Source organism: Desertihabitans brevis, assembly GCF_003327535.1.
In the GTDB taxonomy this organism is placed as follows: domain Bacteria; phylum Actinomycetota; class Actinomycetes; order Propionibacteriales; family Propionibacteriaceae; genus Desertihabitans; species Desertihabitans brevis.
This window is the reverse complement of record NZ_QOUI01000006.1, coordinates 169,391-282,827: the sequence shown is the minus strand read 5'-3', so window position 1 is coordinate 282,827 and position 113,437 is coordinate 169,391. Positions and strand designations below refer to the sequence as shown.

Below are 113,437 nucleotides of genomic sequence, written 5' to 3'. Positions count from 1 at the left end.
CGTAGCCGGGCATCTGCAGGTGCTCGGCGAACTTGTGGCCCCAGGACGCCGAGGGGATGCTGCGCCGGGTCCACTCCCCGTCCGCGGCGACCAGCAGCAGGCTGGCCCCGGTCACCGCGGTGGGCGGCTCGATCCAGGCCTCCACCCCGCGCCGACTGCTGGCGAACTCGGTCAGGTGGCGGGTGGTCAGGTCGCTGACCGGCGCCCCCGGACGTCCGGGGACGGACCCGCGCTGCCGTGCCCGGCCGCGGAGCCTGGAGAGGATGCCCATGAGCGCCATTATGTCCCCGCCCCGCAGCTGCGCCAGGGAGCAGCGCGCGGCCACCGGCGTCGGCGGGGAATAGCCGCCGGCCGCACGTGTTGACGAAGATGATTGAATCGTCAACTTCCGAGGGGAGCAGGTCATGCAGTTCGGGATCTTCAGCGTCGGGGACGTCACCCCCGACCCCACCACCGGCCGGACGCCGTCGGAGGCCGAGCGGATCCAGGCGATGACCGCGATCGCGCTCAAGGCCGAGGAGGTGGGTCTGGACGTCTTCGCCACCGGCGAGCACCACAACCCGCCGTTCGTGCCGTCCTCCCCCACCACGATGCTCGGCTGGATCGCCGCCCGCACCGAGCGGCTGCTGCTGTCCACCTCGACCACGCTGATCACCACCAACGACCCGGTGAAGATCGCCGAGGACTACGCGATGCTGCAGCACCTGGCCGGCGGCCGCGTGGACCTGATGATGGGCCGGGGCAACACCGGACCGGTCTACCCGTGGTTCGGCCAGGACATCCGCCAGGGCATCAACCTCGCGCTGGAGAACTACGACCTGCTGCGTCGGCTGTGGCGCGAGGACGTGGTCGACTGGCAGGGGCGGTTCCGCACCCCGCTGCAGGGCTTCACCTCCACCCCGCGCCCGCTGGACGGCGTCCCGCCGTTCGTCTGGCACGGGTCGATCCGCAGCACCGAGATCGCCGAGCAGGCCGCCTTCTACGGCGACGGCTTCTTCCACAACAACATCTTCTGGCCGGCCAGCCACACCCGTCAGATGGTGCAGCTGTACCGCGAGCGCTACGAGGCCTACGGCCACGGCCCGGCGGCGACCGCGGTCGTCGGTCTGGGTGGGCAGGTCTTCATGGCCGAGCGCAGCCAGGACGCCGTCCGCCGCTTCCGGCCCTACTTCGACTCCGCCCCGGTCTACGGCGGCGGCCCGTCGCTGGAGGAGTTCAGCCGGCAGACCCCGCTGACGGTCGGCACCCCCGACCAGGTGGTGGAGAAGACGCTGACCTTCGCCGACTACGCCGGCGACTACCAGCGCCAGCTGTTCCTCATCGACCACGCCGGACTGCCGCTGGCCGAGGTGCTGCACCAGGTCGAGCTGCTCGGCGAGCGGGTGGTCCCGGTGCTGCGCCGCGAGTTCGAGGCCCGCCGCCCGGCCGGGGTGCCCTCCGACCCGCCCACCCACGCCAGCCTCCGCGAGGCCGGCGAGGACTCCCCCAACGCCCACGTCCGTCCGCACGAGCGTCACCTGCAGGAGGTCCGATGACCACCCGTCCCGAGCGCCACCGTTCCCTCGTCGTGGTCTCGGCGGGGCTGTCCACCCCGTCCTCCACGCGGCTGCTGGCCGACCGCCTGGCGGCCGCGGCGAGCGCCGCGCTGACCGAGTCGGGCGACACCGTCACCGTCGAGACCGTCGAGCTGCGCGAGCTGGCCCACGACCTCACCGACCAGCTGCTCACCGGCGTCCCGTCGGAGCGGCTGGAGCAGGTGCAGACCTCGCTGGCCGCCGCGGACGGGGTGGTCGCGGTGTCGCCGATCTTCACCGCGTCCTACTCCGGGCTGTTCAAGACCTTCCTCGACCTGCTCGAGCCGGGTCTGCTGGCGGGCAAGCCCGTGCTGCTGGGCGCCACCGCCGGGTCGGCCCGGCACTCGCTGGCCCTCGACCAGGCGATGCGTCCGCTCTTCGCCTACCTGCGCGCCGTCCCCACCCCCACCGGTGTCGTCGCCGCCACGAGCGACTTCGCCTCCGCCCGGGGCGCGGACGAGGCGGAGGACGATCTGTCCGAACGGGTCGCCCGGGCCGGTGCGGAGCTCGCCGCCTTCGTCCGGGCCGCCGACGGGCGGGCGGTCGACGAGCCCCGTCCCGCCGCGGAGCAGGCTGGGCTCACCCCGTTCGAGCAGCTGCTGGCACAGGCCCGCCGCTGATCCTGCGCACCCCGTCGGCCCGACCGGCCGGCGGGGGTGCCGGGCTGGGATGATCGCGGTCGGGGGCCCGTCCCCCGAGCCGTCCGCAGAGAGGTCGTCCGATGCCCGAGACCATCCTGACCGCCCGCACCGACCGGGTGCTCACCATCACCCTCAACCGTCCGGAGGCGCTCAACGCGCTGAGCTCGACGATGATGCGCGAGGTCGTCGAGGCGGTCACCACCGCCGACGCCGACCCGGGGATCGGCGCGGTGGTCATCACCGGGTCCGAGCGCGCCTTCGCCGCCGGGGCCGACATCAAGGAGATGGTCGGGCTCGGCCTGGCCGACGTCCTGGAGCAGGACCTCGCCGCCGCCTGGCAGGCCCTCGACCTGATCCGCACCCCGCTGGTCGCCGCGGTCGCCGGCTACGCCCTCGGCGGCGGGTGCGAGCTGGCGATGCTCTGCGACGTGCTGGTCGCGGCCGAGGACGCCCGCTTCGGCCAGCCCGAGATCACCCTGGCCACCATCCCCGGCATCGGGGGCTCGCAGCGGCTGACCCGCGCCATCGGGAAGGCCAAGGCGATGGACCTCGTGCTCACCGGGCGGATGATGGACGCCGCGGAGGCCGAGCGCTCCGGGCTCGTCTCCCGGGTGGTGCCGGCCGACCAGCTGGCCGAGGTCGCCGCCGAGGTGGCCGCCACCATCGCCTCGATGTCGCGCCCGGTGACCCACCTGGCCAAGGCCGCGGTCAACCGCGCCTTCGAGACCCCGTTGAGCGAGGGCGTCCGGTTCGAGCGGACCGCCTTCCACGCCACCTTCGCCCTGGAGGACCGGGTCGAGGGCATGCGCGCCTTCACCGAGAAGCGTCCGCCGGCCTTCCGCCACCGCTGATGACCGACGCGTTCGTCCTCGTCCTCGGGGTCGCGCTGCTGGCGGCGGTGCTGCTGTCCGGACTGGCGACCCGCAGTGCGCTGTCCACCACCGCGGTGTTCCTGGTGGCCGGGCTGGTCGTCGGCCCGCTCGGGCTGGGGTGGCTGCGGTTCGAGGGCGGGGCGGTCGAGCGCGCGGCCGAGATCGCGCTGTTCGCGGTGCTGTTCACCGACGGCCAGCACGCGCCCTGGCGGGTGGCCCGCCGCGCGTGGCGTCTGCCCGCCCGGGCGCTGCTGGTCGGGATGCCGCTGACCTTCGTGCTGGTCGCCCTGCTCGCCCGCTACCTGGCCGGGCTCGACTGGGGACCGGCCCTGGTGCTCGGTGCGGTGCTCGCCCCCACCGACCCGGTCTTCGCCTCCGCCCTGGTCGGGCAGGAGCACGTCCCGGAACGGGTCCGCTCGGCGCTCAACATCGAGAGCGGGTTGAACGACGGGCTGGCCCTGCCCGCGGTGCTGCTGCTGGTCGGGACCTTCGGCGGCCACCCCGAAGGCTTCTCCACCACCTGGTGGGTGCTGCTGGCCGAGCTGGCCGCCGGCGCCGGTCTGGGGGTGCTGATGCCGCTGCTGGTGCACCAGCTGCTGCGGCTGCGCGCCCTCACCGCCGACCGCCGGCTGCGTCCGCTCGGCCCGCTGGCGATGGCCGTCGTGCTCTTCGGCGTCTGCGACCTCGTGCACGCCAACCAGTTCGTGGCCGCCTTCGTGGCCGGGGCCGTGGTGGCCACCCTCCGCCCGGACGCCTCGGAGGAGTTCAAGCCGACCGGCGAGCTGGTCAGCGAGCTGACCAAGGGCGCCGCGCTGGTCTGCTTCGCCACGCTGATCGACTGGACGGTCCTGGGCGAGGCCGGCTGGATCAGCCTGCTGTTCGCGGTGCTGGTGCTGGTGGTCACCCGGCCGGTACCGACCGCGCTGGCGATGCTCGGCTCGGAGCTGACCGCCCGCGGACGGGTGGCGGTGGGCTGGTTCGGGCCGAAGGGGTTCGCCAGCGTCGCCTACGCGGTCATCGTCAGCGGCAGCGGGATGCCGGGTGCGGAGGAGGTGCTGGCCTTCACCGCGGTGGTCGTGCTGGTCTCGGCGCTGGCCCACTCCAGCACCGACGTGGCGGTGGCCCGCTGGTGGGACGACCCCCGCACCGAACCGGTCCGGAGCACCCGCTCCTGACCTGAGAGGATGCCGCCCATGTCGGATCCGGAGGGTGTCGTCGACCTGGTCGTGCTCGGTGGGGGCAGCGGGGGCTACGCCTGCGCGCTGCGGGCCGCCGAGCTCGGCCTGCGGGTGCAGCTCGTGGAGGCCGCCGAGCTGGGTGGCACCTGCCTGCACCGCGGCTGCATCCCGACCAAGGCGTGGCTGCACTCCGCGGAGGTGGCCGACGCCGTGCGCGACAGCGCCGCGGTGGGGATCACCGCCCGGCTGGAGGGGGTCGACGTCCCCGGTGTGCGCTCCTACGCCGACGGCGTGGTGCAGCGGCTGTTCCGGGGGCTGACCGGGCTGGTGCGCTCCCGCGGCATCGAGGTGGTGGCGTCCCGCGGGGTGCTCGAACGCGACGGCGACCGGGTGGGCGTCCGGGCCGGGGACCGGCTGCTGCGGGCCGAGCACGTGGTGGTCGCCACCGGCTCCGCGCCGCGGACGCTGCCGGGGATGGAGCCGGACGGTCAGCGGGTGCTGACCAGTGACCACGCGCTGCGGCTGGACCGCCTGCCGGAGCGGGCGGTCGTCCTCGGTGGCGGGGTGATCGGCTGCGAGCTCGCCTCGGCCTGGCGCTCCTTCGGGGTCGAGGTCACCGTGGTCGAGGCCCTGGAGCGGCTGCTGCCCGGGGAGGAGCCGGCGGTGAGCCAGGCCCTGCAGCGGGCCTTCGTCCGCCGCGGCATCGAGGTGCTGACCGGCAGCCCGGTGACCTCTCACCGGGTCGGCCCGGACGGGGTCGAGGTCAGCCTGGCCGGCGACCGCACCCTCAGCGCCGACCTCCTGCTGGTCGCGGTCGGCCGCGGACCGGTGACCGCCGGACTCGGCGTGGAGGAGGTCGGGCTGCCGTTGGAGCGCGGGTTCGTCGTCACCGACGAGCGGCTGGCCACCCCAGTGCCGGGGGTGTGGGCCGTCGGGGACGTGGTGCACGGCCTGCAGCTGGCCCACCGCGGCTTCGCCCACGGCGTCTTCGTGGCCGAGGAGATCGCCTTCGGCCGCGGGCTGCTGGAGCGCGCCCCGGAGCCGGTGCTGGACGAGCGCGTCCCCCGCGTCACCTACTGCGACCCGGAGGTGGCCTCGGTCGGGCTCACCCGCGCCCAGGCCGAGCAGCGCCACGGCGAGGTGCAGACCGTGCGCTACGACCTCACCGGCAACGGCCGCTCCCAGATCCGCGGCACGTCCGGCTTCGTGCAGCTGGTGCGGGTGCCCGACGGACCGGTGGTCGGGGTGCACATGGTCGGCGCCGGCGTCAGCGAGCTGGTCTCGGAGGCGCAGCTGGTCGTCGGCTGGGAGGCCTGGCCCGAGGACGTCGCCCCGCTGGTGCACGCCCACCCCACCCAGTCCGAGGCGCTCGGCGAGGCCCACCTGGCCCTGGCCGGCAAGCCGCTGCACGTCCACGGATGAGCCGCGGACGGGCGCCGACACGTCGCACCGCCCCCGCGGGCAGACGCTAGGCTGCCCGATGAACGTGCCGACGTCGCCGACCGGCGGAGCGGCACGTCCCCTAGGTCGAGCTTCGAAGGGATCCATCCAGATCATGTCGACGTCAGTCCCGCTTCCCGCCCTGGGCGAGAGCGTCACCGAAGGCACCGTCTCGCGCTGGCTGAAGGAGGTGGGTGACACCGTCGAGGCCGACGAGGCCCTGCTGGAGGTCTCCACCGACAAGGTCGACACCGAGATCCCCTCCCCCGTCGCCGGCACCCTGCTGGAGATCAAGGTCGCCGAGGACGAGACCGTCGAGGTCGGCGCCGTGCTGGCGATCATCGGCGACGCCGACGAGGCGGCGGGGTCCGACGCCGGTGACCAGGGCGGTCAGGCGGAGGCCGAGCAGCCCGTCGCCGACCAGACCGGCGCCCGGGAGGACGCCAGCGGCGGGCAGGGCACCGACACCCAGAGCCAGCAGCCGGCCCAGGCCGAGCAGGCGTCCGACCTGGCCGAGCAGGAGCAGCCCCGGCCCAGCGGCTCCTCGGCCGGCGGCGCCGGGACCAACGTCGAGCTTCCCGCCCTGGGCGAGAGCGTCACCGAGGGCACCGTCTCGCGCTGGCTGAAGCAGGTGGGTGACACCGTCGAGGCCGACGAGGCCCTGCTGGAGGTCTCCACCGACAAGGTCGACACCGAGATCCCCTCCCCCGTCGCCGGCACCCTGCTGGAGATCAAGGTCGCCGAGGACGAGACCGTCGAGGTCGGCGCCGTGCTCGCCGTCATCGGCGACGCCTCCTCGGCCGCCGGCGGGGACGCCGCCCCGGCGCCCGAGCAGCCGGCCGCCGAGGAGCCGTCCTCCGCCGAGGGCACCGGCACCCCGGTCGAGGAGGTCGAGGACCAGACCGCCGCCGGCGACGAGGGCGGGCAGGAGCCCGTCCCGGCCCCCGACGAGGCGCCGAAGGTCGAGGAGGTCGCCTCCGGAGGCGCCTCCGCCGCACCGCAGCAGCAGGAGAGCCCGGCGCCGGAGGAGAAGGCCCGTCCGGCCCAGCAGTCCGGCGGCGACCGTCCGCAGGCCGCCCCGCGCGCCACCGGCGGTGGGGAGGCCGAGACCTACGTGACCCCGCTGGTGCGCAAGCTGGCCGCCCAGCACGGTGTCGACCTGTCCTCGGTGACCGGCACCGGCGTCGGTGGCCGGATCCGCAAGCAGGACGTGCTGGCCGCCGCCGAGGAGGCCAAGAAGCCCGCCGCGGCCCCCGCTGCCGAGGCCCCGGCCGCGCAGCCGTCCGCCCCGGCGGCCGCCGCCCCGGAGGTCAGCGACAAGCGCGGCACGACGGAGAAGATGAGCCGGCTGCGCAAGACCATCGCCACCCGGATGGTCGACTCGCTGAAGATCTCTGCCCAGCTGACCGCCACCGTCGAGGTCGACCTCACCGCGATCTCGCGGCTGCGCGCCAAGCACAAGGACGAGTTCGCCAAGCGCGAGGGCGCCCGGCTGTCCTACCTGCCCTTCATCACCAAGGCGGTGGCCGAGACGCTCAAGGCGTTCCCGGGCGTCAACGCCACCGTCGACACCGAGGCGGGCACGATCACCTACCCCGGCGCCGAGCACATCGGCATCGCGGTGGACACCGAGAAGGGTCTGCTGGTCCCGGTGATCAAGGACGCCGGCGACCTCAACCTGGCCGGTATCGCCAAGAAGATCGTCGACCTGGCCGAGCGCACCCGCACCAACAAGCTCAGCCCGGACGACCTCAGCGGCGGCACCTTCACCATCACCAACTACGGCTCGACCGGGACCCTGATGGACACCCCGATCATCAACCAGCCGCAGGTGGCGATCCTGGGCACCGGCGTGCTGGTCAAGCGCCCGGTGGTGCTGAGCGACCCGGACCTCGGCGAGACCATCGCGATCCGGGACATGATGTACCTGTCGATGACCTACGACCACCGCGTGGTCGACGGCGCCGACGCCGGTCGCTTCCTCAGCGCGCTGAAGAAGCGGCTCGAGGGCGGCGACTTCGCCTCCGAGCTCAGCTGAGCCTGCTCGCACCGACCGGCCCCGGGGCACCCGCCCCGGGGCCGTCGTGCGTCCCGGGCGGCGGAGTAGGGTCGGGGCGTGATCGACTTCCGCCTGGTCGGCCTCGCCGACGACCCCACGACCCTGACCGAGTACACCGAGGCCTGGGAGCTGCAGCGCCGGGTGCACGCCGATGTGGTGGAGGGGCGGTCCGCGGGCACGGTGCTGCTGCTGGAGCACCCCTCGGTCTACACCGCTGGACGCCGCACCGAACCGCACGAGCGTCCCGCCGACGGGGTGCCGGTGGTCGACGTCGACCGCGGCGGCAAGATCACCTGGCACGGCCCGGGCCAGCTGGTCGGCTACCCGATCGTCGCGCTGCCCGAGGCGGTCAAGGTGGTCGACTACGTGCGCCGGGTCGAGGAGGCGCTGATCCGGGCGCTCGCCGGCATCGGGCTGGCCACCGGCCGGGTGAAGGGCCGCTCCGGGGTCTGGTTGCCCGCCGACGGCACCCGGCAGGAGCGCAAGATCGCCGCCATCGGGATCCGGGTCGCCTCCGGTGCGACCATGCACGGCTTCTCCCTCAACGTGGCCCCCGACCTGGCCTTCTTCGACACCTTCATCCCCTGCGGGATCACCGACGCCGGAGTCACCTCGGTGGCCGCCGAGCTGGGCGTGGAGGCCTGCCCGAGCGTGCGCGAGGCCGCCGAGCTGGTGCGTCCGCACCTGGCCGAGATGCTGGCCTTCGAGCCCTACACCCCCAGCCCCGACCTGCCCCGCGCCGAGCAGCCGGAGATCAGCTACGGGCTCAGCGCCACCGCCCGCTGAGGGCCCGTCCGGGCCGGCTTGGCCGCACCGGCGCGGCGGGTAGTCTGACCGGGTGACCATCGCCCCAGAAGGACGCAAGCTGCTCCGCCTCGAGGTCCGCAACTCCGCGGTCCCGATCGAGAAGAAGCCGGGATGGATCAAGACCACGGCGCGGATGGGGCCGGAGTACAGCGAGCTGCGGAAGCTGGTCAAGGACGAGGACCTGCACACGGTCTGCCAGGAGGCCGGCTGCCCCAACATCTTCGAGTGCTGGGAGGACCGCGAGGCCACCTTCCTCATCGGCGGCGACCAGTGCACCCGGCGCTGCGACTTCTGCCAGATCGACACCGGCAAGCCGGCCGACTTCGACGCCGGTGAGCCGCTGCGGGTGGCCGAGTCGGTGCAGAAGATGGGCCTGCGCTACGCCACCGTCACCGGCGTCTGCCGCGACGACCTGCCCGACGAGGGCGCCTGGCTGTACGCCGAGACGATCCGCAAGATCAAGGAGCTCAACCCCGGCACCGGGGTGGAGATGCTGGCCCCCGACTTCACCGGCCACCGGCCCTACCTCGAGCAGATCTTCCAGACCCGTCCCGAGGTGTTCGCCCACAACGTGGAGACGGTGCCGCGGATCTTCAAGCGGATCCGCCCCGGCTTCCGCTTCGAGCGCTCGCTGGACGTCCTGCGCTGGTCGCGGGAGGCCGGGCTGGTGACCAAGAGCAACCTCATCCTCGGCATGGGCGAGACCCGCGAGGAGGTCTCGGACGCCCTGCGCCAGCTGCACGACGCCGGCACCGAGATCATCACCATCACCCAGTACCTGCGGCCCAGCCCCCGCCACCACCCGGTGGAGCGGTGGGTGCGCCCCGAGGAGTTCGGTGAGATGGAGGCCGAGGCCAAGGAGATCGGCTACGCCGGGGTGATGAGCGGACCGCTGGTGCGCTCGTCCTACCGGGCCGGCAGGCTGTACCGTTCGGCGGTCGAGGCCCGTCAGGCCTGACACACGCAGGGTCGGGGACGAGTGCGATGGACGAGGTGAGCTGAGGATGGCGAAGGACGCCGGCGCGGCATCGGCGCGGCAGCAGGCGAAGGCGGCGCGGCAGGCTGAGCGCGAGCGGAAGCGGACGACCACCAACCCGGCCGAGATGGGCCGGATCCGCCAGATCCGCGAGGCCTACCGGATCACCCACGAGCACGACAAGCAGCTGCCGTTCCTGCTGGCCGCCGCCTTCGGCGTCCCGGCGACCCTGGGCACCGTCGGCGGGATCCTGATCGAGCAGTGGTTCACGCTGCCGATCCTCGGCCTGATGGTCGGGCTGATGCTGGCCATGATCGTCCTGGTGCAGCGGGTCAAGCGCGGCACCTACCTCCGCTACGAGGGCCAGCCCGGTTCGGCGGAGGTGGCGCTGTCCCAGCTGCCGAAGAAGTGGGTCTCGACGCCGGTGATCACCGCCACCAAGCACGCCGACACCGTGCACCGCACGCTCGGCCCGGCCGGCATCGTGCTGATCGGCGAGGGCGAGCCGGGCCGGCTGCGCCAGCTGCTGGCGAGCGAGCAGAAGAAGCACGAGAACGTCGCCTACAACATCCCGGTCACCACGATCGTCATGGGCAACGGGCCGGGCCAGGTGCCGCTCCGCGAGCTCAACCGGCACATCCGCAAGCTGCCCAAGGCGATCGAGGCCCACCAGGTCACCGAGGTGCGCAACCGGCTCCGCGCCCTGGACGCCGTCCGGCCGCGGCTGCCGATGCCCAAGGGCCCGGTGCCGACCTCCATGAAGGGCGCCCGCCAGGGCATGCGCGGACGCTGAGACCCGCTCGCCCGCCCGGGCCCGCCGGTGGCAGGCTGTGCCCGACCCGCGCCGTAGCGCCGTCCCGACCCGAGAGGCCCAGCCCATGAGCGAGATCACGCCGTCGCACGAGAAGATCCAGCCGACCGCGAACATCGGGGTCGTGGGGTTGGCGGTGATGGGTTCCAACCTGGCCCGCAACCTCGCCTCCCGCGAGGGCAACACCGTGGCGGTGACGAACCGCACCGACGCCAAGGTCGACCGGCTGGTCGCCGACCACCCCGAGGCCGGGTTCGTGGCCTCCTACTCGATCGCCGACTTCGCCGCCTCGCTGACCACCCCCCGCACCGCGATCATCATGGTGCAGGCCGGTGCCGCCACCGACGCCGTGATCGACGAGCTGTGCGAGGTGTTCGAGCCGGGCGACATCATCGTCGACGGCGGCAACGCGCTGTTCACCGACACCATCCGCCGGGAGGCGAAGGTGTCCGCGCTCGGCATCAACTTCGTCGGCTGCGGCATCTCCGGCGGCGAGGAGGGCGCCCTGCACGGGCCGTCGCTGATGCCCGGTGGCACCCCCGAGGCCTACGCCACGCTGGGCCCGATCCTGGAGAGCATCGCCGCCGTCGCCCAGGGCGAGCCGTGCGTCACCCACGTCGGCACCGACGGCGCCGGACACTTCGTGAAGATGGTGCACAACGGTATCGAGTACGCCGACATGCAGCTGATCGGCGAGGCCTACGACCTCCTCCGCCGCGTGCTCGGCCACACCCCGGCCCAGTGCGCCGACATCTTCGCCGAGTGGAACACCGGCGACCTGGAGTCCTACCTGATCGAGATCACCGCCGAGGTGCTGCGCCACACCGACGCCGCCACCGGCAAGCCGCTGGTCGACGTCGTGGTGGACGCCGCCGGCGCGAAGGGCACCGGGTCGTGGACGGTCAAGTCCGGGCTCGACCTCGGCGTCCCGGTCTCGGGGATCGCCGAGGCCGTCTTCGCCCGCAGCCTGTCCTCGCAGTCCGACGTCCGCGCCGCCTGCGCCGACCTGCCCGGGCCGGCCGCCGACAGCGAGGGCGCCGCGGTGGAGGACCCGGCCCGCCTGGTCGAGGACGTCCGGCTGGCGCTGTACGCCTCGAAGGTCATCGCCTACGCCCAGGGCTTCGACGAGATCACCGCCGGCGCGGTGGCCCACGGCTGGGACATCGACCGCGGTGAGGTGGCCCGGATCTGGCGGGCCGGCTGCATCATCCGCGCCCAGTTCCTGGACCGGATCACCGAGGCCTACCGCGACGACCCGCAGCTGGTCACGCTGCTCACCTCCCCGGTCTTCCTGCAGGCCCTGACCGACGCCCAGGACGCCTGGCGCCGGGTGGTCTCGGTGGCCGTGGCGGCCGGCGTCCCGGTGCCCGGGTTCTCCGCCGCGCTGGCCCACTACGACGGGCTGCGGTCGGACCGCCTGCCCGCCGCGCTGATCCAGGGCCAGCGGGACTTCTTCGGCGCCCACACCTACCGCCGCACCGACCGGGACGGGGTGTTCCACACCCTCTGGTCGGGTGACCGCTCGGAGGTCTCCGCTGACTGAGGTCGTCCGTTGAACCTGCTCAACGCCTCGGCGATCAGCAAGGGCTACGGCACCCGCACCCTGCTCGACCGGGTCAGCCTGGGGCTGGCCGCCGGCGACGTCATCGGCGTGGTGGGCCGCAACGGCGACGGCAAGTCGACCCTGCTCGACCTGCTCACCGGCCGGCGCGAACCGGACTCCGGCACCGTCACCCGCACCGGCTCGGTCTCCATCGGGCACCTGCACCAGGCCGACGACTTCGACTCCGAGTCCTCGGTCCGCGACGTCATCGTCGGCGGCCGGCCCGACCACGTGTGGGCTGCCGACGCGGTCACCCGCGGCATCGTGGAGCACCTGCTGGGCGAGGTCGACCTGGACGCCCCGGTGCACCGGCTCAGCGGTGGCGAGCGGCGCCGCACCGCGCTGGTCCGGCTGATGCTGGCCGGGCACGACCTGGTGGTGCTGGACGAGCCGACCAACCACCTCGACGTGGAGGCGGTGGCCTGGCTGGCCGAGCACCTGCGCCACCTCGCCGCCCGCGGCACCGCGATGCTCGTGGTCTCCCACGACCGCTGGTTCCTCGACGAGATCTGCACCCGGATCTGGGAGGTCCACGACGCGCGGGTGGACGCCTACGAGGGCGGTTATGCCGCCTACGTGCTGGCCCGGGCCGAGCGGGCCCGGCAGACCGCCGCCAGCGAGGAGCGCCGGCAGAACCTGCTGCGCAAGGAGCTGGCCTGGCTGCGTCGCGGGCCGCCGGCGCGCACCAGCAAGCCGAAGTTCCGCATCGACGCCGCCAACGAGCTGATCGCCGACGAGCCACCGCCGCGGGACCGGCTGGCGCTGGAGCAGTTCGCGGTCACCCGGCTCGGCAAGGACGTCTTCGACCTGCACTCGGTGCGGGTGTCGGTGGGCGACCGGGTGCTGCTCGACGACCTGTCCTGGTCGATCGGGCCCGGGCAGCGGATCGGGCTGGTCGGGGTCAACGGGGCCGGCAAGTCGACCCTGCTGCGGCTGCTGGCCGGTGAGGTCGAGCCCGACCGCGGCACCGTCAAGCGCGGGCGCACCCTGCAGCTGGCCCACCTCACCCAGGACGTCGTCCCGGTCGACCCGGCCGACCGGGTGCTCGAATCGGTCAACCGGATCCGGGCGCGCACCACCACCGCCACGGGCCGGGAGGTCTCGACCACCTCGCTGCTGGAGGAGTTCGGCTTCACCGGCGACAAGCTCACCACCCGGCTGGGTGAGCTCTCGGGCGGGGAGCGGCGCCGGCTGCAGCTGCTCAGCCTGCTGCTCACCGAGCCGAACGTGCTGCTGCTGGACGAGCCCACCAACGACCTCGACATCGACACCCTCACCGTCATCGAGGACCACCTCGACCGCTGGGGCGGGACGCTGCTGGTGGTCAGCCACGACCGCTACTTCCTCGAGCGGGTCTGCGACGTCACCTACGCGCTGATGGGCGACGGCCGGTGCGTGCTGCTGCCCGGCGGCGTCGAGCAGTACCTCGAGCACCGCCGCCAGCGGGCCCAGGAGACCCAGCAGGCCGGGCGCTCCCCCGCCCCGGACGCCACCGGCGCAGCGCGGACGTCGGCGGCCGAACGGCGGCAGGCGACCAAGGACCTGGCCCGGATCGAGAGCCAGCTCGCGCGGGCCCAGCAGGAGGTCGAGCGGCTGCACGAGCAGATGGGCGAGGCCGCCAGCGACTACCCCCGGCTGGCCGCTCTGACCAGCGAGCTGCAGCAGGTGCAGGCCCGGGTGGCCGAGCTCGAGGAGGCCTGGCTGGAGGCCGCCGAGACGGTCGGCTGAGCCGGTCGGCCACCCCGGTACCCCCTCGGTTGCCCGTCGGTGGCATGGGGTAGGAAGTGCAGCAGAGATCCCGACGGGATCACCCGGCACCCGCCGGGCGGCAGGGGCCCCCGGCCCCCGACCAGAGAAGGAGCGACCCATGAGCGACAGCACCCTGGATCCCAGCGCCGAGGGCCCCGCCGACGGCGGTGCCACGGGCGTGCCCGGCGTCTCCGACGGCGGCGCCGACGGCGGCGCGGACTCCGGCGCCGAGGGCCCGGCGGACGGCGGCGCGGCCGGCGTCCCGGGCGTCTCCGACGGCGGGGCTGACGGCGGCGCCGACGGCGGTGCCGATGGTGGCGCCGACGGCGGTGCGGACTCCGGCGCCGAGGGCCCGGCCGACGGCGGCGCCTCGGGCGTCCCCGGCGTGTCCGACGGCGGAGCCGACGGCGGCGCGGACCAGAGCCTCTGAGCACGTTGTCCTCGCTGCACGACGTCCAGGACCCCACCGTCGTCGACGGTGGGGTCCTGGCCTCCCTGATCGACGTCTCCCCCGCCGAGTTCGCCGAGGCGTACTGGGCCCGGCGACCGCTGGTGACCCGGGCCCGCCCGGGCGGCTTCGGCGACCTCTTCGGCTCCGACGCGGTGGACGAGCTGGTCTCCCGCCGCGGGCTGCGGACCCCCTTCCTGCGGGTGGCCAAGGACGGCGCCACGCTGCGCGAGTCCACCTTCACCTCCCCGGCCGGGGTCGGCGCCTCGATCGGCGACCAGCTGGACGACACCGCGCTGTGGCGCCACCTCGCCGACGGCGCCACCCTCGTGCTGCAGGCCCTGCACCGCACCTGGGCGCCGGTCAACGACCTGTGCGCCCGGCTCGGGGCCGACCTCGGCCACCCGGTCCAGGCCAACGCCTACATCACCCCGCCGCAGAACCGCGGCTTCAGCGACCACTACGACGTGCACGACGTGTTCGTGCTGCAGGTGGAGGGCAGCAAGCGCTGGATCATCCACGAGCCGGTGCACCCCGACCCGCTGCGCAACCAGCCGTGGACCGACCGCCGGCCGGCGGTGGAGCAGGCGGCGCGGGGCGAGGCGGCCCTCGACACCGTGCTGGAGCCCGGGGACGTGCTGTACCTGCCCCGCGGCTGGCTGCACGCCGCCGAGGCGCAGGGCGCGGTGAGCATCCACCTCACCCTGGGCATCCACATCTGGACCCGCTACGCGGTGGCCGAGCAGCTGCTGCAGGCCGCGCTGCAGAGGCTGCAGGCCGACCCGGAGATGCGGGCCACCCTGCCGATGGGTCCGCTGGAGGTCGAGGCGGAGGCCGAGCGCGTCCGCGAGCGGCTCACCGCCGCGCTGGCCGAGGCCGACCCGGCCCCCGCCCTGCAGCGCGTCCAGCGTTCCCAGACCCGCCCCGGCCCGCTCGGACCGCTGGCCCAGCTGGCCGCCCTGGAGACGCTGTCCGAGGGCACCCCGCTCCGGCTGCGACCGGCCCTGGACGCCCGGCTGGTCGACCACAGCCTCACCAGCCGGGTCGGCGCGGTGCCCGTCGAGGAGGCCGACCTGGAGGCGGTGGAGCGGCTGCTGTCCGGTCGCGTCCGCACCGCCGGCCAGCTGGGCCTCGACCTGGCCCGGACGCTGCTGCGGGCCGGGGTCGTCGTCCCCGGGTGAGCGGCACCCTCCCCCCGCCGGGCGTCCCGCGGTGCGCCGACGGGGCGCGGGAGCGGCGCGACCCGTTGCTCGGGACGGCCTCCCCCGGCCGGTCCTGGGTGCTGGTGGAGCACCCGGGACGCTGGCCCGTCCGCGGGTTCGTCGACCTGCCGCTGGCTCTGGAGATCCGCCGGCGGGTCGCGCTCGCCGCGGCCGGGGCGGGCGCCCGCATCCTGCTGGTCCGCCGCCACGGCCGCCGGGACGGTGACGAGGCGCTGCGGTGGGCGGTGGTGCACCACGAGGACTCCGGCGCCCACCGCCAGACCTGGGGCACCTGGGCCGACGAGGACGACCTGCTCGCCCTCCCCGACGCCCTCGGGGCCCCCGGCCACACCGGCCACCCTCCGGTGCTGCTGGTCTGCGCCCACGGCGTCCACGACACCTGCTGCGCCGTGCGCGGACGCCCGGTCGCGGCCGCTCTGGCCGCACGCTGGCCGGAGCTCACCTGGGAGTGCAGCCACGTCGGCGGCGACCGGTTCGCGGCCAACCTCGTCGTCGCCCCCGACGGCGTCTACTACGGCGGGCTGGACGCCGGCTCCGCGGTCGACGTGGTCGCCGACCACCTCGCCGGGCGGATCGGCCCCACGTTCCTGCGCGGCTACACCACCCTGCCCGCACCCGAGCAGGTGGCCGTCGTCGAGGCGCTGCGGGTGCTGGGGCCGCTCGGCCGCCACGAGCTGGAGGTGCTCGGCTCCGAGCCGGCCGAGGAGGGCTGGGAGGTGCGCTTGCGCCGTCGTGGGATCGGGACGCTGGTCACCGTGCAGCTGGCCACCGAGCGCAGCCGACCCGAGCAGCTGACCTGCCGCGCCGCCGGCCCGTCCACGGTCGCCAGCCACCGGGCCACCGCGGTGCACGTCGGCTGAGGGCGCGGCTCAGGTCGGCGCGACCGAGTGCCGCGGCGACTCGCGGTACAGCGGGTGGAGCGGTCCCAGCAGCTCCTCGGTCCGCGCGGCGACGGACGGGCTGGCCTGAGCGGGCTGATCCGTGCCGCGAGTGGGCGTTGCTCAGCCACGCCGGCCGATGCGCCGCTGATCTGCGCTGCGAGTGGGCGGTCCTCAGCCGTGTCGGCCGTTCCGGCCCTCACCGGTGCCGCGAGCGGGCGCTCCTCAGCCCCTGCCTGGAGCGACGCCGGAGCAGCCAGCGCGGCCCCTCAGCGCCGGTTGACCACCACGGTGCCGAGCAGCAGGTCGTTGAGTCCGCGCCGGTCGCCGTCGACCACCAGGGCCGGCAGCGCCAGGCAGACCATCGCCGCCCGCGGCACCGCCCGCAGGAAGCCGAGCTGGTGGCCGTCCAGCCGGATGATGCCGATCCGGCAGACCAGCTGGCCCAGCGAGCCGCCGGTCAGCGCCGACAGCACCGCCGACTCGACGAAGAACAGGGTGAGCGGCATGAACTTCTCCCAGCCCTCGCCCTGGACCACCTCGGTGCCAAACAGGAGCACGCTCAGCCCCATGCAGACCGCCCAGTCGAGCAGGATGGCCGCGATCCGGGAGCGCCAGCTGGCCAGTGAGCCGCGTCCCGTGGCGGGCAGTCCCAGCCGCTCCCCGGGACGTCGGTGACCGGGGTCGGCGAGGGCGTTGGACACCGCGCCACCCTACCCGCGGGCCCGACCGGGGCCTGCTGGACGCCGCCCGGGCGGGCCAGCGGACGTGGGAGGGTGGGACGACACCCGGGTGGACAGCCCCGTAACGCGGCCGAAACATCTGCGCAACCGGCCCGGAACGGCCCGTTCCTAGGGTTCATCCGTCAGCCATCCACCACAGCGGAGGAAAGCCATGTTCCAAGGAGCCGACGACCTGTTGGCCTACATCAAGGACGAGGGTGTCGAGGTCGTCGACGTCCGCTTCTGCGACCTGCCGGGCATCATGCAGCACTTCACCGTCCCGGCGGCGTCCTTCGGGCCCGAGGTGTTCGAGGACGGGCTCGCCTTCGACGGGTCCTCGATCCGCGGCTTCCAGAAGATCCACGAGTCGGACATGGCGCTGCTGCCCGACCCGACCACGGCCTACGTGGACCCCTTCCGCAAGGCCAAGACGCTGTGCGTCAACTTCTTCGTGCACGACCCGCTGACCAAGGAGGCCTACAGCCGCGACCCGCGCAACATCGCGCGCAAGGCCGAGGCCTACCTCGCCTCCACCGGCATCGGCGACACCGCCTTCTTCGCCCCCGAGGCCGAGTTCTACGTCTTCGACGACGTCCGCTTCGAGACCAAGCAGAACACCGGCTACTACGCCATCGACTCCGTGGCCGGCGCCTGGAACACCGGCCGGGTCGAGGAGGGCGGCAACCGCGGCTACAAGGTCAAGTACAAGGGTGGGTACTTCCCGGTGCCCCCGGTCGACCACTTCGCCGACCTGCGCGACGACATGGTCCGCAACATGACCAACGCCGGGCTGGAGGTGGAGCGGGCCCACCACGAGGTCGGCACCGCCGGCCAGGCCGAGATCAACTACCGGTTCTCCACCCTGCTGAGCGCGGGCGACGACGTCCAGAAGTTCAAGTACCTGGTGAAGAACACCGCCTGGGAGCACGGCAAGACCGCCACCTTCATGCCGAAGCCGATCTTCGGCGACAACGGCTCGGGCATGCACGTGCACTCCTCGATCTGGAACGGCGGGCAGCCGCTGTTCTACGACGAGGCCGGCTACGGCGGTCTGTCCGACACCGCCCGCTGGTACATCGGCGGCATCCTGGCCCACGCCCCCTCGCTGCTGGCCTTCACCAACCCCAGCGTGAACAGCTACCACCGCCTGGTGCCCGGATTCGAGGCCCCGGTCAACCTGGTCTACAGCCAGCGCAACCGCTCGGCCTGCATCCGGATCCCGATCACCGGCGCCAACCCCAAGGCCAAGCGCGTCGAGTTCCGCTGCCCCGACCCCTCGTCGAACCCGTACCTGGCGTTCTCGGCGATCCTGCTGGCCGGTCTGGACGGCATCCAGAACCAGATCGAGCCGCCGGCCCCGGTCGACAAGGACCTCTACGAGCTGCCGCCGGAGGAGCACGCCTCCGTCCCGACCGTCCCCGCCGACCTGAGCGCGGTGCTGGACAGCCTGGAGGCCGACCACGAGTTCCTGCTCGCCGGCGGGGTCTTCACCGAGGACCTCATCGAGACCTGGATCGAGATGAAGCGGGCCGAGATCGACGCCATCCGGCTGCGTCCGACCCCGCACGAGTTCGAGCTCTACTTCGACGTGTGAGCCCGGTTCTGTCCACGGACGGCCGTCGGCGCCTGCGGGTGCCGGCGGCCGTCCGTCGTTCCCGGGGCCGGTGCCGACCCGCACGCAGGGCGCGAGCCGACCCGCACGCAGGGCGCGAGCCGACCCGCACGCAGGGCGCGAGCCGACCCGCACGCAGGGCGCGACGGGCAGCGGAGATGATGGGGACGACCGAGCAGCTCGATCGAGGAGGACCAGATGCGCGTCGGCGTGCCCACGGAGGTCAAGGACCACGAGTACCGGGTGGCGATCACCCCGATCGGGGTGCACGAGCTGACGGCCCACGGCCACCAGGTGCTGGTGCAGCGCGGCGCGGGTGAGGGGTCGGCGATCCCCGACGAGGAGTACGCGGCGGCGGGGGCGACGGTCCTCGACCGCGCCGAGGACGTCTGGGGCGGCGCGGAGATGGTGCTCAAGGTCAAGGAGCCGGTCGCTGCGGAGTACCCGCACCTGCGCGAGGACCTGCTGGTGTTCACCTACCTCCACCTCGCCGCCGACCGCCCGCTCACCACCGCCCTGGTCGACAGCGGCACCACTGCGGTCGCCTACGAGACGGTGCAGCTGGCCTCGGGCGGGCTGCCGCTGCTCTACCCGATGTCGGAGGTGGCCGGCTGCCTCGCCCCGCAGGTCGGCGCGCACGCGCTGCTCAAGGCCTCCGGCGGCCGCGGCGTGCTGATGGGCGGCGTCGGCGGGGTCGCCAACGCCAAGGTGGTCATCATCGGTGCCGGGGTGTCGGGGCAGAACGCGGCCAACATCGCCCTCGGCATGGGCGCCGACGTCACGCTGCTCGACACCGACCTGGACAAGCTGCGGATGTCGTTCTGGCGCTACGACAACCAGGTGCACGGGCTGGCGTCGTCGAAGCTCACCCTGGAGGAGCAGGTGGTGCAGGCCGACCTGGTGATCGGGGCGGTGCTGATCCCCGGCGCGGCCGCGCCCAAGCTGGTCAGCAACGAGCTCGTGTCGCGGATGAAGCCGGGTTCGGTGCTGGTCGACATCGCCATCGACCAGGGCGGCTGCTTCGAGGACTCCCGCCCCACCACCCACTCCGACCCGACCTACCCGGTGCACGGCTCGACCTTCTACTGCGTGGCCAACATGCCCGGGGCGGTCCCCCGCACCTCGACCTACGCCCTCACCAACGCCACGCTCCCCTACACCGTGGCGCTGGCCGACAAGGGCTGGCGGCAGGCGCTGCGGGACGACGCCGCCCTGGCCAAGGGGCTCAACACCACCGCCGGCACGGTGACCAACGCCCCGGTGGCCGCCGCGCACGGGCTGCAGACGGTGGCTCTGGAGGACGCGCTGGGCTGAGCCGGGCTCAGCCGGCCGCGACCCGGATCGACTCCTCCAGGACGTCCAGGCCGGTGTGCAGCTCGTCCTCGCTGATGGTGAGCGGCGGCGCGATCCGGAAGATGCCGCCCATCCCGGGCAGCTGGACGATGTTGACGTGCAGGCCGCGCTCCAGGCAGGCGGCGGTGACCTCCGCGCCGAGGGCGTCGGCGGGAGCCTTGGACTGCTTGTCCTGCACCAGCTCCACGCCCTGCAGCAGCCCCCGACCGCGGACGTCGCCGACCACCGCGGAGGCGTCCCGCATCGCCAGCAGGCGTCCGGTCAGCTGCTCGCCGAGCTCCGCCGCCCGCTCGACCAGGCCGTCGCGCTCGACCACGTCGAGGACCGCGTGCGCCACCGCCGCGGCCAGCGGATCGGAGACGTGGGTGGTGTAGAAGAGGAAGCCGCGCTCGGCGCAGCGCTGCTCGACCTCGTCGCTGCTGATCACCGCCGCCACCGGCAGCCCGGCGCCCAGCGTCTTGGACAGGGTGAGCAGGTCGGGGGTGACGCCGTCACGCTCGAAGGCGTAGAGGTGGCCGGTGCGGCCGAGACCGGTCTGCGCCTCGTCGAGCACCAGCAGCATCCCCCGCTCCTCGCACAGCTGCTTGAGCCGGGCGAGGTAGCCCGGGGGCAGCTCGACGATCCCCCCGGAGGACAGGATCGGCTCCACCAGGCAGGCGGCCAGGGAGCCGGTGGACTGCGCGTCCACGGCGGCGAAACCGTACTCCAGCTCGGCCTCCCAGTCGTGGCTGCCGTCGGCGCGACGGAAGGGTGAGCGGTAGGCGTTGGGGGTCGGCAGCGTCAGGTTGCCCGGTGCGGTCGGTCCGTAGCCGCGGCGACCGGCGGAGAAGGTGGCGGCGGCCGCCCCCGCGGTCATCCCGTGCCAGGAGCGGTCGAAGGCGACGACCTCGTAGCGTCCGGTGGCGAGCTTGGCCATCTTCAGCGCCGCCTCGTTCGCCTCCGCACCGGTGGTCAGCAGCATCGTCTTCGTCAACGGGTCGGGCAGCGTGTCGGACAGCCGCCGGGCCAGCGTGATCACCTCACGGCTCAGCATCCCGCTGAACAGGTGGTCCAGCGTGCTGACCGAACGGGTCACCGCGGCCACCACGTCGGGGTGGGAGTGGCCCAGCACGGCGCTCATCTGCCCGGAGGTGAAGTCCAGGATCGCCCGGCCCTCGGTGTCATGGACGTAGCTGCCGGCCGCGCGCTCGATGATCCGCGGGCTGAACGACGGCAGGTAGCGGACGAGGTGGCGGTCGACGTCCTGCCACAGGTGGTCGGTGCTCACAGGTTGCTCCTCGGCTCGGCGACGGGCGTCCTCGACCATGCTCCCAGGTGGCGTCCGCCGCCGGGTCCGGCCGGCCGGACCCGGCGTCGTGTCAGTGGCGGGTGCCAGGGTGAAGGCACCGACGACCGGAGGTGGCCATGGACATCCAGCTGCGACTGCTCGGCGGGCCCGCGCCCGACGGCGAGCCGCGCGCCCACGACGCCGCGCGGCTGCTCGGCGCCCTGCACGAGCTGAGCATCCGGCTCGGGCGCCACCACGCCGAGACCGAGCGGCCCGGACGCTCGCACCGCTCGGTCGAGGAGCTGTGCGAGGTGCGGCTCGCCGCGCTGACCGGCGGCGGCACCACCTTGCTGCTGTCCGTCGGGCCACCGGACGTCCTCCCGTTGGAGGGCGAGGAGTGCCGCTGGTACGCCGAGGAGCTGCTGCGCGTCCTGCACGGGCTGGCCGCCGACGAGCGCCCCGAGCGCGTACCCGACCTCGTCGCCGACGCGGTCGCCGACCTGGTCCAGGTGCTGCGGCTCTCGGCCCGGGAGGTCGAGATCCGGGTGGGGGCCCGGCAGGTGCCCCGCTTCCGCACCGTCCGTCTCCACCGCGAGACCTGGACGACCCCGCGGCGTCGCGTCGACGAGGACGTCGCGTGCTTCACCGGCACCCTCGAGCGGGTCGACCTGCCCGGTCACGAGCTGCGGCTGCGGGACGAGGACGGCACCGTCCTCGAGCTGCTGCACGTCGTCCGCCCGCTCGCCGCCGCCGCCCTGCTGGGTCGGCGGGCCGAGGCGTCGGGCCGGGCCGTCCGCGACCGGACCGGCCGGCTCGTCGGCCTCGACGCACCGACGCTGAGCGCCTCGACCGCGCCCGCTCCTCCTCCGCCCGCGGCGGCCGTCCCGAACGGGCCGGGAGCACCCGACCCGGCCGGGCAGGAGGAGCTGCAGCTCACCGATGAGGAGATCGAGGCCTTCCTCCGCTCGATGGGCCGCTGACCCGCGCCCCGCCGAGACCGGTCAGTGCAGCACCTTCAGCCCGATGACGCAGCCGACGATACCCATCAGCAGCAGCGCCTTGACGACCGAGAACGACTCCGCGCCGGTGACCATCGCGTAGGTCACCGTGAGCACGGCACCGATGCCGACCCAGACGGCGTAGCTGGTGCCCACGGGCAGCGTGCGCATCGCGAAGGCCAGCCCACCCATGCTGAGGGCCAGCCCCGCGAAGAAGACGACGGTCGGCCAGAACCGGGTGAACCCCTCCGACTTCCCGAGAGCTGTGGCCCAGACGGCCTCCAGCACCCCCGACAGCACCAGCACGATCCACGCCATGACGACCACTCCTCCGTGGCCGTCTTGTCGCTCGCCGGGTACAGCTCCCTCGTCCGGGGCCCGGCTCTGCCAGGGCCACGTCGACGGTGGCACACCGGTCGGCACCGGGCAACCCGGGCGGTGGTGATCTTCCCCACCGTCCCGCGTCGGCCACTCCTCACCTGCCCGTGGGCCGCCGTTCACCTCGGCTCAGCAGGGTCCTCCGGGTCCGCACCGACCGAGGAGACCGATGACCCAGCCCGCCCCGACCCGGCTGAGCCGACGCCGCCTGCTCCAGGCCGGTGGCCTCAGCGCCGCCACCATCGCCCTGGGGATCAGCGCCCCCGAGACCGCCGGCGCCGAGCCGGTCGGCCGCGACGAGCTGTTCGCCCTCGGGGTGGCCAGCGGCGCACCGCGGCCCGACGGCATGGTGCTGTGGACCCGGCTCGCCCCCGACCCGACCGCCGCCGACGGCCACGGCGGGATGCCGCTGCGTCCGGTGCCGGTGCGCTGGGACGTCGCCACCGACGCGCGGTTCCGTGACGTGGTCGCCCAGGGCCACGCCCTGGCCCAGCCGGAGCTCGCGCACTCGGTGCACCCCCGCGTCACCGGCCTGGAGCCGGGGACGGAGTACTTCTACCGCTTCCGCGTCGGCCGCGGCCGCAGCCCGGTCGGACGGTTCCGCACCCTGCCGGCCCCCGGTGACACCCCCGAACGCTTCTCCTTCGGCGTCACCTCCTGCCAGGCCTGGTACCACGGCCACTTCACCGCCCACCGCCACCTGGCCGAGGAGCCCGACCTCGACCTCGCCGTCTTCGTCGGCGACTACATCTACGAGTACGGGATCACCTCGGCCAACCTGTGGCGCCAGGGCGCCTCGGTCGGCCGGGCCTCGGCGGTCGAGGTGGAGACGCTGGAGCAGTACCGGCTGCGCTACGGGCTGTTCAAGAGCGACCCGCACCTGCAGCGGCTGCACGCCCGGGTGCCGGCGGTCGTCACCTGGGACGACCACGAGGTGCAGAACAACTACGTCGGGGCCTCCTCGGCCTACGGGATGTCCGACGAGCTGTTCGCCCACCGGGTGGCGGTCGGCTACCGCGCCTTCTACGAGCACCTGCCGCTGGACGTCGACGCCCTGCCCGAAGGGCCGTCCGCCGACGTCACCACCGGTCTGGACGTCGGCCGGCTGGCCCGCTTCTCCCTGCTCGACACCCGCCAGTTCCGCGACCCGGTGCCCACCAGCACCGAGGAGCAGCACGACCCCGACCGCACCATGCTCGGCGCGGAGCAGGAGCGCTGGGTGACCGACCGGCTGGTCGACTCCCCCGCGACCTGGAACCTGCTGGCCAACGGCGTCGTGGTCAGCCCGATCACCGAGGACCGCACCGACCAGTGGGACGGCTACCCCGCCGCCCGGCAGCGCCTGCTCCAGGCGATGGCCCGCAGCAGCAACCCCGTCGTGCTCACCGGCGACATCCACAAGCACGTCGCTTCCGAGCTGCGCGCCGACGTCGACGACCCCTCGGCCGGCAACGTCGGGGTGGAGCTGATCTGCACCTCGGTCGCCTCCGACGGCGACGGCGCCCCGACCGACAGCTACACCCCGGACTGGGTCCAGCACGACTACGTCAAGCTCTACGACGGCCGCCGGGGCTATCTGCATGTCACCCTCACCCCGCAGCAGATGGACTCGACCTTCGTGGTGGTGCCGTGGGTCGAGGCCGACGACACGGCCCCCCGTGAGGTGGTCGCCCGCTTCACCACCCCGCCGGCCGACCCCGTCTCGACCGGGCCTGAGCCGGGACAAGGAGGACGTGATGAGCCAGAACCCCGCGGTCGTCACCGGTCTGCAGACCGAGCAGTCGATCACCCGCACCACCCTCAGCTGGCGCTCGCTCGGCTTCGAGCCGCTGATCGACCACTACCGGGTGCACGCCGTCCGAGGCGCCGGGCGCGACTTCGAGCCCACCGAGGACAACCTCGTCGGCAAGACCGTCTACCCCCACTTCGAGCACGACGGCCTGGAGCCGCTGGGTGAGACCTGGACCTACCGGGTGCTCGCCCGCAGCGACGCCGGGCGGCTGGGACGTCCCAGCCGCCCGGTCACCGCGACCTCCACCCCGTCGGTGGTCGGCACCGGCACCCCGGTGGCGGTGGTCGGCGCGTTCGACGGCCGGACGCTGGAGCACCGCTTCGCCCCAGCCGGCTACGCCCAGATCCCGGTCGAGCACCCCGACGCGGTCGTGGAGTACGTGCAGGGGCGCGACACCCCGGGCACCGCCTGGCCCTACCTGCTGCCCGGCCCCGGGGACGCCTGGGCGGGCCGTAAGGTCTACCGCGCCCGCTGGACCTTCGAGCTGACCGGTGCGCCCACCGACTCCGACCTGGCGATCTGGCTGGTCGACACCACCCGGCTCGGCGGCGTCCTGCAGGTGCTGCTCAACGGCACCGGGCTGACCAGCATCGAGCTGCCCGCCGGCGCGACCCGCGGATCGCGGGAGGGCGACGCCACCGTGCCGGGGTCGACGCTGCGGCGCTGCTACTTCGAGCCCGGGGTGCCGGCGGACCGGCTGCGGCAGGGCAGCAACACCGTCGAGCTGGTGCTGGCCGAGGGTGGCTGGGTGGCCTGGGACGCGGTCGGGCTCTTCGCCCGTCCCCGACCCGGCGACGCCGGAGCGACCGCGGGCTGGTAGCGCGGCCGCCGTCCGGGTACGATCCGCTCGCCGGCGCGGCGTCCCTCGGACGCTGGGGTCGACATCGGGGGATCACATCGGGGGACGCAGACTCCCACACCGAGAGGATCCGAGATGAAGAGCAAGACCCTCGCCCGGCTGGCCAGCGCGCTCGTCGCCGGAGCCGCGTCCCTGACGCTGCTCGCCCCGCCGGCGCAGGCCGTCACCAGCACCACCTACGAGGCCGACACCATCAAGTACACCAACGCCGAGCGCACCAAGCGCAGCCTCGGCAAGGTGGCGTCGAACTCCTGCGTCGACCGCTACGCCGAGCGCCAGGCGGCGGCGATGGCCAAGGCGAAGCGGATGTACCACCAGTCGCTGCAGCCGATCCTCAGCGAGTGCCGGCTGTCGGCGGTCGGGGAGAACGTCGCCGTCGGCTACACCAGCGGCTCGTCGGTGGTGAAGGCGTGGATGGGCTCGAGCGGCCACCGCGCCAACATCCTCAACTCCCGCTACACCCGGATCGGTGTGGGCGCGGTCAAGGGCACCGACGGGCGCTGGTACGTCGCCCAGGTGTTCGGCCGCGGCCGCTGACCCTCAGCCCTCACCCCAGAACACCCGGTCGACGACCGCCCGGCACCGCCGGGTCAGTCGCCGGTAGTGCTCCAGCAGGTGCGAGCCGCCGCCGTGGCCGTAGCCGAGCAGCTCGGCCACGGCGGTGAGCTCGACCGGGTCGGTGGGGAAGGTGTCGGAGGCGCGTCCGCGCACCAGCATCACCGTGTTGCGGACCCGGCTGGCCAGCAGCCACGCCTCCTCCAGCGTGCGGGCGTCGGCCTCGCCCAGCAGGTCGGCCTCCCGCGCGGCCCGCAGCGCTCCCAGGGTCTCGGTGGTCCGCAGCGCCGGCAGCCGGTGCGCGTGCTCCAGCTGCAGCATCTGCACCGTCCACTCCACGTCGCTCAGCCCACCCGGGCCGAGCTTGGTGTGCCGCTCCGGCCGGGCACCGCGGGGCAGCCGCTCCGCCTCCATCCGCGCCTTCAGCCGCCGGATCTCCCGCCGCTGGGTGGCGTCGAGCCCGCCCTCGGGCCAGCGCAGCGGGGCCACCGCCGCCAGCACCTGCTCGGCCAGGGCGGCGTCCCCGGCGCCGACGGTCGCCCGGATCATCGCCTGGGCCTCCCACGGTGAGGACCAGCGCTCGTAGTACTGGCGGTAGGACGACACGCTGCGCACCATCGGCCCGCCCTTGCCCTCCGGCCGCAGGTCGGCGTCGACCACCAGCGCGGGGTCCGGACCGGGCCGGGCCAGGTGCTCCCGCAGCCGGGTGACCGCCGTCCGGGCCGCCGCCAGCTGCTGCTCGTCCAGCTCGTCGCCCACCACGAACATCGCGTCGGCGTCGGAGGCATACGACATCTCCTGCCCGCCCCAGCGTCCCAGCGCCACCAGCGCCAGCGGGACGGCCTCGGCACCGGCGTCGCGGCGGGCGACGTCCAGGGCGGCCTCGACGGTGGCGGTGCTGATGTCGGTGACGGCCCGCCCCACCTGCTCGACGTCGACCAGCCCGAGCACGTCGGCGGCGGCGATCCGGAACAGCTCGCGCCGGCGCACCGAGCGGACCGCGGCCACCGCCTTGGCCGGGTCGTCGTGCCGGCGGGCCGAGCTGCGGGTGGCCTCGCACAGCTGGCCGTGGTTGCGCGGAGCCAGGTCCTCGACCTTGGCCAGCATCTGCACCGCCTCCGGGGAGCGGCGCAGCAGCGCGGTGGCGTAGCGCGAGGAGGCCAGGATCCGGGCCAGCCGCTGGGCCATCGCGCCCTCGTCCCGCAGCGCCCGCAGGTACCAGGAGGTGGAGCCGAGCGCGGCCGAGACCTGCCCGAAGGCCCGCAGCCCGGCGTCGGGGTTGGGGGCCTCGGCGAACCAGCCCAGCATCGCCGGCAGCAGCTGGCGCTGGATGTCGGCCGAGCGCGACATCCCCCGGCTCAGCCGCTCGATGTCGCGCAGCGCGCCGTCGGCGTCCAGGAAGCCGAGCGCGCTGAGCCGGTCCCGGGCGCCCTCGGCGCTGAGCCGCAGCTGCTCGGACGGGATCGAGGCCACCGCGGCCAGCAGCGGGGAGTAGAACAGCCGGCGGTGCAGCACCTGCACCTGCCGCGAGGTGGTCAGCCAGGCCTCGTTGACGGCCTCGGCGTCACGCAGCCCCACCGAGCGGGCCAGCCGGCGCAGCTCGGCCTCGTCGGTGGGGAGCAGGTGGCTGCGGCGCAGCCGGAACAGCTGCACCCGGTGCTCCAGCAGCCGCTCGAACCGGTAGGCCTCGCCGAGCTGGTCGCCGTCGGCCCGTCCGATGTAGCCGCCCTCCACCAGCCGGCCCAGGCCCTCGAGGGTGGAGCGCACCCGCAGCGTCTCGTCGGTGCGGCCGTGCACCAGCTGCAGCAGCTGCACGGAGAACTCGACGTCGCGCAGCCCGCCCTCGCCGAGCTTGATCTCCCGGCCGGCCTCCCGGGCCGGGATCAGGTCGATCACCCGCCGTCGCATCGCCTGGGTGGCCGCCACGAATCCCGGCGTCTCCCCCACCCGCCACACCAGCGGGGCGACGAGGTCGCAGAACTGCTGGCCGAGCTCGCTGTCGCCGGCGACCGGACGGGCCTTGAGCATGGCCTGGAACTCCCACGGCTTGGCCCAGCGCTCGTAGTAGCCGCGCATGCTGGCCAGGGTGCGCACCAGCGGACCGGCCTTGCCCTCCGGACGCAGCGCCGCGTCCACCTCCCAGATGGTGCCGGCGGCGCTGTGGGCCGAGCAGATCCGGGTCATCGCCGCCGCCCAGCGGGTGCCGGTGGCCACCGCCGCGTCCACCCCGACCAGCGGCTCGCCGTCGGCGTCGAGGGCCGGTTCGGCCACGAACAGCACGTCGACGTCGCTGACGTAGTTGAGCTCGGCCGCCCCGCACTTGCCCAGCCCGACCACCGCCAGCCGCACGGTCTCGGTCCCCTCGACCTCGCGGGCGGCGACGTCGAGGGCGACCTGCAGGGTGGTCTCGGCCAGCCGCGCCAGCACCTCCGACACGTCGGGCACCAGGTCGACCGGCCGGGGCGCGGTGAGGTCGACGGCGGCGATCCGCAGCAGCACCCGACGGTAGGCCAGCCGCAGCGCGTCGGCGGCGGCGGCCGGGGTCGGCTGGTCGGCGACCGCCTCGGCCAGCACGCCGAGGTCGTCCGGGCCGGGCAGCCCGACCGGGTGCGCCAGGTCCTCGACCAGGTGGGGGTGGTGCTGCAGGTGCATGCCGAGCGCCTGGCTGGCCCCGAGCACGGCCAGCAGCTGGCGGCGCAGCACCGGCTCGGCGGCGAGCCGCTCCAGCAGCCCGTCCACCTCGCGGCAGAGCCGGTCCACCCCGGCCAGCGCGAGGTCGGGGTCGGGGAGGGTGGCCAGCCCGTCCAGCACGACGTCCCCGGCGGCCGGCCAGTCCTCCAGCACGCGGCGGGCGGCGTCGAGGTCGTGCAGGCCACGGCGGAGCAGCGCGGTCACGCCGGTGTCGAGCCGGGTCATGTGCCCGATCGTAGGGTCAGGGCCTGCCGTCCCCGAGGTCGGCCGCGAAGGAGGCGACCCAGCCCATCGGCGCCTGCCAGTTGATGGTCAGCTCGTTGGTCGAGTAGGAGCCGATGTCGTCGACGTAGCAGGTCTGCGGCGCGCAGCCCCCGGGGAACAGGGCCGAGGTCACCGGGTCGCCCGAGGTGGACGTCGTCGCGTTCGCCCCGCCCGCCACCGTGCCGGGCGGCGGGTTCGGCGAGGACGGATCGAGCTGGTTCGCATACATCCGGCTGTGCATGTTCTTCGAGGCCACCTCGCCGTAGCCGGTCACGTAGGACTGGTTGAGCGCGTTGCGCCCGAACAGGTAGTCCATGCCCTCGAGGAACCCGTCGGCGTACCTCTGGTCCCCGCGCAGGTCGTAGGCGTAGCCCAGCACCATCAGGATGTTGAGCACCTGCCCGTTGGAGCCCCACGCGTAGTTGCCGCCCGTCGGGGCGTAGGGGTGGCCGAACGGCTCGCCGTCCTGGATGGCCAGGTAGCGGTCGGCCCCGCGCAGCACGGACGCCTGCAGCGTGCGCCGCGAGCGCAGCTCGTTGGGCACCGTGGCCAGCGAGAGCTTGCCGAGGCTGGCCACCTCCCCCCAGCTGGCGCCGTCGGCGGTGAACGAGTCGCGGCGGTGGTGCGGCGAGGCGGTCAGGTCGGTCTCGTAGCCCCGCTCCCCGGTGGTCAGGTACAGCTGGGCGGCCGCCCAGTAGAACTCGTCGGAGGGGTCGGCGTCGTCGTAGGGTCCGCTGCCGGGGTTGGGGTCGACGGCGGCGTCCGGCGGCGGCACCAGCAGGTCGGGGTGGGCCTGGGCGGCGGCGTAGGCCGTCCGGGCCGCCTCGAGCAGCTCCTCGGCGAAGGCCTCGTCGTAGGGCGCCCACAGCCGCGAGCCCTGGGCGGCGACCGCGGCGAGGTTGAGGGTGCCGGTGGTCGAGGGGCGGTAGAGCACCCGGCGCTGGGGGTCGGCGGCCGGGTCGAGCGGCAGCCCGGTCCAGTCGACGTCGGCCACCTTGTGGTTGGTCATCCCGGCGTACTGCTGACCCTGGGGCACCTGCATCCTCAGCATCCACTCGAGCTTCCAGCGGGCCTCGTCGAGGATGTCGGGTACGCCGTTGCCGGTCTCGGGCACCCGCAGCGCGCCGTCGCCGAGGGCGTCCTCGTCGACGACGTCGGCGGTCAGCGTGCGCTCGTGCTCCATCAGCATGGTGCCCACCGAGATCCCTGCCGGGACCATGTACTTGCCGTGGTCGCCGGCGTCATACCACCCGCCGGTCACGTCACGGGTGCCCTCGCACGTCCAGGGCTCGTCGTAGAGCAGCTGGGACGGGTCCCCCGGGTCCTGGCAGGGCACCGCGGTGTCGCCCTGGTTGGGTGCCACCCCGACGTGCCCGGCCGCCCGGCCGTAGCCCGGGGCGATGGCGTCGGAGATCTCGATCCCGCTGCGGTTGGTGTAGAAGAACGTCTTGGCGTCGACGCGGAGCGGGTCCCACAGGTCGGCCCGGATGGAGAAGGGGTGGCTCTCCTCCTCCCCCACCCGCAGGGTGAAGCCGTCGCCGGTACGGCGGACGGCGCTGAAGTCGACCGTGTGCACCTCGACGCCGGCGCTGGGGTCGAGACCGGCCGGCACGGTCGTCCCGCGGCGCACCACCACCCCGTCCTGGCGCAGCTCCCAGCGCTGCGGCCGGTCCTCCGCGGAGACGACCGTCGCCCGCTTCGGCCCCTCGGGCAGGTAGCCGACCTGGTTGACCCGGACGGCAGGACCGGTGTCGGGCTCGTAGGGCTCCGGCGCCGCCCCGCCGGTGAGCGAGACGTCGTCCACGCAGAGGCGGTAGGCCTCGACGTTGGTGATGTCCTGCTGGAAGGTGACCTGGGCCTCGGCGTAGTCGGTATCGGGGGTGAAGGTCCAGGCGTGGGTCTGCGGCTCCGGGGTCAACGGCACCTTCTTGGTCGGCAGGAACTCCCGGTAGTTGAGGTCCGGCCCGGCCTGCACGACGACGCGGACGTTGCCCTGGGTGGCCGGCACGCTGAGCACTGACGCCTCGAGCCGGTAGGTCTCGCCGGCGAGCAGCGGCACCGGCTGCTGCAGTGCCGCGCTGTAGGGCCCGCTGCCGGCCGGCACGTCGACGCAGCCGCGCCCGTCGACCACCGACGGGTTGGGGTAGGCGTTCCAGCCGGCCAGGCCGTCGTCGAAGCCGCCGTTGCGGATCTGCTCCACCGGCTCCTCGGCGGCCGCGGGCGGCGGGGCCGCCAGCCCGGTGGCCAGCACGACCGCGGTCGAGCACAGGAGCGCAGGCCAGCTGCGTCGAGCACGGTGAGTCATCGTCGACCTCCGAGGGGGTGATCCGTGGTGGGATCGATCCCACCCCGCGGGGTCGGTCGCTGTCAAGGGCCGCTAGCCCGATCCCCGCCGGACCAGGTGGGTGGGCAGCACCACCGAGGTCGCCTCCGCCGGACCGGGGGCGTCGATCAGGCCGAGCAGGGTCCTCGTCATCTGGCGCCCGATCTCGCCGACCGGCTGGCGGACGGTCGTCAGCGGCGGGGTCAGGTGCTGGGCCAGCGGCCGGTCGTCGAAGCCGACCACCGCCACGTCGTCGGGCACCCGCCGCCCGGCGGCCCGTAGCGTCTCCAGCGCCCCGGCGGCGAGGAGGTCGGAGGCGCAGAACACGCCGTCGAGGTCGGGCCAGCGCGCCAGCAGCCTGTGCATCGCCTGCTCGCCGTGGGTCTTGGTGAAGTCGCCGGCGGCCGCCATCGCGGTGACCGGCTCGTGCCCGGCTGACAGCAGCGCCTCCCGCCAGCCGGCCAGCCGGTCGGCCCCGGCGCTCATGTCCTGCGGCCCGGCGATGGTGACGACCCGCCGGCACCCGCGCCCGAGCAGGTGCTCCACCGCCGTGCGCGCCCCGCCGGCGTTGTCCACGTCCACCCAGCTCATCCCGCTCAGCGGCGACCGCCCGGCCGTCACCAGCGGGACGCCGGCGGCCAGCAGCGCGCCGGGCAGCGGGTCGCGGGCGTGGGCCGAGATGAGCAGCAGCCCGTCGACGTGGCGGTCGGCGGCGAAGCGGCACAGCTGCTCGCGCTGGGCGTCGCCGTGCGGGATGGAGAGCACCAGCTGCAGCCCGGCGGTCGCCAGCTCGGTGCTGACCGCTCGCAGCACCTCGGGGAAGAAGGAGTCGGTGAAGACGACGTCCTCGGTCTCGGGGACGACCAGCGCGACCGAGTCCGCCCGCCGCCGCCGGAGCTGACGGGCCGCCGGGTGCGGGCGGTAGCCGAGCTCCTCGGCCGAGCGGAGCACCGCCTGGCGGACCCGCGGGCTCACCGGTCCGGAGCCGGACAGCGCCCGCCCCGCCGTACCCCGGCCGACGCCGGCGTGCCGGGCCACGTCGGAGAGGGTGGGACGCCGTCCCTGCTGCCCGTCCTCGGCCACCCCGGCCCCTCCTCGCCCGCCCTGCCCGCCCTGCCCGCCGGGACCACGGTAGTGCCCGACGGGCCCGGGCGCGCTCCGTCGCGTACCATCCGGCGGGTGCCTCCCGCCCGCGCCGGTGCCCGACTGACCAGCGACCTGAGGGCCGTGGCCGAGCAGCTGCGGCGCTGGGCGGCCTGGGTGCCCGACCAGGACCTCTCCGTCCCGAGCGTGCTGCCCGGCTGGCGGGTCGCCGACCTGCTCGCCCACACCGACCTGCTGGCCCGCGGCCTCGTCACCCACCTCGGCACCCCGGCCGACGCCCCCGCCGAGCCGGCGCTGGACGTGCTGGCCCGCCACGCCGGGATCGCCCAGGCCGTCGACCGGCGCACCCGCGAGCACACCGCCGAGCTCGGCGACGACGTCGCCGGCGCCCTGGCGGCGGCGGCCGAGCTGGTCGCGGCCACCGACCCGGCGCGAGCCGCCGCGGTGGTGCCGGCCGGGACGGGTGCGCTGACGGCGGCGGAGTGGGTGGCGGTCCGGGCGGTCGACCTGGCCGTGCACGGCGACGACCTCGTCCGCTCCGTCCCCGGCGCCCCACCGGTGGTGCGGGCGCTGGAGGCGACGGCCGTCCGCCACCTGCTGCGCTGGCTGGCCGAGGCGCACCCGGGGCAGACGGTCGAGGTCCGGGTGCCGCCGCACGGTGCCGTGCAGTGCGGGGTGGAGGGCACCGCCCTCACCCACACCCGCGGCACCCCGCCCAACGTCGTCGAGACCACGCCGGCGGTGTTCCTGCGGCTGGCGTCCGGACGGCTGGGCTGGGCCGAGGCGCGCGCCGGCGGGCAGGTCGGCGCCAGTGGGCACCGGGCCGACCTCTCGGGCTGGCTGCCGCTGCTCTGAGCCGTGGGCGCACCCGCGCAATTCCGTGGAGGCGGCGGCGCGGGCGGCGTAGGCTCGCCGACGCACACCCGGTGGAGTGACCGTCGGAGCTGCGATCCGTGTCAGGGCAGCCCAGCAGGACCACGCCGAGAGGATCGCCATGCCCACGTCACCACCCGATCTCCCTCCCCGCCGCTTCGGCTGGGAGGACATGTTCGTCCCACCCGAGGCCGACCCCCGCGCGCAGGAGCTCGGCTCCGACACCGAGCGCACGGTGCTCACCAGCTACCTGCGGAGCTACCGGCCCACCCTCGAGCTCAAGTGCTCCGGGCTGGACGCCGCCCAGCTGGCCACGCGGTCGGTCCCGCCCTCGGACCTGTTCCTGCTCGGCCTGGTGCGCCACCTCGCCGGGGTGGAGCGCATCGGGTTCCGCCGCCGTACGGCCGGTGAGGACGTCCCCCTGCTCGACCGCACCGGGGACGCCCCCGACGGCGACTTCGCCGGCGCGGTGCCCCGGGCCGACGTGGTCGCCGAGGCCTGGCGGACGTGGCGGGCCGAGGTCGCCTTCGCCGAGCGCCTCGTCGCCGGGACGGACGGCCTCGGTCGGCGCGGCGCGCACGGCGACGTGCTCCGCGAGGTGCTGGTCCACGTCATCGAGGAGTACGCCCGGCACATGGGCCACGCCGACCTGCTGCGCGAACGCGTCGACGGGCGGGTCGGGCAGTGAGCCCGCCGCCGTCCCGGGTGGTCGCCTGCGACGAGTCCGGGTTCAGCGGCGGCAACCTGGCCCGGGGCGAGCCGATCTTCGCCCACGCCAGCGTCACCCTCGACCCGGCCGCCGCCGACGCCCTGGTCGGCGAGGTGCGCCGGCGGCTCGGGTGGGGCGGCGGTGAGCTGAAGGCGTCGCGGCTGCGCCACCCCGGGCGGCGGGACACCCTGCGGTGGCTGCTCGGCGCCGGCTCGGGGCTGCCCGGTCACGGCGCGGTCCACCTCACCGACACCCGGGTGTTCGTGCTGACGCGGCTGCTGCAGCTGCTGGCCGGTGCGGAGCCGCCCGACGGCCTCGCGTGCCCGACCCGCGACGGCCGCTGGCACCCGCTGGCGCTCGAGCTGCACCGTCTCGGGCCGGTCACGGTCGGGCCGGCCCGCTGGCGACGGTTCCTCTCCGCCGCCGGGGACCTGCTGTGGACCACGAGCCGCTGGGTGCCGCCGGACGCGGTCGACCGCTTCGTCGCCGACCTGGACGACCTGTGCGGCACGGCGCGCGGCGGGTGGCTGGCGGAGCGGCTCGCCCCGCTGGCCGGCGGCCGCGACCGGGCGGTGGCGATGCGGGCGGCCGCCGCGGCGGACCCGGCCGGCGTCCCGCTGCTGGCCCCGGTGCTGCCCGCGGTGACCTGCGCCGTCGAGCACTGGGCCGACGACGTCGAGGAGCTGGTCGTGCTGCACGACGAGCAGTCCACCCTCAACGGAGCGAGGATCCGGGCCCTCGAGGCCCGGGTGCGCCGGTGCCGTCCCGGGCTGCGGCTGACGATCCGGGCCGGGGTGGACTCCCGCCTCGACCCGCGGGTGCAGGTCGCGGACTGGCTGGCCGGCACCGCCCGGGCCGCCGCCTCCGAGGGCGGGTGCGACGAGGACGTCCGCGCGCTGCTCGCGGCCTACACCCTCGACCACGCCGCGCCCGTCGACCGGTGAGGTCCTCAAGCTACCCGGCGCGGTCGCCGAGACCCAGCCGTCCCCACCAGCCGGTGCGGTAGCGGCGGTGCGGGCGGGCCTGGGTGCACAGCGTCCAGAACCGGTCGAAGGCCCGCGGCGCCACCGAGGACGGCTGCAGCCCCAGACCGGCGTCGACCGGCAGCGGCTGCGGCCAGTTCGGCAGCGGGGTGTGGTGGCCGTTGGGCTCCAGCTCGACCAGCCGGTGCAGCCGCCCGTCGGAGCGCTCGGCCAGCACCTGGCCGTGCTCGGTCGCGCCTGCCACGACGGTGAGCCGACCCGGGTGCCAGCCGCGGTCGACGGGGACGGCGAAGAGCCAGGTGTGCTGCCACACCACCAGCCGCAGCCGGGTGCCGTCGGCGTCGGTGCAGCGGTAGTCGTGCGTCCAGTCGCCGAGGGCGTCGACCTCGAGCTCGAGCGCCTCGCGGGAGGTGAGCGTCAGCTCCAGCCCGTCGCGGACCAGCCGCAGCGGGAACCGCAGACCGGCGATCCGCACACGGCTCAGAGCACCGGCAGCAGGCTGTTGAGCTCCCACGGCGTCACCTGGGACCGGTAGGACTCGAACTCGGTGCGCTTGTTGCGCAGGAAGTAGTCGAAGACGTGCTCGCCGAGGGTCTCGGCGACCAGCTCCGAGCCCTCCATGATCCGCACCGCCTCGTCGAGGTTGCGCGGCAGCGAGCCGATGCCCAGCGCGCGCCGCTCCCGCTCGGTCATCGACCAGACGTCCTCGGCCGTCTCCTCCGGCAGCTCCATCTGCTGCTGGATACCGGCCAGGCCGGCGCTCAGCACCACCGCGTAGGCCAGGTAGGGGTTGGCGGCGGAGTCGATCGAGCGGATCTCCACCCGGGCCGAGGAGCTCTTCGACGGCTTGTACATCGGCACCCGCACCAGGGCGGAGCGGTTGTTGCGGCCCCAGCTGATGTGGGTGGGGGCCTCTCCCCCGCCGGCCAGCCGCTTGTAGGAGTTCACCCACTGGTTGGTCACCGCGCTGATCTCCGCACCGTGGTGCAGCACGCCGGCGATGAACTGCCGGGCGGTGGTCGAGAGGTGGTACTCGTCGGAGGCGTCGTAGAAGGCGTTGCTGTCGCCCTCGAACAGCGAGACGTGGGTGTGCATGCCCGAGCCGGCGTGCTCGGTGAACGGCTTGGGCATGAAGGAGGCCCGCATGCCCTCGGCCATCGCGACCTCCTTGATCACCACCCGGAAGGTCATGATGTTGTCGGCCATGGTCAGCGCGTCGGCGTAGCGCAGGTCGATCTCCTGCTGGCCCGGGGCGTGCTCGTGGTGGGAGAACTCCACCGAGATGCCCATCTGCTCCAGCATGGTGATCGCCCGGCGGCGGAAGTCGCTGCTGGTGCCGTGCGGGGTGTGGTCGAAGTAGCCCGAGGAGTCGACCGGGGTGGGCGGCTGGCCGGGGACGATGGTGTTCTCGAGCAGGAAGAACTCGATCTCGGGGTGGGTGTAGAAGGTGAAGCCCTGGTCGGCGGCCTTGTCCAGCGCCCGCTTGAGCACGAACCGGGGGTCGGCGTAGGAGGGCGAGCCGTCGGGCAGCCGGATGTCGCAGAACATCCGGGCCGTCCCCTGCACCTGGTCGCGCCAGGGCAGCAGCTGGAAGGTGGACGGGTCGGGGTGGGCCACCATGTCGGCCTCCTGGATCCGCGCGAACCCCTCGATCGCGGACCCGTCGAAGCCGATCCCCTCGTTGAAGGCGCCCTCGAGCTCGGCCGGCGCGATCGCCACCGACTTGAGGAAACCGAGCACGTCGGTGAACCAGAGACGGACGAAGCGGACGTCGCGCTCCTCGATCGTGCGCAACACGAACTCCATCTGCTTGTCCATGGGCGACATCTTGCCCGACGCCGCGAACCGTGACGAACCTCCCTCGCCGGAGCCCGCGCGGTGGCCCGGCGCTCCCGGGAGCCGGCCCACGGATCGCTACGCTGACCGCGTGCCCGAGCTCAGAGTCGCCCTGGTCCAGATGAACGCCGGCGTGGGAGCCATCGCCCGCAACGCCGAGGCGGTGGTCGACTGGTGCCGGCAGGCCGCCGAGGCCGGCGCCGACCTGGTGCTGCTGCCCGAGATGGCGCTGACCGGCTACCCGGTGGAGGACCTCGCGCTGCGGACCAGCTTCGTGGAGGCGAGCGTGCAGGCCGCTCGGACGCTGGCCACCACGCTGGCCGAGGCGGGGCTGGGCGAGCTGGTGGTGGTGCTCGGCTACCTCGACCGGGCCGACGACGGGCGTCCGGAGAACCGGGCCGCGGTGCTGCACGACGGCCGGGTGGTCGCCGGCTACGCCAAGCACCACCTGCCCAACTACGGCGTCTTCGACGAGTTCCGCTACTTCCGTCCCGGCACCGAGCTGCAGGTGGTGCGGGTGCGGGGGGTGGACGTCGCGGTGGCGATCTGCGAGGACCTGTGGCAGGACGGCGGGCCGGTGCAGGCCACCGCCGAGGCCGGCGCCGGGCTGCTCGCGGTGATCAACGCCTCCCCCTACGAGGCCGCCAAGGACGACACCCGGCTCGAGCTGGTGCAGCGCCGAGCCCGCGAGGCCGGCTGCGCGCTGGCCTACGTCAACCTCGTCGGCGGGCAGGACGAGCTGGTCTTCGACGGCGACACCATGGTGGTCGGCGCCGACGGCGACGTGCTGACCCGCGGCCCGCAGTTCGTGGAGACGCTGGTGGTCGTCGACCTGCAGCTGCCAGCGGCCACCGCCACCGAGGAACGCGCCGAGACCGGGGCGAGCGGGATGAGCATCCGCCGCCACCTCGACCTGGGCCCGGTCAGCGAGGCGCGCGAGCCCACGTCCACCCCGGTCGAACCGCAGCACTTCGACCGGCTCGACCCGTTGGCCGAGATCCACCACGCCCTGGTGCTGGGGCTGCGCGACTACTGCGCCAAGAACGGCATCGAGAAGGTGTGGCTGGGGCTGTCGGGCGGGATCGACTCGACGCTGGTGGCCAGCATCGCCTGCGACGCGCTGGGCGCGGAGAACGTGTACGGCATCTCCAACCCGAGCCGCTGGTCGAGCGAGCACTCGCGCAGCGACGCCGCCGAGCTGGCCCGGCGGACCGGGCTGAACTTCACCACCACCGAGATCGCGCCGATGGTGGACGCCTTCGAGGACGCGCTCGAGCTGGACGGGGTCGCCGCGGAGAACCTGCAGGCCCGGATCCGGGCGGTGATCTGGATGGCGCAGTCGAACCAGCACGGGCCCTCGATCGTGCTGGCCTGCGGCAACAAGACCGAGCTGGCGGTGGGCTACTCCACCATCTACGGCGACGCGGTCGGCGGGTTCGCCCCGATCAAGGACGTCTACAAGACCCAGGTGTGGGAGCTGGCCCGGTGGCGCAACGCCGAGGCTGAGCGGCGTGGGGAGACCCCACCGATCCCCGAGGGCACGATCACCAAGGAGCCGAGCGCGGAGCTGCGGCCCGGCCAGCGCGACAGCGACTCGTTGCCGCCCTACCCGCTGCTGGACGAGGTGCTGGAGGCCTACGTCGGCACCGACACCGGAATGGCCGAGATGGTGGCGGCCGGCTTCGACGCCGAGCTGGTGCAGCGGGTGGTGCAGATGGTCGACCGCGCCGAGTACAAGCGCCGCCAGTACCCGCCGGGCACCAAGATCAGCTTCAAGGCGTTCGGGCGTGACCGGCGGCTGCCGATCACCAACGGCTGGCGGGAGACCCGTCCCGACTCGCCCACCCCGATCAGCGACGTCGCCGACGCGTGAGTGCGCCGGGCTGGTACCCCGACCCCGCCGGCGGCGGGGGCCACCGGTGGTGGGACGGGTCGTCGTGGACCGCCCAGACGACGCCGGGCGGAGTGGGCGCTGGTGCGCCCGGTCCGGCTGGGCACGGTCCCGGCGGGCGTGGCGGTGGACCGGCGGGTCCCGGTGGGGGCCGCGGGCGTGGTGGTGGCGCGGCGGTGGCGGTGGCCCTGGTGGTCGGCGTGGTCGTCCTCGCCGTGGTGCTCGGGGTACTGCTCGTGCCGAGGCTCTTCGGCCGCGACGACGTCGCCACCCCTGACCCCGCACCCTCCCCCACGGTCTCGGCCTGGGACGAGACCAGCCGGCCCACGCCCACGCCGACGCCAAGCCAGAGCCCGTCGCCGACCCCCACCCCGACGCCGTCGGGCAGCGCGACGGCCGCGCCGCTGGAGGACTGCCCGCTCGGCGACCCCGGCACCCGGCAGGAGCACCCCGAAGACGGGCTGGTGCACGGTGGCGGGTTGGCCTACGAGCCGGTGCCGGGGTGGGACGACTACAGCGCCTACGGCTACAGCTGGACCTACGACGCCGCCGGTCAGGTCGACCACGTCGTCGACAGCTGGATCGCCTCGACCGTGGTCGGCGCGCTGGCGATCGCCGACGGCTTCGAGACGCCGGAGAGCGCCGCCGCGGACTTCCTCGCCTGCACCACGACGTCGGCGTTCTACCGCAACCTCACCGGCATCACCGAGCTGCGCAACGAGGCGATCACCGTCGACGGACGCCCGGGCTGGTGGATCCGCGCGGAGATCCGGGTGTCGGGTGAGCAGGTGGAGGGCGACGTCAGCGACGTCATCGTGGTCGACGACGGCGACGGGGAGTCGCTGTCGTTCTACACCTCCTGCGCCCCGATCGGCGACACGGAGCGGATCGCGCTGATCGACGCGGCCCGGGAGTCGCTGCGCGTCGGGTGAGCGGTCAGTCCCAGCGCTCGTCCTCGGCGTCCCACTGCTCGTTGCGCTGGGCGACCTTCTCCATCGCCTGCGCGGCCTCCTCCCGACTCGGGTAGGGACCGAGCCGGTTGAGCGCCTTGCACCCCTCGCGGGTCTCGACGGTCTTGTGCTCCAGGCACCAGTAGTACTCGGCTGCCATCTGCGTCCTCCTGTCGTCGCGAGCGCCGGGCCGCACCGGGGGCCGCAGCTATCATCGCCCCCGTGCCAGCCATCGTGCCCTACCCGGTCTCGCCCGTGCGCAGCGTCCCCCGCTCGATCCCGCGGCCGGCCTACGTGGGACGCGAGGCGCCGGAGCCCTACACCGGCAGCCACGTGCAGAGCGCGGAGACCATCGAGAAGATGCGGGTGGCGGGCCGGATCGCGCACGAGGCGATGCACGCCGCGGCGGCCGTGATCGCGCCGGGGGTGACGACCGACGAGATCGACCGGGTCGGGCACGAGTACCTGCTCGACCACCACGCCTACCCCTCGACGCTGGGCTACCGGGGCTTCCCGAAGTCGCTGTGCACCTCGGTCAACGAGGTGATCTGCCACGGCATCCCCGACGCCCGCCCGCTCGAGGACGGCGACATCGTCAAGATCGACCTGACCGCCTACGTCGACGGCGTGCACGGCGACAACTGCGCCACCTTCTTCTGCGGTGACGTCGACGAGGACTCGCGGCTGCTCACCGAGCGCACCGAGGAGGCGATGAACCGGGCGATCAAGGCGGTCCGGCCCGGTCGCCAGGTCAACGTCATCGGCCGGGTGATCGAGTCCTACGCCAAGCGGTTCGGCTACGGCGTGGTGCGCGACTACACCGGGCACGGGGTGCACACCGCCTTCCACTCCGGGCTGGTCATCCCCCACTACGACGAGCCGCGCTACGACACCGTGATGCGGCCCGGGATGACGTTCACCATCGAGCCGATGATCACCCTCGGCACCCACGAGTGGGTGATGTGGGACGACGACTGGACCGTCCTCACCGCCGACGGCAGCCGCTGCGCCCAGTTCGAGCAGAGCATCGTCGTCACCGAGACCGGCGCTGAGGTCCTCACCGCCCCCTGACCGCGGCCGCGATGAGTTCGGCCCGCGCGCCGGGTCGGACCCGGCATGACCGATGTGGCAGCAGATGGGGTCGCCGGCGGGGCAGCCGGTGGAGGCAAGGTCGTCGTCAACCGGTCGGTGTCGGTGGACGGCTTCATCGCCGGACCGGACGACGACATGGCGTGGGCGATCCGCTACGTGCGGGACGACCGGTTCCCCGAGGTGATGGCCGAGACCGGCGCGATGCTGGTCGGTCGCCGCACGCACGACGTGTCCCGGCGGATGGCGGTCGAGGACACCGAGTACGACGGCGGACCGGTGTTCGTCCTGACCCACCACCCGCCGGCCGACGACCAGGGGGTGACGTTCCTCAGCTGCGACCTGCCCGAGGCCATCGCCACGGCACGGGCCGCCGCGGGCGGGAAGAACGTCGAGGTCCTCGGGGCCGACCTCGCGACGCAGTGCCTGCAGCGGGGTCTGGTGGACGAGGTGCTGGTCTACGTCATCCCGGTGGTCCTCGGCGACGGCGTGCGGTTCTCGGCACCGGGCCTCGGCCCGGTCGAGCTCGAGCCGTACGAGAACCGCCAGTCAGGCCCGGTGACGATGCTCCGCTTCCGGGTGCTCAATCAGCACGGAACCGCTGACGCAACCCCAACGCCCTGAGCCTGTCGAAGGGCGATCCACCGCGGATCACTCGTCGTCCACAGATTCGCTCGCACGATCGAAAACCGTCAGTCCCCCGCCGTAGCGTTGGGGCCATGGACGACGACGGACCCGACGCCCGGGCGGTGCTGGCGCAGGTGCACGAGCTGCGCCAGGTCGAGCTCGCAGCCAGCGCCGCGCTGCTGCAGCAGGCGGCGCGCTGGGCCGACCTGCACCCGGCACCGGAGCCGTCCCTGGCGGCCACCTACACCGAGCGCGGGAAGGACAGCGGCAAGTGTCTGGGCGGTGACGGCGTCCCGGGGGTGGCGCTCGACTGCGTGGCCGAGCTCGGCGCCGCGCTCGGGATGTCGACCACGGCCGGTGAGCGGCTGATCGGGCACGCCCTGGAGCTGCGGCACCGGTTGCCCCGACTCTGGTCGTTGGTGCACGAGGGCCGGGTCGCCGCGTGGCAGGCACGGCAGGTCGCCGAGCGCACCCTGGCGCTCAGCCGCGACGCCGCCGCCTTCGTCGACGCCCAGGTCGCCGGCGTGGCCGGGCGGATCGGGCACGCGCAGCTCGAGCGGCTGGTGAGCGCGGCGGTGCTGCGCCACATGCCGGAGGAGGCTGAGCGTCGGCGTCTGGACGCCGCCGACCGGCGGTGCTTCCAGGTCGAGCACGACGCCACCGGTGAGCGGCACGGGCTGTCGGACGTGTTCGGACGGCTCGACCTGCCCGACGCGCTGGCCCTGGACGCCGCCGTGGCCGAGGGCGCGCACGCCCTGGGCCTGCTCGGCAGCACCGACTCACTCGACGCCCGCCGGGCGAGGGCAGTCGGCGACCTGGCCCGCCGCCAGCCCGCACTGGACCTCCTCACCACCGAGGCCGACCAGCCCGGAGGCGGCGCAACGGTCGGCCGGGCCGCCGAGCGCGTGGTGCTGTGCGTGCACCTGTCCGCCGTCGCGCTCGGACGCCGACACGACGGGTGGGGAAGGGTGGAGAACACCGGGACGCCGGTCACCGCCGGCCAGGTCCGCGACTGGTGCGGACGCCCCGATGCTCGGGTGACCGTGAAGCCGGTCATCGATCTCACCACCGACGAGGCAGTCGAGGGCTACCGGATCCCGGCGTGGATGCGCGAGGCGGTGGCGCTGCGCGACCGCACCTGCGTGTTCCCCTGGTGCTCGCGGCCGGCGCACCCCTACCAGGGCGGTCGTCGTCGCGATGAGGAGGACGAGGAGCGCGGTTGGTCCTGCGACACCGACCACATCGTCGCCTTCGCCGCCGGCGGACCGACCTCCACCGACAACCTGGCCCCGCTGTGCCGCACGCACCACCGGCTGAAGACCTTCGCCGGCTGGCGCTACCGCGTCACCGGCACCCGGACCTACCTGTGGACCAGCCCGCACGGGTGGCGGTACGCCCGCACCCCCGACGGCGGCACCACCGCACTGGACCCGCCACCACCCGGACGGAGCCTGGACGGGCCCGGTCGGGCCGCGAACGGACCGCCCGCGGTCAGCAGGATCAGCCCGCGCAGCCGACCTCGGCGTCCGAGACGTGACCTCGCCTCTGTCACCTCCTCCCGCGGACGGTCCGAGGCCCCACCGCCGTTCTGATCCGCCCACCCGAACCCACGTCCTGAGCGCCACCGCCCCGACCCGTCGAACCTCCTTGAGAGCCCGTTCGACGGGCCGTCGGCCTGCCCACCGGCGGGCCGGCCCCGAAGAGCCCTAGGCCGGTGGGCGGCGGGTGACAGCCGACACGCTACGGCCTATGCGCGACGCAGACGCTGCGCCGGCAACCACTCCACCCGCAGCGACTCCGCGTCCTCGACCCAGGAGACCAGGGCCGACCACTGCCCACCCTCGTGGCGCCACTGCACGACCACACCGGGCCACTCCCCACCGGCGTGCTGCACCCAGCAGTGCCGCACCCGCGGCCGCGGCGCACGCAGGAGGGTGGCGCGCTCGTCGTCCCGCACCGCCGGTCCCATGCGGTGCAGCCTGCCAACGGACACTGACAGCCCTCCGGCGCCACGACATCCCCGCGGCGGCCCCCCTGCTTCCTGGCCGCGGACCACGACGGCCGATCAGCCAGCCGGGCCCCCGAAGCGGGCGACGCAGTGCCACAGACGCTTGAGCAGCTGGGGGTCGTGCCGCCCGCGCGCAGCGGCCCGCCCGACCAGCCGGGCGTCCAGCCAGCCGTCCTCGGCCACCTCGCGACCCACCCGGACCACCTCGCTCCCCCGGTAGTCCGCGCGCCGGGTCAGCTCGTCGACGGAGAGCCGCAGCCCGGAGTGCCAGCGGACCGGCACCGGCAGCCCCGTCGCAGCGGCCTCCACCTCGGTGCCGCGGTAGGACGGGTCGAGCACCACGGCCTCGACGTCGCGGTCGAGAAGCAGCTGCCCGTGCACGTGGGCCTCGACGTAGTCGTCGAGCCGGTCCACGTCGGCGGCGTCGGCCAGCTCGGACAGGCGCATCCGGCGCGCGGTGCCGAAGTCGACCGGCTCGAAGGTGCTGTCCGGCCAGCAGAACGTCGTGCGGTCCAGCACGGCCTCGGCGAGCACCAGGTGCGCCGAGCCGAACCGGACCGACCCGCCCACGTCCCGGCGACGGTGGTCGAGCGAGCCGTACACCGGACGCTCCGACGGCGCGGCGTCGTCGTAGGCGTGGCCGAACATCCGCTGCTCCCACCGCCAGCGGTCCCCGCCCGGGTGCGCGGTGAGACCACCGTTGCTCGTCCCCGTCTCGAACTGCGAGCGGTAACGTCCCGTCCGGGCCAGCACCGCGAGCAGCGGCAGCCCGGCGACCAGCCGGTCGGGGTGGAAGTGCACCGTCACCCGCAGCGACCGGTCGAGAGCGGGGCCGCTCGAGCGCTCCTCGACGTGGGCGAGCGCACGTCGCCAGGCCGGTACCTCCGTCACACGTCCAGTCTCACGTCACAACCTCGCGCTCCGCAGCCGCCGCCCCCGCAGGCCGATGCCGTCCTGCTCGCTCACGCGGAGCTCCTCAGGGCCGCTCGGGGTAGTCCACCGTCGGCGGCACCACCGACACCGTGTCGCCGTCGAAGGTCACCTCGCTCAGCCACATCGTGCGCCCCGGGTAGTCCGGGCCGACCTCGCCGGGGTACCAGGCGTGGTAGACCATCCACACCCGGCCGTCCTTCTCGAACAGGGCGCAGTGGCCCGGTCCGGCCGCCACGTCGTTGCCGACCATGATCGGCTCCGGCGTCTTGGTGAAGGGGCCCAGCGGGTCGTCGGCGACCGCGTGGCCGACGGCGTAGTCGGGCGAGGCGTAGGAGTTGGCCGAGTAGAACATGTGGAAGCGACCCTCGTGCTCCCACAGGAACGGCCCCTCGACCAGCGTCCCCTCCCACGGCAGGTCCTGCTTGAACAGCCGGCGCGGCTCCCCCACCAGCTCGGTGCCGGACTCGTCGAGCTGCTGCACCGAGATCCAGGTGTCCACCCCGACCGCGTTGCCGTCGTTCTTCCAGTACAGGTACCGCGTCCCGTCGGCGGTGGTGAAGGGGTGCGCGTCGATCGACCCGCCCTGGTCCTCCTCGCACACCAGCGGCCCGGGACGCTCGTCCACGTACGGCCCACCCGCCCGCTCCGCGACCGCCACCCCGACGCACTGGATCTCCGGGTCCGGTGCCCGGGTCGTGTAGTAGAGCAGGTAGCGCCCCTCGGAGTGCTGGATCGCCTCCGGCGCCCACACCTTGCCCGGCGAGCTCCACGACGGCAGGTCCGGCAGCGCGTCCGGGCCCTGGCGCCAGGTGACCAGGTCGTCGCTGGTCAGCGTCTGGGCGTTGCTGCCGTTGCCGTTGGTGGCGATCGCCAGGTAGCTGCCGTCCTCGGCGGTGATGATCATCGGGTCGGGGAAGTTCTGGTCGAAGACCGGGTTGGTGAAGCCCATCGTGCTGCTCTCCTGCTCGACGTCGGGGGTAGGGGCCGGACCGGTGGTGCCTGCGCCGCCCTGGCAGCCGGCGGTGCCCAGCAGGACGCCGGACACCAGGGCGACCAGAGCCCGCCGGGCGCGCGCTCTGACGCTCACCGGCTGGAGTCGGTGCGCTCGTAGAAGCGCAGGTGGTCAAACTCGGCGGTCGCGGGCGGGGTGTCGCCGCCATGGGCGACCAGACCGATCCGCGGCTCGGTACCGGCGGGGAAGGTCCACACCGCACCCCAGGTCCACTCCTCCCCGTCGCGGCTGGTGCCGGCCCGGTACAGGTGCTCACCCGCGGCGTTGGTGCTGTGGGCCAGTCGCAACCACACGGTCGACGCCGGCGTGCCCACCAGCGCCCCGCCGAAGCTGGTCCGCCCGTCCTCGGTGGCCACCAGCTCCCGGCCGAACTCGGTCTGCCGGGTGTTCCAGATCGCCACTGTCGACAGCCGGGCGAAGTCGTCGTCGCCCGCGTAGGCCACGATCCCCGCCTGCTGGTAGTTGCGGACCTCGTCGGTGCCGAGGTCGAGGGTCAGCTTCGTCTCGGCCACGTAGTCCCCGGTGGGGGCGTCGGTCAGCGCGACGCTGGCGTTGTCGGAGCTCCCGGTGAGGTCGGCGGCCTGCAGCGGCCACCGCAGCGCGCCGTCGGCCACCGTCGCGTCGGGGTCGGGACGCACCCACTCCAGCGCGGTGCCCGGTCCGTCGAACTCCTCGGCCCACAGCACCTCGCCCACCTCCGGCTCCTCGGCCGGCTCCGCGCTCTCCCGGGCCAACGGCTGCACGGTGACGTTGTCGACCAGCACACCGGTCGAGGACAGCCGCACCGCCGCCCGCGGCACCGCGAGCCCGCGGGCCTCGTGCCCGACCTCGGCGGCCGGGTCGTTGAGGTCGCTCTCCGACAGCGCGGCCCGCACGGCCCTGCCGTCCACCTCGACGACCAGCGTCTGCCACCCGTCCCGGTCCGGGGCCGCGGTGGTGCTCGTCCGCACGTCCCGCCCGTTGGTGGTCCTCACGCGCAGCTCGCCGTCCGAGCGGACGACGGTGACGCCCTTGCGCGCGTTCCCCAGCTCCACGGTCAGCGGCTCGTCCCCGCGGACGTCCATCCGCAGCCGCAGCGCGCGGGCCGGGGCCTCCTGCTCGGTGACGGCCTCGCCGTCGACCCGCGCGGTGGCCCCGGCCTGCGGGTCCGCCGGGCCCTCCTGCAGGCCCTCGAACCCGGCCGCGGCCGGGTCGTCGGGCTGGATGCCCAGGGCCGACCCGGTGACCGGCGCGGGCTGGCGTCCCTCGCTCGGCCCGGCCCCGGCACGGGTGCGCGGCCAGCCGTCCACCCAGTCCAGCCGGTCCAGCAGCATCGGGCGCTCGTTGATCCCGAACGGCTCGGTCAACCAGGGGTCCTCGCGGTCCAGCGCGTGGTACACGATGTGGTCGCGCCCGCTGGCGTCGGTGGCCACGGCGTGGTGGCCGGCACCGATCCAGCGGTTCCCGTTCTGGGTGAGCACCAGCGTCCCGCCGACGCGGGAGTCCAGCAGCGAGATGCCGTCGGCGTCGACGAACGGGCCGAGGGGCGAGCGCGACCGACCGGCGAAGACCGAGTATCCGGTGGTCGGTCCGGCGCAGCAGTTGGCCGCCGAGGCCATCAGGTAGTACCAGCCGTCGTGGCGGATGACGTAGCTGCCCTCGTAGCGGTTGTCGATCGCCACCTGGGTCGGCTCGCCGACGGCGCGCAGCCCGTCCTCGGACAGCTCGGTGACGTGCAGACCGCCGAAGTAGGAGCCGTAGTAGAGGTAGCGGCGGCCGTCGACGGCGGTGAGCTGGCTCGGGTCGAAGGTCCACAGGAAGCCGTCGCCCTGCGGCCGCGGGGCGACCACCGGCTCCTCCCCGGGCGTCCACGGCCCGGTCGGGCTCGGCGCGGTCGCCACCCCGATCGCGGAGTCGTCACCGGGGTTCAGCGTGGTGTCGGTGACGGTGTAGTAGAGGACGTAGCGCCCCTCCACGTAACGGACGTCGGGGGCCCACAGCCCCGACGTGGCGGTGGCCCAGGACGGGCGGTTGGTCTCGTCGAAGACCGTGCCCTGGTACTCCCAGTCCAGCCAGTCCCTGGTGCGGGCGATGTGCATGACGCCGGGTGCGTCCCCCTCGCGCAGCGGGTCGGCGGTGGAGTAGGCGTACCACCAGCCGTCCTTGCCCTCGATCACGGCCGGGTCGGCGAAGGTGTCGGCGAAGGAGGCGCTCACCGGGTTGGTGTGGCGCGGTGGCGGGGCGGCCTCGGCGGTGGTGGTGGCGACCAGGCCGGTCAGGGCCAGGCCGCCGACGGTGAGGCCGGCGGCGCGCCGGCGGAGCAGGTGGGTCATGGACGTCCTCGTCACGGTGGGTGCGGGGCCCGGCCAGGGCCGGGCGGGGTGGGCCGGGTCAGCCCTTGATGCCGCTGCTGGCGGCACCTTCGATGACGTAGCGCTGCACGAACACGTAGAGCACCAGCACGGGCACGCTGGCGATGGCGGCGCCGGCCATGATCACCGGGTAGTCGGTGGTGTAGGCGCCCTGCAGCTTGCTCAGCCCGACCGGCAGCGTGAGCCGCTCGGGTGAGAACAGCACGTAGATCGGCCAGACGAAGTCGTTCCAGTTCGACAGGAACGACAGCACCGCCAGCGTCACCAGCGCCGGCCGGGCGTTGGGCAGCACGATCGAGCGGAAGATGCGGAACGGCCCGGCGCCGTCGATCCGGGCGCTCTCCTCCAGCTCCACCGGCAGCGCGGCGAAGAACTGGCGCATGAAGAACACCCCGAACGCCCCGGCCGCGCCCGGCACGATCAGCGCCCACAGCGTGTCCAGCCAGCCCAGCGAGTTGAGCAGCAGGAAGTTCGGCATCAGGAAGATGAACCCGGGCACGAACAGCGTCGAGATGATCAGCCCGAACAGCAGCCGCTTGAACGGGAACTCCATCCGCGCCAGCGCGTAGCCGGCCATCGACGACACGACGATCACCAGCACCGCGTGCGCGCTCGCGGCCAGGAAGGAGTTGGCCGCCCACAGCAGCACCGGGGAGGCGTCGTCGCCGAAGAACAGCGTGCGGAACGCCTGGAAGGTCGGCTCGCTGGGCAGGAACGTGGGCGGCACCGTCCGGCTCTCCACGTTCGTCTTGAAGGCCGTGAGCAGCATCCACAGCAGCGGTCCCACGAAGACCACCGTGAGCAGCCCCATCACCGCCCAGAAGAGCATCTGTCCCGCCAGCGGGCGACGGCTGCGGCGCCGGGCCGCGGGCGGCGGCGTCGAGGCGGACGTCCCGGGCGCGTCGGCCACCTGCTCCCGGGTCTGGGAGGTCGTCGTCATGACCGCTCCTTGAGCAGACGGAAGTTGATGAGCGAGACGATCGCCAGGAACACCGCGAGCAGGTAGCTCATCGCCGCGGCCTGGCCCATCCGGTACTGGCTGAGCCCGAGCTCGGTGATGGCGATGATCGCGGTGCGGGTGGAGTCACCCGGCCCGCCCTGGGTGATGAGGTAGCTCTGGCCGAACATGTTGGCGCTGGCGAGCACCGTCATGGTGACGACGAAGACCAGCACCGGCCGCAGCCCGGGCACCGTGATGTGGCGGAACTGCTGCCAGGCCGAGGCCCCGTCCAGCGAGGCCGCCTCGTACTGCTCCGCGCCGATGTCACCGAGCCCGGCGAGGTAGATGACGGCGTTGAAGCCGATCGTCCACCACACCGTCACCGCCACCAGCGAGATCCAGGCCCACGGCTGGCCCGTCGTCCAGGGGATGTCCGACGGCAGCCCGAGCAGCCCGAGCAGGCCGTTCACCGCGCCGAAGGACGGGTCGAGCAGGTAGCGCCACATCAGGCCGATGACCGCCACCCCGAGCACGTACGGCGCGAAGAACACCGCCCGGAAGAAGGTGCGGCCGGGGAAGTGCCGGTGCAGCAGCACCGCCAGCCCCAGCGGGATGACGACGAGGAACGGCACGCTGGCCACGGTGAAGATGGCGGTGGCGCGCATCCCGTTCCAGAACGGCTGGAACTGCACCGAGGCGGGGTCGAACAGGGCGGTGTAGTTGTCCAGCCCGACGAAGGGCTTGCCCTCGAGCAGGAAGTCCCAGTCGTGCAGGCTGATCCACAGCCCGTACACCGCCGGCACCGCCACGAAGGTGACGAACAGCACCAGGTAGGGCAGCAGGAAGGCGTACGGGGTCGCCCGCGACCCGTGCACCCCGCCGAAGCGCAGCGCGTCGCCTCCGCGGCGGGGGCCGCCGCGCCCGGTCACCCGTCCGGGGACCGGGCGCAGCGCCCCGTCGGTCGTGGCACTCACCGGCTCAGCCGTACTTCTTCGCGTTGGCCTCGAGCACCTGGGTGGCGCGCCCGGCGGCGTCGGACAGCGCCGCCTGCGGGCTCTTCGTGCCGAGCACGGCCTCGTTGATGGCCTTGTCCCACTCGGTCATCGCGTCGCCGATCCCGGCCACCGGGGGCAGGAAGTGCAGGACGTCGATCTGCTCGGCCAGGGTCGACTGCTCGGGCAGGGCCTGGAACTCCGCCGACTCGCGCACCGAGGTGCGGGCCGGGACCTGACCGGCCTTGGCCCACTCCAGGGACTGCTGGCTGATCCAGTTGAGGAACACCCGCGCGGCCTGGCTCTTGTTCTCGTCGGGGGTCTTCATCGTCGGCAGCACGAACTGGTGCGAGCCCGCCCACGCGGCCGGGGTGCCGCCGATGTTGGGCAGCGGCGCGACACCCCACTCCAGCGACTCCACCTCCTTGAGCGTGTTGACGTTCCAGATGCCGTTCCAGTTGAAGGCGGTCTTGCCGTTCTGCAGGGCGATCGCGTCGGCGTCCTGGGCGATCTTGGCCGGGGAGTGGCCGTCGGCGATGAGGTCGACGTACCAGGTGAGGGCGTCCACACCGGGCTGGTCGGCCCAGGTGACGGCGGTGGCGTCGGGGCTGAACAGCTCACCGCCGTGCTGCCACAGCAGCGCCTGCACGGTCTGGGAGCCGGTGAAGGGGAACGGCGTGGCCCAGTGGCCCTGCACGCCGGCGCTCTTCAGGGCCTCCAGCGCGGTGCCGTAGGACTCGGCGTCGGTCGGCGGCGCCTCGGGGTCGAGGCCGGCCTGCTCCATCACCGTCTTGTTGTAGAAGAAGCCGAGCGGGTGGACGTCCAGGGGGATCGCGTAGCGCTGCTCGCGGAACAGCCCGGCCTGCCACGGCACGGTGGCGAAGTCGCTCTCGGACAGGTTGAGGGCCGTGGCCACGTCGTCCAGCGGCTGGATCACCCGGCGGGCGGCGTTGGTGGCCACCGAGTCCACGTGCATGATCGCGATCTCGGGGCCCTTGCCGGCCGTCACCGCACTGGGCAGCTTGGCGTAGTAGTCGGCCCACTGCATCGTGTTCATGGTGACCGAGATGTTCTCGTGCTCGGTCTGGAACTGCTCGACGAGCTTCTTCATGATCGGCCCGTCACCGCCGGTGAAGCCGTTCCAGAACTGCAGGGTGACCGGCGGGCCGTCGTAGCCGCCGGCGCCGCCGTCACCCGAGGGCGCCGGCGCCTGGTCGCTGCCCGGCACACCGCTCGAGCCCGCGCCGCAGCCGGCCAGACCGAGCGCGGCCGCCGCGCCGAGGGAACCGGTGAGGAGGCCCCGTCGGGTGAGACCGGAGGTCGTCGGTGAGGGCATCAGGAGGTCCTTTCACAGGGAGGATCAGTCGGAGGTCGACGATCGTCGACCAGCCGGGGAACGCAGCGCCGACGGGCGGGAGCGGGACGGACCCGCGGATGGCAGCTGCCGGGGACGCTCCCCCGGCCGGTGACGGCGTCGTCGACCTGCACCCCTGCCTCCTCGTCGAGATCCCGCGCCGCAGCCGTTCTACAACGGTTGAAGCGCACGTGGTGGCCATTTCTACAACGGTTGACCTCAGATGTAAAGCGTCGTCTAGGCTGCCCGCCATGGTGCGTGCAGGAGCGGGGCGTCCGGCCGGGCGGACCCCCACCGCGCGGTTGAAGGACGTCGCCGCCCGGGCCGGGGTGTCGGTGAAGACCGCCTCGAACGTCATCAACAACTACCCGCACATCACCCCGGCCACCCGGGCCCGGGTCGAGCAGGCCATCCGCGAGCTGCACTACCGGCCGAACCTCAGCGCCCGCCAGCTCAAGCACGGCAAGGCCGGGTTCCTCGCCCTCGCGGTGCCGGCGATGGAGTCGCCCTACTTCGCCGAGCTGGCCGCCCTGGTCAGCGCCGAGGCCACCCGGCTGGGCTACCTGATGCTGCTCGACACCACCGGGGCCGACGCCGCCGCCGAGCGCCTGGTGCTCGACGGTGTGCGCACCCATCTCATCGACGGGGTGGTCTTCTCCCCGCTGGCGCTCTCGGCCGACGAGATCGCCGACCGCGCCGACCAGCTGCCGATGGTGCTGCTCGGGGAGCGCGCGATCCCACCCGGCTACGACCACGTCGCGGTGGACTCCGTCGCCGCCGCCCGCAGCGTCACCGAGCACCTGGTCTCGCTGGGCCGGCGGCGGGTGGCCGCGATCGGCCGGGAGTCGGTGCGGGGCACCGCCTCGGTCCGGCTGGACGGCTACCAGCAGGCGCTAGCCGCCGCGGGGCTCCCGGTCGACCCCGGTCTGGTGCGCGGGGTCGCCCAGTACGGGCGGGAGGACGGCCGGCGCGCCATGCACGAGCTGCTCGCCCTGCCCGAGCGCCCCGACGCCGTCTTCTGCTTCAACGACCTGATGGCGGTCGGTGCGCTGCGGGCCTGCGCGGAGGCCGGTGTCCGCGTTCCGGAAGAGGTGGCGGTGGCCGGCTTCGACGACATCGCCGAGGGCCGCTACACCACCCCCACCCTGACCACCGTGGCTGCGGACCTGGAGGTGCTCGCCCGGGAGGCGCTGCGCCTGCTCATCGCCCGGATCGAGGACGCCGCCGACGGGCCGGAGTCGGTCCAGGTGCCGTGGGCCCTGCAGGTGCGCGAGAGCACGGTCGGCCCGCGCTAGCATGGGCGGCTGGACGAGCCGGCCAGGTGATCGCGGTCCGAGAGGATCGAGGAAAGTCCGGACTCCGCAGAGCGAGGTGGTGGGTAACACCCACCCGGGGCGACCCGCGGGACAGTGCCACAGAAAGCAGACCGCCTCTCTCGGAGAGGTCAGGGTGAAACGGTGGTGTAAGAGACCACCAGCACCCCAGGTGACTGGGGTGGCTCGGTAAACCCCACCTGGAGCAAGGCCAAGAAGACCGTGCCCGGCACGGTCGCGGGAGTGCCTGAGGGCTGCTCGCCCGAGCTCCCGGGTAGGCCGCACCAGGCCGCTGGCGACAGCGGTCGCAGATGGATGATCACCGGCCCGCGAGGGTCACAGAATCCGGCTTATCGGCCGGCTCGTCCTCCTCACCACCCGGCCCGGGGCCGTCAGCGCGTGTGCCGGGCGACGTGCTGGGCCGCGACGTCCCGCAGCTTGGTGTTGCTGTACTGGGACTCCTTGGCGAGCAGGGCGAAGGCGCCCTCCGCGTCGACGCCGAGCTTCGCCATCAGCAGGCCGACCGCCTGGCCGATGATCCGCTGCGACTGCATCGCCACCCGGAAGTGCTCCACGTCCGAGCTCGCCTGCATCCACGCCGTGTGCAGCTCCTGGGCCCGCGTGTACAGGTCGCTGTCGGACTCGTCGAGGGTCGGGTCCGTGGCCTGCTGCCGCCGCTTCCGCAGCTGCATCCACTCGGTCACCTCGGTGACCCGGTGGACCAGCCAGACGACCTCACCGTCGTCGTCGAGGACCGGCACGTTGACCGGGCTCCACCACCGCTCGACCCACTCACCCGTCTCCGGGTCGAGGAGGTCGTACTGCTGGACCGGCATCGTGTCCGGACGCCGGGTCGCCAGGACGCGCTCGAGGGAGGCGCGCAGGTTCCTCACCCCGCTCGCCCTCTCGTCGCCCGGCGGGTCGGGGAAGGCCTCGAAGAGCTCCTTGCCGATCACCTCCTCACGGCGCCGCCCGGCCACCTCCTCCCGGGCCCTGTTCATGCCGACGACCACCAGGTCCGGGCTGAGCACGAGGTACGGCGTCGGCGCGGCGTCGAACAACGCCTCGTAGTCGATGGACGTGGTCATCGGACCTCCTTCGTCGCCGTGTGCCGCCCGCTGCAGGGACGCGGCACAGCCGTCCCATCCGAAGGAGTATGGCAGGCACCCGCTCCCCGACCGACCCTCCTCGGGGCTGCTCCTCCCCGGCCGCAAGCCCGGGCGGCCCCGGGAGGCGGTGGATGCGGCTCGGCGGACTCAGACCGTCTCGAACCGCACCCGCGCGTGCTCGACGTCGGCCTCGGCCAGCCGGACGGTGGTCTCGGCGCCGAGCCGCAGGCCGTCCCCGGTGACGGCGCCTTCCACCGCCGGTCCGGCGACCACCAGCCGGCCCCGCCGGACCGGCACACCGGGCTCGTGCTCGTCGACGTCGACCACCACCCCGGTGAAGGTCTCGCCCACCCGCGGGGCCAGCACCAACGCCTCGGTCAGGTCGATGATCCGCCGCTCGTAGGCGCTGGCCCGCCGACCCGTCTCGGCCATCACCTCCGGCACCCCGTCCAGCGCCCGCAGCACCCACGAGGGCACCGGCTCGTCCGCGCACAGGGCCAGGCAGGTCGCCAGCACGTAGCGGTCCACCAGCCGGCGCAGCGGGGCGGTCGTGTGGGCGTACTCGGCCGCGATCGCCGCGTGCGCCACCGTCGTCGGCACGCTGCCGGAGAAGGCGACATAGCCCGCCCCGCGGAACAGGGTGGTGCAGGCGCGCAGCATCGCCGCGTGGGCCGGCTCCGCGGGGTCGAGGCTGCGCACGAACTCGGGGTAGTCCAGCTCGCCGGGCCAGCGGATGCCCAGTGCCTGGCTGGTCCGCCGCAGCCGCGTCAGCCCCGCCTTCTCCGCCGGCGGCAGCGTGCGCAGCACCCCGACCTCGGCGTAGAGCATCATCTCCGCGGCCACCATCCCGGTGAGCAGCGACACCTGGGCGTTCCAGCCCTCCACCGGCAGCGGCGAGCGGTAGCCCAGCTCCCACGCCCCGGACGGCCCCACCCGCACCTCCTGCTCGGGGATCGGCAGGCTCACCCCACCGCGGCTGCGCTCCTGCTCCTCGCGCAGCAGACCCACCTCGCGCAGCAGCCGCAGGCTGTCGGTGGCCGAGCCGTCGTCGATCCGCCGCTGCGCCTCGGCGTAGCTGAGCTGCTCGCGGCTGCGCACCAGCGCCCGCCGGCAGCTGCTGGTGCCGAACGCGCCGTCGGCGTCCAGGTCGACCTGCCACACCACCGCCGGGCGCGGCTGGCCGGCGAGCAGGCTGGCGGCGTCCTCGCTGATCACCGTCGGGTGCAGCGGGATCCGCCGGTGCGGGGCGTACAGCGTCTGGCCCCGCCGGTGCGTCTCGGCGTCCAGCGCACCACCGGGGCGGACGAAGGAGGCGACGTCGGCGATCGCGTAGTGCACGCGGTAGCCGCTCCCCCGCCGCTCGACGAACAGCGCCTGGTCGAGGTCGCGGGAGCCGGGCGGGTCGATCGTCACCAGCTCGAGCCCGGTCAGGTCGAGCGCGGGGACGTCCACCTCGGCCACCGCCCGCTCGGCCTCGGCCAGCACGTCGGCGTCGAACTCCGCCCGCACCCCGAGCTCGCGCTCCAGCGCGGCCACGCCCTCGGCCAGCGCGGCCGGCACCCGCGAGGCCGGCAGCCTCACCTGGCGGGCAGGCACCTCAGAGCCCCGACTCCGGGGTGCGCACGAGGATCCGGCTGCACTCCTCGCAGCGCAGCACCTGGTCGGCCGGTGCCTCGGCGAAGGCGCGCAGGTCGGCGGCGTTGAGCTCGATCAGGCACCCCTGGCACCGGCGCTGGCGCAGCGCCGCCGCACCGCTGCCGTGGGCCGCCCGCAGCTTGTCGTAGAGCGCGAGCAGGTCGGCGGGCAGCTGCGGGGCCAGCTGGTTGCGCTCGCGGACCAGGCCCCGTCCCTCCGCGTCGATGTCAGCCACCTTGGTGTCGCGTGCGGCACGGTAGGTGGCCAGCTGCTGCTCCAGCGCCTCGGCCCGCCGGCCCAGCTCGGCCCGCTCCGCGGTGGCGGTCTCCAGGGCCTCCATCACCTCCAGCTCGGCGTCCTCCAGCGTGGCGATCCGGGCGGCCAGGTGCTCGACCTCCTCGATCATCGCCCGCAACGCCTTGGGGTCACCGGCCGTCCCGCCGTCGATCCGCTCCTGGTCGCGGGTGCGTCGCTGGCGCACCGGCTCCAGGTCGGCCTCGGCACGGCGCAGCGCGGTCTCGAGGTCGGAGACCCGGGTGTCGGCGGCGACCATCTCGTCGGCCAGCGCCTCCTGCTCCCGCTCCAGCCGCTTGATGTCGGCGAGCTCGGGCAGGGTCCGCTTGCGGTGCAGCAGCTGCGCGATGTGGGTGTCGAGGGCCTGCAGGTCCAACAGGCGCAGCTGGTCGCTGGGTTCGGCTCTGATGATGACTCCTCCGACGCACTGGGTTCCGCACTCTAGCGGTCCGGACTCTAGCGACGGCGACCGTCGCCGAGGCCCCTAGGATCGGCGGGTGACGACCAGCACCGACCACCCCGCCGCGGGCGACGAGTGAGCGAGCACACCGGCCCGGCCGGCCGACGGCTGCGGGGCCTCGCCCTCATCCTGCTGCTCGGCTCGCTGACCGCGCTCGGACCGCTCACCATCGACACCTACCTGCCGGGGTTCCCCGAGATGGCCGTCGACCTGGAGGCCACCGAGTCCCAGGTGCAGCTGACGCTGACCACCATGCTGCTCGGGCTCGGCCTCGGCCAGCTGGTGAACGGGCCGCTCTCGGACACCATCGGCCGGCGCATCCCCATCGTCATCGGGTTGTGCGGACACATCCTCGCCTCGGTGCTCATCGCGCTCGCCCCCACCCTGGAGCTGGTGGTGGCGCTGCGCCTGCTGCAGGGCTTCTTCGGCTCCGCCCTGGCCGTGGTGGCGATGGCGGTGGTGCGCGACCTGTTCGACGGCCTCGGGGTGGTGCGCACGCTCAGCCAGCTGTCCCTGGTGATGGGGCTGGCGCCCATCCTCGCCCCCAGCCTGGGCGGGCTGCTGCTGGCCGTCACCACCTGGCAGGGGGTGTTCGTCTTCCTCGCCGTGGTCGCCGTGCTGCTGCTGGTGGTCGCCCTGCTCCGCTTCCCCGAGACCCTGCCGCCCGAGCGGCGCCTCGCCGCCGGTCTCGGCTCGACGCTGGGCGCCTACCGACGGGTGCTCTCCGACCGGCACTTCGTCGTCATGGTGGTGGTCGCCGTGGCCAACTCGATCTGCCTGTTCAGCTACGTCTCCGGCTCCTCCTTCATCTTCCAGGAGGGCTACGGGCTCAGCCCCCAGCAGTTCGCCCTGGTCTTCGGGCTGAACGGTCTGCTGCTCATCGCCGGCACCCAGCTGACCCCGGTGCTGGTACGCCGGTTCGGCGCGCCGCTCGTGCTGGGTGGTGCGCTCGCGCTGGGGCTGGTCGCCGCGGTGACGATGTGGGTGCTCGCGGTCCTGGGCGCCGGGCTGCTCGGCGCGATCATCCCGCTCGGCGTCATCATCGGCAGCCTCGGCTTCTGCATGCCGACCACCACCACGCTGGCACTGGAGCACCACGCCCGCACCGCCGGCACCGCCACCGCCGTGCTCGGTGCCGGGCGGTTCGCGGTGGCCGGGGCCGCCGCCCCGCTGGTCGGCCTGCTCAGCGACGGGACGGCCGGCCCGCTCGGTCTGGTCGTGGTGGTGGCCAACCTGGCGGCCCTGCTGCTGCTCGTACGGCTCTACCGGGGGCGTCGGCGTCCGGCGTAGGCTGCAGCTGCACGGTCGGCGGCGTCCCGCGGACGTTGGCCGGGCCGTGACCCGGTTTGTCTCCACCGGGCGCATTTCCTAGGTTGGTCGACTGTTCACGTACGCGGATCCGCGGGGACGTGTCGACGTGCCCCGCAGTGAGGAATGCATGAGAACACTGACCGACTCCTGGCGGGGCATCCACAAGCCCGTCTTCATCCCGGCCTCGATCGTCATCCTCGGGCTGGTGGCCTTCGCCGCGGTGAGCAGCCAGACCGCCTCCGACACCTTCACCACGCTCAACGCCACGATCACCGACGGCGTCGGCTGGTGGTACATCCTGGCCGCCACCGTCTTCGTGGTGTTCGCCATCTTCTGCGCGTTCAGCCGGGTGGGGTCGATCCGGCTGGGACGCGACGACGAGAAGCCCGAGTTCGGCATGTTCTCCTGGTTCGCGATGCTCTTCAGCGCCGGCATGGGGATCGGCCTGGTCTTCTACGGCGTCGCCGAGCCGCTGTCGCACTTCGTCATCCCGCCGCAGGCCGGTCGCGTCCCGCCCGGTACCGACGAGGCCGCCAACCAGGCGATGGAGCTGACCCTGTTCCACTGGGGTCTGCACGCCTGGTCGATCTACGTCGTGGTCGGTCTGGGTCTGGCCTACATGACCTACCGCAAGGGACGCCCGCTGTCGGTGCGCTGGCTGCTGGAGCCCCTCTTCGGCCGCAAGGCGATCGAGGGCGCGCTCGGCCACGCGATCGACGCCATCGCCGTCATCGGCACCCTCTTCGGCGTCGCCACCTCCCTCGGCATCGGTGTCACCCAGATCGCGGCCGGACTGGGGTACCTGGGCTGGCTGGAGGTGGACGCCACCTGGACGGTCGTCATCATCGCCATCATCACCGCGATCGCCACCTTCTCCGTGGTCACCGGCGTCACCAAGGGCCTGAAGTGGCTGTCCAACATCAACATGGTGCTGGCCGCGGTGCTGGCGCTGTTCGTGCTGCTGCTCGGCCCCACCCTGTTCATCCTCACCGCCTTCGTGCAGAACCTCGGCGGCTACGTCGGCGCGCTGCCGGAGATGATGCTGCGCACCGCCCCGTGGGCCGACGACACCTGGCTGGGCGACTGGACGATCTTCTACTGGGGCTGGTGGGTCAGCTGGGCGCCCTTCGTCGGGATGTTCATCGCCCGGATCTCCCGCGGCCGCACCATCCGCGAGTTCATCACCGGCGTGCTGGTGGCCCCCACCCTGATCGGTGCGCTGTGGTTCACCATCTTCGGCGAGACCGGCATCCTGCGCACCCGGGAGGAGATCGCGGCCGCGCCGGAGGGACGTCCGACCGAGGGGCTGGCGACCTGGGACGCGGGCACCGAGAGCGTCTGGTTCCCCGAGGGCGGCTTCTCGGTGAACTCCAACACCGCGCTGTTCCAGCTGCTCGCCGACTTCCCGCTGGCCCAGGTGACCAGCGTGCTGGCGATCGTGGTGATCGTGTTCTTCTTCGTCACCTCCTCCGACTCCGGCTCGCTGGTCATCGACATCCTCTCCACCGGCGGTGACCTGGAGACGCCCAAGCTGACCCGGGTCTACTGGGCCGTGCTGGAGGGCGTCGCCGCCGCCGTGCTGCTGCTGGTCGGCGGCACCGCGGAGGACCCGACCGCGTCGTTGACGGCGTTGCAGACCGCCTCCATCGCCACCGCCGTACCGTTCTCGATCATCATGGTGCTGGCCTGCGCGGCGCTGCTGAAGGCGTTCCGCTACGACCTGGCCACGACGCCGCGCTACCTGCGGGTGGCCACCGCCGGGGACGCGCCGGTGCAGCCCGAACCCGAGGGCTCCGCTCCCCCGGGACGCCGGCGCGGCGGCATCTCCACCACCTTCGCGGGCCTGGCCCCCTCGCGCGAGGGCATCAGCACGCCGCAGGCCGGCGGGCTGGTGGTCGCCGTGCAGGACATCCCCGGCCACACCGTCGCGGTGGACCCGCGCAGCGGCGCGGTCGAGGTGGCCGACGACGCGCTGCCCTCGGACCCGCTGAACGGCGAGGTGTTCGACACGCCGGAGTTCGCGGCCTCGGCCGAGGCCGCCCGCCTCGAGCGCGAGGAGCCTGCGCCGGAGCGGGACGAGGACCGCTGACCGGCGGCACCGCACGACCTCGCGGCGCCGGGACGCCCTCCACCAGGAGGCGTCCCGGCGTCGTCGTCAGAGGGCTCAGCTCCGCCAGGCGGTGAGGACGAGCCGCCAGCCGAAGTCGCGCCGGGCGGGCACGGCCACCTCGGTCGAGCCGACCCCCAGCGCCACCCGGTGCACGCCGTCGGCGGAGGTCGTCGCCAGCCCGAGCAGGGCGATGTCCTCACGCTGCTCGGTGGTCCAGTGCAGGCCGAGCGCCTCACGCCCGTCGACCACCCAGCAGTGCGCCCAGCCCGACACCTCGACCAGCCCGGCGGGGTCGCCGTGCAGCTCCGCCGCGCCCTCGGCCGTGCGCAGCGGCAGCTCCACCCGGTGGCGCCACGGGGCGGCCGCGGCCACCCGGTAGCCGATCCGGACCGCCCCCGAGAGGCCGTGCACGGTCCGCGACAGGGCAGCGTCGTCGGTCTCCACCCGCCAGCCCGGCGGCCCGGACGGCTGGCCGAGACGGTCCAGCGCCGCCGCGGGGCGCCACGCCCGCTCCGGCGGGGAGACGTCCCGGTCCCCGACGACCAGACGCTCCAGACCGGGGGCGTCCTCGGTGAGCCAGGGGTGGTCGCCGGAACGCAGCCCCGTCCAGCGACCTCCGGTGGTGTGGTCCAGCTGCAGCCGCAGCTCCGATCGGGTCCACTCCCCCGTGACCGGGGGGCCGGACACGGGACCGCTGCGCAGGGGGGCCATGGACGAGAACCTAGCCGCTGCAGGTGACGATCCGTCGGTGGTGTGTTCCGCATCCGTGACGACCCCGTGGGCCGCGCCGGGCGGTCAGCCGTCGCGGCGCCGCCGCGGGCGGGTCGTGGTGCGGGTCGAGCGCGCCTGCTCGACGGTGGCGCTCAGCTCCTCCAGCGCGTCCCCGACGCACTGGGCCAGCACGTCGAGGTCGCTGGCCTCGTCCCGGTCGCCGTTGAAGCCGATGAACACCTCGCCGTTGTAGGAGGTGACCCCGATGCTGAGGATGTGCCCCGCGGTCAGCGGCAGCACCGGGAAGCTGGCCACCAGCTCGGCGTCGTCGAGGTAGACCGGGTGCTGCGGGCCGGGCACGTTGGTGATCACCAGGTCGTGCGGCCGCCGCACCAGCTGGCTGGTGACCCGTGCCCCCAGGTGGTGCAGGGTGGTCGGGGCGAAACCGGCGATGTCGATGATGCTGCGGGCGTCCACCGCCAGCCCGGTGTCCTTGTGGGCCTTGGTGCCGTAGGAGACCTGGTGCAGCCGCATCAGCGCGTTCGGCTCCCCCACCGGCAGCGGCATCAGGTGCGGTGCCACCCTGCTGCCGAGCGAGGACGGGGTGCCGTCCTCGTCGATCACGCTCATCGGCACGCAGGCGGTGAGCTGGGTCCGGGTGAGGTGCTGGCCGCGCGCGGCGAACCAGGAACGCAGGGCACCGGTGAGCACCGCCAGCACCACGTCGTTGATCGTGCACCGGTGCGCCACCCGCAGCGTGCGCAGGTCCTGCAGCGGCAGCACCGCGCAGGCGAACCGGCGCTGCTGGGAGACCACCCCGGTCAGCGGTGAGTCCGCCGGCGGCCGGGCACCGGTCATCAGGTCGGTGGCCAGCCCGCCGATGGTCTCGCCGAACCCACCGACCGCCTCGCCCACCGCCACCGCGGTGCCGAGCACGCTGGTCACCCCGCGGCGCACCCCGTCGACCAGCACGAACGGGTCCCGGGCCGTCTCCACCGCGGTCTGCACCAGCAGGTCCACCGGGCCGGGCTCCGGCCGGGGCTCCCAGGCCGGGGCGGCGAGGTCGCCGCCGTCGGCCACCTCGTCCAGCAGCACCTGACCGATGTCGACGTGGTCCTCGCCGTCGACCAGCAGCTGGGAGGTCTTGGTGATCACCGCCAGCCGGTCGTCGGCCAGCCCCTCGACCAGGTACATCTCCCACAGCGGGCGGGAGTGGTCCAGCCGGCGGGCCATCACCCGGCCGACGAACTCGCGCAGCTGCTCCAGCGAGCCCGGACGGGGCAGCGCGGAGCGGCGGACGTGGAAGCTGAGGTCGAACCCGTCGTCCTCCACCCAGACCGGTGCGGCGAGGTTGAACGGCACCGCCCGCAGCCGCATCCGGTAGCGCGGGACGAAGGCCAGCCGGTCCTCCACCAGCGCCGCCAGCCGCTCGTGGTCGATGCCACCCGGGCCGGGGCGGAACACGTCGACGGTGCCCACGTGGTTGGGGTGGTGGGCGGTGTCCAGCGCCAGCAGGGCGTCCTCGGCGGCGGTCAGGCGGTCGGCCATCGGCCCCTCCTCCGGCACTTGTCCACAGATCCGTCGACGGCGCCCGCGGGAGACGTCGCCGGGGTCCAGGCTAGGCGAGCATGACGATCAGCGTCCTGCCCCTGCCCGTCCAGCACCCGCCGGTGCTCCGTGACGCCGTCGCCCCCGCGGTCCCCGCCGACCAGCCGACGCTGTTCGGCGAGGAGGCGCCGCTGCTGCGCGCACCCGGGCCGGAGCAGCCGCTGCTGCCCGGCGCCGCCCGGACCGCAGCCGTCCTGGTGCGGCTGGTGCTGGAGTCGCTGGACGGCCGCCGCCCGGCCACCCAGCTGGAGAGCTGGTTCACCGAGGCGGTGCTCACCCAGCTCGCGGTCGAACGCGGCCTGCGCCGGCGCTCGCGCCGGCACCCGCCGGCCCAGCTCTGCTCGGTCCGGGTGCAGCACCCGCGCCCTGACGTGGCCGAGGTGAGCATCCGGCTGCACGCCGCCGGACGCTCGCTGGCCTGGGCGATGCGGCTGACGACCGGTGGTCAGCGCTGGCGCTGCACCGACCTGGAGACCGGCCCGCGACCCGATCCCGTCAGCTGCGCGCTCCGTGGCACTGCTTGAACTTCTTGCCCGACCCGCAGGGGCACGGCTGGTTGCGGCCGACACCGGCATAGGGGTCCTGCTCGGCGGTGCCGGTGGCGGTGCTGGCCCGGCCGTCCTCATCCGGGGCGCTGTAGCTGAGCCGGCCACGGGTCGGCCCGCCACCCAGGCCCTTGGCCGAGATGCTCGGCCGGCCCGGGGCCGCCGCCACCGCCCCGGCCGGGGCGCCGTCATCGGGCTGGGCCGCGTCGGTCGCCGGGGTGCCGGCGTCGGGCTGGACGTCGGCGTCGGACGGGGACGGCTCCCCCTCGCGGCGCACCTCGGTGCCGCCGGAGTCCGGGTCGGGCCCCGAGGCGATCCGCTGCTCGAGGTCGCCGACGGTGACCGGCCTGGCGCTGCCGTCCGCGCCCGGGACGACGCCCACCCTCGCCACCTGGGAGACCTTGACGTCGAGGTTGAACAGGTAGCCGACGACCTCCTCGGTGAAGGCGGCCATCATCTGGTTGAACATGTCGCCGCCCTCGCGCTGGTACTCCACCAGCGGGTCGCGCTGGGCCATCGCCCGCAGCCCGATGCCCTCGCGCAGGTAGTCCATCTCGTAGAGGTGCTCGCGCCACTTGCGGTCCAGCACGGTGAGCAGCACCTGCCGCTCCAGCTCGCGCATGTTCTCCTCGCCGAGCTCGGCCTCCCGCTCGTCGTAGGCCCGGGTGGCGTCGGCCACGAAGGCGGTGACCAGCTCGTCGGCGGTCAGGTCGACGCCCTCGTAGTCCTCGCGGTCCAGACCGACGCGGTAGATCTGCGACATCTCGGTCCACAGCTGCTCGAGGTCCCAGTCCTCCACGAACCCGACGGTGTGGTTGCGCACCGTGCTCTCCACCACCTGGGTGGTGGCCGAGCGCAGCTGGGCCTCGACGTCGGCGCCCTCGAGCACCTTGCGACGGTCGCCGTAGATGGCGTGGCGCTGGCGGTTCATCACGTCGTCGTAGCGCAGGATGTTCTTGCGGATCTCGAAGTTCTGCGCCTCCACCTGCGCCTGGGCGCTGGCGATCGCGCTCGAGACCCGCTTGTTCTCGATCGGCTGGTCGTCGGGGATCTTCAGCGCCTGCAGCACCCACTCGACGACGTCGGACTTGAACAGCCGCATCAGGTCGTCGCCCAGCGAGAGGTAGAAGCGGCTCTCCCCCGGGTCGCCCTGGCGACCGGAACGACCGCGCAGCTGGTTGTCGATCCGGCGCGACTCGTGCCGCTCGGAGGCGACCACGTACAGACCGCCGAGCGCGACGACCTCCTCGTGCTCGCTGGCCACCTCGGCCTCGATCGCCTCCAGCGTCTCGGCCCAGCGCGCCTCGTACTCCTCGGCGTGCTCGACCGGGTCGAGCCCCTGCTTGCGCAGCACCTGGTCGGCCAGGAACTCCGCGTTCCCACCGAGGATGATGTCGGTACCGCGGCCGGCCATGTTGGTGGCGACGGTGACCGCGCCCCTGCGTCCGGCCTCGGCCACGATCGCGGCCTCACGCGCGTGGTTCTTCGCGTTCAGCACCTCGTGCTTGACGCCGGCCTTCTTCAGCAGCGCCGAGAGGATCTCCGACTTCGCCACCGAGGCGGTGCCGATGAGCACCGGCTGCCCCTTCTGGTGCCGCTCGACGACGTCGGCCACCACGGCGGCGAACTTCGCCTCCTCGGTACGGAAGATGAGGTCCTTCTCGTCGGTGCGGATCATGGGCTTGTTGGTCGGGATCGGCAGCACGCCCAGGCCGTAGATCTTCTGGAACTCCGCCGCCTCGGTCAGCGCGGTGCCCGTCATGCCGGCGAGCTTGTCGTACATCCGGAAGAAGTTCTGCAGGGTGATGGTGGCCAGCGTCTGGTACTCGTCCTTGATCTGCACCTTCTCCTTGGCCTCGATGGCCTGGTGCAGCCCCTCGTTGTAGCGCCGGCCGGTCAGCGTGCGCCCGGTGTGCTCGTCGACGATCAGCACCTCGCCGTCGGCGACCACGTAGTCGCGGTCGCGCAGGAACAGCTCCTTGGCCTTGATCGACTGGTTGAGGTAGGAGATCAGCGGGGTGTTGGCCGACTCGTAGAGGTTGTCGATGCCGAGCCGGTCCTCGACGAAGTCGATGCCGGCCTCGATGATCGCGACGGTGCGCTTCTTCTCGTCCACCTCGTAGTGCACGTCGCGCTGCATCTTCGCCGCGATCTTGGCGAACTCGGGGTACCACTCGTGGCTCTCCTGCGCCGGGCCGGAGATGATCAGCGGGGTGCGGGCCTCGTCGATGAGGATGGAGTCGACCTCGTCGACGATGGCGAAGTGGTGGCCGCGCTGCACGCAGTCCTCCAGCTTGAGCGCCATGTTGTCGCGCAGGTAGTCGAAGCCGAACTCGTTGTTGGTGCCGTAGGTGATGTCGCAGGCGTAGGCGGCGCGCCGCTGCTCCGGCGTCATGCCGGAGAGGATGACGCCGGTCTCCAGGCCGAGGAAGTGGTGGATGCGGCCCATCTGCTCGGACTGGAACTTCGCCAGGTAGTCGTTCACCGTGACCACGTGCACGCCCTTGCCGGTGAGCGCGTTGAGGTAGCTCGGCAGGGTCGCCACCAGGGTCTTGCCCTCACCGGTCTTCATCTCGGCGATGTTGCCCAGGTGCAGCGCGGCCCCACCCATCAGCTGGACGTCGAAGTGACGCTTGCCGATCACCCGGCGGCTGGCCTCGCGGACGGTGGCGAAGGCCTCGGGCAGCAGGTCGTCGAGGGACTCGCCCTTCTCCAGCCGGGCCCGGAAGTCCGCGGTCTGGCCGCGCAGCTCGTCGTCGTCCATCGCGGTGAAGTCCTCCTCGATGGAGTTCACCTGCTCGGCGATCCGCTGGAGGCGGCGCAGCTGCTTGCCCTCGCCCATGCGGAGCAGCTTGTCCATCAGTGCCACGGTGCAGTCTCTTCCCGTCGACGGTCGGTCCTCGGCCATCGTAGTGGCCCCGGCCGACCAGCCCAGGGTGCTAGGGTGAACACACGTTCGATTCGAGGGAGGTCGACGATGGCCCGCACCGCTGCACCCGTCGCACCGGCAGCCGGCACCGCGCTGCAGACGTCGCTCTTCGACGCCGACCCCGTCGGCCTCGGTCCGCTGGACGGCGTGCACCGGGTGCCGCTGAGCCGCGGCGCCTGGGTCGACCTGCTGCCGGGCTGGCTGACCGGGGCGGACGCGCTGCTCAGCCACCTGGTCGAGGTGGTGCCCTGGCACGCCGAACGGCGTCAGATGTACGAGCGCGAGGTGGACGTCCCCCGGCTGACGAAGTTCTACGGGGCGAGCGAGCCGTTCCCGCACCCGGTGCTGGACGCCGCCCGCGACGCCCTCACCGAGCGCTACGCCGCCGAGCTGGGTGAGCCCTTCACCACCGCCGGGCTGTGCTACTACCGCGACGGCCGGGACTCGGTGGCCTGGCACGGGGACCGGATCGGCCGGGGCCGCGACGTCGACACCATGGTCGCGATCCTCTCGGTGGGGGCGGCCCGGACGCTGGCGCTGCGACCCCGCGGCGGCGGCGACTCCCGTCGGCTGCCGCTCGGCCACGGCGACCTCATCGTCATGGGCGGCTCCTGCCAGCGCACCTGGGACCACGCCATCCCGAAGACCGCCCGCGACGTCGGGCCGCGGGTGTCGATCCAGTTCCGGCCCACCGGGGTCCGCTGATGACCACCCCGCTGTCGCCGACACAGACGCCCCGGCTGCTGCTCACCCGGCCGCAGCCCGACGACCTGGCCGAGCTGTTCGCGCTGCACGCCGACCCCGACAGCTGGCGCCACCTCCCCAGCGGCCGGCACCGCACCCGGGAGGACACCGAGCAGCTGCTGCGGGGCTACGAGCAGAGCTGGGCCGAGCACGGGCTGGGCGCCTGGGTGGCGCGCCGCCGCGGCGGCCCCGAGGACGGTGCTCTGGTCGGGGTCGGCGGCTGCTCGCTGCGCGGAGGCGTCGCCTGGAACCTCTACTACCGGCTGACCCCGGCCTGCCGGGGCCAGGGGCTGGCCCAGGAGATCATCGCCGCCGCGCTGCCGGCCGCCCGGCGGGTGCGCCCTGAGCTGCCGGTGGTGGCCTACCTGGTGGAGCACAACACCGGGTCGAAGGCGGCGGCCGAGCGGGCGGGGCTGGTGCTGCGCTGGCGCGGGCCCGACGCCGGCAACCCCGATCCTGACGCCGTCCGGCTGGTCTACGCCGACCGCGCGCTGGCGCCGGCCGTGCTGGAGTCGTTCACCGGCTGAGGGCGACCGCCCGCTGCAGCAGCGCCGCCAGGTCGCCGCGCTCGTGCACGACCACGTCGTCCAGCCCCAGCCAGGACGCCATCAGCGCGAGCTCGGCGGCCAGCTCCGGCGCGGTCTCGGCGGGGGCGTCCGGCTCGGCCCAGGCGGCCTTGACCACCAGGACGCCGGCAGCCCGGTCGGCCTTGAGGTCGACCCGGGCCACCAGCCGTTCGCCGAGCAGGAACGGGTAGACGTAGTAGCCGTACCGCCGCTTCGGCGCCGGCACGTAGATCTCGATCCGGTAGCGGAAGTCGAAGAGCTCCTGCAGCCGCTGGCGCTCGAAGACCATCGAGTCGAACGGGCTGAGCAGCGCCCGGCCGGCCACCCGCCGCGGCAGCCGGGCCTCGTGCCACAGCCAGTGCGGCCGGTCCAGCCCGCGCACCGTCACCGGCAGCAGCTCCCCCGCCGCCACCAGCTCGTCGACCGCCGGACGCACCTGGGCGGTCTTCAGCCGGAAGTAGTCGGCCAGCGCCCGCAGGTCGGCCACCCCGAGCGCCCGGGCCGACCGGCGCACCAGCGTCCGCACCGCCTCCTCCGGCTCCGGCGTCGGCGCGGCGGCCACCTCGGGCGGCAGCACCCGCTCGGGCAGGTCGTAGAGCCGTTCGAACTGGTCGTTGCGGCGGGCGGCGGTGATCTCGCCGGCCCAGAACAACCACTCCAGGCACACCTTCACCGAGGACCAGTTCCATCCCCAGTGCTCCCGCGAGCGCTCCTCCTCGTGCTGGATGTCGCGGGCGCTGATCGGGCCGCGCGCGGCCACCTCCTCGCGCACCCGGGCCAGCAGGTGCGGCTGCTCGGCCTGCACCCGGCGGATCCGGCCCCAGGCCTCCTCGGCGGCCACCTGCATCCGCGGCCGCAGCGCCGGCTGCAGCACGACGTCGACCAGCGAGGCCTCGTGCGCCCAGTACTCGAACAGCCGGCGTGGACGGCGTCCGGAGGCCCGGGCCAGCAGCCCGGGGTCGTAGGGCCCGTGCCGGGAGAAGAGCGGCATCAGGTGGGCCCGGACGGCCACGTTGACCGAGTCGATCTGCAGCAGCGCCAGCCGGTCGACCAGGCGCTGCACGTCGCGCATGGTGGCGTCGCGGTCCGGGCGTCCGGTGAGACCCTGGGCGGCGACGGCCACCCGCCGCGCCTGGGCGAGGGTCAGCGTCTCGCGGGGCATGATCGGGAGGCTAGTGCCGACCACCGACAGCGGCGGGGCAGACTGGCCGCACCGACCAGGAAGGAGCCATGACCGACACCGACGAGGCCCGGGTGGCCGTCTACATCGACTTCGACAACATCGTCATCTCCCACTACGACCACGAGCACGGGCGCAACGCCTTCTCCCGCGACCGCGCCCGGGAGACCGACGCCGACGGCGAGCCCAGCGCGGCGATGGCCGAGCGCCTCGACGCGGCCACCATCGACGTCGGGGCGATCATCGACTTCGCCTCCTCCTACGGCACCATCGTGCTCACCCGCGCCTACGCCGACTGGTCGGCCCCGGTGAACTCGCGCTACCAGCGCCAGCTGGTGGGGCGCGCCGTCGACCTGGTGCAGCTGTTCCCGGCGGCGGCCTACGCCAAGAACGGCGCCGACATCCGGCTGGCGGTGGACGCGGTGGAGGACATGTTCCGGCTGCCCGACCTCACCCACGTGGTGATCGTGGCCGGCGACTCCGACTACGTCCCGCTGGCCCAGCGCTGCAAGCGGCTCGGCCGCTACGTGGTCGGGGTGGGTGTCGCGGGCTCGACCAGCCGGTCCCTCGGAGCCGCCTGCGACGAGCTCATCACCTACGGCGCGCTGCCCGGGCTCACCGCCGGGCCGGACGAGCCGGACGAGCCGGAGCCGGACGAGCCGGAGCCGGCGCCGGAGCGGCGCCCGACGGCGGCGGCGGACGGTCCGGAGACGGGCGGCCGACGCGGCGGCGGCGCCGGCAGCGCACCGACCACGGCAGCGGAGGGGCAGTCCGCGGCCGTCCCCACCGGCACCGAGGACGAGGACGACACCGCGCCTGAGCCGGACGCCGCGCTGAGCCGGCGGGGGGCGTCCCGGCTGCTGGAGCGGGCGCTGCGGCTGGCGCACGAGAAGTCCGACGAGGAGTGGCTGCACAGCTCGGTGGTGAAGACCCAGATGAAGCGGATGGACCCGTCGTTCAACGAGAAGGCGCTGGGCTACGGCTCGTTCTCCGAGTTCGTGAAGTCGCGCAACAGCGTCGCCGAGCTGGACGAGAGCGACCAGACCCGCCGGATCCGGCTGCGTCCCGGGCGCTGACGGCCACGGCGCCGGGACGCCGACCTCACACCTGCGGTCGCGGCGACGTCCACCTGGTGACCAGACCCGAGGAGGTCCCGTGCCCACCACCCACTCCGTGCTCGACTCGCCCGTCGGACCGCTCACCCTGATCGCCACCGACGGGGTGCTCTCGGCCGTGCTGATGTCGGCCCACCGCCACCCGCGGCTGGACCGCGGCGTCCGCGACGACGCCGCCCTGGCGCCGGCGCGTGACCAGCTGGCGGAGTACTTCGCCGGCGAGCGCACCGTCTTCGACCTGCCGCTGGCCCCGCAGGGCTCGCCGTTCGAGCGGCGGGTGTGGGCCGAGCTGCAGCAGATCCCCTACGGCCGGACCCGCAGCTACGGCGAGCTGGCCCGCGCGCTCGGCCGGCCACGGGCCGCGCAGGCGGTCGGGGCGGCCAACGGCCGCAACCCGGTCGCCATCGTCATCCCCTGCCACCGCGTGGTCGGGGCCGACGGCGCACTGACCGGCTACGCGGGCGGGCTGGAGCGCAAGCGCCAGCTGCTGGAGCTGGAGAACCCGACGCTGCTCAGCCCGCCCGCGCTCTTCTGAACCGGGTCAGGCGCTGACGCTCGCGGCCTGCGCGGTGTCGGCGCCCTCGGTCTCGAGGTGGATGACGCCGTAGTCGTAGGCGTGGCGCCGGTAGACCACGCTCGGACGCCCGCTGGTGGCGTCGACGAAGAGGTAGAAGTCGTGGCCGACCAGCTCCATCTCGTCCAGCGCCTGGTCCAGCGTCATCGGCGGGGCGCTGTGGGTCTTCTCCCGGACGACCAGGGGGCCGTCACCCTGCACCTGCATCCCCGCCACGGTGCGGACGTCGTCGGGCTCGGCCTCCTCGGCGGGGGCGGCGTCCATCGGGTGCAGCATGGCGATCTCACGCAGCGGGCGGCGTCCGTTGCGGTGCTGCACCGCGCGGCGGTCGTGGGCCTTGCGGAGCTGGGTGGTGAGCTTGTCGAGGGCCTTCTCGAAGGCGATGGTCTTGTCGTGCGAGCAGGCCTCGGAGCGGACCGCGGGACCCTTGCTGAGCAGCGTGATCTGCACGCAGGTGTCCTGCTCCATCTTGCGGGTCCGGTCGGCCGAGACCTCGACCTCGACCCGGATCACCCGCTCCCGCAACCGCTCGATCCGGGCGACCCGCTCCTGCACGTGGGCGCGGAACTCCTCGGTGAGGGCGCAGTGACGACCCGACACGACAACATCCATGGTGACGACCTCCGTGGCTCTGGGGGGACCGCCGGAGTCGGGGCGTCTCCGCCCCGAGATCCGGCGGAGATGGCAGTGGCACCCGAACCCCGTCCGACCTGCTCCCCACCCGGGGGAGCCGACCAGAACGGAGGCACTGGCGCCATGGACCAACGTTAGACGAGCCCTCCGGGGCTGTGAAGGCGGGGCCCGGCCGGGGCGTCACGTCACCCAACGCTTACACCGGGCGGGCAGCGGACACGCGGCCGTAACAAAGAACGGCGTCGACTGAAACACCGGTGCCGAACGATCGGGCCCCATGGAAATCGATACCGGTGACACCGCCTGGATCCTGGTGTGCGCTGCCCTGGTGATGCTGATGACACCGGGGCTGGCCCTCTTCTACGGCGGCATGGTGCGCTCGAAGAGCGTCCTCAACATGATGCTCATGAGCTTCGGAGCGATGGCCGTGGTCGGCGTGCTCTGGGTTCTGTACGGCTACAGCATGGCCTTCGGCAACTCCGTCGGTGGCGCCGGGCTGCTCGGCGACCCCCTGGAGTACCTGGGTCTGAACGGGCTGATGAGCCCGGACGCCCTGTCCGGGACGGCGCCGGCGATGGCGTTCGTGGCCTTCCAGGCGATGTTCGCCATCATCGCGGTGGCGCTGATCTCCGGTGCGATCGCCGACCGGGCGAAGTTCGCGACCTGGATGGTGTTCACCGTCGTCTGGGCGACGCTGGTGTACTTCCCGATCGCGCACTGGGTCTTCGCCTTCTCCACCGACGACGGCAGCTACACCGGCGGCTGGATCGCCAACACGCTGGGCGCGATCGACTTCGCCGGCGGCACCGCGATCCACATCAACGCCGGTGCGGCCGCCCTGGCCCTCGCCCTGGTGCTCGGCAAGCGGATCGGCTTCAAGAAGGAGCCGATGCGGCCGCACAACCTGCCGCTGGTGATGCTGGGCGCGGCCCTGCTCTGGTTCGGCTGGTTCGGCTTCAACGCCGGCTCCGCACTGGCCGCCAACGGCACCGCGGCCACCGTCTTCGTCAACACCATCGTCGCCACCTGCGCCGCGATGATCGGCTGGCTGGTGCTGGAGCGGATCCGCGACGGCCACCCGACCAGCCTCGGTGCGGCCTCGGGGATCGTGGCCGGTCTGGTCGCCATCACCCCGGCCTGCTCCTCGGTCTCCCCGATCGGGGCCATCATCATCGGCCTCATCGCCGGCGTCGCCTGCGCCGCCGCGGTCGGGCTCAAGTACAAGCTCGGCTACGACGACAGCCTCGACGTGGTCGGCGTCCACCTGGTCGGTGGCCTGATCGGCACCCTGCTCATCGGTCTGCTGGCCGACCCGGCCGCCCCGGCCGAGGCCTCCGGGCTGTTCTACGGCGGCGGTGCCGGTCTGCTCGGCATCCAGGCCGTGGGCGCCCTGGCCACCCTGGTGTACTCCTTCGTGGTGACCCTGCTGATCGCCTTCGTGCTCAAGCTGGTCATGGGCTGGCGCGTGGACGAGGAGGCCGAGGTCGACGGCATCGACGGCGACCAGCACGCGGAGTCCGGCTACGACCTGCACCCGCTGCGGGGTGGTAGCGGGATGCTGGCGGCGGCCACCGCCACCGGCACGACCGTCCCCCGTCAGGCCGCCGACGAGCCGGCAGCGGCTCCCGCCCCGAACAGTGAGGAAATGGCATGAAGCTCATCACCGCGATCATCAAGCCCCACCAGCTGGAGCCCGTCCGGGACGCCCTCGAGCGGTTCGGGATCTCCGGGATGACCGTCAGCGAGGCCAGCGGCTACGGCCGCCAGCGCGGCCACAGCGAGGTCTACCGGGGGGCGGAGTACACGGTCGACTTCATCCCGAAGATCCGCCTGGAGGTGCTGGTCGACGAGCCCGACGCCGACAACGTCATCAACCTCATCGTCCAGCAGGCCCGCACCGGCCGGATCGGTGACGGCAAGGTGTGGTCGGTCCCGGTCGACGACGTGGTCCGCGTCCGCACCGGCGACCGCGGCACCGAGGCGCTCTGACCGGGAGCAGGACCACCCCATGGGTCTACGTGACCTCCGACTGCAGCTGGCCGGCGCCCGGGGTCTGAGCACCCCGGGCGCCGGTTCGGCGCTACGCACCACCCTCACCGACCGGACGCTGGACCGGCTGCAGCAGCTGTGGCGGCAGGCCACCGAGGAGCACGAGCACCCGATCAAGGTCGGCTCCGGCACCGCGCTGGCCTGCACCGGCAGCCTGGCCCGCGGTGACGGCGGGCCGCTCTCCGACCTCGATCTGGTGCTGCTGCACGACGGCCGCTCCCTCTCCCCCGCCGACCTGGCCGAGGTGGCCGACCGGCTGTGGTACCCGCTGTGGGACTCCGGGGTCGGGCTGGACCACTCGGTGCGCTCCCTGGCCCAGTGCCGCGCGGTCGCCTCCGGCGACCTGGCGGTCGCCGCGGCGATGCTCGACCTGCGGCCGGTGGCCGGGGACGAGGCACTGGTGGCCGGCGTCCGCAAGCAGCTGGCCGAGGACTGGCGGGCGCAGTCGCGCAAGCGGCTGCCCGAGCTGGTCGAGGCCGTCGCCGCCCGGCACGAGCAGGCCGGCGACCTGTCGCAGTCGCTGCAGCCCGACCTCAAGGAGGCCCGCGGCGGGCTGCGCGACATGGTGGTGCTGCGGGCGCTCACCCGCTCCTGGCTGGCCGACCGTCCGCACGGCGCCCCCGACCAGGCCTACAGCCGGCTGCTGGACGTCCGTGACGCGCTGCACCTGGTGACCGGTCGCAGCCGCAGCATCCTGGCGCGGCAGGAGCAGCAGCCGGTGGCCGAGGTGCTCGGGCTGGCCGACGCCGACGAGCTGCTCACCGAGGTGTCCCGCTCGGCCCGGGTGGTGCACCAGGCCGTGCACACCACGATGCGCGCCGCTCGGCAGAGCCAGCGGGCCCGCTCGCGGCGGATCGGCCCCCGACGTCCCCAGCTGGAGCCGCTGGGCGAGGGGCTCTACCTGCACGACGGGGAGGTCGTGCTCGGTCGCGGGCACGACCTCGACGACCCGCTGCTGGTGCTGCACGCCGCCCTCGCCGCCGCCACCCGCCAGATCCCGCTGGCGCCGGCCACCGCGGCCAACCTGGCCGAGAACGGGGCGCCGCTGCCGCGGCCCTGGCCGGAAGAGGCGCGGCGGCTGCTCATCCGGCTGCTGGGCTCCGGCGACGGGCTGCTCGAGGTCTGGGAGTCCCTCGACCAGGCCGGCGTGGTGGACGCCTGGCTGCCCTGCTGGGCGGCGGTGCGCAGCCGCCCGCAGCGCAACAGCATCCACCGCCACACCGTCGACCGCCACCTGCTGGAGACGGTGCTGCACGCCGCCCGCCAGCAGCACCGGCACCGGCCCGACCTGCTGCTGGTCGCCGCGCTGCTGCACGACATCGGCAAGATCCGCGGGGCCGACGACCACAGCGTCGTCGGCGCTCCGATCGCGGCGCGGACCGCGCTCCACCTCGGCTTCGACGCCGACGACGCGGCGGTGGTCGAGCTGCTGGTGCGCGAGCACCTCACCCTGGTCACCCTGGCGACCACCGCCGACCCGACCGACCCGGCCACCATCGAGGCGGGGCTGCGGGCGGTCCGGCACCGGGTGGAGGTGGTCGACCTGCTCGAGGCGCTGACCGAGGCCGACGCCCGCTCGGTCGGGGCCAAGGCGTGGAGCCCGTGGCGGGCCACCCTGCTGCACTCACTGACCGGCCACCTCCGAGCGCGCCTGGGTGGCGGCGACGACGGCGCCGAACAGCACGTCGGCCTGGCCGGCTGAGGCCCGGGACGCCTCGGCCAGGCTGGCGCCGGTGGTGACCACGTCGTCGACCACCACCCAGCGGTCCGGGTCGCCGCCGCGGCGCCGGGCGGCCACCGCCCCGGCCAGGTTGGCCCGACGCTCGACCGCGGACAGGTCGACCTGGTCGGCCACCGGGCGCCGGTGCCGCAGCCGGCGGGCGCTGCGGACGTCCAGCCCCTGCCGGCGCAGCCAGGCCGCCGCCCGGTGCGCCAGCTCGGCGGTGGTGTCCAGCCCGCGCTCGCGCACCGCCGCCGGGGCGGAGGGCACGGGCACCAGCAGCACCGGCGGCCGCGCCCCGGTCACCCGCAGACCGGCGGCCACCGCCAGCGCCAGCCGTCGACCCAGCAGCGGGGCCAGCCACCACGCCTGCCGCTCCTTGTAGGCCGTCAGCACCTGCCGCGTCGCCCCGGCGTACCCGCCGGCCGCCAGCACGACCTCCTCCGCCGCACCGTGCCGCGGGTGCCAGCGCTGCAGCCGTCCGCCCTCGACCTCGGCCCGGCAGACGGCGCAGCACCCCAACCCCGGCGACATGCACCCCGGGCACTGCGCGCCCAGCACCAGGTCCGCCGCCGCATCCAGCCACGTCCGCACGGAGTGAGCCTGGGGCGCTCGCCGTCACCTGGACGCCGCTCGGGCCCCGGCTGTGGACAGCGGCGCGCCCTTGTGGATGGTCGGGGATGGCGCCCTTCGACGGGCTGAGGGTGCTGTGGTCGGGTCCGGGTCAGCGGTCGCCGAGGGGGAGCTCCATGGTGAAGGTGGTGCTCCGCCCGGGTTCGCTCTCGACCCGGAGCGACCCGTGCATGGCGTGCACGAGCTGACGGGCGATGGCCAGCCCCAGGCCGGTGCCCTCCTTCGCCCGGGTGTCGCTCTGGTCGGCCTGCACGAAGCGGTCGAAGATCTGCTCGAGCTTGTCCGCCGGGATCCCCGGGCCCCGGTCGCGCACGGCGACCGCCACCGCACCACGTCCACCCAGCCCGGCGGGGTCGCGGCCGAGCACCACGTCGACCTCGCTCCCGGGCGGCGCGTACTTGGCGGCGTTGGAGAGCAGGTTGGTGAGCACCTGCTGGATGCGGTCCGGGTCGCCCCACGCGACATGGTCCTCCCCGGCCGCGTGCACGCCGACCTCCACCTCGCGGGCGGTGAAGAGCAGCCGGCTCTGGTCGACGGCCCGCCGCGCCAGCTCGGCCAGGTCCACGTCGGTCGGGAACAGCGGGAACCGGCCCGACTGGAGGCGTTCGACGTCGAGCAGGTCGTCCACCAGCCGGCTGAGCCGCTCGGTGCTCTCCGAGGCGATCCGCACCATCGGCACGGCCTGCGGCGCCACCGGCCCGAGCCGGCCGTCGGCCATCAGCCCCAGCACGCCGCGGATGGAGGTCAGCGGGGTCCGCAGCTCGTGGCTGACGGTGGAGACGAACTCCGACTTCATCCGCTCCACCCGCTCCTGCCCACGCAGGTCACGCAGGGCCACCACGCAGCCGGTGGTGCGACCACTGCGGCTCAGCGGGCTGACCGTCAGCTGCACCGGGACCAGCGTGCCGTCGGGCTGGCGGCAGTGCGTCCGGCCGGTGCTCACCCGTCCGTTCTCGACGGCCTCACCGACCCACCCCAGCGGCCGTGACGGCGGGACACCGCCGTCGGGGTCGAGCACCACCACCTCGGCCAGCGGCCGGCCCACCAACCGGGTCCGCGGCCAGTCCAGCAGCGTCGCCGCCGCGGCGTTGGCGTAGGTCAGCCGCCCGTCCAGGTCGGCGGCCAGGACGCCGTCGCCGACCGAGGCCGCGACCGCCTCCGACAGCTCGGCCGACTCGCGCAGCTGCTCGGTGCGCTGCTCGACCAGCCGGGTCAGCCCCCGGCGCAGCCGCAGGTTGTCGTAGGTGACGAGCAGCTCGCGCAGCGCCACTGCCACCGCCACCAGCACGGCCAGCACCCGGACCGGGGTCGAGATGTCGCCGAGCGGGCCCACCATCAGGACCACGGCGGCGGCGACCAGGCAGGCGTAGACGGTGGCCGTCCCCAGCATGGGGCGGTCGGCGACCCCGTGCGCGCCCGGGCGGGCCGGACGGTCGGGCGACAGCACGGCGACGATGATGCCGAGGTAGCCGACGAACCAGCCCAGGTCGGTGGGCTCCCCGGTGGTGGCGGGGCTGGCGGCGAGCTGGCGGAGCGCGAACCCGGTGTCGGCCACGCCGATGCAGATGAACCCGAGGGCGGCGGTGTAGAAGCGCGCGTAGTCGGCCGGCGGTGAGCGCAGCACCATGATGACGAGCACGGTGACCACGACGCAGTCGGCGACCGGAAGCACGAGGACGGTCCACCCGGTGTCGTCGCCACCGAGGTCGGGCCGGACCGCGGAGACCACGCCGAGCAGGATGCCCAGCAGGGACAGCCCGACGACCAGGCCGTCGGCGAGGACCCGGGCCAGCTCCACCCTGCCGAGCGGGATCGAGGGGTAGCGCAGCGTGCCGGTGGACCCGACGACGATGGCCGCGACAGTGGCCACCACCAGCGCGGACGCCGACTGGTCCGACGGCGGCAGCAGCAGCACCATGTTGCCCACCGCGGCCAGCAGGCACCCCACCGCGAACAGCTGCCAGGCCCGGCGACGGCCCGGGTCGGTCTTGGTGCGACCACGCACCCACAGCGCGGCGGCCACCGAGAGCATCAGACCCAGGACGCCCCAGTCGCTGACCGTGGCCCGCACCGGCTGGGGCAGCGGGCTGAGCAGGACCGCCGCGGCGGCCACCACCACGGCGCCGCCGACCGGGAGGTACCACCGGCTGACCAGCACCCCTGCCGGCTCGACCCGCACCCGGACCTCCTCCTCGCTCGGCTGCGGGTCGCTCCACCCGCGCGGAGGACCTGGGTCACGCCGCGGAGGCGACCCTAGCGAGCGGCGGGCGCACCCGTCACCGCCCGTCCAGGGGTGGCGCCATGGCGGCCCGGCACGCGGGTCAGCCCCGGTAGGCCGCCGCCCGGACGCCCTGCAGCTTCTCGGGCCAGGAGAAGTCGGTCTCGCGGACCCAGAGCTCGCCGTCACGGCCCACCACCGCGGCCGGGGCGGTCTGGTCGGAGGCGTGGGCGTGCAGCGACCGGGCCGACCAGCTGCCGGAACCGACCTGGTTCATGCCCGCGCCGTCCTGGTCGACGGTCCACGGCAGCAGCGGGCCGTCGGGGGTGGTGGCGCCGAGGACGAGCAGCGAGGTCGCGCTGGTCCAGTCGACGGCGGCGACCGTGGTCGGGCCGCTGCGGCCGCTGGAGACCAGCGGCAGCCGGCGCCAGGAGTCCACCCGGGGGTCGTCGCCGCGGGTGATCAGCGCCAGCCCGAGCTCGGTCCCGGCCGCCGTGCGCCGCACCACCGCCATCCGGGTGGCGTCGGGGGAGATGGCGAAGTCGACCAGCTCGGCCTCCTCCAGCGCCGGCGCCCGGACCCGCAGCGGCTGCTCGTCGCGGACCACCCAGAACCCCGGCTCCGGCCCGGACGCCGCCGTCCACAGCTCGTCGAAGCGGTCCCACTGGGGCGCCAGCAGCCCCTGCTGGCCCTCCAGCACCGTCACCAGCGCGGCCTCGGGGGCGGAGTCGGCGACCAGCAGCCGGCTGCGGTCGCCGGTGACCACCGCGGCCTTCGGCATCGGGTCGTTGGAGACGGCGAGCCCCGCGACCGGCTCGGTCCAGCCGCCCAGCGGCCCGTCCAGCGGGCGCACCTCGTAGGGCAGGACGTCGCTGCGGGTGCTGCCGATCCCCTGCTCGGTGGCGACGTAGAGCGCGGAGTCCAGGGCGGGCACCGGGGAGAAGTACTGGTAGGCGTTCAGCGGCAGCACACCGCCGGGGTCCTGGCCGGGCACGACGTAGGGCATCCCGTCGACGAGGAAGCGCACCGCGGTGATCTGCGGCAGCTGGCGCAGCGTCCAGACCACCTGCGCGGCCATCCGGGTGCGTTGCTCGTTGTTCAGCGCGTCCACGGTGGCGCTCAGCGAGACGTCGGCCACCCCGCCGGCGTCGACCGGGATCGACAGCCCCAGCTCGGTGCCCTCGGGGACGGCCGAGACGACCGCCTCGCGCAGCCAGGACGTCGGCCCGTCCAGCATGGCCCGCAGCAGCGTGGTGGCGGACTGGCTGCCCCGCGGCACGTAGATCGGGTCGGGCACCAGGGTGCTGAACTCGGGGTTGAAGTAGTAGACGTTGACGTCGTCGTAGAAGCGCTCGAAGAGGTACTGCGAGATCAGCAGCCCGTCGGGCGGGTTGCCGATCCGCCACTCCCCCGCGGCGTCGCGGCGCATCTCGAAGTCGATCCGGTAGCGGCGGTCCTGACGCTGGAACGCCCCGCCGGCGTCCACCACCGCCACCAGCGGACGGTCGAGCACCACCGTCTCACCGGTGCTGACCGGAGAGCCGGAGTCGTAGACGATCACCGCGCGCTCGGGCCGCCAGCTGTCGCGCACCTCCTCGGCCAGGTACTCCCGGGCGACGGTGTAGTCGGTGCGGTAGTTCGCCATGGCGTGCAGGAAGCCCTCCACCACCAGCGCGGGCGAGGCCCCGGCGGCCGGCGGCTGCGGCTCGATCTCCACCGGCCCGCTGGGGGCCGGGCCGGCGGTGCCGCCGCTCTCGACCGGTCCGCTGGTCGGCACCGACAAGCAGCTCGTGAGCACCGCCACCAGCAGCGGCAGCAGCAGCCAGGCGGGCCAGCCGCCGCGGCGGCGTCCGGGCGTCACCGTGGCTCCTCGGCCGAGGCGGTCAGCTGGTGCTGGACCGCACGGACGCCGGCGCCCCCGACCGCCCGGGGGCCTCCGGGCGGGGGCAGCCCGGGCAGCGTGAGGTCGCGCGGGATGGCCGGCAGCGGCGACATCCGCACCACGCCGCCGCGCACGCGCGGCACGGTCAGGCGGAACTGCGCCCCCAGCCCCGGACGTCCCCAGGCGTTCAGCCAGCCCGAGTGCAGCCGGGCGTCCTCCAGCGAGATGGCCAGCCCCAGCCCGGTGCCGCCGACGGTGCGGGCCCGGGCGGGGTCGGCCCGCCAGAAACGGTGGAAGACCTGCTTGGCCTGGGCGGCCTCGAAGCCGATGCCGTGGTCGCGGACCGCGACCGCGACGGCGTCCTCGTTGCCCTCGACCCAGATGTCGATCGGGCGGTGCTCGCCGTGCTCGATGGCGTTGGTGATGAGGTTGCGCAGGATCCGGGTGATCCGTCGGGGGTCCACCTCGGCGGTGCAGGGGCGGGTGGGCCGGATGATGGTCAGCGGGGTGCCGCTGCGCTCGGCGAAGGCCCGCTGGGCGGCGACCTCGCGCTCCACCAGCTCCAGGACGTCGGTCTCCTCGGTCTGCAGCACCGCGGCCCCGGCGTCGAAGCGGGAGATCTCGAGCAGGTCGCCGAGCAGCCCCTCGAACCGGTCCACCTCGTGGTAGAGCAGCTCGGCCGAGCGGGCGGCCAGCGGCTCGAGGTCCTCGCGGGCCTCGTGCAGCACCTCCGCGGCCATCCGGACGGTGGTCAGCGGGGTGCGCAGCTCGTGGCTGACGTCGGAGACGAAGCGCTGCTGCACCCGCGACAGCTCCTCCAGCTGCTCGATCTGCTTCTGCAGCTCCGAGGCCATGAAGTTCATCGACGTCGCCAGCCCTGCCAGGTCGTCGCTGCCGCGCACCCGCAGCCGGTCGTCCAGGTGGCCCGAGGCCAGCCGCCCGGCGGTCAGGCGGGCCTCCCGCACGGGGTCGACCACCTGGCGGGCCACCAGCGCGGCCACCGCGGTGAGCGCCAGCACCAGCAGCGTGCCGGTGGTGACCACGGCCCGCTGCACCACCTGCAGGGTCTCCATCTCCGAGGTCAGCGGGAACAGGAAGTAGATGGCGTAGCGGCCCGTCCCGGGGGCGACCAGGGAGCCGCCGACGGCCAGCCCGGGCACCGGCGGCGTGCCGTCGGTCCAGCCGATCTCGGTCGGCGTCACCCAGGTGCCCTCGGCCTCGGCTACCCGGCTGCGCAGCATCTCCGGGACGCTGGTCGCCGAGACCCGCGGGGACTGGATGTCGGAGACCGGGCCCTGCACCACGACCTCGTACTGCCCGCCGCTGGCGCCCCGGTTGACCACCTCCACCGCCAGCCGGGTGAGCACCTCGTTGACGTTGGAGCTGGCCAGGTCGGCGGCCTGCAGCGAGCGCTGCGCGGTGTCCAGCGCGACCGCGGCCTCGGCGAGCGCGGCCTGCTGCTTGGCCCGCAGGATGCCGTCGGTGGCCTGCTGCATCAGCAGGAACCCGCCCAGCAGCATCACCACGGTGGAGGCGCCCAGGGTGGAGGCGATCACCCGCAGCGGCAGCGAGCTCCACCACACCCGGCTCGGGGTGCGCAGCAGCCGCTCCCACCCGGGGTGGACGCGCTCGGCCAGGGTCGCCACCGCGACCGTCCTCAGCCGCCGGCCTTGTAGCCGATGCCGCGGACCGTGACGACGATCTCGGGACGCTCGGGGTCTCGCTCCACCTTGGACCGCAGCCGCTGCACGTGCACGTTGACCAGCCGGGTGTCGGCGGCGTGGCGGTAGCCCCACACCTGCTCCAGCAGCACCTCGCGGCTGAACACCCGGCGCGGGTTCTTGGCCAGCGCCAGCAGCAGGTCGAACTCGAGCGGGGTGAGGGCGATCTCGCTGCCGTCGCGGCGCACCGAGTGGCCCTCGACGCTGATGGTGAGGTCGCCGATCTGCAGCACGTCGGCGTCCTCGGCCTGCGGACGGCGGCGCAGCCGGGTCCGGATCCGGGCCACCAGCTCCTTGGCCTTGAACGGCTTGGCGACGTAGTCGTCGGCGCCGGCCTCCAGCCCCGCCACCACGTCGATGGTGTCGGAGCGCGCCGTGAGCATCACCACCGGCACCCCGGACTCGGCGCGGATGTCGCGGCAGACGTCCACCCCGTCCCGGCCGGGCAGCATCACGTCGAGCAGCACCAGGTCGGGCTGGTGCTCGCGGAAGGCGGCCAGCGCCGCGTCGCCCTGCCCGACCCAGATCGGCTCGAAGCCCTCCTGGCGCAGCACGATCTGCAGCATCTCGGCCAGGGCCGCGTCGTCGTCGACCACGAGGACCCGCATCCGCTGGCCCGTCCGCTCCGGGTCCGACCCCCGTCCGGTCTCCGACACCCGTCCCGCGTCCGACACCGCTGCCCCTTCCCGTCCGCCGCACCGGCTGCGGGGACCGCACGCCTGCCCAGGCAGGCGCTCGAACCTGCATCCTACTGCCCGGTACGACGCCCGCCGCCGGGCGCGCGCGCCTCCTGCGCCGCCCGGGCGCCCTGTCACCCGACCTCCCGCGTGGGAGACTGCCGGCCGTGACCCCCGCACCGCCCGGCCCGGGACGCCGGACCGCCCGGCCGGAGGTCGCCCGCGCCGCGGAGCAGGCGCTGCTGCCGCTGCGGCCGCTGACCGTCGGGGAGGTGCTCGACGCCGCCTTCGCGGTGGTGCAGCGCGACGTCACCACCGTGCTCGCCCCACCGCTGGGGCTGGCGGTGCTGCTGGGGGTGCAGGTGGGCGGGCTGTGGCTGCTGTGGCACGCGCTGGCCGGCACCTCCGACGTGCTCGCCTGGGTGGTGGTCGTGCTGCTGGGCCTGGGAGGCGTGGTCGTCGGTTACCTGCTGGCGGTCTGGGTGGCGGCGGTGGTCAGCCGGGTCTGCCTGCGCACCGTGCTCGGGGAGGGTTTCGCCCCGGCCGGCACCCCGGTCACCTGGCGCTCCAGCCGCCGGCTGCTGCTGCCGGCGACCGGGCTGGGTCTGCTGGCGGTGCCGCTGTCGGCGGCGCTGGGCTGGGTGCTGTCGCTGGTGCAGCTGGTGGTGGTGCCGTTCGCCCTGGTCGAGGACCCGCTCTGGGCCGGGGTGGGCTCGGTGGTCGCGGTGGCGCTGATGGCCGTGCTGACCTGCTGGCTGGCGTCCTACCTGGTGCTGGCGGTGCCCTGCTACGCGCTGGAGGGCGCCACCGCTCCGGACTGGGTGGGACGTCCGCACCGCCCGACCTCGGTGCCCGCGGCGTTCGGGCGGGCCGTCCAGCTGGTCGGCATCCGGCAGGCGCTCCGCGCGACGGCGGTGACCGCGGCCGGCGTCGGGCTGGTCGGGCTGGTCGGCGGGCTGGCCCTGGTGGCGCTGGTCTCGGCCACCGGCATCTACGGCCCGGTGCTCGGGCTCGACCTCGACACGGTGTTGTTCCTGGTCGAGCGTCCGGGCACCTGGTATGTGCTGGCCTGCGGCTACCTGATGACGCTGGTCGCCGCGCTGCCCTTCGGGGCGGCCTTCCAGACCGTGCTCTACCTCGACCTGCGGATGCGCAGCGAGGGCCTCGACCTCGCGCTGCGCTTCGACTGCCTCGACCCGCCGCAGCCGCAGGGGCGCCCGTGAGCGCCCCGCGCCTGCTGCCACCCCTCGACGTCCCGATCACCATCGGGCGCGAGGAGGCGCGCCGGCGCGCGGCCGAGGAGCTCGGGGTGCCCCTCGAGCAGCCGGCCGACCCGGGCTGGCTGGACCGGCTGGTGGAGCGGCTGGTGCTCCTGGCCGAGGACCTCGCCGACCGGTCCTCCGCACTGGTCGAGCGGGTGCTGCGCTGGCTGGGCGAGGTGGTGCGCCGGTTCACCGACCTCTCCCCCGGCGCGGGCGGGGACGCCGACGGCGGGCTGTGGCCCACCGTGCTGGTGGTGCTCGGCGTGGCTGGGCTGGCGCTGCTGGTGTGGCGGGTCGGCCTGCCCCGCCTCAACCGAACGGTGGGTGATGCGGAGGTGCGCACCGAGGCCGGGGTCAGCCCGCAGGAGTACCGCTCGCTGGCCGAGCAGGCCGCCGCCCGCGGCGACCTGCTGACCGCGGTGCTGGAGGAGTTCCGGGCGATGGTGCGTGGGCTGGAGGAGCTGACGGTGATCGACCCGCGGCCCAGCCGCACCGCGCTGGAGGTGGCCTGGCGGGCCGCCGAGACCGTCCCGGAGGCCGAGGCGGACCTCCGCTCGGCGGCCACGCTGTTCAACGAGGTGGTCTACGGGCGCCGGGCTCCCAGCCCCGAGCGCTGGCAGCAGCTGCGCACCCTGTCCGAGGCGGTGCTGCAGGCCGCCGGACGGGCCGACCTCAGCCGGGTGCCCGGATGAGCGCCGCGCGCACCCGACGCCGGTGGCGCCGGCCGGTGCTGGTGCTGGCGGCGGCGCTGCTGGTGCTGCTCGGCACCGGCTGGCTCGTCGACGTGCTGCGCGGTGTCCCGGGCGACCCGGGATCGGACCGGGACCAGGGCGCCTCGGCACTGCGCCGGCTGGTCGCGGCCGAGGGCGTGGACGTCCGGGTGGCGGGATCGGTGCCCTCGGCCGCGCGGGACGCCGCGGCTCCGCACACCCTGGTCGTGCACGCCGCCGACCGGCTCCGCCCGGCGGACTGGGAGCGGCTCTGGGCCAGCGCGCCGGCCGAGGTGGTGCTGCTCTCCCCCGACGCCGCGACCCTGGAGGCCGCCGGCCTGGCGGTGCGGACGGTCGACGCCGCCGGGGTCGGGGCCGACCAGCCCGGATGCGCCGACCCCGCCGCCCGCCGTGCGGGCACCACCGCCGGCGCGGCCGGGGCTCCCGGCTACTCGACGGAGGACGCCGAGATCGCCTGCTACCCCGCGCCCGGCACCGGCCACCGCTACCTCCGGCTGACCTCCCGCGGCGCGACCGTGCACCTGCTCGGCACCGGGTGGGCCAACGGCGAGCTGCTGACCGAGGGCAACGCCTCCTTCGCCATGCAGGTGCTCGGGCGCCAACCCGCGCTGGTGTGGCTGAACGACCCGGACCCGGTCGCTGAGCCGGCGGCCGGGCCTCCCTCGCTGCTGCCGCCGTGGTGGGCCCTGCTCGGCGCGCAGGCGTCCGTCGGCTTCGTGCTGCTGCTGCTCTGGCGGGGACGCCGGCTGGGGCCGGTGCTGACCGAGCAGCTCCCGGTGGTGGTGCCGGCCGGCGAGGCGGTCACCGGGCACGGCCGGCTCTACCACCGGATGGGCGCCCGCGAGCACGCGGCGGCGGTGCTGCGCGCCGGCACCGTCGGCCGGCTCTCCCGCCGGCTGGGCCCGGCCGACCCGCTGGCCCTGGTCACCACCGTGCACGCCTCGACCGAGCTGGAGCCGGCATGGCTGCGCGAGGTGCTGACCGGTCCGCCACCGGCCGACGACGACGCCCTGGCCCGGCTCGCGCTCCAGCTCGCCGAGGCCGAGCGCCGGGTGCACGAACCCGGCCGTCCCGCTGCCCGCACCCCCGAGACCACCGTCGAGAGGACGTCCCGATGACCCAGCCCGCACCGCCCGCTCCCCCGGCACCCCGCCAGCCCAGCCCGTCCCGGCGCGCCCTCGGGCTGGTCCGGGAGGAGGTGGCCCGGGCCGTGGTCGGCCAGGAGCCGGCCGTCACCGCGCTGCTGATCGGCCTGCTGTGCCGCGGGCACGTCCTGCTCGAGGGCGTCCCCGGCACGGCGAAGACGCTGCTGGTGCGGGCCTTCGCCGCCGCCTGCGCGCTGGACAGCAAGCGGGTGCAGTTCACCCCCGACCTGATGCCGGGCGACATCACCGGCTCGCTGGTCTACGACAGCCGCAGCGCCGAGTTCGTCTTCCGCGAGGGGCCGGTGTTCACGAACCTGCTGCTGGCCGACGAGATCAACCGCACCCCGCCCAAGACGCAGGCCGCGCTGCTGGAGGCGATGCAGGAGCGGCAGGTGACGGTCGAGGGCGAGCCGCGCCGGCTGGCAGAGCCGTTCCTCGTCGCCGCCACCCAGAACCCGGTGGAGTACGAGGGCACCTACCCGCTGCCGGAGGCGCAGCTGGACCGCTTCCTCATGAAGGTGCAGGTCGAGCTGCCGGAGCGGCAGGCCGAGCTGGAGGTGCTGCGCCGCCACGCCGAGGGGTTCGACCCCTCCGACCTGGACGCCGCCGGGCTGCGGCCGGTGGCCGGGGCGGAGGACATCGCCCGGGCCCGGGCGGAGGTGCGCTCGGTGCAGGTGCACCCGGCGGTGCTCGGCTACGCGGTCGACGTCTGCCGGGCCACCCGGGCCTCGCCCTCGCTGCGTGCCGGGGTGTCGCCGCGGGGGGCGACCGCACTGCTCGCCGCCGCCCGCGCCTGGGCCTGGCTGGCCGGCCGCGACTCGGTCTACCCCGACGACGTCAAGGCGCTGGCCTTCCCCGTGCTGCGGCACCGGATCAGCCTGCGGCCGGAGGCCGAGCTGGACGGGCTGACGCCCGACGCCTGCGTGGAGTCGGTGCTGGCCACGGTCGCGGTGCCGCGGTGAGGACGGCGCGGTGGTGCTGACCTGGCGGCCGCTGGTGCTGCTGGCCCTCCTCACCCCGCTGGTGCTCTGGCTGGGCACCTGGCAGGGGTGGGCGGTGGTGCTCGGGGTGGTGCTGGCCGTGGTGGTCGCCGACGTGGCGCTGGCGCCGTCCCCCCGCCGGCTGACGGTGGTCCGCGACGGCGAGCGGTCGCTGCGGTTGGGCCAGCAGGGCGAGGTGCGGGTGGGGGTCACCAACCCGGGCCGGCGGACCGTCCGCTGCCGGGTGCGGGACGCCTGGGTGCCCTCGGCCGGCGCCACCGGCGGGGTCGGACGGCTGGTCGTCCCGGCCGGGCAGCGGCGCCGCCACACCACCGTGCTGCACCCCACCCGGCGGGGGGACCGGCGCGCCGGGCCGGTGACGGTGCGGGTGCTCGGACCGCTCGGCTTCGCCGGCCGGCAGGCCGACCACGACGCCCCCTGGACGGTGCGGGTGCTGCCACCGTTCAGCAGCCGTCGGCACCTGCCCAGCCGGCTGTCGCGCTTGCGCGAGCTCGACGGGCGGACCAGCCTGCTGCAACGCGGGCAGGGCACCGAGTTCGACAGCCTGCGCGAGTACGTGCCCGGTGACGACGTCCGCTCCATCGACTGGCGCGGCACCGCGCGCTCGGCCACCGTGGTGGTGCGCACCTGGCGGCCCGAGCGGGACCGGCACGTCCTGGTCGTCCTCGACTCAGGCCGCACCTCCGCGGCGCGGGTCGGCGACCAGCCACGGCTCGACCTGTCGATGGACGCCGCCCTGCTGCTGGCCGCGCTGGCCAGCCGGGCCGGGGACCGGGTGGACCTGCTGGTGGCCGACCGGCGGGTCCGCGCCGACGTCCGCCGGGTGGGCGCCGGCGAGCTGCTCTCGGCGATGGTGCAGGCGATGGCCGACGTCGAGCCGGTGCTGACCGAGACCGCGCACCGCTCCCTGGTCGGCGAGATCAGCGCTAGGGTCGGGCAGCGCTCCCTGGTGGTGCTGCTCACCGCCCTCGACGAGGCGACGGTGGGCGAGGGGCTGCTGCCGGCGCTCGCCCCGCTGCTGCGCCGGCACCGGCTGGTGGTGGCCTCGGTCTCCGACCCCCGCACCGAGGAGCTGCTGGCCATCCGCGACACCCCCGCCGACGCCTACGCCGCCGCGGCCGCCCAGGGCGAGCTGGACCGTCGTGAGCGCACCGCCGCCCGGCTGCGGCGCGCCGGGATCAGCGTGGTGTCCGCCCCGCCGGACCACTTCGCCCCCGAGGTCGCCGACCACTACCTCGCGCTGCGCCGCACCGGCCAGGTCTGACCCCCGCACACACCTTCGCGCACCGGCACACCAGCTGCAGCACGGGTGCCGCCCCACGAACGTGTGTGACGGGTTCGTCGGCCGCGCACCGCCCCGGACCTCCACACACCTTCGTCCAGCGGCACACCAGCTGCAGCATGGGTGGCGTCGCGCGAACGTGTGTGAGGGGTGGGCCGGCGGTCGCTGACGCGGCGCGGTGCGGCGGCGCGAGCTCAGTTGAGCTCGGCGTCCTCGGTCCAGCTGCTGAGGAAGGCCAGCCGGTTGGGCTGGCGACGCAGCACCCGTCGCCAGAGCGTGGCCGGGTCGGGGCCGAAGATGTCGTCGTAGCGGGAGGGCACCACGTACCAGCGGCGGTCGGCCAGCTCGGACTCCAGCTGGCCGGGGCTCCACCCGGCGTAGCCGGCGAAGATCCGCATGTCGTCGTAGGCGCCGGCCACGATCTCCAGCGGCGTGTCCAGGTGCAGCAGGCCGACGGTGCCGAACAACGGACGGAACCCCGGCGGCTCCTCGGAGCGGTCGGCCACCGCGGCGACGCAGATCGCGCCGTTCGGTGAGACCGGGCCGCCGCGGAAGAGCACCTTCGGCTCGCTCACCCGCTCCACCCAGTCGGGCAGCACCGCGCTCAGCGGCAGGTCGGCCAGCTGGTTGAGCACCACCCCGAGGGCGCCGTCGCCGTCGGCGTCCAGGACGAGCACCACGGTGCGGTCGAAGACGCCGTCGCCGGGCCCGATGGCGGCGACCAGCAGGTCCCCGGGTCGCGGCTGGCGGGCGCTCACCGCAGCGTCCTCACAGGACGGCGTCGCCGGACACCTCCGGCAGCTCGGCCGCACCGCCGGCGGCCTCGCGCACCGCGGCGGCGACGTGGTCGTGCACGTCGGGGTGGAAGACGCTCGGCATGATGTAGCTGGCGTTGAGCTGGTCGTCGGCCACCACCCCGGCCAGGGCGCGGGCGGCCGCGATCAGCAGCGACATCGAGATGTTGTGGCTGCGGGCGTCCAGCAGACCCCGGAAGACACCGGGGAAGGCCAGCACGTTGTTGATCTGGTTGGGGAAGTCCGAGCGCCCGGTGGCCACCACCTCGGCGTGCACGGACGCCTCGGCGGGGTCGATCTCCGGGGTCGGGTTGGCCAGCGCGAACACCACCGAGCGGTCGGCCATGGTGGCCACGTCGTCGGCGTCGATCACCCCGGGCGCGGAGACCCCGACGAACACGTCGGCCCCGGCCAGCGCCTGCTTCAGGGTGCCGGTGAAGCCCTCGGCGTTGGTGTGCTCGGCGATCCAGCGCAGGTTCTCGTTGAGCCCGTCGCGGTCGCGGTGCACCACCCCGTTGATGTCGGCCACCACCACGTGACGGGCACCGGCGGCCAGCAGCACCTTGAGGATCGCGGTACCAGCCGCCCCGGCGCCCGACATGACGATCCGGACGTCGCCGAGCTCCTTCTGCACCACGCGCAGCGCGTTGTAGAGCGCGGCCAGCACCACGATCGCGGTGCCGTGCTGGTCGTCGTGGAAGACCGGGATGTCGAGGGCCTCCCGCAGCCGGGCCTCGATCTCGAAGCAGCGCGGGGCGGAGATGTCCTCCAGGTTGATCCCGGCGAACCCGGGTGCGACGGCCTTGACCACGCTGACGATCTCGTCGGGGTCGGTGGTGTCCAGGCACAGCGGCCAGGCGTCGATGTCGGCGAACCGCTTGAACAGCACCGCCTTGCCCTCCATCACCGGCATGGCGGCCTTCGGGCCGATGTCGCCCAGACCGAGCACGGCCGTCCCGTCGGTGATGACGGCGACCGAGTTGCGCTTGATCGTCAGCCGGCGGGCGTCCTCGGGGTTCTCCGCGATCGCCAGGCAGACCCGCGCCACACCGGGGGTGTAGATCATCGACAGGTCGTCACGGGTGCGGATCTGGTGCCGCGGCGCGGTCTCGAGCTTGCCGCCCAGGTGCATGAGGAAGGTGCGGTCGGAGACCCGGCTGACGGTGACGCCCTCGATCTGGCCGAGGGCCTCCACCACCTCCGCGGAGTGCTCGGTGGAGCTGGCGCCGATGGTGACGTCGATCTGGACCTGGGCCTGCCCGGAGTCCGAGACGTCGAGAGCCGTCACCGCACCACCGGCGGCCTCCACCGTGCGGGTGAGCTGGCTGACGGCCTGCCCACCGGCAGGGGCGAGGATGCGGACGGTGATGGAGTAGGCCACCGACAGGGCCCGGGTACGCGGTGAGATCACGTCGGCCATGCTCTCACGCGTCCCCACCGGTGGCGGGCACGCCGGTGGGCCGCGTGCCGGTCAGACGTTGTGGCGGAGGAAGGCCGGTTCGCGCAGCCCGAGGACGGCCTCCACCATCCGCACCGCGTCCACGGTGGCGACCACGTCGTGGGCGCGGACGATGCGGCCGCCGGCGAGCACGCAGGCCACCGTGGCGGCGAGCGTGCCGGGCAGGCGTCCGGGCTTCTCCCGGTCCAGCGTCTCGCCGATGAAGTCCTTGTTCGACACGGCCACCAGCGTCGGCAGCCCGAGCGTGGTGAACCGCGCGAACCCGGCCACCAGCGCCAGCGTGTGACGGGTGTTCTTGTTGAGGTCGGGGCCCGGGTCGACGACCAGCTGGTCCAGACCCACCCCGGCGGCCACCGCCGTGGCCACGCGCTGCTCCAGGGCGGCCAGCACCTCGGCCACGACGTCGTCGTAGTGCGGTGGGCGGGGCAGGTGCCGGCCCGGTTCGGCCAGGGAGTGGGTGAGCACCAGCTGGGCCCCGCTGGCCGCCGCCACCTCGGCCATCCGCGGGTCGTGCAGCCCGGAGGTGTCGTTGATCACGGCCGCCCCGGCGGCCACCACCGCCTCGGCCACCTCCGGGCGGGTGGTGTCGACCGACAGCGCGACATCGCTGCGGGCGGTGACGGCCTCGACCAGCGGCAGCACCCGGTCCAGCTCCTCGGCCGGTCCGACCGGCTCGGCGTCGGGTGAGAACGGCACCCCGCCGATGTCGACCAGGTCCGCGCCCTGCTCGGCGGCGCGCAGGCAGGCCTCGGTGGCGGCGTCCAGGGAGAAGGTGCGTCCGCGGTCGAAGAAGGAGTCGCGGGTGCGGTTGACGATCGCCATCACCGCGACCCGGGTGCCGAGGTCGACCTCGCGGCGGCCGAACCGGCGCCGGGGTGCGTGCAGCACCGGGTGGCGGGGGTCGGGGACGTCGCTCGGCACGGCGTCATCCCACCACACCGGTCCACGACCCCTTGTCGCGGCGGGTCCGGGCTGCCACCGTTCTCGGGTGAGCGAGGATCTCCAGCTGCGCCCCCTGCCACGGCTCGTGCTCGGCGTGACCGGTGGGGTGGCCGCAGTCGCCCTGCTGGTGCAGCTGGCCCTCGTCCTGTCCGGCCAGGCCACGCTGCTGCCCGACGGCACACCGCCGCCGACCTGGCTGGCGCTGGTCCGACTGGTCAGCTACTTCACCATCCAGTCCAACACCCTGGTGGCGGTGGGCTGCCTGTGGCTGGCCCTCGGCGGGCGGGTGCCGGCCGGCCGAGCCGGCCGGGTGCTCCGCTGGGTCCGGCTCGCCTCGCTGATGGGCATCACCCTCACCGGGGTGGTGCACTGGTTCCTGCTCCGCCCGCTGCTCGACCTGGACGGTGCGCGTGCGCTGGTCGACGCCCTGCTGCACATCGTGGTGCCGCTGCTCGCCGTGCTCGGCTGGCTGCTGGTCGGTCCCCGGAGCCAGACCTCGGTGCCGCTGGCCGGCGCCGTGCTGCTCTGGCCGGTGCTGTGGACCGTCGCCACCCTCGCCGTCGGCCTCACCACGGCCTGGTACCCGTACCCCTTCCTCGACGTCCAGCGCAACGGCGGGGGGACGGTGGCCGTCGCCTGCCTGGGCATCACCGTCGCCTTCCTGGTCGTCCTCGCGCTGGTCGTCCTGGTGGACCGGCGGCTGCCGGCGCCGCTCGAAGGCGTCACGCCCTCAGCGCGATCCGCCGCACCCCCGCCAGCTCGACGTCGGGGGTGACGGAACGGCCGGCGACCGGGTCGACCACGACGAGCCGGCCCTCGGCCACCAGCAGCAGCCGGTTGTCCGGCGTCCAGACCGCCGAACCCGCGGGGTCGGCGAACCCCAGCTCGGCCTCCAGCGCGGCGACCTCCCGGTTCGTCGCCAGGTCGACCACCCGGAAGCCGCCGCGGGCGAACCCGCCGGGCTCCACCAGCCAGCGACCGTCGGGTGAGGTGGAGGCCGATCCCGGATAGCGCCCGGCGTCGTCGGGACGCGCCGGGCCGAGCACCCGGTCGGTGCCGGTCCGCCGGTCGTGCACGAGCCGCTGGCAGCGCATCCGCTCGTCGCAGTCGACGGTGAGCAGCACCCGGGGACCGGCCGCCAGCACCCGGCCGCGGGTCACCCGCTGCGGCGGCTGCGCGGCGTCGAGCAGCCAGACCCCGCCCACCCCCGAGAGCAGCAGCCCGCCGGCGCCGTCGCCGGTGCTCGCGCCCCAGCCCAGCAGACCGGGCAGCCGGTCGGTCGGGGTGAGGGGCTCGCCGGCGAGGCTCCACCGGCCGACGGTGAGCTCTCCCCCGCCCGCCCCGCTGACCTGCCACACCGTCCCCGCCGGACCGGGCACCAGCTGGGCGCCGCGCATCGTCTCCTCGAACCGCACCCGGCGCGCCGGCTCGCCGTCGCGGACCAGGTCGGTCGTCCCGGACTCGGCGGAGTGGATGAGCACCTCCCGCTCCCCCACCGCCATCACCGCCGAGCGCCCGGGCGCGCCGGCGATCCGGGTGGCGGTGCGGGTGAGCTCACCGGTGGCCAGCTGGATCCGGAACAGGTCGGTGGCGGTCTGGGCGAACAGCTCCCAGCCCGGGTCGGCGTCGGCCAGCAGCGGCCGCCCGAGACTGCCGGTGACCGGCGGCGCGTCCTCACCGGACGGCCGGCGCGGGGTCGGCGAGGGGGCGTCGGTGACCGACGGCTGCGGGCTGGGTGCCGGCGCGCTCTGCTGCTCCGGACGCGCCAGGGCGACTGCCACCGCCAGAGCCACCGCGACCACCACCGCGGTGCCGAGCAGCAGCAGCCCGCGACCGGCCGGCCCCGGCGGGTCGGGGTCGAGGTGGTCGACCCGGTCGTCGTCCTCGTCGACGCTCATGCCCCAGTATCTCCGGGCCGCCCGCGGGGGTGGTGCGGGGTCAGTCGCCCGGGACGTGGGAGCGCAGCAGCGCCAGGAACTCCTCGGCCCACGCCACCTGCTGGGCCAACCGGTCGCGCCGGCGCTCGGTCTCGGCCACCAGGTCGCTCAGCCGGGCCCGCTCCTCGGTCCCGGCCCGGCCGTCGGACAGGGCGTCGATGACGCGCAGCAGCGCCGCCATCTCCTCCAGGCTGTAGCCCAGCGGCTTCATCCGGCGGATCAGCAGCAGCCGGTCCAGGTCGTCCTCGGTGTAGAGCCGGAACCCGCCGTCGGTGCGGCCGGACGGCTTGAGCAGGTCCACCTCGTCGTAGTGGCGGATGGTGCGCAACGAGAGCCCGGTGCGTTCGGCGAGCTCACCGATGTGCATGGTCCGGGCAGCACGACCTTCGGGTTCCCGGCCGTCGGACGCCTGTCGCATGCAACCCTCACGTGGTGGTAGGTTTCCTGCCCGCGGAGCGGGTGGCCGGTGCCGTCCGGCAGGCCGACACCGTAGCGCGCCCGCACCCGACCCTCCGGCGGCAGCGTCGCCGTCCCCCGTCCCGAACGCCGCACTGGGAGCCAGCATGTCCGCCGACACCGTCCCGCCGCCTGCGCCGAGCGCGCGGACCAGCACCAACCCGACCGTGCTGACCGCACTGCGCACGCCACGGGTGCTGCTGCGCGAGGTGCTGGCGGGCCTGGTCGTGGCGCTCGCGCTCATCCCCGAGGCCATCTCCTTCTCGATCATCGCCGGCGTGGACCCCCGGGTCGGGCTGTTCTCCTCCTTCGTGATGGCGGTGACCATCGCCTTCGTGGGCGGGCGGCCGGCCATGATCAGCGCCGCCACCGGTGCGGTCGCGCTGGTGATCGCGCCGGTGATGCGCGAGCACGGGTTCGACTACTTCATCGCCACCGTGCTGCTGGCCGGCGTCCTGCAGATCGTCCTCGGCCTGCTCGGGGTGGCGAGGCTGATGCGCTTCATCCCGCGCAGCGTGATGGTCGGCTTCGTGAACGCGCTGGCGATCCTCATCTTCCTCGCGCAGCTGCCCCACCTCGACCCCCGGTCGGTGCCCTGGCTGGTGTACCCGATGGTGGCGGTCGGGATCGCGATCATCGTGCTCTTCCCCCGCCTCACCAAGGTGGTGCCGGCGCCGCTGGTGGCGATCGTGCTGCTCACCGTGGTCACCCTGGCGGCCGGGCTCTCGTTGCCCGACGTCGGCGACCAGGGCGCCCTGCCCGACAGCCTGCCCGCGTTCTTCCTGCCGCAGGTGCCGCTGACGCTGGACACCCTGCAGATCATCGGCCCGACCGCGCTGGCGATGGCGATGGTCGGGCTGCTGGAGTCGTTGATGACGGCCAAGCTGGTCGACGACATCACCGACTCCGGCTCGGACAAGACCCGGGAGTCCTGGGGCCAGGGCGTGGCCAACATCGCCTCGGGCCTGTTCGGCGGGATGGGCGGCTGCGCGATGATCGGCCAGACCATGATCAACGTGAAGGTCTCCGGCGCCCGGACGCGGATCTCCACCTTCCTCGCCGGCGCCTTCCTGCTGGTGCTGGTCGTGGTGCTGGGTGACGTGGTGGCGCTGATGCCGATGGCGGCCCTGGTCGCGGTGATGGTGATGGTCTCGGTGGCGACCTTCGACTGGCACAGCGTCCGGCCCTCCACCCTGCGCCGGATGCCGCTGGGTGAGACCGTGGTGATGGTGGTGACGGTCGCCGTCGTGGTGGCCACCCACAACCTGGCCATCGGCGTGGGCGTCGGGGTGCTCACCGCGATGGTGGTCTTCGCCCGCCGGGTGGCCCACTTCGCCACCGTGACCCGGACGCTGCGCGAGGAGGAGGACGGCCCGGTGGCGTACTACCACGTCGACGGCGAGCTGTTCTTCGCCTCCAGCAACGACCTCACCACCCAGTTCGACTACGCCGCCGACCCCGCTCGGGTGGTGGTCGACATGCGCGACAGCCACATCTGGGACGCCTCGACCGTGGCCGCGCTGGACGCCGTCGTCACCAAGTACGGACGCCACGACAAGCAGGTGGAGATCGTCGGGCTGAACGAGGCCAGCGCGGCCCGCCACGGACGGCTCACCGGCACCCTCGGCGGCGAGGGCTGAGCCGACCGGCGTCAGTCGGGCATGTCCGTCTCCTCCGAGTCCAGCCCGGGACGCGCGTCCCGCCACTGCCCGCGCGTGAAGTCCGGCACCTCGACCGGCGCCCCGTCGGCCTCCAGCGAGGCGACGCTGAGCGGCACCGGGGAGCACCAGGCGGCGGCGTCGTAGACGTCGATGTCGGGGACCAGCCCGGCCCGCAGCTGCTGCACGACCCGCCACTGCAGCAGGTAGTCCATCCCGCCGTGGCCGCCGTTGGCCGCCTCGTCGCCGAGCTTCCTCCACAGCCAGTGGTCGTACTCGGCGCGCACCTCGGCGAACCCGCGCCAGGTGTGCCCGTCGTGGTGGGGCTCGAGGTAGACCCGCGCCCCCGTCTCGTCGGTGCCGGCGTAGTCCTCGAGGATGCCGCGGGAGCCGGCCAGGGTGTTGATCCGGCTGTAGGGCCGCGGTGAGCTGACGTCGTGCTCGGCGCGGATGACGCGCCCCTGCTCGGTGCCGATGAGGCAGGTGACGAGGTCGCCGTTGATGTAGGTCTCGTCCCAGGAGCGGTGGTCACGCGGGACGAAGCGCTCCCGGTAGTCGGCCAGGCCCCTGGGCGGGGTGTCGGTGGCCTGCAGGGTGACCATCCGGTCGCCGCGGTTGATGTCCATCGCGGCCGCGATCGGAGCCAGCCCGTGCATCGGGTAGAAGCTGGCGCGGCTGCGGGTGTGCCAGAGCCGGCGCCAGTCGTCGGTGTAGTAGCCGTCGGCGAAGAGCAGCTCGCGCAGGTCGTGCAGGTAGCCGCCGTGGCCGTTGGTGATGTCGCCGAACACGCCGTCGTGGGCCATCCGCAGCATCGCCAGCTCGTTGCGGCCGTAGCTGCAGTTCTCCATCAGCCAGAGGTGGCGCCGCGTCTTCTCCGAGGTGTCGACCAGGTCCCACAGCTCGTCCAGCTCGGTGGCCACCGGCAGCTCGACGCCGACGTGGGCGCCGGTGCGCAGCGCAGCCACCCCCTGCTCGTGGTGGAACTCCCACGGGGTGGCGATGTAGACGAGGTCGAGCTCCTCGCGCGCGAGCATCTGCTTGTAGCCGGTGCGGCCGCGGCTGTACTCGGTGGGACGGGGCTTCCCCTTCGCGGCCACCTGGTCGGCGGCGCGGCGGGCGCGCTCGGCGCGGACGTCGCAGACCGCGACGACCTGCGCGCCGGGGACGTCCACCCACGCGGGCAGCATCCCCATGCCGCGGTTGCCGAGACCGATCAGACCGATCCGGACGACCTCGCGCGGCTCGAAGGGGACGCCGATCATGCTCTGCTGGCCGCGCGGACGCGGCGGGGACGGCTGCGGGACGACGTCGGCGGCGGCGGGCAGGGCCGTGGCGACGGTGCCGGTGGCGGTGCCGGCCAGGGCTCCGCCCAGGACCAGGCGACGGGACAGCGGGGGCAGGTCGGGCACGGGGGTGACCTCTCGTCGGTGAGCTGGGGGTTCTGTCGACCCTCGCCGCTGCGGCGTCTGCTGTCAATGGTCTGGACCGGGCCGGAGCACCGCACCCCGGGCTGGCGACCCGGGGGTGCGGGATGAGGCGAGGCGGGCTCAGTCCTGCGGCTCGCCCTCGTTCTCCCGGTCGGGGTCGCTGGTGCCGTAGCCGCCGGAGCCGGAGAAGCCGGGCTGGCCGGGGTCGAGGTCGTCCTCGTCCACCTGCAGGCCGGGGCTCGCGCTCGGCAGGCCGCCCTCACCGCCCCAGCTGCCGTCGGGATCGGGCAGGCCCATCTCGGTGCCGCCGGCCTCGGTCCCCTCGTCCCCGGTGTCGCCGGGCTGGTCGGTGCTGCCGGAGTTGCTCATCAGCGGCCTCAGACCCGGTCGTCGGGCGCGGGCGCCGCGGTGTCGTCCTGGGGGACGGCCTCGCCGACGTCACCGGCCGGCATCCCGCTCCCGGGCACCCCGGCGCCGGGCTCGGCTTCCGAGGGGGCCGGCTCCGCCTCGCCCCACGTCGCGTCACCGGGACCGATCGTCGACTCCCCGCCCGTCGGCCCGTCGACGTTGTCGTCGCCCCAGCGGCCGTTGTCGGTGCTGGTGCTGGCCGCCTGCTGCTCGGTGGTGGTGTCGGGGCCGGTGCCCTCCCCCTCACCGGTGACGGCGTCCTTGATCTTGTCGAAGATGCCCATCTCGTGCTCCTTCCGATCGCGGTTGTCCCCTCTCCCGTACCCCGCCGTAGCCCCCCGACGCACGCCACCCGGCACGCATGGCCGGCACCGGGCCGGGGTAGGAGGCGGGTGTTCGCAACCCACGTCCGGAAGGAGCCCGAGATGGCCTCGAAGAGCCACACCACCACCGACCACGACGAGATCCGCCGCTGGGTGGAGGAGCACGACGGCAAGCCCGCCACCGTGAAGGGCACCGCCGACGGCGACGACACCGGCGTGCTGCGGATCGACTTCCCCGGCGGCACCGGGGAGGACGCGCTGGAGCACATCGAGTGGGACGAGTGGTTCGCCACGTTCGACGAGAACGGGCTGGCGATGCGCTACCAGGAGGAGAAGGCCAGCGGGGAGGACAGCACCTTCTTCACGCTGGTCCAGCGCTGAGCAGACGCGACGAGGCCGCGCCCACCGTCGACGGTGGGCGCGGCCTCGCGCACTCACGGGGTGGAGGTGGCGGGAATCGAACCCGCGTCCTCGGAAAGTGAACCAGGGCTTCTCCGGGCGCAGCTGGCTAGTCGGTTTCTCGGCCCCCACGCTCGCGCCAGCACGTCGTGGACAGGCCCAGCCCTAGTGAAGTCCCCGTCGCGCCCTAGGACCTACCGCGACGAGCAAGTCTCCTTGATGAGGCCAGGGTCCGGGTCGGAGACGGCACCCGGTCTGACCCTTCGGTCACTGCTCAGGCAGCGAGAGCGAAGTCAGTGCGCTTAGAGTCGGCACTTGTTGGTTTCCAAGGAGCATCAACGAGTTGACCTTGGATCCTCGGCCCGCTTCCCCTGGGACGACTGTCCCAAGTCGAAACCGATCACCCCCTGTGAAGTTGTCCGCCCACCATACGCGCTCCGCACCATGCCTCGCACGCACCTCGGGCTTCGGAGGGGTCAACCGCGGAGCACCGCGCGGTATTCCCCCGCCCGATCACTTCTCCCGCAGCACCTGCAGCTTGGCGATCTTGGTGGCGGGGTTCTGCCAGTCGTCACCCTGGGCGGCCTTGGCCCCGCCGACCACGGTGCCGAGGAACCACACCACGGTGACGATGGTCGGCAGCACGCCCTCGAACGGGTCGGGCAGCGGACCGGCGAGCACGCCGGAGACGATCAGCGAGATCAGGCTGAGCAGCTGGAAGTTGAAGGCCTTGGCTGACTCCTTGCGCGGGTAGCTGCCCTCGGGCGAGAGCAGGAACACCAGCCCGGGACCGAAGAAGCTGCTGAACATGCCGGAGAAGTGCCCCAGCGCCGCCGCGCCCTTGCCCACCTGCGTCCCGGCACGGGCGACCACCGCGTTGGTCGGCTGGTAGGCCGGGTGCACCCCGAGCGCCCGGGAGGTCCGCGGCACCTCCACCAGCCCGTAGAAGGCGAGGTTGAGGTCCCGGCGGGTGACGGCGGAGATCACCTGGCCGATCCGGCGGTCGAACTCGTGCTCGGTGATCCGCCCGTCGGCATAGGCGTCGGCCAACCAGGCCTCGGCGCGGTCGCGCTGCTCCTCGGTCACCGCCTCGTTGAGGCTGGGGTGCTCGTGCATGGTGTTCATGCTCCCACTGTGCGTCGCGACCGCCGGCCGCTCCATCGGGCTTCCCCCTGGACGCACCCTGCCCGGCCCGGGGCCGCCGGCCCACGGGTAGGGTCGCCGCCATGACGAACAGCACGCCCGAGAAGCCCGAGGTCGACTTCCCCGAGGGCCCGGCGCCCACCGAGCTCCAGGTCACCGACCTCACCGTCGGCGACGGTCCGGAGGCGCGGGCCGGCAGCACGGTGAGCGTGCACTACGTCGGTGTGGCCTACAGCAGCGGTGAGGAGTTCGACGCCTCCTACAACCGCGGCGCCCCGCTGGACTTCCGGCTCGGCTCCGGCATGGTCATCAAGGGCTGGGACGACGGCGTGGCCGGGATGCGGGTGGGCGGACGCCGCCAGCTGGTGATCCCGCCGCACCTGGCCTACGGCGAGCGCGGTGCGGGCGGCGTGATCGGCCCGGGCGAGACGCTGATCTTCGTCTGCGACCTGGTCGCCGTGCGCTGAGCGGCGCTCAGCGGGTGCGGACGCCCTTGTTGCGCGCGGTGATCTTGTTGCGCGCGGCAAGGGCCTTCTCCGCCTCCCGCTTGGAGTCGCGCTCGGCGATGGCCTGACGCTTGTCGTACTCCTTCTTACCCGTCGCGACGGCGATCTCGACCTTGGCGTAGCCGTCGCTGAAGTACAGCGACAGCGGCACCACGGTCGCGCCGGAGCGTCCGAGCGAGCGCTCGATCTTGTCGATCTCGCGCCGGTGCAGCAGCAGCTTGCGGGTGCGGCGCGCGGTGTGGTTGGTCCAGGTGCCGTGGCTGTACTCGGGCACGTGGGCGTTGCGCAGCCACGCCTCGCCGTCGTCGACGGTCACGAAGGCGTCGGTCAGGTTCGCCCGACCCGCCCGCAGCGACTTCACCTCGGTCCCGGCCAGCACGACACCGGCCTCGTAGGTGTCGCCGATGTGGTAGTCGAAACGGGCCTTCTTGTTCTGGGCCACCAGCACGCGGCCCTTCTCCTTCGGCATCGTCCGTCCTCTCCTGCTCGGCGTGACGGGTGCACCACCGCCGACGCCGGACGCACGAGCCTACCGCGGCCACCCGCACGGGGTGGTGCACCCGCCGGGGCGCGCGCCGCTGCTAGCGGGTCGGCTCGTCGGCCAGCGCCAGCCCGCGCTCGGCGAGCGCCTCCTGCAGCAGGCGGACCGCCCGGGGGCCGACGCCGTGCAGGGCGAGCAGGTCGCGCTCGGACCAGCGCGCCACCTGCTCCAGCGTGGTCAGGTCGGCGCTGAGCAGCGCGCTGGTGGCGGGACGTCCGATCCGGGGCAGGTCACCGACCTGCTCCGGGACGTCCCGGGTGCTCACTCAGAACCAGCTCATCGGGTTGATCATGGTGCCGTCCTTCCACGTCATCAGGTGCAGGTGGCACCCGGTGGAGTAGCCGGTCGACCCGACGTAGCCGATCACCTGGCCCTTGCTGACCCGGTCCCCCACCCCGACCGTGTACTTGGTGGCGTGGTTGAACGCGGTGGTGATGTAGCTGCCACGCACCTTGCCGTGGTCGATCAGCAGGCGGTTGCCGTAGCCGGCGTTGAAGTAGCGCTCGCTCACCCGGCCGTCGTAGGGCGCCTTGATCGGCGTCCCGCAGCCGGCGCCGAAGTCGGTGCCGTCGTGCAGCTTCCAGTAGCCCAGCACCGGGTGCAGCCGCATCCCGTACTTGGAGGTGATCGGGCCCGACACCGGCATGATGAAGCTGGTGTCCTCGTTCGCCGACTTCTTCGGCGCGGACTTCTTCGGGGCCGACTTCTTCGACGGGGAGGACTTCTTCGACGACGACGACTTCTGCTGCGCCTCGGCCCGCTCGCGGGCAGCCCGCTCCTCGGCCTCGCGCGCCTCACGGGCCTCTCGCGCCCGGCGCTCCTCCTCGGCCTTCTGCGCCGCGATCCGCTCGGCGATGCGCTGCTCGACCGACTTCCGCTCGTTCACCAGCTCGTCGTAGCGGCGCTGGTCGGCGGCCACCTCCTCCTCGGCCGCCCGGCGGGCGGAGTCGGAGGCGGCGACCAGGTCGGCCACCTCCGCGCGCTGGGTCTCAGCCTGCGCCTCCAGGTCCTGCTTGACGACCAGGTTCGCCGCCGCCTGCTCGCGGTCGGCGGCCACCTGCTCCTCGATCTCGGTGCGGCGCTGCTCGGCGGCCTGCAGCTTCTGCTGCAGGGTGCGCAACCGGTCCATGCCCGCCTCGGCGGTGTCGAACATCGTGGTGGACCACTGCATCTTCGTCTGCAGGTCGGACTGGCTCTCGGTCTGCAGCAGCATCGCCACACCGATCAGGTTGGTGCGCTGCTGGTACTCCTCGCGCACCACCTCACCGACCGCGGCCTTCTGCTCGTCCAGCGCGAGCTGGTTGTCGGCCACCGCGACCTTGGCCTTCTCCAGCTCCTCCTGCGCCAGGTCGAGCTTCTCCTGCATCTCGGCGTCCAGCTGCTCCGCGGCCGCGAGCTCCACCTGGGTCTGGGCCAGACGCTCCTCCGCGGCGCTGAGGTCGGCCTCGGCTGCCTGCAGCGCGGCGACCGCGTCGTTCAGGCCCTCGGTGGACTCGTTGAGCTCGTGCTGGGTCTGGGCCTCCTGCCGCTGCAGCTCGTCGCGGCGGTCGGTGAGGTCGTCGGCCTGCGCCGTGGACAGGCACAGCGACAGCCCGACGGCACCGGCGGCGACCGACAGCAGCACCCGCCGGAGCGTGGTGCGGAGGGTCGGGTGGGTGGTGTGTCCGGGAACGCCGCAAAGGGCGTGAGGAAGATCCCGTGTCACGATCAGTGATCCCCAATCCTTCGTCGACGGTACCGCCGAGAGAATTCGCTCATACTCGTAGATACCGCCGGGTGGCGATGATCGTCGGCACTATAGACAGCACGATCCCGACGATCGCAACCCCCACCATGGCGAAAATGCCTTCCGGCCAGCCGATCCAGGCTCCAGCCTGGAGTGAGACTTGAGGGTTTGCGGTGAGGAACAGCACCATCGCGACGATGGCCCCGCAGGCCAGGGCGATACCCAGCACGCCCGCGATGAGGGACTCCAGCAGGAACGGCGCCATGATGTAGAGGTTCCCGGCGCCCACCAGCCGCATGATGCCGATCTCGCGCCGTCGGGCCACCGCCGCCATCCGGATGGTGTTGCCGATCTGCAGCGCGGCGGCCAGCAGCAGCAGGCCACCGGTGGCCATCGCGGCGATCTGCAGGGCCTGCAGCACCCCGATCAGCGGTTGCAGGTACTCGCGCATGTCCTGCACCGCCTGCACCCCGGGCAGCCCGGCGACCGCGCTGACCACCCCCTCGAACTGGGCGGGGTCGACCAGCTTCACCCGGAACGACTCCTGCATCTGGTCGACGGTCAGAGAATCCTGGACCGGGCTTCCGTCGAATGCCTCCTGGAATTCGGCGTAGGCCTGTTCCTTGGTCTCGAACTCGACCGCGGCGACCTCGGAATTCGATTCCAGCGTCTGACGCACCTGCTCGCGTTCGGCGTCGGTGATATCGGCTCCGGGGGTGCAGTTGTCACCGGCGGTCGCCTGGGTGCACAGGAACACCGAGATCTCGACCCGGTCGTACCAGCGGCCCTTGAGCAGGTCGGCCTGCTGGTAGACGAGGAGTCCGGCCCCGAAGAGGGTGAGCGAGACGAAGGTGGTGACGACGACGGCCACCACCATCGTGATGTGGCGGCGGAGACCGGACCAGGTCTCGGAGAAGATGTGGCGCATGGGTCAGCAGTCCTGCTCGAGTGGGCGGGCGGGGGTACGGCGGTCGGGGGTGCTCACTGGTAGCCGTACACCCCCTTCACCTGGTCGCGGACGACGACGCCGTCGGCGAGCTGGACGACCCGCTTGCGCATCTGGTCGACGATCGAGGAGTCGTGGGTGGCCATCACCACCGTGGCGCCGGTGCGGTTGATCCGGTCCAGCAGCTTCATGATCCCGACGCTGGTGGCCGGGTCGAGGTTGCCGGTGGGCTCGTCGGCGATGAGGATCCGCGGCCGGTTGACGAAGGCGCGCGCGATCGCCACCCGCTGCTGCTCACCGCCCGACAGCTCCTCGGGCAGCCGGTCGCCCTTGCCCTCCAGTCCGACGAGCTCCAGCGTCTCGGGCACCAGCTGGCGGATGTCCTTGCGCGAGCGCCCGATCACCTGCAGCGCGAAGGCGACGTTCTCGTGCACGGTCTTGCCCGGCAGCAGGCGGAAGTCCTGGAACACCGTGCCGATCTGGCGGCGCAGGCCCGGGATCTTCCAGTTGTGCAGCCGGTTGACCTCACGCCCGGCCACGAAGATCCGTCCCCGGGTGGGCCGGTACTCGCGCAGCACCAGCCGCAGGAAGGTCGACTTGCCCGAGCCGGACTGGCCGACGAGGAAGACGAACTCGCCCTTCTCGATCTCGAGGTCGACGTTCTTCAGCGCGGCGCGGCGCTGACCGTCGTAGGTCTTGCTGACATCGTCGAATCGGATCACGGTGAGGGTCGGACCGGGGGTAGGCGCAGGGAAGACCGAGGAGGGTCTGAGAGCCCTGCCCGGTGGTGACCGGTCCACCGGGAGTCTAGGTCGCGCTGCTGCCGTGGTCGCACATTCGACGGGGCTCGGCGGGTTGAGAGGCTCTCAGTGCGCTCTCAACTCCCCGCCGCCGGGCCTCAGGCGTCGGCCAGCTCCGCGCTCCGGCGCCAGCGGATGCCGCTGTCGAGGAAGGCGTCGATCTCGCCGTCGAAGATGCCGTCGGGGTTGCTCTCCTCGTGCTCGGTGCGCAGGTCCTTGACCATCTGGTACGGGTGCAGCACGTAGGAGCGCATCTGGGAGCCCCAGCTGTTGCCGCCGTCCCCGCGCAGCGCGTTGAGCTCGGCCTCGCGCTCCTGGCGGGCCCGCTCGAGCAGCCGGGACTGCAGCACCCGCAGCGCCGCCGCCTTGTTCTGCAGCTGGGACTTCTCGTTCTGGCAGGACACCACGATGCCGCTGGGCAGGTGGGTGATCCGCACCGCCGAGTCGGTGGTGTTGACGCTCTGCCCACCCGGTCCGGAGGAGCGGAAGACGTCGATCCGCAGCTCGTTCTCGGGGATGTCGATGTGGTCGGCCTCCTCCGTCACCGGCAGCACCTCGACCCCGGCGAAGGAGGTCTGGCGGCGTCCCTGGTTGTCGAAGGGCGAGATCCGCACCAGCCGGTGCGTCCCCTGCTCCACCGAGAGGGTGCCGTAGGCGAAGGGGGTCTTCACCGCGAAGGTGGCCGACTTGATCCCCGCCTCCTCGGCGTAGGAGACGTCGTAGACCTCGGTGCCGTAGCCGTGGCGCTCGGCCCAGCGCAGGTACATCCGCAGCAGCATCGAGGCGAAGTCGGCGGCGTCCACCCCACCGGCCTCGGCGCGGATGGTCACCACCGCCTCGCGCTCGTCGTACTCCCCCGACAGCAGCGTGCGCACCTCGAGCGCGTCGATGGAGCGGCGCAGCGAGGCCAGCTCGGTCTCGGCCTCCGCCAGGCTGGCCGGGTCGCCCTCCTCCTGGGCCAGCTCGACCAGGACGCCGAGGTCGTCCAGCCGGCTGCGCAGCGAGGTCAGCCGCTCCTGCTCGGCCTGCAGCGCCGACAGCCGCGCGGTGACCCGCTGCGCGTTCTCCTGGTCGTCCCACAGGTCGGGCGCGGAGACCTGCTGCTCGAGCTCGGCGATCTCCTGCTTCTTGCGGGCGGGGTCGAGCACGGTCTCGATCGAGGTCAGGGCCCGGTCGAGCTCGGCGATGGCAGCAGGGAAATCAGCAGGCACGAGGTCACATGCTACGCCTCCGGGCCCGTGGACGCCGCCGGTCGCCGGCCCGTCGGGGCCTAGGATCAGGGGCTCTGTGACGACCAGCAGCGCCACGCGCCGCTGACCGCCGAAGGGAGCCCCCCGTGAGCAGCACCTCCGCCACCACCCCGTCGCACCCGGTGCCGGCCGGCGCCGAGGAGGCGGTGCTGGCGGTCGACATCGGCGGCACCAAGGTGGCCGCGGCCGTGGTCGGCGGCGACGGCACGGTGCTCGTCGAGGACGTCGTGCCCACCCTCGCCGACCCCGACCCCGAGGCGCTCTACGTGCCCATCCACGCCATGCTCGGCAGCCTGCTCGAGCAGGCCGCGGACACCCTGGGCCCGCACGTGCGGGTCGGCATCGGCTCGGCCGGCCCGGTGCACGGGCCCGAGGGCCTGATCAGCCCGGTCAACGTGCCGGCCTGGCGGCGCTGGCCGGTCCGCGACCGGGTGCTGCGGACGGTGGTCACGGCGCTGGGCCGTCCGGCTACCGCGGTGCTGGTGGGCGACGGGCACTGCATCGCGATGGGCGAGCACTGGCTCGGTGCCGGCCGCGACGTCGACTCGATGGTGGGGATGGTGATCTCGACCGGGGTCGGCGGCGGTGCGGTGATCGACAACGTGCTCTTCGCCGGCGCCTCGGGCAACGCCGTCCACATCGGCCACACCAGCGTCAACTTCCTCGGCCCGCGCTGCGTCTGCGGGTGCCACGGCTGCGTGGAGTTCTACGCCCGCGGCCCGGGCATGGTCGACGCCGCCCGGGCCGGCGGCTGGGAGGGCCCGGACGCCCGCGCCCTCACCCTCGACGCGGCCGCCGGGAACCCGGTGGCGACCGAGGCCATCGAGCAGGGCATGCGGGCGCTGGCCGCCGGGGTGGCCGAGCTGGCGACCAACCTCGACGTCACCACCTTCGTCATCGGCGGCGGGGTGTCGAAGGCCGGCGAGGTCGTCTTCGAGCCGCTGCGCCGCCACCTGCGCGACTTCGCCACCCTGCACTACGTGCGCGACCTGCGGGTGCTGCCGGCCGAGCTGGAGAACGCCGGTCTGCTCGGGGCCGCGGCCGTCGCGCTCGCGCTGTCGGGCCACGGACCGTTGCGCGAGGCGCCCGCCTGGGGCAGCCTCGCCCCGCAGCCGGCCTGACCGCGTCGGGACGTCCGCGCCGTTAGGATCGGCGCTGACCCGCAGGGTCGCGGGCGCATAGCTCAGCTGGTCAGAGCAACTGCCTTACAAGCAGTAGGCCGGGGGTTCGAGTCCCTCTGCGCCCACCCCCGCGACGGACGCGGACGAGCGGTGCCCGGCGGCTCGTGGTCGCCGGGCACCGCTCGCTGGACCGGCTCAGTCGAGCAGCGGGTTGGCCAGCCACTCCTCGAGATGGTCGGTGATCGGCGCATCGCCGTCGTAGTACAACCACTCCGTCTCGCTCCGGGAGATCAGCTTCGTCGGGCTCGGACGGAAGAGCGCACCGGCCGGCACGAGGAACACGCCCAGGGTCGGCGCCGCCTCCAGGATCTTCTGCACCCAGCCCTCGCCGTGGGCGTACAACGCGTCCGGGTCGGTGGCGACCGAGAGGAACGGGTTGTCGGCGACGTTCTCGGAGCTGCTGCCGTAGGAGCTCTGCTTGAGCGCCCAGTCGTTCAGCTCCTCCGGCCCCGGCCGGGGGAACCCGCCACCGGCGCCCTGACGCCGTCGTGACAACCAGTCGATGCCCTTCGAGCGGTCGCCGAAGCGGTACACGTAGACCCGCCCAGACGCGTCCAGCCGGAAGCTCTCCCCGACCGCCGCCTCCGGGCTGAAGGTCTTCGGCGCGGGCATCAGCGGGCCACCGTCGCGCGGACCACCGCCGGACGCCGCCCGATCATCCTGCGGCTCCCGTGGTGCGCTCCACCGCCCGGGTCGACCCGGGCCAGACGCCGTACAGGTCGACCGTGATCTGGCCGTTCGGGAAGGTGGCCAGCGGCGCCGGCCAGTTGAAGCGATGCACCTCGTCCTTCATCATCCCCTTGAAGCGCAGCTCGAGAGCCAGCGAGGTCGCCTCGGCCGGGATCGAGTCCATCATGGTGGACCGCCCGCCCGAGACCTGCGCGGTGGTCGACCGCTGGACGCCGTCGACGGTGTAGGTCGCCTTGGCGTTGACGATGTAGGTCCCGCCGTGGGCGTCGTCCAGCAGGATCGAGAGGCCCGACACGTTGGTCACCCAGCCCAGCACCGGGGTCTGGCCGATGAAGGAGGCGAACTGGTAGGCCACCGGCATCAGGGTCTGAGCCACCACGTCGGGTTGGGCCGGCCAGAGGTGCTGCTCGAAGGAGGCCGACGCGGTGGTTCGGGCGTAGGAGCCCTTGGCGTCCCCTCCGGCGTTCCCGGCCATCGCGTTGGTCGCTCCGACCGAGCCGGTCAGCGAGAAGGAGGAGTTGCTCGACTGCGCACCGAGGTTCAGCCCGCTCACCGCCATCAGTGCCTGCGTGACGACCCCGAAGCCCTGGGTGATCGCGCCGTTCTGGTACATGCCTGCTGCCTGGGCCTGCGCGACCAGCCAGTCCCGGTTCGCGGCGAGCTGGCTGAGCGGATCGGTCAGGTACTGCTGGTTCTGCAGCAGGAAGGTCGAGCTGAGGGAGCCCTCGCTGCCGAAGCTCCAGGTCATCTGCAGCCCCGCGTCGACCTTGGTGCCGCTGTCCGGGTCGGTGACCGACCCGTTCAGGTCCACCGACGTGGAGGTCTGCACCACGTCGGAGGACTGCACCTTCCACTCGTTGGACGGGGCGGTGGTCGTCGCCACGACGGCGCCGGGCAGGGTGGAGACGTACTGGAAGGCGCCCGTGGCGGTGGCCAGCACGCCGACCGCGCCGGGCACGACACGCGCGTCCAGGCTCCAGTTGCCCCAGTAGGACGGTTGGGTGTTCCTCAGCATCTGGGTCAGACCCAGGTTCCAGTTGGTGCTGCTCATGACGAGCCTCTCGTTCGACGGGTCGCCGCTCGGGGGATGCGGCTCCTGGAACCCCAGCAGCGCGGGCGCACCGCAACCGATCGGACCCGACGGTCCGCACCCTGCCGGGCGGAGGCCCACCGCACCGGGTCCGGCCCCGTCGCAGGTGCATGCGCGGTTCCGCGCAGCGCCCCGTGACCGGACCGCACCGGCTTCGGCCCGGCGCTGGCCGGGCACCGGGACCGGCAGCGGTACGGCGACACCCGGCGCACCCTGCGGGCCACCGCACGACACCACAGCGCACCACCGCCTCGGACGGCGGCGGCTGGATATCCTCACCGCATGCACCTGACCAGGGGGTACTACCGGGTGGAACCCGGCTCGTCTCGGCCGTGAGACCCGCCGAGCCGCCCCCGTCCAAGGAACTGAGGCTCCTCGGCTCCTTCCAGGTCCGTTTCCACGGCTCGCTGCGCCCACTGCCCCACAGCGCCGAACGCGTCGTCGCGATCGTGGCCCTGATCGGTCCGCTGGACCGGTCCCACGCCGGCCAGCTGCTCTGGCCGGACGCCGAACCTGGGCGCGCCCGGGCCAGTCTGCGCGCCGCGGTGTCCCGCCTGGCCAGCACCGCCGAGGGACTGCTGCACGTCTCCGGTGACGTGCTGGCGCTCGCCGATGACGTGGTCGTCGACCTCGACACCGCCCTGGCCTGGATCGACGCGACGATCTACGGCACGCCACCACCTACCGTCACCTCGCCGCCGAGGACGATCGGTCGGGCCGTGCTCCCCGGATGGCTGGAGGACTGGGTCGACCGGCCCCGGGAGCGCCTGCACACCCTGCAGGTCCAAGCCCTCGAGATCTCGGCCGAGCGCCTGCTGGCATCCGGTCGGCACGCCGAGGCCCTGCCCTACGCGCTGGCCGCGGCCGACCTGCAGCCGTGGTCGGAGAGCGCGAACCGCCTGGTGATCGAGATCCACGCGCGCCGCGGGGACCCGAGCAACGCCCTCCGCCGCTTCCGCCGCTTCCGTCGGGCGCTGGAGCAGGAGCTGGGCGTCCAGCCTGGCCAGGACATGCTGGCGGCGGTCCGCCAGCTGTACCCCTTCGGCAACACGCTCGCGGAGCCGCCCCGCCCACCTTCCTGACCGCACGGCGGCGAGCCCTCGGCCACCCTCCCGGCCGCCGCCGGCCGCGGCCGCGGCCGCGGCGTCTACCGTGAGCGGGTGCCCGATGCCGACCACCGCCGCAGCGCCCTGCTCGTCTGCCTCGTCGCCGGCGCGATGACGCTGCTCGACGTCAGCATCGTCAACGTCGCGCTCCCCTCCATCCGCACCGGGCTCGGGGCCGGGGAGAGCACGGTGCAGTGGGTGGTGGCCGGGTACTCGCTGGCCTTCGGCATCCTGCTGGTGCCGGCCGGCCGGCTCGGGGACGCCCGCAGCCGGCGGGCGGTGTTCATGACCGGGGTGGCCCTGTTCACCGTCGCCAGCGCGCTCTGCGGCGCCGCCCAGGGGCCGGGCTGGCTGGCCGCCGCCCGGGTCGCCCAGGGTCTCGGTGGCGGGATGATCGCACCCCAGGTGTCGGGCTTCATCCAGAACCTGTTCAGCGGGGCCGAGCGCGGACGGGCGTTCGGGCTGTTCGGCGCCACCATCGGGGTGTCGACCGCCATCGGGCCGATGCTCGGCGGCGTGCTGGTCGGTCTGGGCGGGCCGGACCTCGGCTGGCGGCTGGTGTTCTACGTCAACGTGCCGATCGGCGCGGTGCTGCTGGTGCTGGCCCGCCGCTACCTGCCGGCACCCGAGCACGGACGTCGTCAGTCCCTCGACCCGGTCGGGGTGCTGCTCTTCGCCGCCGCGATGTTCACCGTGCTGCTGCCGCTGGTGCAGGGCGAGCAGAGCTCGCTGACGTCCCGGCCGTGGTGGTTGCTGGCCGTGGCAGCTGTGCTGCTGGCGCTGTTCGCCCTGTGGGAGCGGCACTGGCGCCGGCGCGGGCAGGAGACGCTGGTCGACCCGACGCTGCTGCGCAACAGCTACTTCCTCTCCGGGCTGGGGCTCGGCACCCTCTACTTCGCCGGGTTCACCGCCGTCTTCGTGGTGCTCACCCTCTACCTGCAGGACGGGCTGGGCTACTCGCCGCTGCAGGCCGGGCTCACCCAGATGCCGTTCGCGGTCGGCTCGGCGGTCTCGGCCTGGCAGGCCGGCAGGCTGGTCAGCCGGCTCGGCCGCACGCTGGTCGTCACCGGCCTCGTGCTCGTCGTCGCCGGCCTGCTCGCGGTCGACCTGCTCGCCCCGGTGCTGGACGCCGGCCAGGCCGGCTGGGTGTTCGCGCCCTTCCTGCTGCTCGCCGGCATCGGCGGCGGGCTGGTGATCTCGCCCAACGTCACCCTCACCCTGGCCGAGGTCGACCCGGTGCGGGCCGGGGTCGGTGGTGGGCTGCTGCAGACCGCCCAGCGGGTGGGCGGCGCGGTCGGGGTCGCGGTGGTGCTGGCGGTGTTCTACGCCTACGCCGCCACCCACGGCGACGACCTGGGCGAGGCGCTGTCGGCCAGCCTGCGCGCCACCCTCGGGCTGGTCACCGCGGCGCTCGTCCTCGGCGTCGTCGACCTGCTCCGACGGCGCCGCTCCGAGCCGCGCCCCGGAGGTCGGGCGGTGGCAGACTGACCACCGTGACCGACACCCTGAAGTCCCGTATCCGCGCCGACATGACCGCGGCGATGAAGGCCCGCGAGGCGGATCGCACCCGCACCCTGCGTTCGGTGTGGACCGCCATCCAGCAGGCCGAGGTGGCCGGGGCGGAGGCGGTCGAGCTGACCGACGAGCAGACGATGGACGTCATCGTCCGCGAGGCGAAGAAGCGGGCGGAGTCGATCGAGGCCTACGAGGCGTCCGGACGTGACGAGCTGGCCGCCCGGGAGCGGGCCGAGGCCGAGGTGCTCGCCGGCTACCTGCCCTCGGCGCTGGACGAGCAGGAGCTGTCCGCGCTGGTGGCCGAGGCGATCGCCGAGACCGGCGCGGCCGAGCAGGGCGTACGGGCCATGGGCCGGGTGATGGGGGTGCTCACCCCGCGCACCAAGGGCCGGGCCGACGGCGCTGCCGTGGCGGCAGAGGTGAAGCGCCAGCTGCAGGGCTGAGGCCGACCGGGGGGTCGTCATCGCCGTGGTGGCCGGCGTCGCCCCGCTGTCGACCCTGGCCGGGCTGGTCGGCCTCCACCTGTGCTCGACCTCGACCTCGGCAGCTGGATCCGGTGCGTGGCCTGGCCGGTCACCGGGGTCGTCGTCGACCTCGCCCGTCCCGCCGGCACCGCCGGTTCAACGGGCCGGACGACCCCAGCCCGGCCGCACCCGCCCGCCGGGACGGCTCAGCCCAGCCGCCCCAGCGCCCGCAGCGGGGCGTCGGGGTCGCGGGCGTCCCCGTGCTCGGTGGCGTCGCGCCAGGCCAGGCGGCCCACGGCGTCGACGAGCACGGTGACCCGTCGGGCGCAGCCCAGCTCGGCGTCGAAGGCGTCGTAGGCCTCCGCGATCGCCCCGTGCGGCCAGTGGTCGCTCAGCAGCGGGACGCCCAGCCCGAGCGCGTCGGCGAAGGCCCGCAGGGAGTAGATGGAGTCGCAGGACAGCGCCCGCACGGCCGCACCGGCGGTGGCGTAGCGCGGCAGCCGCTCCTCCAGCGCGACCAGCTCGGTGGAGCAGACCGGGGTGTTGGCCCAGGGGAAGAACACCAGCAGCACGGGCGACCCGCGCAACCCCGACAGGGTGTGGGTCCGGCCGTGCTGGTCCCGGGTGGAGAAGTCGGGCGCCGGTGCGCCCGGGGCCGCCTCAGCGACGGCTGCCCTTGGGGCGCACCAGCTTGCTGGCGGCCCAGTCCTCGGACAACGCGGCCGTGGTCGTCAGGCTCAGCCCGGCGGTCACCGCCCCCTCGGCGATGTCGGCCGGGTCGACGTGGCCCTCGCGGCCCACCTTCGGGGTCATCAGCCAGATGAACCCGGAGTTGGAGAGGTCGGTCAGGGCGTCCACCAGGCCGTCGACCACGTCACCGTCGCCGTCGCGCCACCACAGCAGCACCACGTCCACGGCCTCGACCGCCTCCTCGACCAGCTCGCCGTCGATGGCGTCCTCGAAGGCGATGCGGAGGTCGTCGTCCACGTCGTCGTCCCAGCCGAGCTCTTGCACGACCATGCCCTCACGGACGTTCAAGCGGTCAGCCGCGGGAGCCGTCCTGCCCCCCGAGGATCCTGCGTTCGTGGTCACCGACTCTTCCCCTGTGCCTTCCTGGTCCGCCCCCCGGCCGGGGGGCTGTGGGTCATCAGCGTGCCATGCCGCCGCCGCGGTTGTGAACCACCCTGCCAGCGGGTGCGTGGAGCCGCCGGGACGGGCGTCCCAGCGGCCGACCGGTTTAGGGATCGTCTGCCGCAGGTGACAAACTGGCCCGCGGTGGTCCCCTACCGGGGACGAGATAGCACAGCGATAGGAGCCGCCACATGGCACGTCCTGGCGAACGGCCCGGCATCACAGCCGAGGGAATTCCGAGCCAGCTTCCGGACATCGACCCGGAGGAGACCCAGGAGTGGTTGGACTCCCTGGACGGGATGCTGGACGACAAGGGCAAGCAGCGGGCGCGCTACATCATGCTCAAGCTGCTCGAGCACGCCCGGGAGCGCCAGGTGGGGCTGCCCGCGCTGCGCAGCAGCGACTACATCAACACCATCCCGCCCGAGGACGAGCCGTGGTTCCCCGGTGACGAGCACATCGAGCGCCGGATCCGGGCCTACATCCGCTGGAACGCCGCGATCATGGTCTCCAAGGCCAACCGCAAGGGCCTGGAGGTCGGCGGCCACATCGCCTCCTACCAGAGCGCGGCCAGCCTGTACGAGGTCGGCTTCAACCACTTCTTCCGCGGCAAGGACCACCCGGGCGGTGGCGACCACGTCCTCATCCAGGGCCACGCCTCCCCCGGCATCTACTCCCGGGCCTACCTCGAGGGGCGCCTGACCACCGACCACCTGGACTCCTTCCGCCAGGAGGTCTCCCGTGGCCGGGGCAACGGGCTGTCGTCCTACCCGCACCCGCGCTCGATGCCGTCGTTCTGGGAGTTCCCCACGGTGTCGATGGGCATCGGCCCGATGAACGCGATCTACCAGGCCCGCTTCAACCGCTACCTGCAGCACCGCGGCATCGCCGACACCTCCGACCAGCACGTGTGGGCCTTCCTCGGCGACGGCGAGATGGGCGAGCCGGAGTCCCTGGGCGCGATCGGCGTGGCCTCGCGCGAGGGCCTGGACAACCTCACCTTCGTCATCAACTGCAACCTGCAGCAGCTCGACGGCCCGGTGCGCGGCAACGGCAAGATCGTGCAGGAGCTGGAGTCGCAGTTCCGCGGCGCCGGCTGGCACGTCATCAAGGTGCTGTGGGGCCGCGACTGGGACCCGCTGCTGGCGATGGACTCCGACGGCGCGCTGGTGAACAAGATGAACACCACCCCGGACGGGCAGTTCCAGACCTACTCGGTCGAGGACGGCAGCTACATCCGCCAGCACTTCTTCGACGACCCGCGGCTGGCGAAGATGGTCCAGGACATGTCCGACGACCAGATCAAGAAGCTGTCGCGCGGCGGGCACGACTACCGCAAGGTCTACGCCGCGTTCAAGGCGGCCCAGGAGCACGTCGGGCAGCCCACGGTGATCCTGGCCCAGACCGTCAAGGGCTGGACGATCGACGCCCTCGAGGCGAAGAACGCCACCCACCAGATGAAGAAGCTGACCACCGACGACCTCAAGGCGTTCCGGGACCGGCTCTACCTCGACATCCCCGACTCGAAGCTCACCGACGCCTACAACCCGCCGTACTTCCACCCCGGCGAGGACTCCGACGAGATCCAGTACATGCAGGAGCGCCGCCGGGCCCTCGGCGGCTACCTGCCCGAGCGCCGGGTCAAGCCGAAGGTGCTCAAGCTCCCCGGCGACAAGGTCTACGCACCGCTGATGGAGCCGATGAGCGAGAAGGTCAAGGTGGCCACCACCCAGGCCTTCGTGCGGCTGCTGCGCGACCTCATGCGCGACAAGGAGATCGGCCACCGGATCGTGCCGATCGCCCCGGACGAGTTCCGCACCTTCGGCATGGACTCGATGTTCCCGACCGCGAAGATCTACAACCCGCACGGGCAGAACTACGAGGCGGTCGACCGCAAGCTGCTGCTGTCGTGGAAGGAGTCCGAGCAGGGCCAGCTGCTGCACGAGGGCATCTCCGAGGCGGGCGCGCTGGCCTCGATGACGGCGGCCGGCACGGCCTACGCCACCCACGGCGAGCCGATGATCCCGGTCTTCCTCTTCTACTCGATGTTCGGCTTCCAGCGGGTGGGCGACTTCATCTGGGCGATGGCCGACCAGCTCGGCCGCGGCTTCCTGATGGGCGCCACCGCCGGGCGGACCACGCTGACCGGTGAGGGGCTGCAGCACGCCGACGGCCACTCCCCGCTGCTGGCGAGCACGAACACCGCGGTGGTGCACTACGACCCGGCCTTCGCCTTCGAGATCGCCCACATCGTCAAGGACGGTCTGCGGCGGATGTACGACTACGACAACCCCGACCACCCGGGCGGGGAGAACGTCATCTTCTACCTGACCGTCTACAACGAGCCGGTGCCCCAGCCGGGCCCGGAGCCTGACGTCGACGTGGAGGGCATCCTCAAGGGGATGCACCTGTACCGGAAGGCCGAGGCCAGCGGGCAGAACGCCCGCGCGCAGGTGCTGGCCTCCGGTGTCGCCGTGCCGGCGGCGCTCAAGGCCCAGCAGATCCTGGCCGAGGAGTTCAGCGTGGACGCCGACGTCTGGTCGGTGACCTCGTGGAACGAGCTGCGCCGCGAGGGTCTCGAGGTCGACCACTGGAACTTCAACCACCCCGGTGAGGAGAAGCGGACGCCGTGGGTCACCTCGAAGCTGCGGGGTGCGGAGGGTCCGCTGGTGGCGGTCAGCGACTACATGCGGGCCGTGCCGGACCAGATCCAGCAGTACGTCGAGGCGCCCTGGTACTCCCTGGGCACCGACGGGTTCGGCTTCGCCGACACCCGCGCCGCCGCCCGCCGCTTCTTCCAGACCGACGCCGAGTCGATCGTGGTCGCCACCCTGGCCGCGCTGGAGCAGGAGGGGAAGTACCGCGAGGGCGCGGCCGCCGAGGCCTTCGCGAAGTACGACCTGGGCGACCCCACCTCGGCCTACGGCGTCACCCAGGAGGGGGCGGGCGCCTGAGCGCACCCGACCTCCCCGGGCTGCCGCCCGTCGGGAGCCGGGTGGTGGTGCGCCACCGCCGCCCGGAGCCCGGCGCGGAACCGCCGCTCTCCGACGCCCTCGGAGACCTCGTCGAGGTCTCCGAGGGCGTCCTCGTCGTGCGCACCCGTCGCGGCGACGTCACCGTGTCCCGGGACGCCGTGGTCGCGGTCAAGGAGGTGCCACCGCCCCCGTCGGTGCCGTTCGACCCGCTGGCGGCCGACATCGCGGCGCTGCAACGGCTGGCCGACGCGAGCTGGCCGGCGCCGGACCGGGCGGCACTGGGTGACTGGACCCTGCGGGCGGCCGGCGGCTGGACCCGTCGGGCCAACTCGGTCCTCGCCGTCGGCGCCCCGGGACGCGGCTGGCGGGCGGCGCTGGAGCTGTGCCGGGGGTGGTACGCCGAGCGCGGTCTGCCGCTGCTGCTCCAGGTGCCCGAGGACGACACGTCCGCGTTGCTGGAGCCGGCGTTGCGCGGGTGCGGGCTCGTGCCGTCCGGCGCCACCGACGTCCTCGTCGGCGACCTCTCCCAGATGGACCTGTCGGCGGCTGCGGAGGCGGAGTGGGCCAGTGGGCCCGACCCGGACTGGCTCGCCACCTACCGCCACCAGCGCGATCCGGGCACGGCCGGCCCGTCGGTGCTCGCCGCCCCCGGGGCCGAGCTGGGCAGCCTCGGGCCTGGCCGGGGCG

The 113,437-nt window shown here is 73.7% G+C and carries 101 protein-coding genes, 1 tRNA gene, 2 other RNA genes, 2 pseudogenes and 1 riboswitch (2 of these 107 cut by a window edge); of the genes and pseudogenes, 56 read left to right on the top strand and 50 right to left on the bottom strand.

Going from position 1 to position 113,437, the window contains the following annotated elements; translation table 11 throughout:
* On the bottom strand, positions 1-271 hold the 5' portion of the coding sequence (locus DT076_RS11665) for a hypothetical protein (protein WP_233493886.1). It extends 65 nt beyond the left edge of the window; 271 of the gene's 336 nt are visible here — the first part of the coding sequence; it begins with the start codon at positions 269-271; its stop codon lies beyond the left edge, outside the window.
* Positions 272-404: 133 nt separating this feature from the next.
* On the opposite strand from DT076_RS11665, the gene DT076_RS11660 reads away from it, so the two are divergent.
* From DT076_RS11660 to DT076_RS11595, 14 genes are all read left to right on the top strand, one after another.
* Positions 405-1,535, top strand: coding sequence for an LLM class flavin-dependent oxidoreductase (locus tag DT076_RS11660; protein ID WP_114126834.1), 1,131 nt, complete (start codon positions 405-407; stop codon positions 1,533-1,535).
* Positions 1,532-2,194 (top strand): CE1759 family FMN reductase, encoded by a 663-nt coding sequence (locus DT076_RS11655; RefSeq protein ID WP_114126833.1) that lies wholly within the window; start codon positions 1,532-1,534, stop codon positions 2,192-2,194. The genes DT076_RS11660 and DT076_RS11655 overlap by 4 nt, the downstream gene beginning before the upstream one ends.
* 101 nt (positions 2,195-2,295) lie before the next feature.
* Positions 2,296-3,066 carry an enoyl-CoA hydratase gene (locus DT076_RS11650; protein WP_114126832.1) on the top strand — a complete coding sequence of 257 codons (771 nt, stop codon included), beginning with the start codon at positions 2,296-2,298 and terminating at the stop codon, positions 3,064-3,066.
* On the top strand, positions 3,066-4,262 hold the full coding sequence (locus DT076_RS11645) for a cation:proton antiporter (protein ID WP_114126831.1): 1,197 nt from the start codon (positions 3,066-3,068) through the stop codon (positions 4,260-4,262). Before DT076_RS11650 ends, DT076_RS11645 begins: the two co-directional genes overlap by 1 nt.
* 18 nt (positions 4,263-4,280) lie before the next feature.
* Complete coding sequence (lpdA, locus tag DT076_RS11640) at positions 4,281-5,687, top strand: dihydrolipoyl dehydrogenase (RefSeq protein ID WP_114126830.1); 1,407 nt, start codon at positions 4,281-4,283, stop codon at positions 5,685-5,687.
* 133 nt (positions 5,688-5,820) lie between these two features.
* A complete protein-coding gene (gene sucB, locus DT076_RS11635) occupies positions 5,821-7,743 on the top strand; it encodes a 2-oxoglutarate dehydrogenase, E2 component, dihydrolipoamide succinyltransferase (RefSeq protein ID WP_114126829.1) in 1,923 nt (640 codons plus the stop codon).
* 78 nt (positions 7,744-7,821) lie between these two features.
* Positions 7,822-8,550 (top strand): lipoyl(octanoyl) transferase LipB, encoded by a 729-nt coding sequence (gene lipB, locus DT076_RS11630; protein WP_233493884.1) that lies wholly within the window; start codon positions 7,822-7,824, stop codon positions 8,548-8,550.
* A 52-nt stretch (positions 8,551-8,602) separates the two neighbouring features.
* Positions 8,603-9,529, top strand: a complete 927-nt coding sequence (gene lipA / locus DT076_RS11625; protein WP_114126828.1) for a lipoyl synthase — start codon at positions 8,603-8,605, stop codon at positions 9,527-9,529.
* A 46-nt stretch (positions 9,530-9,575) separates the two neighbouring features.
* Positions 9,576-10,340 carry a DUF4191 domain-containing protein gene (locus DT076_RS11620; protein ID WP_114126827.1) on the top strand — a complete coding sequence of 255 codons (765 nt, stop codon included), beginning with the start codon at positions 9,576-9,578 and terminating at the stop codon, positions 10,338-10,340.
* 85 nt (positions 10,341-10,425) lie between these two features.
* A complete protein-coding gene (gndA, locus tag DT076_RS11615; protein ID WP_114126826.1) occupies positions 10,426-11,901 on the top strand; it encodes an NADP-dependent phosphogluconate dehydrogenase in 1,476 nt (491 codons plus the stop codon).
* Positions 11,902-11,910: 9 nt separating this feature from the next.
* Positions 11,911-13,689, top strand: a complete 1,779-nt coding sequence (locus tag DT076_RS11610; protein ID WP_114126825.1) for an ATP-binding cassette domain-containing protein — start codon at positions 11,911-11,913, stop codon at positions 13,687-13,689.
* Between the two features lie 139 nt (positions 13,690-13,828).
* Positions 13,829-14,140, top strand: coding sequence for a hypothetical protein (locus DT076_RS11605; protein ID WP_114126824.1), 312 nt, complete (start codon positions 13,829-13,831; stop codon positions 14,138-14,140).
* A 5-nt stretch (positions 14,141-14,145) separates the two neighbouring features.
* Entirely contained in the window at positions 14,146-15,339 is a 1,194-nt protein-coding gene (locus tag DT076_RS11600) for a cupin domain-containing protein (RefSeq protein ID WP_199539135.1), read from the top strand.
* Positions 15,336-16,241 (top strand): sucrase ferredoxin, encoded by a 906-nt coding sequence (locus tag DT076_RS11595; protein ID WP_199539134.1) that lies wholly within the window; start codon positions 15,336-15,338, stop codon positions 16,239-16,241. Before DT076_RS11600 ends, DT076_RS11595 begins: the two co-directional genes overlap by 4 nt.
* A 287-nt stretch (positions 16,242-16,528) precedes the next feature.
* Here the strand turns inward: DT076_RS11595 and DT076_RS11590 are convergent, their stop codons facing one another.
* Positions 16,529-16,963 carry an RDD family protein gene (locus DT076_RS11590; protein WP_114126822.1) on the bottom strand — a complete coding sequence of 145 codons (435 nt, stop codon included), beginning with the start codon at positions 16,961-16,963 and terminating at the stop codon, positions 16,529-16,531.
* Between the two features lie 190 nt (positions 16,964-17,153).
* Here DT076_RS11590 and glnA (DT076_RS11585) point away from each other — a divergent pair, with 190 nt between their 5' ends.
* Both glnA (DT076_RS11585) and ald read left to right on the top strand, forming a co-directional pair.
* The gene (gene glnA / locus DT076_RS11585) at positions 17,154-18,575 is read left to right on the top strand and encodes a type I glutamate--ammonia ligase (RefSeq protein WP_114126821.1); all 1,422 of its coding nucleotides are present in this window, start codon (positions 17,154-17,156) and stop codon (positions 18,573-18,575) included.
* 216 nt (positions 18,576-18,791) lie between these two features.
* Positions 18,792-19,907 (top strand): alanine dehydrogenase, encoded by a 1,116-nt coding sequence (ald, locus tag DT076_RS11580; RefSeq protein WP_114126820.1) that lies wholly within the window; start codon positions 18,792-18,794, stop codon positions 19,905-19,907.
* Between the two features lie 7 nt (positions 19,908-19,914).
* Here ald and DT076_RS11575 read toward each other — a convergent pair whose 3' ends face one another.
* Positions 19,915-21,213, bottom strand: a complete 1,299-nt coding sequence (locus tag DT076_RS11575; RefSeq protein WP_114126819.1) for an aspartate aminotransferase family protein — start codon at positions 21,211-21,213, stop codon at positions 19,915-19,917.
* A 137-nt stretch (positions 21,214-21,350) separates the two neighbouring features.
* Between DT076_RS11575 and DT076_RS11570 the strand changes: the two genes are divergently transcribed.
* Positions 21,351-22,193: a hypothetical protein gene (locus tag DT076_RS11570; protein ID WP_147264133.1), complete on the top strand. Its 843-nt coding sequence runs from the start codon at positions 21,351-21,353 to the stop codon at positions 22,191-22,193.
* Positions 22,194-22,214: 21 nt separating this feature from the next.
* On the opposite strand, the gene DT076_RS11565 is transcribed toward DT076_RS11570, so the two are convergent.
* Entirely contained in the window at positions 22,215-22,529 is a 315-nt protein-coding gene (locus DT076_RS11565) for a DMT family transporter (protein WP_114126817.1), read from the bottom strand.
* A 14-nt stretch (positions 22,530-22,543) separates the two neighbouring features.
* Positions 22,544-22,608: riboswitch (guanidine-III (ykkC-III) riboswitch) on the bottom strand.
* A 150-nt stretch (positions 22,609-22,758) separates the two neighbouring features.
* Between DT076_RS11565 and DT076_RS11560 the strand changes: the two genes are divergently transcribed.
* On the top strand, positions 22,759-24,546 hold the full coding sequence (locus tag DT076_RS11560; RefSeq protein WP_199539133.1) for an alkaline phosphatase D family protein: 1,788 nt from the start codon (positions 22,759-22,761) through the stop codon (positions 24,544-24,546).
* Between the two features lie 769 nt (positions 24,547-25,315).
* Positions 25,316-25,777 carry a CAP domain-containing protein gene (locus tag DT076_RS11550; protein WP_114126815.1) on the top strand — a complete coding sequence of 154 codons (462 nt, stop codon included), beginning with the start codon at positions 25,316-25,318 and terminating at the stop codon, positions 25,775-25,777.
* A 3-nt stretch (positions 25,778-25,780) separates the two neighbouring features.
* On the opposite strand, the gene DT076_RS11545 is transcribed toward DT076_RS11550, so the two are convergent.
* The 3 genes from DT076_RS11545 to DT076_RS11535 all read right to left on the bottom strand — a co-directional run bounded on the left by DT076_RS11545 (position 25,781) and on the right by DT076_RS11535 (position 32,156).
* Complete coding sequence (locus tag DT076_RS11545) at positions 25,781-28,711, bottom strand: bifunctional [glutamine synthetase] adenylyltransferase/[glutamine synthetase]-adenylyl-L-tyrosine phosphorylase (protein ID WP_114126814.1); 2,931 nt, start codon at positions 28,709-28,711, stop codon at positions 25,781-25,783.
* A gap of 16 nt (positions 28,712-28,727) precedes the next feature.
* Positions 28,728-31,055: a glycoside hydrolase family 9 protein gene (locus DT076_RS11540; protein WP_114126813.1), complete on the bottom strand. Its 2,328-nt coding sequence runs from the start codon at positions 31,053-31,055 to the stop codon at positions 28,728-28,730.
* Between the two features lie 72 nt (positions 31,056-31,127).
* On the bottom strand, positions 31,128-32,156 hold the full coding sequence (locus DT076_RS11535) for a LacI family DNA-binding transcriptional regulator (RefSeq protein ID WP_114126880.1): 1,029 nt from the start codon (positions 32,154-32,156) through the stop codon (positions 31,128-31,130).
* 96 nt (positions 32,157-32,252) lie between these two features.
* On the opposite strand from DT076_RS11535, the gene DT076_RS19965 reads away from it, so the two are divergent.
* The 3 genes from DT076_RS19965 (at position 32,253) to DT076_RS11520 (ending at position 34,703) form a co-directional block, all read left to right on the top strand.
* On the top strand, positions 32,253-33,032 hold the full coding sequence (locus tag DT076_RS19965) for a sterol carrier family protein (protein WP_158548112.1): 780 nt from the start codon (positions 32,253-32,255) through the stop codon (positions 33,030-33,032).
* Positions 33,033-33,171: 139 nt separating this feature from the next.
* The gene (locus DT076_RS11525) at positions 33,172-33,738 is read left to right on the top strand and encodes a DinB family protein (RefSeq protein WP_199539132.1); all 567 of its coding nucleotides are present in this window, start codon (positions 33,172-33,174) and stop codon (positions 33,736-33,738) included.
* Complete coding sequence (locus DT076_RS11520; RefSeq protein WP_114126811.1) at positions 33,735-34,703, top strand: hypothetical protein; 969 nt, start codon at positions 33,735-33,737, stop codon at positions 34,701-34,703. Before DT076_RS11525 ends, DT076_RS11520 begins: the two co-directional genes overlap by 4 nt.
* A gap of 10 nt (positions 34,704-34,713) precedes the next feature.
* On the opposite strand, the gene DT076_RS11515 is transcribed toward DT076_RS11520, so the two are convergent.
* On the bottom strand, positions 34,714-35,217 hold the full coding sequence (locus DT076_RS11515) for a hypothetical protein (protein ID WP_114126810.1): 504 nt from the start codon (positions 35,215-35,217) through the stop codon (positions 34,714-34,716).
* Positions 35,218-35,222: 5 nt separating this feature from the next.
* A complete protein-coding gene (gene glnA / locus DT076_RS11510; protein ID WP_114126809.1) occupies positions 35,223-36,560 on the bottom strand; it encodes a type I glutamate--ammonia ligase in 1,338 nt (445 codons plus the stop codon).
* Positions 36,561-36,669: 109 nt separating this feature from the next.
* Between glnA (DT076_RS11510) and DT076_RS11505 the strand changes: the two genes are divergently transcribed.
* The 3 genes and pseudogenes from DT076_RS11505 to DT076_RS11500 all read left to right on the top strand — a co-directional run bounded on the left by DT076_RS11505 (position 36,670) and on the right by DT076_RS11500 (position 39,401).
* Complete coding sequence (locus DT076_RS11505) at positions 36,670-38,451, top strand: NAD+ synthase (RefSeq protein WP_199539131.1); 1,782 nt, start codon at positions 36,670-36,672, stop codon at positions 38,449-38,451.
* Positions 38,448-38,504 (top strand): annotated as a pseudogene (locus tag DT076_RS20455) (hypothetical protein); the annotation flags it as partial. The gene DT076_RS11505 and the pseudogene DT076_RS20455, both read left to right, overlap by 4 nt.
* 141 nt (positions 38,505-38,645) lie before the next feature.
* Positions 38,646-39,401, top strand: coding sequence for a hypothetical protein (locus DT076_RS11500; protein WP_147264132.1), 756 nt, complete (start codon positions 38,646-38,648; stop codon positions 39,399-39,401).
* A 4-nt stretch (positions 39,402-39,405) separates the two neighbouring features.
* On the opposite strand, the gene DT076_RS19645 is transcribed toward DT076_RS11500, so the two are convergent.
* Positions 39,406-39,579: a hypothetical protein gene (locus DT076_RS19645; RefSeq protein ID WP_199539130.1), complete on the bottom strand. Its 174-nt coding sequence runs from the start codon at positions 39,577-39,579 to the stop codon at positions 39,406-39,408.
* Between the two features lie 62 nt (positions 39,580-39,641).
* Between DT076_RS19645 and map the strand changes: the two genes are divergently transcribed.
* The 3 genes from map (at position 39,642) to DT076_RS11485 (ending at position 42,727) form a co-directional block, all read left to right on the top strand.
* Entirely contained in the window at positions 39,642-40,490 is an 849-nt protein-coding gene (gene map / locus DT076_RS11495) for a type I methionyl aminopeptidase (RefSeq protein WP_114126806.1), read from the top strand.
* Positions 40,491-40,535: 45 nt separating this feature from the next.
* Entirely contained in the window at positions 40,536-41,132 is a 597-nt protein-coding gene (locus tag DT076_RS11490; protein ID WP_114126805.1) for a dihydrofolate reductase family protein, read from the top strand.
* Positions 41,133-41,227: 95 nt separating this feature from the next.
* Complete coding sequence (locus DT076_RS11485; RefSeq protein ID WP_114126804.1) at positions 41,228-42,727, top strand: HNH endonuclease signature motif containing protein; 1,500 nt, start codon at positions 41,228-41,230, stop codon at positions 42,725-42,727.
* Between the two features lie 155 nt (positions 42,728-42,882).
* Here the strand turns inward: DT076_RS11485 and DT076_RS11480 are convergent, their stop codons facing one another.
* From DT076_RS11480 to DT076_RS11450, 7 genes are all read right to left on the bottom strand, one after another.
* On the bottom strand, positions 42,883-43,104 hold the full coding sequence (locus DT076_RS11480; protein WP_114126803.1) for a hypothetical protein: 222 nt from the start codon (positions 43,102-43,104) through the stop codon (positions 42,883-42,885).
* Positions 43,105-43,200: 96 nt separating this feature from the next.
* Positions 43,201-44,034 (bottom strand): DUF3626 domain-containing protein, encoded by an 834-nt coding sequence (locus DT076_RS11475; RefSeq protein ID WP_114126802.1) that lies wholly within the window; start codon positions 44,032-44,034, stop codon positions 43,201-43,203.
* An 85-nt stretch (positions 44,035-44,119) separates the two neighbouring features.
* Entirely contained in the window at positions 44,120-45,163 is a 1,044-nt protein-coding gene (locus DT076_RS11470) for a glycoside hydrolase family 43 protein (protein WP_233493883.1), read from the bottom strand.
* Positions 45,160-47,400 (bottom strand): family 43 glycosylhydrolase, encoded by a 2,241-nt coding sequence (locus DT076_RS11465; protein ID WP_114126801.1) that lies wholly within the window; start codon positions 47,398-47,400, stop codon positions 45,160-45,162. The genes DT076_RS11470 and DT076_RS11465 overlap by 4 nt, the downstream gene beginning before the upstream one ends.
* 58 nt (positions 47,401-47,458) lie before the next feature.
* Entirely contained in the window at positions 47,459-48,379 is a 921-nt protein-coding gene (locus DT076_RS11460; RefSeq protein WP_114126800.1) for a carbohydrate ABC transporter permease, read from the bottom strand.
* Positions 48,376-49,353: a carbohydrate ABC transporter permease gene (locus DT076_RS11455; protein WP_325048366.1), complete on the bottom strand. Its 978-nt coding sequence runs from the start codon at positions 49,351-49,353 to the stop codon at positions 48,376-48,378. Before DT076_RS11455 ends, DT076_RS11460 begins: the two co-directional genes overlap by 4 nt.
* A 4-nt stretch (positions 49,354-49,357) precedes the next feature.
* The gene (locus DT076_RS11450; protein ID WP_114126799.1) at positions 49,358-50,707 is read right to left on the bottom strand and encodes an ABC transporter substrate-binding protein; all 1,350 of its coding nucleotides are present in this window, start codon (positions 50,705-50,707) and stop codon (positions 49,358-49,360) included.
* A gap of 98 nt (positions 50,708-50,805) precedes the next feature.
* On the opposite strand from DT076_RS11450, the gene DT076_RS11445 reads away from it, so the two are divergent.
* Both DT076_RS11445 and rnpB read left to right on the top strand, forming a co-directional pair.
* On the top strand, positions 50,806-52,020 hold the full coding sequence (locus tag DT076_RS11445; protein ID WP_233493882.1) for a LacI family DNA-binding transcriptional regulator: 1,215 nt from the start codon (positions 50,806-50,808) through the stop codon (positions 52,018-52,020).
* A gap of 14 nt (positions 52,021-52,034) precedes the next feature.
* An RNA gene (rnpB, locus tag DT076_RS11440) (RNase P RNA component class A) lies at positions 52,035-52,407 on the top strand.
* A 23-nt stretch (positions 52,408-52,430) separates the two neighbouring features.
* On the opposite strand, the gene DT076_RS11435 is transcribed toward rnpB, so the two are convergent.
* From DT076_RS11435 to DT076_RS11425, 3 genes are all read right to left on the bottom strand, one after another.
* Positions 52,431-53,126: an ANTAR domain-containing protein gene (locus DT076_RS11435; protein WP_114126797.1), complete on the bottom strand. Its 696-nt coding sequence runs from the start codon at positions 53,124-53,126 to the stop codon at positions 52,431-52,433.
* Positions 53,127-53,294: 168 nt separating this feature from the next.
* On the bottom strand, positions 53,295-54,728 hold the full coding sequence (locus DT076_RS11430) for an RNB domain-containing ribonuclease (RefSeq protein WP_233493881.1): 1,434 nt from the start codon (positions 54,726-54,728) through the stop codon (positions 53,295-53,297).
* A 16-nt stretch (positions 54,729-54,744) separates the two neighbouring features.
* Positions 54,745-55,452, bottom strand: coding sequence for a zinc ribbon domain-containing protein (locus DT076_RS11425; protein ID WP_199539129.1), 708 nt, complete (start codon positions 55,450-55,452; stop codon positions 54,745-54,747).
* A 159-nt stretch (positions 55,453-55,611) separates the two neighbouring features.
* Here DT076_RS11425 and DT076_RS11420 point away from each other — a divergent pair, with 159 nt between their 5' ends.
* Both DT076_RS11420 and DT076_RS11415 read left to right on the top strand, forming a co-directional pair.
* On the top strand, positions 55,612-56,826 hold the full coding sequence (locus tag DT076_RS11420) for a multidrug effflux MFS transporter (RefSeq protein ID WP_114126794.1): 1,215 nt from the start codon (positions 55,612-55,614) through the stop codon (positions 56,824-56,826).
* Between the two features lie 148 nt (positions 56,827-56,974).
* A complete protein-coding gene (locus tag DT076_RS11415) occupies positions 56,975-58,936 on the top strand; it encodes a BCCT family transporter (protein WP_114126793.1) in 1,962 nt (653 codons plus the stop codon).
* Positions 58,937-59,011: 75 nt separating this feature from the next.
* Here DT076_RS11415 and DT076_RS11410 read toward each other — a convergent pair whose 3' ends face one another.
* Together DT076_RS11410 and DT076_RS11405 are read right to left on the bottom strand one after the other, a co-directional pair.
* A complete protein-coding gene (locus DT076_RS11410; protein WP_114126792.1) occupies positions 59,012-59,668 on the bottom strand; it encodes a hypothetical protein in 657 nt (218 codons plus the stop codon).
* An 84-nt stretch (positions 59,669-59,752) separates the two neighbouring features.
* Complete coding sequence (locus DT076_RS11405) at positions 59,753-61,216, bottom strand: WS/DGAT/MGAT family O-acyltransferase (RefSeq protein WP_114126791.1); 1,464 nt, start codon at positions 61,214-61,216, stop codon at positions 59,753-59,755.
* Positions 61,217-61,296: 80 nt separating this feature from the next.
* Between DT076_RS11405 and DT076_RS11400 the strand changes: the two genes are divergently transcribed.
* The gene (locus tag DT076_RS11400; protein WP_114126790.1) at positions 61,297-61,800 is read left to right on the top strand and encodes an Rv3235 family protein; all 504 of its coding nucleotides are present in this window, start codon (positions 61,297-61,299) and stop codon (positions 61,798-61,800) included.
* Here DT076_RS11400 and secA read toward each other — a convergent pair.
* Positions 61,772-64,690, bottom strand: a complete 2,919-nt coding sequence (gene secA / locus DT076_RS11395; protein WP_456073040.1) for a preprotein translocase subunit SecA — start codon at positions 64,688-64,690, stop codon at positions 61,772-61,774. The two genes, DT076_RS11400 and secA, sit on opposite strands and share 29 nt — an antisense overlap.
* Positions 64,691-64,798: 108 nt before the next feature.
* On the opposite strand from secA, the gene DT076_RS11390 reads away from it, so the two are divergent.
* A complete protein-coding gene (locus tag DT076_RS11390; RefSeq protein WP_114126789.1) occupies positions 64,799-65,455 on the top strand; it encodes an alpha-ketoglutarate-dependent dioxygenase AlkB in 657 nt (218 codons plus the stop codon).
* Entirely contained in the window at positions 65,455-66,021 is a 567-nt protein-coding gene (locus tag DT076_RS11385; RefSeq protein ID WP_114126788.1) for a GNAT family N-acetyltransferase, read from the top strand. The genes DT076_RS11390 and DT076_RS11385 overlap by 1 nt, the downstream gene beginning before the upstream one ends.
* Here the strand turns inward: DT076_RS11385 and DT076_RS11380 are convergent.
* Positions 66,011-67,222 (bottom strand): winged helix-turn-helix domain-containing protein, encoded by a 1,212-nt coding sequence (locus DT076_RS11380; protein WP_199539128.1) that lies wholly within the window; start codon positions 67,220-67,222, stop codon positions 66,011-66,013. The genes DT076_RS11385 and DT076_RS11380 overlap by 11 nt on opposite strands.
* 68 nt (positions 67,223-67,290) lie before the next feature.
* Here DT076_RS11380 and DT076_RS11375 point away from each other — a divergent pair, with 68 nt between their 5' ends.
* Both DT076_RS11375 and DT076_RS11370 read left to right on the top strand, forming a co-directional pair.
* Positions 67,291-68,316 carry an NYN domain-containing protein gene (locus tag DT076_RS11375; protein ID WP_114126787.1) on the top strand — a complete coding sequence of 342 codons (1,026 nt, stop codon included), beginning with the start codon at positions 67,291-67,293 and terminating at the stop codon, positions 68,314-68,316.
* A 79-nt stretch (positions 68,317-68,395) separates the two neighbouring features.
* The gene (locus DT076_RS11370) at positions 68,396-68,890 is read left to right on the top strand and encodes a methylated-DNA--[protein]-cysteine S-methyltransferase (protein ID WP_114126786.1); all 495 of its coding nucleotides are present in this window, start codon (positions 68,396-68,398) and stop codon (positions 68,888-68,890) included.
* A gap of 6 nt (positions 68,891-68,896) precedes the next feature.
* On the opposite strand, the gene hpf is transcribed toward DT076_RS11370, so the two are convergent.
* Positions 68,897-69,541 (bottom strand): ribosome hibernation-promoting factor, HPF/YfiA family, encoded by a 645-nt coding sequence (hpf, locus tag DT076_RS11365; RefSeq protein WP_114126785.1) that lies wholly within the window; start codon positions 69,539-69,541, stop codon positions 68,897-68,899.
* 298 nt (positions 69,542-69,839) lie between these two features.
* Here hpf and DT076_RS11360 point away from each other — a divergent pair, with 298 nt between their 5' ends.
* From DT076_RS11360 to DT076_RS11350, 3 genes are read left to right on the top strand one after another with little or no spacing between them, the layout of a single operon-like run.
* A complete protein-coding gene (locus DT076_RS11360) occupies positions 69,840-71,216 on the top strand; it encodes an ammonium transporter (RefSeq protein WP_199539127.1) in 1,377 nt (458 codons plus the stop codon).
* Complete coding sequence (locus DT076_RS11355) at positions 71,213-71,551, top strand: P-II family nitrogen regulator (protein WP_114126784.1); 339 nt, start codon at positions 71,213-71,215, stop codon at positions 71,549-71,551. The genes DT076_RS11360 and DT076_RS11355 overlap by 4 nt, the downstream gene beginning before the upstream one ends.
* Before the next feature lie 19 nt (positions 71,552-71,570).
* Positions 71,571-73,313 carry a [protein-PII] uridylyltransferase family protein gene (locus DT076_RS11350; protein WP_114126783.1) on the top strand — a complete coding sequence of 581 codons (1,743 nt, stop codon included), beginning with the start codon at positions 71,571-71,573 and terminating at the stop codon, positions 73,311-73,313.
* On the opposite strand, the gene DT076_RS11345 is transcribed toward DT076_RS11350, so the two are convergent.
* From DT076_RS11345 to mtrA, 5 genes are all read right to left on the bottom strand, one after another.
* Positions 73,236-73,925, bottom strand: a complete 690-nt coding sequence (locus DT076_RS11345) for a ComF family protein (RefSeq protein WP_114126782.1) — start codon at positions 73,923-73,925, stop codon at positions 73,236-73,238. The genes DT076_RS11350 and DT076_RS11345 overlap by 78 nt on opposite strands.
* Before the next feature lie 130 nt (positions 73,926-74,055).
* On the bottom strand, positions 74,056-76,143 hold the full coding sequence (locus DT076_RS11340) for an ATP-binding protein (RefSeq protein ID WP_114126781.1): 2,088 nt from the start codon (positions 76,141-76,143) through the stop codon (positions 74,056-74,058).
* A gap of 142 nt (positions 76,144-76,285) precedes the next feature.
* On the bottom strand, positions 76,286-78,043 hold the full coding sequence (locus tag DT076_RS11335; RefSeq protein ID WP_114126780.1) for a GerMN domain-containing protein: 1,758 nt from the start codon (positions 78,041-78,043) through the stop codon (positions 76,286-76,288).
* Positions 78,040-79,710, bottom strand: a complete 1,671-nt coding sequence (gene mtrB / locus DT076_RS11330) for an MtrAB system histidine kinase MtrB (protein WP_267896820.1) — start codon at positions 79,708-79,710, stop codon at positions 78,040-78,042. The genes DT076_RS11335 and mtrB overlap by 4 nt, the downstream gene beginning before the upstream one ends.
* 11 nt (positions 79,711-79,721) lie before the next feature.
* Entirely contained in the window at positions 79,722-80,393 is a 672-nt protein-coding gene (gene mtrA, locus DT076_RS11325; RefSeq protein ID WP_114126873.1) for an MtrAB system response regulator MtrA, read from the bottom strand.
* A 236-nt stretch (positions 80,394-80,629) separates the two neighbouring features.
* On the opposite strand from mtrA, the gene DT076_RS11320 reads away from it, so the two are divergent.
* The 5 genes from DT076_RS11320 to DT076_RS11300 are packed head-to-tail and all read left to right on the top strand — an operon-like array spanning position 80,630 to position 85,865.
* Positions 80,630-81,685, top strand: coding sequence for a hypothetical protein (locus DT076_RS11320; protein ID WP_114126779.1), 1,056 nt, complete (start codon positions 80,630-80,632; stop codon positions 81,683-81,685).
* Positions 81,682-82,416, top strand: a complete 735-nt coding sequence (locus tag DT076_RS11315; protein ID WP_114126778.1) for a DUF4129 domain-containing protein — start codon at positions 81,682-81,684, stop codon at positions 82,414-82,416. The genes DT076_RS11320 and DT076_RS11315 overlap by 4 nt, the downstream gene beginning before the upstream one ends.
* Complete coding sequence (locus DT076_RS11310; RefSeq protein ID WP_114126777.1) at positions 82,413-83,573, top strand: DUF4350 domain-containing protein; 1,161 nt, start codon at positions 82,413-82,415, stop codon at positions 83,571-83,573. The genes DT076_RS11315 and DT076_RS11310 overlap by 4 nt, the downstream gene beginning before the upstream one ends.
* A complete protein-coding gene (locus DT076_RS11305; protein WP_114126776.1) occupies positions 83,570-84,562 on the top strand; it encodes an AAA family ATPase in 993 nt (330 codons plus the stop codon). Before DT076_RS11310 ends, DT076_RS11305 begins: the two co-directional genes overlap by 4 nt.
* 10 nt (positions 84,563-84,572) lie before the next feature.
* Positions 84,573-85,865 (top strand): DUF58 domain-containing protein, encoded by a 1,293-nt coding sequence (locus DT076_RS11300; RefSeq protein WP_114126775.1) that lies wholly within the window; start codon positions 84,573-84,575, stop codon positions 85,863-85,865.
* Between the two features lie 212 nt (positions 85,866-86,077).
* On the opposite strand, the gene DT076_RS11295 is transcribed toward DT076_RS11300, so the two are convergent.
* The 3 genes from DT076_RS11295 to folP all read right to left on the bottom strand — a co-directional run bounded on the left by DT076_RS11295 (position 86,078) and on the right by folP (position 89,057).
* Entirely contained in the window at positions 86,078-86,641 is a 564-nt protein-coding gene (locus DT076_RS11295; RefSeq protein WP_114126774.1) for a YqgE/AlgH family protein, read from the bottom strand.
* A 10-nt stretch (positions 86,642-86,651) separates the two neighbouring features.
* A complete protein-coding gene (locus tag DT076_RS11290; protein WP_407642725.1) occupies positions 86,652-88,085 on the bottom strand; it encodes an NAD-dependent malic enzyme in 1,434 nt (477 codons plus the stop codon).
* Positions 88,086-88,148: 63 nt separating this feature from the next.
* On the bottom strand, positions 88,149-89,057 hold the full coding sequence (gene folP / locus DT076_RS11285; RefSeq protein WP_199539126.1) for a dihydropteroate synthase: 909 nt from the start codon (positions 89,055-89,057) through the stop codon (positions 88,149-88,151).
* A 67-nt stretch (positions 89,058-89,124) separates the two neighbouring features.
* Between folP and DT076_RS11280 the strand changes: the two genes are divergently transcribed.
* Complete coding sequence (locus tag DT076_RS11280) at positions 89,125-89,853, top strand: Pr6Pr family membrane protein (RefSeq protein WP_147264131.1); 729 nt, start codon at positions 89,125-89,127, stop codon at positions 89,851-89,853.
* On the opposite strand, the gene DT076_RS11275 is transcribed toward DT076_RS11280, so the two are convergent.
* Positions 89,801-90,976 carry a hypothetical protein gene (locus DT076_RS11275; protein WP_147264130.1) on the bottom strand — a complete coding sequence of 392 codons (1,176 nt, stop codon included), beginning with the start codon at positions 90,974-90,976 and terminating at the stop codon, positions 89,801-89,803. The genes DT076_RS11280 and DT076_RS11275 overlap by 53 nt on opposite strands.
* Positions 90,977-91,016: 40 nt before the next feature.
* A complete protein-coding gene (locus DT076_RS11270) occupies positions 91,017-91,382 on the bottom strand; it encodes a MerR family transcriptional regulator (protein ID WP_198671440.1) in 366 nt (121 codons plus the stop codon).
* Positions 91,383-91,578: 196 nt separating this feature from the next.
* On the opposite strand from DT076_RS11270, the gene DT076_RS11265 reads away from it, so the two are divergent.
* Positions 91,579-93,111, top strand: coding sequence for a SulP family inorganic anion transporter (locus tag DT076_RS11265; RefSeq protein ID WP_114126769.1), 1,533 nt, complete (start codon positions 91,579-91,581; stop codon positions 93,109-93,111).
* Between the two features lie 11 nt (positions 93,112-93,122).
* Here DT076_RS11265 and DT076_RS11260 read toward each other — a convergent pair whose 3' ends face one another.
* The 3 genes from DT076_RS11260 to DT076_RS11250 form a co-directional block, all read right to left on the bottom strand.
* Positions 93,123-94,538, bottom strand: coding sequence for a Gfo/Idh/MocA family oxidoreductase (locus tag DT076_RS11260; protein ID WP_114126768.1), 1,416 nt, complete (start codon positions 94,536-94,538; stop codon positions 93,123-93,125).
* 138 nt (positions 94,539-94,676) lie between these two features.
* The gene (locus DT076_RS11255) at positions 94,677-94,925 is read right to left on the bottom strand and encodes a hypothetical protein (protein ID WP_114126767.1); all 249 of its coding nucleotides are present in this window, start codon (positions 94,923-94,925) and stop codon (positions 94,677-94,679) included.
* Between the two features lie 8 nt (positions 94,926-94,933).
* Positions 94,934-95,248 carry a hypothetical protein gene (locus DT076_RS11250; protein ID WP_114126766.1) on the bottom strand — a complete coding sequence of 105 codons (315 nt, stop codon included), beginning with the start codon at positions 95,246-95,248 and terminating at the stop codon, positions 94,934-94,936.
* Positions 95,249-95,389: 141 nt separating this feature from the next.
* On the opposite strand from DT076_RS11250, the gene DT076_RS11245 reads away from it, so the two are divergent.
* Positions 95,390-95,668: a hypothetical protein gene (locus DT076_RS11245; RefSeq protein WP_114126765.1), complete on the top strand. Its 279-nt coding sequence runs from the start codon at positions 95,390-95,392 to the stop codon at positions 95,666-95,668.
* 58 nt (positions 95,669-95,726) lie between these two features.
* Here DT076_RS11245 and ssrA read toward each other — a convergent pair.
* Positions 95,727-96,094: a transfer-messenger RNA gene (gene ssrA / locus DT076_RS11240) on the bottom strand.
* A gap of 105 nt (positions 96,095-96,199) precedes the next feature.
* Positions 96,200-96,811, bottom strand: a complete 612-nt coding sequence (locus tag DT076_RS11235; RefSeq protein WP_158548111.1) for a DUF1707 and DUF4870 domain-containing protein — start codon at positions 96,809-96,811, stop codon at positions 96,200-96,202.
* A gap of 101 nt (positions 96,812-96,912) precedes the next feature.
* Between DT076_RS11235 and DT076_RS11230 the strand changes: the two genes are divergently transcribed.
* Positions 96,913-97,296: an FKBP-type peptidyl-prolyl cis-trans isomerase gene (locus DT076_RS11230; protein ID WP_114126763.1), complete on the top strand. Its 384-nt coding sequence runs from the start codon at positions 96,913-96,915 to the stop codon at positions 97,294-97,296.
* Positions 97,297-97,303: 7 nt separating this feature from the next.
* Here the strand turns inward: DT076_RS11230 and smpB are convergent, their stop codons facing one another.
* From smpB to prfB, 6 genes are all read right to left on the bottom strand, one after another.
* Positions 97,304-97,804 carry an SsrA-binding protein SmpB gene (smpB, locus tag DT076_RS11225; RefSeq protein ID WP_114126762.1) on the bottom strand — a complete coding sequence of 167 codons (501 nt, stop codon included), beginning with the start codon at positions 97,802-97,804 and terminating at the stop codon, positions 97,304-97,306.
* A 112-nt stretch (positions 97,805-97,916) separates the two neighbouring features.
* Entirely contained in the window at positions 97,917-98,141 is a 225-nt protein-coding gene (locus DT076_RS11220) for a helix-hairpin-helix domain-containing protein (RefSeq protein ID WP_114126761.1), read from the bottom strand.
* Entirely contained in the window at positions 98,142-99,500 is a 1,359-nt protein-coding gene (locus DT076_RS11215; protein ID WP_114126760.1) for a M23 family metallopeptidase, read from the bottom strand. It lies immediately after the preceding gene.
* A gap of 130 nt (positions 99,501-99,630) precedes the next feature.
* Positions 99,631-100,530: a permease-like cell division protein FtsX gene (gene ftsX, locus DT076_RS11210; protein WP_114126759.1), complete on the bottom strand. Its 900-nt coding sequence runs from the start codon at positions 100,528-100,530 to the stop codon at positions 99,631-99,633.
* Positions 100,531-100,583: 53 nt separating this feature from the next.
* Complete coding sequence (gene ftsE / locus DT076_RS11205; RefSeq protein ID WP_114126758.1) at positions 100,584-101,270, bottom strand: cell division ATP-binding protein FtsE; 687 nt, start codon at positions 101,268-101,270, stop codon at positions 100,584-100,586.
* Positions 101,271-101,446: 176 nt separating this feature from the next.
* A complete protein-coding gene (prfB, locus tag DT076_RS11200; RefSeq protein WP_114126757.1) occupies positions 101,447-102,559 on the bottom strand; it encodes a peptide chain release factor 2 in 1,113 nt (370 codons plus the stop codon).
* 125 nt (positions 102,560-102,684) lie between these two features.
* Here prfB and DT076_RS11195 point away from each other — a divergent pair, with 125 nt between their 5' ends.
* Together DT076_RS11195 and DT076_RS11190 are read left to right on the top strand one after the other, a co-directional pair.
* Positions 102,685-103,719, top strand: a complete 1,035-nt coding sequence (locus DT076_RS11195; protein ID WP_233493879.1) for an ROK family protein — start codon at positions 102,685-102,687, stop codon at positions 103,717-103,719.
* 51 nt (positions 103,720-103,770) lie between these two features.
* A tRNA-Val gene (locus tag DT076_RS11190) sits at positions 103,771-103,844 on the top strand.
* A 70-nt stretch (positions 103,845-103,914) separates the two neighbouring features.
* On the opposite strand, the gene DT076_RS11185 is transcribed toward DT076_RS11190, so the two are convergent.
* Both DT076_RS11185 and DT076_RS11180 read right to left on the bottom strand, forming a co-directional pair.
* Positions 103,915-104,391: a hypothetical protein gene (locus DT076_RS11185; RefSeq protein WP_114126756.1), complete on the bottom strand. Its 477-nt coding sequence runs from the start codon at positions 104,389-104,391 to the stop codon at positions 103,915-103,917.
* A gap of 43 nt (positions 104,392-104,434) precedes the next feature.
* Positions 104,435-105,520, bottom strand: a complete 1,086-nt coding sequence (locus DT076_RS11180) for a hypothetical protein (protein ID WP_114126755.1) — start codon at positions 105,518-105,520, stop codon at positions 104,435-104,437.
* A 371-nt stretch (positions 105,521-105,891) separates the two neighbouring features.
* Here DT076_RS11180 and DT076_RS11175 point away from each other — a divergent pair, with 371 nt between their 5' ends.
* The 3 genes from DT076_RS11175 (at position 105,892) to DT076_RS11165 (ending at position 108,623) form a co-directional block, all read left to right on the top strand.
* On the top strand, positions 105,892-106,641 hold the full coding sequence (locus DT076_RS11175) for an AfsR/SARP family transcriptional regulator (protein WP_114126754.1): 750 nt from the start codon (positions 105,892-105,894) through the stop codon (positions 106,639-106,641).
* A 78-nt stretch (positions 106,642-106,719) separates the two neighbouring features.
* Positions 106,720-108,153 (top strand): MFS transporter, encoded by a 1,434-nt coding sequence (locus DT076_RS11170; RefSeq protein ID WP_199539125.1) that lies wholly within the window; start codon positions 106,720-106,722, stop codon positions 108,151-108,153.
* Positions 108,154-108,158: 5 nt separating this feature from the next.
* The gene (locus tag DT076_RS11165; RefSeq protein ID WP_233493878.1) at positions 108,159-108,623 is read left to right on the top strand and encodes a GatB/YqeY domain-containing protein; all 465 of its coding nucleotides are present in this window, start codon (positions 108,159-108,161) and stop codon (positions 108,621-108,623) included.
* Between the two features lie 227 nt (positions 108,624-108,850).
* Here the strand turns inward: DT076_RS11165 and DT076_RS11160 are convergent.
* Positions 108,851-109,285: pseudogene (locus DT076_RS11160) on the bottom strand (redoxin domain-containing protein); the annotation flags it as partial.
* Between the two features lie 19 nt (positions 109,286-109,304).
* Positions 109,305-109,682: a DUF3052 domain-containing protein gene (locus DT076_RS11155; protein ID WP_267896818.1), complete on the bottom strand. Its 378-nt coding sequence runs from the start codon at positions 109,680-109,682 to the stop codon at positions 109,305-109,307.
* Positions 109,683-109,966: 284 nt separating this feature from the next.
* Here DT076_RS11155 and aceE point away from each other — a divergent pair, with 284 nt between their 5' ends.
* On the top strand, positions 109,967-112,729 hold the full coding sequence (gene aceE / locus DT076_RS11150) for a pyruvate dehydrogenase (acetyl-transferring), homodimeric type (protein ID WP_114126751.1): 2,763 nt from the start codon (positions 109,967-109,969) through the stop codon (positions 112,727-112,729).
* Positions 112,726-113,437: the 5' portion of a GNAT family N-acetyltransferase gene (locus DT076_RS19410; protein WP_456073041.1), read on the top strand. 278 nt of this gene lie beyond the right edge of the window; 712 of the gene's 990 nt are visible here — the first part of the coding sequence; its start codon is at positions 112,726-112,728; its stop codon lies off the right edge, out of view. Before aceE ends, DT076_RS19410 begins: the two co-directional genes overlap by 4 nt.

Excerpts from the sequence above, each read along its gene's own strand:
- DT076_RS11660 (WP_114126834.1), top strand. The coding sequence starts at position 405 with ATGCAGTTCGGGATCTTCAGCGTCGGGGACGTCACCCCCGACCCCACC.
- DT076_RS11655 (WP_114126833.1), top strand. The coding sequence starts at position 1,532 with ATGACCACCCGTCCCGAGCGCCACCGTTCCCTCGTCGTGGTCTCGGCG.
- DT076_RS11650 (WP_114126832.1), top strand. The coding sequence starts at position 2,296 with ATGCCCGAGACCATCCTGACCGCCCGCACCGACCGGGTGCTCACCATC.
- DT076_RS11645 (WP_114126831.1), top strand. The coding sequence starts at position 3,066 with ATGACCGACGCGTTCGTCCTCGTCCTCGGGGTCGCGCTGCTGGCGGCG.
- lpdA (WP_114126830.1), top strand. The coding sequence starts at position 4,281 with ATGTCGGATCCGGAGGGTGTCGTCGACCTGGTCGTGCTCGGTGGGGGC.
- sucB (WP_114126829.1), top strand. The coding sequence starts at position 5,821 with ATGTCGACGTCAGTCCCGCTTCCCGCCCTGGGCGAGAGCGTCACCGAA.
- DT076_RS11620 (WP_114126827.1), top strand. The coding sequence starts at position 9,576 with ATGGCGAAGGACGCCGGCGCGGCATCGGCGCGGCAGCAGGCGAAGGCG.
- gndA (WP_114126826.1), top strand. The coding sequence starts at position 10,426 with ATGAGCGAGATCACGCCGTCGCACGAGAAGATCCAGCCGACCGCGAAC.
- DT076_RS11605 (WP_114126824.1), top strand. The coding sequence starts at position 13,829 with ATGAGCGACAGCACCCTGGATCCCAGCGCCGAGGGCCCCGCCGACGGC.
- glnA (WP_114126821.1), top strand. The coding sequence starts at position 17,154 with ATGTTCCAAGGAGCCGACGACCTGTTGGCCTACATCAAGGACGAGGGT.
- ald (WP_114126820.1), top strand. The coding sequence starts at position 18,792 with ATGCGCGTCGGCGTGCCCACGGAGGTCAAGGACCACGAGTACCGGGTG.
- DT076_RS11570 (WP_147264133.1), top strand. The coding sequence starts at position 21,351 with ATGGACATCCAGCTGCGACTGCTCGGCGGGCCCGCGCCCGACGGCGAG.
- DT076_RS11565 (WP_114126817.1), bottom strand. The coding sequence starts at position 22,529 with ATGGCGTGGATCGTGCTGGTGCTGTCGGGGGTGCTGGAGGCCGTCTGG.
- DT076_RS11560 (WP_199539133.1), top strand. The coding sequence starts at position 22,759 with ATGACCCAGCCCGCCCCGACCCGGCTGAGCCGACGCCGCCTGCTCCAG.
- DT076_RS11550 (WP_114126815.1), top strand. The coding sequence starts at position 25,316 with ATGAAGAGCAAGACCCTCGCCCGGCTGGCCAGCGCGCTCGTCGCCGGA.
- DT076_RS11545 (WP_114126814.1), bottom strand. The coding sequence starts at position 28,711 with ATGACCCGGCTCGACACCGGCGTGACCGCGCTGCTCCGCCGTGGCCTG.
- DT076_RS11540 (WP_114126813.1), bottom strand. The coding sequence starts at position 31,055 with ATGACTCACCGTGCTCGACGCAGCTGGCCTGCGCTCCTGTGCTCGACC.
- DT076_RS11525 (WP_199539132.1), top strand. The coding sequence starts at position 33,172 with ATGCCCACGTCACCACCCGATCTCCCTCCCCGCCGCTTCGGCTGGGAG.
- glnA (WP_114126809.1), bottom strand. The coding sequence starts at position 36,560 with ATGGACAAGCAGATGGAGTTCGTGTTGCGCACGATCGAGGAGCGCGAC.
- DT076_RS19645 (WP_199539130.1), bottom strand. The coding sequence starts at position 39,579 with ATGGCAGCCGAGTACTACTGGTGCCTGGAGCACAAGACCGTCGAGACC.
- DT076_RS11490 (WP_114126805.1), top strand. The coding sequence starts at position 40,536 with ATGACCGATGTGGCAGCAGATGGGGTCGCCGGCGGGGCAGCCGGTGGA.
- DT076_RS11485 (WP_114126804.1), top strand. The coding sequence starts at position 41,228 with ATGGACGACGACGGACCCGACGCCCGGGCGGTGCTGGCGCAGGTGCAC.
- DT076_RS11480 (WP_114126803.1), bottom strand. The coding sequence starts at position 43,104 with ATGGGACCGGCGGTGCGGGACGACGAGCGCGCCACCCTCCTGCGTGCG.
- DT076_RS11465 (WP_114126801.1), bottom strand. The coding sequence starts at position 47,400 with ATGACCCACCTGCTCCGCCGGCGCGCCGCCGGCCTCACCGTCGGCGGC.
- DT076_RS11460 (WP_114126800.1), bottom strand. The coding sequence starts at position 48,379 with ATGACGACGACCTCCCAGACCCGGGAGCAGGTGGCCGACGCGCCCGGG.
- DT076_RS11450 (WP_114126799.1), bottom strand. The coding sequence starts at position 50,707 with ATGCCCTCACCGACGACCTCCGGTCTCACCCGACGGGGCCTCCTCACC.
- DT076_RS11445 (WP_233493882.1), top strand. The coding sequence starts at position 50,806 with ATGGCAGCTGCCGGGGACGCTCCCCCGGCCGGTGACGGCGTCGTCGAC.
- DT076_RS11435 (WP_114126797.1), bottom strand. The coding sequence starts at position 53,126 with ATGACCACGTCCATCGACTACGAGGCGTTGTTCGACGCCGCGCCGACG.
- DT076_RS11415 (WP_114126793.1), top strand. The coding sequence starts at position 56,975 with ATGAGAACACTGACCGACTCCTGGCGGGGCATCCACAAGCCCGTCTTC.
- DT076_RS11410 (WP_114126792.1), bottom strand. The coding sequence starts at position 59,668 with ATGGCCCCCCTGCGCAGCGGTCCCGTGTCCGGCCCCCCGGTCACGGGG.
- DT076_RS11405 (WP_114126791.1), bottom strand. The coding sequence starts at position 61,216 with ATGGCCGACCGCCTGACCGCCGCCGAGGACGCCCTGCTGGCGCTGGAC.
- DT076_RS11400 (WP_114126790.1), top strand. The coding sequence starts at position 61,297 with ATGACGATCAGCGTCCTGCCCCTGCCCGTCCAGCACCCGCCGGTGCTC.
- DT076_RS11390 (WP_114126789.1), top strand. The coding sequence starts at position 64,799 with ATGGCCCGCACCGCTGCACCCGTCGCACCGGCAGCCGGCACCGCGCTG.
- DT076_RS11385 (WP_114126788.1), top strand. The coding sequence starts at position 65,455 with ATGACCACCCCGCTGTCGCCGACACAGACGCCCCGGCTGCTGCTCACC.
- DT076_RS11380 (WP_199539128.1), bottom strand. The coding sequence starts at position 67,222 with ATGCCCCGCGAGACGCTGACCCTCGCCCAGGCGCGGCGGGTGGCCGTC.
- DT076_RS11375 (WP_114126787.1), top strand. The coding sequence starts at position 67,291 with ATGACCGACACCGACGAGGCCCGGGTGGCCGTCTACATCGACTTCGAC.
- hpf (WP_114126785.1), bottom strand. The coding sequence starts at position 69,541 with ATGGATGTTGTCGTGTCGGGTCGTCACTGCGCCCTCACCGAGGAGTTC.
- DT076_RS11360 (WP_199539127.1), top strand. The coding sequence starts at position 69,840 with ATGGAAATCGATACCGGTGACACCGCCTGGATCCTGGTGTGCGCTGCC.
- DT076_RS11355 (WP_114126784.1), top strand. The coding sequence starts at position 71,213 with ATGAAGCTCATCACCGCGATCATCAAGCCCCACCAGCTGGAGCCCGTC.
- DT076_RS11350 (WP_114126783.1), top strand. The coding sequence starts at position 71,571 with ATGGGTCTACGTGACCTCCGACTGCAGCTGGCCGGCGCCCGGGGTCTG.
- mtrA (WP_114126873.1), bottom strand. The coding sequence starts at position 80,393 with ATGCGGGTCCTCGTGGTCGACGACGACGCGGCCCTGGCCGAGATGCTG.
- DT076_RS11310 (WP_114126777.1), top strand. The coding sequence starts at position 82,413 with ATGAGCGCCGCGCGCACCCGACGCCGGTGGCGCCGGCCGGTGCTGGTG.
- DT076_RS11305 (WP_114126776.1), top strand. The coding sequence starts at position 83,570 with ATGACCCAGCCCGCACCGCCCGCTCCCCCGGCACCCCGCCAGCCCAGC.
- DT076_RS11275 (WP_147264130.1), bottom strand. The coding sequence starts at position 90,976 with ATGAGCGTCGACGAGGACGACGACCGGGTCGACCACCTCGACCCCGAC.
- DT076_RS11270 (WP_198671440.1), bottom strand. The coding sequence starts at position 91,382 with ATGCACATCGGTGAGCTCGCCGAACGCACCGGGCTCTCGTTGCGCACC.
- DT076_RS11265 (WP_114126769.1), top strand. The coding sequence starts at position 91,579 with ATGTCCGCCGACACCGTCCCGCCGCCTGCGCCGAGCGCGCGGACCAGC.
- DT076_RS11255 (WP_114126767.1), bottom strand. The coding sequence starts at position 94,925 with ATGAGCAACTCCGGCAGCACCGACCAGCCCGGCGACACCGGGGACGAG.
- DT076_RS11250 (WP_114126766.1), bottom strand. The coding sequence starts at position 95,248 with ATGGGCATCTTCGACAAGATCAAGGACGCCGTCACCGGTGAGGGGGAG.
- DT076_RS11245 (WP_114126765.1), top strand. The coding sequence starts at position 95,390 with ATGGCCTCGAAGAGCCACACCACCACCGACCACGACGAGATCCGCCGC.
- DT076_RS11235 (WP_158548111.1), bottom strand. The coding sequence starts at position 96,811 with ATGAACACCATGCACGAGCACCCCAGCCTCAACGAGGCGGTGACCGAG.
- DT076_RS11230 (WP_114126763.1), top strand. The coding sequence starts at position 96,913 with ATGACGAACAGCACGCCCGAGAAGCCCGAGGTCGACTTCCCCGAGGGC.
- smpB (WP_114126762.1), bottom strand. The coding sequence starts at position 97,804 with ATGCCGAAGGAGAAGGGCCGCGTGCTGGTGGCCCAGAACAAGAAGGCC.
- ftsX (WP_114126759.1), bottom strand. The coding sequence starts at position 100,530 with ATGCGCCACATCTTCTCCGAGACCTGGTCCGGTCTCCGCCGCCACATC.
- DT076_RS11185 (WP_114126756.1), bottom strand. The coding sequence starts at position 104,391 with ATGCCCGCGCCGAAGACCTTCAGCCCGGAGGCGGCGGTCGGGGAGAGC.
- DT076_RS11180 (WP_114126755.1), bottom strand. The coding sequence starts at position 105,520 with ATGAGCAGCACCAACTGGAACCTGGGTCTGACCCAGATGCTGAGGAAC.
- aceE (WP_114126751.1), top strand. The coding sequence starts at position 109,967 with ATGGCACGTCCTGGCGAACGGCCCGGCATCACAGCCGAGGGAATTCCG.